At 67.7% G+C, this 85,348-nt stretch carries 81 protein-coding genes, 1 tRNA gene and 1 other annotated feature (1 of these 83 running past the window's edge); of the genes, 45 read left to right on the forward strand and 37 right to left on the reverse strand.

Going from position 1 to position 85,348, the window contains the following annotated elements; genetic code table 11:
* Nucleotides 1-101, forward strand: the final stretch of a protein-coding gene (locus ASF18_RS24005; protein ID WP_056355041.1) for a hypothetical protein. 241 nt of this gene lie to the left of the window's left edge; only the last 101 of its 342 coding nucleotides appear in the window; its start codon lies off the left edge, out of view; the stop codon is at nt 99-101.
* Between the two features lie 66 nt (nt 102-167).
* Here ASF18_RS24005 and ASF18_RS23330 read toward each other — a convergent pair whose 3' ends face one another.
* Nucleotides 168-431, reverse strand: coding sequence for a hypothetical protein (locus ASF18_RS23330; RefSeq protein WP_082487871.1), 264 nt, complete (start codon nt 429-431; stop codon nt 168-170).
* A 289-nt stretch (nt 432-720) separates the two neighbouring features.
* Between ASF18_RS23330 and ASF18_RS21335 the strand changes: the two genes are divergently transcribed.
* Complete coding sequence (locus ASF18_RS21335) at nt 721-1,059, forward strand: system killer suppression protein (RefSeq protein WP_056355047.1); 339 nt, start codon at nt 721-723, stop codon at nt 1,057-1,059.
* A gap of 18 nt (nt 1,060-1,077) precedes the next feature.
* The gene (locus ASF18_RS21340; protein WP_056355050.1) at nt 1,078-2,172 is read left to right on the forward strand and encodes a HigA family addiction module antitoxin; all 1,095 of its coding nucleotides are present in this window, start codon (nt 1,078-1,080) and stop codon (nt 2,170-2,172) included.
* Between the two features lie 60 nt (nt 2,173-2,232).
* Here ASF18_RS21340 and ASF18_RS21345 read toward each other — a convergent pair whose 3' ends face one another.
* The 3 genes from ASF18_RS21345 to ASF18_RS21355 all read right to left on the reverse strand — a co-directional run bounded on the left by ASF18_RS21345 (nt 2,233) and on the right by ASF18_RS21355 (nt 6,072).
* Nucleotides 2,233-3,303: a murein L,D-transpeptidase family protein gene (locus ASF18_RS21345; protein WP_056355301.1), complete on the reverse strand. Its 1,071-nt coding sequence runs from the start codon at nt 3,301-3,303 to the stop codon at nt 2,233-2,235.
* Nucleotides 3,304-3,391: 88 nt separating this feature from the next.
* Nucleotides 3,392-3,910 (reverse strand): signal peptidase II, encoded by a 519-nt coding sequence (gene lspA, locus ASF18_RS21350; protein WP_177232401.1) that lies wholly within the window; start codon nt 3,908-3,910, stop codon nt 3,392-3,394.
* Nucleotides 3,907-6,072, reverse strand: coding sequence for a heavy metal translocating P-type ATPase (locus ASF18_RS21355; protein WP_056355056.1), 2,166 nt, complete (start codon nt 6,070-6,072; stop codon nt 3,907-3,909). The genes lspA and ASF18_RS21355 overlap by 4 nt, the downstream gene beginning before the upstream one ends.
* 117 nt (nt 6,073-6,189) lie before the next feature.
* Between ASF18_RS21355 and ASF18_RS21360 the strand changes: the two genes are divergently transcribed.
* Nucleotides 6,190-6,591, forward strand: a complete 402-nt coding sequence (locus ASF18_RS21360; protein ID WP_056355059.1) for a helix-turn-helix domain-containing protein — start codon at nt 6,190-6,192, stop codon at nt 6,589-6,591.
* Between the two features lie 365 nt (nt 6,592-6,956).
* On the opposite strand, the gene ASF18_RS21365 is transcribed toward ASF18_RS21360, so the two are convergent.
* From ASF18_RS21365 to ASF18_RS21390, 7 genes are all read right to left on the reverse strand, one after another.
* A complete protein-coding gene (locus ASF18_RS21365; RefSeq protein ID WP_056355304.1) occupies nt 6,957-7,298 on the reverse strand; it encodes a hypothetical protein in 342 nt (113 codons plus the stop codon).
* 5 nt (nt 7,299-7,303) lie between these two features.
* Nucleotides 7,304-8,014 (reverse strand): hypothetical protein, encoded by a 711-nt coding sequence (locus tag ASF18_RS21370; protein ID WP_056355062.1) that lies wholly within the window; start codon nt 8,012-8,014, stop codon nt 7,304-7,306.
* 28 nt (nt 8,015-8,042) lie between these two features.
* Nucleotides 8,043-11,300 carry a CusA/CzcA family heavy metal efflux RND transporter gene (locus ASF18_RS21375; RefSeq protein ID WP_056355065.1) on the reverse strand — a complete coding sequence of 1,086 codons (3,258 nt, stop codon included), beginning with the start codon at nt 11,298-11,300 and terminating at the stop codon, nt 8,043-8,045.
* 14 nt (nt 11,301-11,314) lie between these two features.
* Nucleotides 11,315-12,739 (reverse strand): efflux RND transporter periplasmic adaptor subunit, encoded by a 1,425-nt coding sequence (locus ASF18_RS21380; protein WP_056355068.1) that lies wholly within the window; start codon nt 12,737-12,739, stop codon nt 11,315-11,317.
* 135 nt (nt 12,740-12,874) lie between these two features.
* Nucleotides 12,875-13,237, reverse strand: a complete 363-nt coding sequence (locus ASF18_RS23335) for a hypothetical protein (protein ID WP_244472794.1) — start codon at nt 13,235-13,237, stop codon at nt 12,875-12,877.
* A 65-nt stretch (nt 13,238-13,302) separates the two neighbouring features.
* Nucleotides 13,303-13,536, reverse strand: coding sequence for a hypothetical protein (locus tag ASF18_RS23340; RefSeq protein ID WP_082487856.1), 234 nt, complete (start codon nt 13,534-13,536; stop codon nt 13,303-13,305).
* Nucleotides 13,537-13,637: 101 nt separating this feature from the next.
* Nucleotides 13,638-13,886, reverse strand: a complete 249-nt coding sequence (locus ASF18_RS21390) for a hypothetical protein (RefSeq protein WP_056355073.1) — start codon at nt 13,884-13,886, stop codon at nt 13,638-13,640.
* Between the two features lie 579 nt (nt 13,887-14,465).
* Here ASF18_RS21390 and ASF18_RS21395 point away from each other — a divergent pair.
* The 7 genes from ASF18_RS21395 (at nt 14,466) to ASF18_RS21425 (ending at nt 21,552) form a co-directional block, all read left to right on the forward strand.
* Entirely contained in the window at nt 14,466-14,675 is a 210-nt protein-coding gene (locus ASF18_RS21395) for a heavy-metal-associated domain-containing protein (RefSeq protein WP_056355076.1), read from the forward strand.
* A gap of 92 nt (nt 14,676-14,767) precedes the next feature.
* On the forward strand, nt 14,768-15,241 hold the full coding sequence (locus ASF18_RS21400; protein WP_056355079.1) for a hypothetical protein: 474 nt from the start codon (nt 14,768-14,770) through the stop codon (nt 15,239-15,241).
* 90 nt (nt 15,242-15,331) lie between these two features.
* Nucleotides 15,332-17,071 (forward strand): HlyD family efflux transporter periplasmic adaptor subunit, encoded by a 1,740-nt coding sequence (locus tag ASF18_RS21405; RefSeq protein ID WP_056355308.1) that lies wholly within the window; start codon nt 15,332-15,334, stop codon nt 17,069-17,071.
* A gap of 12 nt (nt 17,072-17,083) precedes the next feature.
* Nucleotides 17,084-20,230, forward strand: a complete 3,147-nt coding sequence (locus ASF18_RS21410) for an efflux RND transporter permease subunit (RefSeq protein ID WP_056355082.1) — start codon at nt 17,084-17,086, stop codon at nt 20,228-20,230.
* 26 nt (nt 20,231-20,256) lie between these two features.
* Nucleotides 20,257-20,622 carry a hypothetical protein gene (locus tag ASF18_RS21415; protein WP_056355086.1) on the forward strand — a complete coding sequence of 122 codons (366 nt, stop codon included), beginning with the start codon at nt 20,257-20,259 and terminating at the stop codon, nt 20,620-20,622.
* A gap of 158 nt (nt 20,623-20,780) precedes the next feature.
* The gene (locus tag ASF18_RS21420) at nt 20,781-21,023 is read left to right on the forward strand and encodes a hypothetical protein (protein ID WP_056355088.1); all 243 of its coding nucleotides are present in this window, start codon (nt 20,781-20,783) and stop codon (nt 21,021-21,023) included.
* 97 nt (nt 21,024-21,120) lie between these two features.
* On the forward strand, nt 21,121-21,552 hold the full coding sequence (locus tag ASF18_RS21425; RefSeq protein WP_056355092.1) for a DUF305 domain-containing protein: 432 nt from the start codon (nt 21,121-21,123) through the stop codon (nt 21,550-21,552).
* Here the strand turns inward: ASF18_RS21425 and cueR are convergent.
* Nucleotides 21,488-21,973, reverse strand: a complete 486-nt coding sequence (gene cueR / locus ASF18_RS23345; RefSeq protein ID WP_082487872.1) for a Cu(I)-responsive transcriptional regulator — start codon at nt 21,971-21,973, stop codon at nt 21,488-21,490. The two genes, ASF18_RS21425 and cueR, sit on opposite strands and share 65 nt — an antisense overlap.
* 77 nt (nt 21,974-22,050) lie before the next feature.
* Here cueR and ASF18_RS21435 point away from each other — a divergent pair, with 77 nt between their 5' ends.
* Nucleotides 22,051-24,447 carry a heavy metal translocating P-type ATPase gene (locus ASF18_RS21435; RefSeq protein WP_056355099.1) on the forward strand — a complete coding sequence of 799 codons (2,397 nt, stop codon included), beginning with the start codon at nt 22,051-22,053 and terminating at the stop codon, nt 24,445-24,447.
* A 104-nt stretch (nt 24,448-24,551) separates the two neighbouring features.
* Here ASF18_RS21435 and ASF18_RS21440 read toward each other — a convergent pair whose 3' ends face one another.
* The 3 genes from ASF18_RS21440 to ASF18_RS21450 form a co-directional block, all read right to left on the reverse strand.
* Nucleotides 24,552-25,385: a hypothetical protein gene (locus ASF18_RS21440; RefSeq protein WP_056355102.1), complete on the reverse strand. Its 834-nt coding sequence runs from the start codon at nt 25,383-25,385 to the stop codon at nt 24,552-24,554.
* Between the two features lie 17 nt (nt 25,386-25,402).
* On the reverse strand, nt 25,403-25,948 hold the full coding sequence (locus ASF18_RS21445) for a hypothetical protein (protein ID WP_056355105.1): 546 nt from the start codon (nt 25,946-25,948) through the stop codon (nt 25,403-25,405).
* Between the two features lie 211 nt (nt 25,949-26,159).
* Complete coding sequence (locus ASF18_RS21450) at nt 26,160-30,311, reverse strand: AAA domain-containing protein (RefSeq protein WP_244472796.1); 4,152 nt, start codon at nt 30,309-30,311, stop codon at nt 26,160-26,162.
* On the opposite strand from ASF18_RS21450, the gene ASF18_RS24955 reads away from it, so the two are divergent.
* Entirely contained in the window at nt 30,297-30,605 is a 309-nt protein-coding gene (locus tag ASF18_RS24955; protein WP_244472797.1) for a hypothetical protein, read from the forward strand. The genes ASF18_RS21450 and ASF18_RS24955 overlap by 15 nt on opposite strands.
* Nucleotides 30,606-30,701: 96 nt before the next feature.
* Nucleotides 30,702-31,097: a hypothetical protein gene (locus ASF18_RS24960; protein ID WP_244472798.1), complete on the forward strand. Its 396-nt coding sequence runs from the start codon at nt 30,702-30,704 to the stop codon at nt 31,095-31,097.
* A gap of 150 nt (nt 31,098-31,247) precedes the next feature.
* On the opposite strand, the gene ASF18_RS21455 is transcribed toward ASF18_RS24960, so the two are convergent.
* On the reverse strand, nt 31,248-31,670 hold the full coding sequence (locus tag ASF18_RS21455) for a helix-turn-helix domain-containing protein (protein WP_056355111.1): 423 nt from the start codon (nt 31,668-31,670) through the stop codon (nt 31,248-31,250).
* 239 nt (nt 31,671-31,909) lie between these two features.
* On the opposite strand from ASF18_RS21455, the gene ASF18_RS21460 reads away from it, so the two are divergent.
* The 10 genes from ASF18_RS21460 to ASF18_RS24010 all read left to right on the forward strand — a co-directional run bounded on the left by ASF18_RS21460 (nt 31,910) and on the right by ASF18_RS24010 (nt 42,941).
* Nucleotides 31,910-32,887, forward strand: coding sequence for a cation diffusion facilitator family transporter (locus ASF18_RS21460; protein ID WP_056355113.1), 978 nt, complete (start codon nt 31,910-31,912; stop codon nt 32,885-32,887).
* A gap of 7 nt (nt 32,888-32,894) precedes the next feature.
* A complete protein-coding gene (locus ASF18_RS21465; RefSeq protein WP_056355116.1) occupies nt 32,895-33,581 on the forward strand; it encodes a hypothetical protein in 687 nt (228 codons plus the stop codon).
* Between the two features lie 12 nt (nt 33,582-33,593).
* A complete protein-coding gene (locus ASF18_RS21470) occupies nt 33,594-34,343 on the forward strand; it encodes a response regulator transcription factor (protein ID WP_056355119.1) in 750 nt (249 codons plus the stop codon).
* Entirely contained in the window at nt 34,340-35,668 is a 1,329-nt protein-coding gene (locus tag ASF18_RS21475) for an ATP-binding protein (protein ID WP_056355122.1), read from the forward strand. Before ASF18_RS21470 ends, ASF18_RS21475 begins: the two co-directional genes overlap by 4 nt.
* Nucleotides 35,669-35,767: 99 nt before the next feature.
* Complete coding sequence (locus ASF18_RS21480) at nt 35,768-36,025, forward strand: hypothetical protein (protein WP_056355125.1); 258 nt, start codon at nt 35,768-35,770, stop codon at nt 36,023-36,025.
* 742 nt (nt 36,026-36,767) lie between these two features.
* Complete coding sequence (locus ASF18_RS21490; RefSeq protein WP_056355134.1) at nt 36,768-38,486, forward strand: HlyD family efflux transporter periplasmic adaptor subunit; 1,719 nt, start codon at nt 36,768-36,770, stop codon at nt 38,484-38,486.
* 13 nt (nt 38,487-38,499) lie between these two features.
* Nucleotides 38,500-41,640: an efflux RND transporter permease subunit gene (locus tag ASF18_RS21495; protein WP_056355137.1), complete on the forward strand. Its 3,141-nt coding sequence runs from the start codon at nt 38,500-38,502 to the stop codon at nt 41,638-41,640.
* A 36-nt stretch (nt 41,641-41,676) separates the two neighbouring features.
* Nucleotides 41,677-42,036 carry a hypothetical protein gene (locus tag ASF18_RS21500; RefSeq protein ID WP_056355141.1) on the forward strand — a complete coding sequence of 120 codons (360 nt, stop codon included), beginning with the start codon at nt 41,677-41,679 and terminating at the stop codon, nt 42,034-42,036.
* Nucleotides 42,037-42,311: 275 nt separating this feature from the next.
* Complete coding sequence (locus ASF18_RS23350) at nt 42,312-42,488, forward strand: hypothetical protein (protein ID WP_156650063.1); 177 nt, start codon at nt 42,312-42,314, stop codon at nt 42,486-42,488.
* 153 nt (nt 42,489-42,641) lie between these two features.
* Nucleotides 42,642-42,941, forward strand: a complete 300-nt coding sequence (locus tag ASF18_RS24010; protein ID WP_143103754.1) for a hypothetical protein — start codon at nt 42,642-42,644, stop codon at nt 42,939-42,941.
* 247 nt (nt 42,942-43,188) lie between these two features.
* On the opposite strand, the gene ASF18_RS21510 is transcribed toward ASF18_RS24010, so the two are convergent.
* The 3 genes from ASF18_RS21510 to ASF18_RS24020 form a co-directional block, all read right to left on the reverse strand.
* Nucleotides 43,189-43,911 (reverse strand): hypothetical protein, encoded by a 723-nt coding sequence (locus tag ASF18_RS21510; protein WP_056355145.1) that lies wholly within the window; start codon nt 43,909-43,911, stop codon nt 43,189-43,191.
* 599 nt (nt 43,912-44,510) lie between these two features.
* Nucleotides 44,511-45,062 carry a hypothetical protein gene (locus ASF18_RS24015; RefSeq protein ID WP_156650065.1) on the reverse strand — a complete coding sequence of 184 codons (552 nt, stop codon included), beginning with the start codon at nt 45,060-45,062 and terminating at the stop codon, nt 44,511-44,513.
* Nucleotides 45,063-45,208: 146 nt separating this feature from the next.
* Nucleotides 45,209-45,712, reverse strand: a complete 504-nt coding sequence (locus tag ASF18_RS24020) for a hypothetical protein (protein WP_156650067.1) — start codon at nt 45,710-45,712, stop codon at nt 45,209-45,211.
* Between the two features lie 323 nt (nt 45,713-46,035).
* On the opposite strand from ASF18_RS24020, the gene ASF18_RS24025 reads away from it, so the two are divergent.
* Nucleotides 46,036-46,443: a hypothetical protein gene (locus tag ASF18_RS24025; protein ID WP_156650069.1), complete on the forward strand. Its 408-nt coding sequence runs from the start codon at nt 46,036-46,038 to the stop codon at nt 46,441-46,443.
* Nucleotides 46,444-46,928: 485 nt separating this feature from the next.
* Nucleotides 46,929-48,157 (forward strand): IS3 family transposase gene (locus tag ASF18_RS21520; protein ID WP_156650071.1). Its coding sequence is split into 2 segments (ribosomal slippage): nt 46,929-47,217 and nt 47,217-48,157, totalling 1,230 coding nucleotides; the frame shifts between segments, so codons are not numbered across the junction.
* Nucleotides 47,210-47,326, forward strand: a sequence feature (AL1L pseudoknot). (Overlaps the previous gene by 117 nt.)
* A 362-nt stretch (nt 48,158-48,519) precedes the next feature.
* On the opposite strand, the gene ASF18_RS21525 is transcribed toward ASF18_RS21520, so the two are convergent.
* The gene (locus tag ASF18_RS21525; RefSeq protein WP_318784659.1) at nt 48,520-48,843 is read right to left on the reverse strand and encodes a helix-turn-helix transcriptional regulator; all 324 of its coding nucleotides are present in this window, start codon (nt 48,841-48,843) and stop codon (nt 48,520-48,522) included.
* Nucleotides 48,844-48,901: 58 nt separating this feature from the next.
* Complete coding sequence (locus ASF18_RS21530; RefSeq protein WP_244472799.1) at nt 48,902-50,053, reverse strand: HipA domain-containing protein; 1,152 nt, start codon at nt 50,051-50,053, stop codon at nt 48,902-48,904.
* Between the two features lie 855 nt (nt 50,054-50,908).
* Here ASF18_RS21530 and ASF18_RS21535 point away from each other — a divergent pair.
* Nucleotides 50,909-53,431, forward strand: coding sequence for a DEAD/DEAH box helicase family protein (locus ASF18_RS21535; RefSeq protein WP_056355310.1), 2,523 nt, complete (start codon nt 50,909-50,911; stop codon nt 53,429-53,431).
* Nucleotides 53,432-53,500: 69 nt separating this feature from the next.
* On the opposite strand, the gene ASF18_RS21540 is transcribed toward ASF18_RS21535, so the two are convergent.
* A complete protein-coding gene (locus ASF18_RS21540; protein WP_348271409.1) occupies nt 53,501-54,040 on the reverse strand; it encodes a hypothetical protein in 540 nt (179 codons plus the stop codon).
* 215 nt (nt 54,041-54,255) lie between these two features.
* A complete protein-coding gene (locus tag ASF18_RS21545; protein WP_056355158.1) occupies nt 54,256-56,241 on the reverse strand; it encodes a hypothetical protein in 1,986 nt (661 codons plus the stop codon).
* Nucleotides 56,242-56,806: 565 nt separating this feature from the next.
* Here ASF18_RS21545 and ASF18_RS21550 point away from each other — a divergent pair.
* The 3 genes from ASF18_RS21550 to ASF18_RS21560 all read left to right on the forward strand — a co-directional run bounded on the left by ASF18_RS21550 (nt 56,807) and on the right by ASF18_RS21560 (nt 59,796).
* Nucleotides 56,807-58,648 carry a hypothetical protein gene (locus tag ASF18_RS21550; RefSeq protein ID WP_056355161.1) on the forward strand — a complete coding sequence of 614 codons (1,842 nt, stop codon included), beginning with the start codon at nt 56,807-56,809 and terminating at the stop codon, nt 58,646-58,648.
* Nucleotides 58,649-59,010: 362 nt separating this feature from the next.
* Nucleotides 59,011-59,304, forward strand: a complete 294-nt coding sequence (locus ASF18_RS21555) for a hypothetical protein (RefSeq protein WP_056355163.1) — start codon at nt 59,011-59,013, stop codon at nt 59,302-59,304.
* A 177-nt stretch (nt 59,305-59,481) separates the two neighbouring features.
* Nucleotides 59,482-59,796, forward strand: a complete 315-nt coding sequence (locus ASF18_RS21560; protein ID WP_056355165.1) for a hypothetical protein — start codon at nt 59,482-59,484, stop codon at nt 59,794-59,796.
* 50 nt (nt 59,797-59,846) lie between these two features.
* Here ASF18_RS21560 and ASF18_RS21565 read toward each other — a convergent pair whose 3' ends face one another.
* Both ASF18_RS21565 and ASF18_RS21570 read right to left on the reverse strand, forming a co-directional pair.
* On the reverse strand, nt 59,847-60,389 hold the full coding sequence (locus tag ASF18_RS21565) for a hypothetical protein (RefSeq protein ID WP_056355167.1): 543 nt from the start codon (nt 60,387-60,389) through the stop codon (nt 59,847-59,849).
* 65 nt (nt 60,390-60,454) lie between these two features.
* Nucleotides 60,455-61,318, reverse strand: coding sequence for a hypothetical protein (locus ASF18_RS21570; RefSeq protein WP_056355168.1), 864 nt, complete (start codon nt 61,316-61,318; stop codon nt 60,455-60,457).
* A 414-nt stretch (nt 61,319-61,732) separates the two neighbouring features.
* On the opposite strand from ASF18_RS21570, the gene ASF18_RS25120 reads away from it, so the two are divergent.
* The 9 genes from ASF18_RS25120 to ASF18_RS21615 all read left to right on the forward strand — a co-directional run bounded on the left by ASF18_RS25120 (nt 61,733) and on the right by ASF18_RS21615 (nt 67,387).
* Nucleotides 61,733-61,855, forward strand: a complete 123-nt coding sequence (locus tag ASF18_RS25120; protein ID WP_280138950.1) for a hypothetical protein — start codon at nt 61,733-61,735, stop codon at nt 61,853-61,855.
* Complete coding sequence (locus ASF18_RS21580) at nt 61,852-62,403, forward strand: GcrA family cell cycle regulator (RefSeq protein WP_056355174.1); 552 nt, start codon at nt 61,852-61,854, stop codon at nt 62,401-62,403. Before ASF18_RS25120 ends, ASF18_RS21580 begins: the two co-directional genes overlap by 4 nt.
* Nucleotides 62,400-63,377: an HIRAN domain-containing protein gene (locus ASF18_RS21585; RefSeq protein ID WP_056355177.1), complete on the forward strand. Its 978-nt coding sequence runs from the start codon at nt 62,400-62,402 to the stop codon at nt 63,375-63,377. The genes ASF18_RS21580 and ASF18_RS21585 overlap by 4 nt, the downstream gene beginning before the upstream one ends.
* 11 nt (nt 63,378-63,388) lie before the next feature.
* The gene (locus ASF18_RS21590; RefSeq protein ID WP_056355179.1) at nt 63,389-63,889 is read left to right on the forward strand and encodes a hypothetical protein; all 501 of its coding nucleotides are present in this window, start codon (nt 63,389-63,391) and stop codon (nt 63,887-63,889) included.
* A gap of 321 nt (nt 63,890-64,210) precedes the next feature.
* Nucleotides 64,211-64,912 carry a hypothetical protein gene (locus ASF18_RS21595; protein WP_056355187.1) on the forward strand — a complete coding sequence of 234 codons (702 nt, stop codon included), beginning with the start codon at nt 64,211-64,213 and terminating at the stop codon, nt 64,910-64,912.
* Between the two features lie 87 nt (nt 64,913-64,999).
* Complete coding sequence (locus tag ASF18_RS21600; protein WP_056355191.1) at nt 65,000-65,530, forward strand: hypothetical protein; 531 nt, start codon at nt 65,000-65,002, stop codon at nt 65,528-65,530.
* 5 nt (nt 65,531-65,535) lie between these two features.
* Nucleotides 65,536-65,823, forward strand: coding sequence for a hypothetical protein (locus ASF18_RS21605; protein WP_056355314.1), 288 nt, complete (start codon nt 65,536-65,538; stop codon nt 65,821-65,823).
* 88 nt (nt 65,824-65,911) lie between these two features.
* Entirely contained in the window at nt 65,912-66,364 is a 453-nt protein-coding gene (locus tag ASF18_RS21610) for a hypothetical protein (RefSeq protein ID WP_156650075.1), read from the forward strand.
* A gap of 363 nt (nt 66,365-66,727) precedes the next feature.
* Nucleotides 66,728-67,387 carry a hypothetical protein gene (locus ASF18_RS21615; RefSeq protein WP_056355197.1) on the forward strand — a complete coding sequence of 220 codons (660 nt, stop codon included), beginning with the start codon at nt 66,728-66,730 and terminating at the stop codon, nt 67,385-67,387.
* A gap of 38 nt (nt 67,388-67,425) precedes the next feature.
* Here the strand turns inward: ASF18_RS21615 and ASF18_RS21620 are convergent, their stop codons facing one another.
* Nucleotides 67,426-68,004, reverse strand: coding sequence for a metallophosphoesterase (locus ASF18_RS21620; RefSeq protein WP_200917671.1), 579 nt, complete (start codon nt 68,002-68,004; stop codon nt 67,426-67,428).
* 548 nt (nt 68,005-68,552) lie between these two features.
* On the opposite strand from ASF18_RS21620, the gene ASF18_RS21625 reads away from it, so the two are divergent.
* Entirely contained in the window at nt 68,553-70,031 is a 1,479-nt protein-coding gene (locus ASF18_RS21625) for a hypothetical protein (RefSeq protein WP_156650077.1), read from the forward strand.
* Here the strand turns inward: ASF18_RS21625 and ASF18_RS21630 are convergent.
* The 10 genes from ASF18_RS21630 to ASF18_RS21670 all read right to left on the reverse strand — a co-directional run bounded on the left by ASF18_RS21630 (nt 70,028) and on the right by ASF18_RS21670 (nt 80,294).
* Entirely contained in the window at nt 70,028-71,311 is a 1,284-nt protein-coding gene (locus ASF18_RS21630; protein WP_056355206.1) for a HEPN domain-containing protein, read from the reverse strand. The two genes, ASF18_RS21625 and ASF18_RS21630, sit on opposite strands and share 4 nt — an antisense overlap.
* Nucleotides 71,312-71,436: 125 nt before the next feature.
* A tRNA-Pro gene (locus ASF18_RS21635) sits at nt 71,437-71,513 on the reverse strand.
* A 97-nt stretch (nt 71,514-71,610) separates the two neighbouring features.
* Nucleotides 71,611-72,372 (reverse strand): 4'-phosphopantetheinyl transferase superfamily protein, encoded by a 762-nt coding sequence (locus tag ASF18_RS21640; RefSeq protein WP_162239189.1) that lies wholly within the window; start codon nt 72,370-72,372, stop codon nt 71,611-71,613.
* Between the two features lie 159 nt (nt 72,373-72,531).
* Entirely contained in the window at nt 72,532-73,404 is an 873-nt protein-coding gene (locus ASF18_RS21645; protein WP_055956812.1) for an RNA polymerase factor sigma-32, read from the reverse strand.
* A 255-nt stretch (nt 73,405-73,659) separates the two neighbouring features.
* On the reverse strand, nt 73,660-74,250 hold the full coding sequence (locus ASF18_RS21650) for a CarD family transcriptional regulator (protein ID WP_056212152.1): 591 nt from the start codon (nt 74,248-74,250) through the stop codon (nt 73,660-73,662).
* Nucleotides 74,251-74,685: 435 nt separating this feature from the next.
* On the reverse strand, nt 74,686-75,024 hold the full coding sequence (fdxA, locus tag ASF18_RS21655) for a ferredoxin FdxA (protein WP_056212150.1): 339 nt from the start codon (nt 75,022-75,024) through the stop codon (nt 74,686-74,688).
* 234 nt (nt 75,025-75,258) lie between these two features.
* A complete protein-coding gene (locus ASF18_RS21660) occupies nt 75,259-75,534 on the reverse strand; it encodes an RNA-binding S4 domain-containing protein (protein ID WP_056355211.1) in 276 nt (91 codons plus the stop codon).
* Between the two features lie 6 nt (nt 75,535-75,540).
* The gene (locus tag ASF18_RS21665) at nt 75,541-78,966 is read right to left on the reverse strand and encodes a helicase-related protein (RefSeq protein ID WP_056355213.1); all 3,426 of its coding nucleotides are present in this window, start codon (nt 78,964-78,966) and stop codon (nt 75,541-75,543) included.
* 66 nt (nt 78,967-79,032) lie between these two features.
* Complete coding sequence (locus tag ASF18_RS24965) at nt 79,033-79,329, reverse strand: hypothetical protein (protein WP_082487874.1); 297 nt, start codon at nt 79,327-79,329, stop codon at nt 79,033-79,035.
* Between the two features lie 47 nt (nt 79,330-79,376).
* A complete protein-coding gene (locus ASF18_RS21670; protein WP_056355215.1) occupies nt 79,377-80,294 on the reverse strand; it encodes a DUF3108 domain-containing protein in 918 nt (305 codons plus the stop codon).
* Between the two features lie 317 nt (nt 80,295-80,611).
* On the opposite strand from ASF18_RS21670, the gene rpmB reads away from it, so the two are divergent.
* The 4 genes from rpmB to ASF18_RS21690 all read left to right on the forward strand — a co-directional run bounded on the left by rpmB (nt 80,612) and on the right by ASF18_RS21690 (nt 83,103).
* A complete protein-coding gene (gene rpmB, locus ASF18_RS21675; protein WP_056278414.1) occupies nt 80,612-80,917 on the forward strand; it encodes a 50S ribosomal protein L28 in 306 nt (101 codons plus the stop codon).
* Nucleotides 80,918-81,053: 136 nt separating this feature from the next.
* Complete coding sequence (locus tag ASF18_RS21680) at nt 81,054-81,983, forward strand: AEC family transporter (RefSeq protein ID WP_056355219.1); 930 nt, start codon at nt 81,054-81,056, stop codon at nt 81,981-81,983.
* A gap of 72 nt (nt 81,984-82,055) precedes the next feature.
* Nucleotides 82,056-82,529 (forward strand): nuclear transport factor 2 family protein, encoded by a 474-nt coding sequence (locus ASF18_RS21685; RefSeq protein WP_056212347.1) that lies wholly within the window; start codon nt 82,056-82,058, stop codon nt 82,527-82,529.
* A 10-nt stretch (nt 82,530-82,539) separates the two neighbouring features.
* On the forward strand, nt 82,540-83,103 hold the full coding sequence (locus tag ASF18_RS21690) for a TetR/AcrR family transcriptional regulator (protein WP_056355222.1): 564 nt from the start codon (nt 82,540-82,542) through the stop codon (nt 83,101-83,103).
* Nucleotides 83,104-83,147: 44 nt separating this feature from the next.
* On the opposite strand, the gene ASF18_RS21695 is transcribed toward ASF18_RS21690, so the two are convergent.
* Nucleotides 83,148-84,326: a PQQ-dependent sugar dehydrogenase gene (locus ASF18_RS21695; protein ID WP_244472804.1), complete on the reverse strand. Its 1,179-nt coding sequence runs from the start codon at nt 84,324-84,326 to the stop codon at nt 83,148-83,150.
* A 433-nt stretch (nt 84,327-84,759) separates the two neighbouring features.
* Between ASF18_RS21695 and trxA the strand changes: the two genes are divergently transcribed.
* The gene (gene trxA, locus ASF18_RS21700) at nt 84,760-85,080 is read left to right on the forward strand and encodes a thioredoxin (RefSeq protein WP_055956782.1); all 321 of its coding nucleotides are present in this window, start codon (nt 84,760-84,762) and stop codon (nt 85,078-85,080) included.
* Nucleotides 85,081-85,348 lie beyond the last annotated feature (268 nt).

Raw genomic sequence — 85,348 nt, forward strand, 5'->3', positions numbered from 1 at the left:
AACGTCAGGACGGCGAGGATCGACAGAGCGATCAAGGAAAAGGTGCGCGTCATGGGCTTTCCTCCTCAATGAGGAACGAACGCCCGGCGAGGTCTCCTTAATCCCGCCCCCGGTCCTGAGCCAACGGTAATGGCGACGGAAAGGGGCCCCGAAGGGCCCCTGGACGATCACATGCGGTGGTGGCGATGGCCGTGACCGTGGCGCATCATGTGGCCACGGCGATGGTGGTGATGGCGCATGCCGTGCCCACGATGGTGGTGATGGCGCATGCCATGGCCGCGGTGGCCGTGGCTGTCGTGCATGCGAACATCGACGATGCTGGTCGGGGCATCGACGGCGCCGACCATACCGGGAGCGGCGGAGGCAGGTGCGGCGATGCCGATGGCACCGAGCGCGGCCAGGGCGGCGACGGCGAACAGGGACTTCCTCATGGGAGCTTCCTCGTTGGTTGTTGCTGGATCGTCTTGGCCCCGGGCCGGACCGGCGAACGGCCCATCGGGAGCGACGAGGAACGGCTTCGCTTCGAGGAGGGTTCCGCGGATGCGCAGTCTCCCGATGGTCATGGATAAGGAAGGCTTGTCCCTGACTTACCGCGATGTCGGCGTTGTTCGTCCGCGAGGCGGATCCCGGGTTCGAACGGAGTGGCCATGCGTCTGCGACCGTGTTACCTATTGGGTAACGTAGTGCGGAGCATTACCTTGCGGGTAACGGATTGGTGCGATGCAGATCCGTTTCCGGTCTAGGCGCCTGGGGAAGGCGCTGTCGGACCCGAAGGAGATGGCGAAGGCCTACGGGGACAGGGCGAAACCGATACGGAAGCGGCTGGACGTGTTGGGGCAGGCGGCCTGCCTCTCGGACGTTCCGACGGAGCCACCCGTCCGCCGGCATCAACTCGGCGGTAACCGGGACGGCCAACTCTCGGTCACGATCAAGGACAACTGGCGTATCGTCTTCGTGCCCGACCACGACCCGGTGCCCTGCCTGCCTGACGGCGGGCTCGACACGGGTCAGGTCACGGCGGTCGAGATCATCGAAATCGTCGACTACCATGGCAACTGAACGGCGGAGACCAAGGGGATGACGACGCAGGAAGCCTGGACGCCGCAATGGGCGACCCATCCCGGCGAACACCTCGAAGAGTACATCCAGGAGCGCGGCTGGTCCCAGGCCGAGTTCGCCCGCATCGCCGACATGACGCCCAAGCTAGTCAGCACGATCATCAACGGCTCCAACCCGGTCACGCCCGAGACCGCACTGAAGCTGGAGCACGTGCTCGGCCTCAAGGCCTACATCTGGACCGGCCTCCAGGCGAACTGGGACCTGTTCCAGGCTCGGCAGCGGGAGCAGGAGGCGGCCGTGCGGGAGGCCGAATGGCTCAAGGGGTTCCCTATCAGGGAACTGAAGGCCTGTGGTCGCCTTCCCCAGACCAACGACCCCGGCAGGATCATGGACGGTCTGCTGGGCCTCCTCGGGATCGGGGGACCGCACGCCTACGAGGCGAAGCTCGGTTCCCTGGCCGTGCACCACCGCAAGGCGAGGACCGGCACCACCTCGCCCCACCACATGCTGTGCTGGCTGATGCTGGGCGAGGAGAAGGCGCGCCGGCTCAGCCTGCCGGCCTACGATCCGGGGCGGTTCAAGCAGGGATGCGCAGAGATCCGTTCGCTGACCGTGGAAATGCCTGAGACCTTCGAGCCGCGCATGCTCGAAATCTGCCATGCGTCCGGCGTCGCCCTAGTGTTCCAGAAGCCCCTAAGCAAGACCTGCGTCTTCGGATCGGCGCGGTGGCTGAACGACGACCGTCCCATGATCCAGATGTCGCTGCGCATGAAGAGCAACGACCATTTCTGGTGGACCTTCTTCCACGAGGCGGCGCACATCAGCCTGCATCGCGGAATGAATTTCGTCGACGACAAGAACGGCGAGGACAACGACGTCGAGGCCGAGGCGGATGCCTGGGCCGAGGAGATGCTGGTCGGGCGCGAGCGGATCGATGCCTTCGCCACCACATGCCCACGGACGAAGCAGGAGGTCGTGACCTTCGCCGACGAGGTCGGGCTTCATCCGGGCATCGTGGTCGGCATGCTGCAACACCGACGCGTCCTCGCATTCAGCCACCTGAACGACCTGAAGGCACGTTTGGGATGGGCGGACGAGGTCGCCGCCGCCTGAGTGCGCGGGGCATCGGTCAGGCCGCCTCGGTCATGGGGGCGCTGATGGCCGACAGGCCCATCACCTCCGCCCGTCCCCCGCCGCGGCGAAGGTCTCAAGCAGGCGCCGACGCTCAGCCACGAGAATGCTAGTCCCCGGCGGCTTGGGCGCTGCCGTGCTCCGTACCGGCTCCCGCCTTCCGACGAGCGCGACCGGCCCCTGCGCTGGCATGTCCACCTCTCGCGGGCCTGATGCCAGGGCTTCGGGTCGGCTTACCTCGCCTAGTCCGTTGCCGGCAGCCATCATGGTCTCGCGGAACGCCCGGTGCTGACCGCCGTCCTCGTACACCAGCCGGACCGCCGACGTTCCGCTCGCCACGAGGGCGGCGACCTGCCGCTCGTCGTCCGCCTGCTTCCGGGCGACCGCGTCGGCGGCGGGGGCGTCAACGCCCGCATCGAACGCGTAGCGTCCGCCCGCCACGTCGACGGCCGGTTCCGCCCCCGTGACCTCGAACCGGTCCGACCCTTCCTTGAGGTTCCTCCAGAAGGCCATGTTCGGGTCCTGCCGGTGCCGGGCGAGGTTCTCCGGGGTCATGCGGAACGGGTAGGACTGGAACTGGACGGCTCGCTGCCCGCCCGCGAACGCCTCGCGGACGACGGCGTAAAGCTCCGAGATCGCCTCGTCCGTCATCGCGAAGCAGCCCTGGGACGAGCACGAGCCATGGACCATCAGGTGCGTCCCCGTGCGCCCCAGGGAGCGGTCGTACGCGTTCGGGTAGCCGAGGTTGAACGACAGGTAGAGGCTGGAATTCGCGTTCATGGACTCCGGCGTGATCGCGTAGAAGCCCTCGGGGGCCTGTCGGTCGCCCTCCCGGGTCTTGGGCCCGAGCTGACCCGACCACCGGCACATCGGATACGTCTTCAGCAAGGCGTACCTGCCGTCCGCTCCGCGCTTCCAAAGCTCGATCTCGGACTCCTTCTTGTAGGCCCGCATCAGGATCGGGTCGGCGGAAGACACACCCTTGGTGGACATCAAGGCCAGGGTCTCAGGCGGGATGGGCGCGAGGTGGCGGGTCGAGCCAGCGTACCGTCCGTCCTGGCAGGCGGACAGCGCCGACAGGAGAGCCAACCCGAGCGTGATCTTCTTCAGCATGTCGGCCTCGACGGTATCTGTGTCCGAGCCTGGGCCCGGGAGGGGCATGACGGGTTGCCGTGGCCACGGTTCGGCGGGATCGGGGCTATCATGAGGTCAATTCCCCGGCATCGGGATGCCGCCGGCGCGTTCGGAAGCCGTCGATGAGCAGCAGGACGACGCCCAGGGAGATCCAGGCATCCGCCAGGTTGAAGGTGAACCAGCGCATGCCGCCCATGTGCAGGTCGAGGTAGTCGGTCACGGTCCCATCCATGAACCGGTCGATGAGATTGCCCGCGGCGCCGCCTGCCATCGAGGCGAGCCCGAGGCGTTCGAGCCCGCTTCCCGCTGCCACGGCACAGCCGGCGATGAGGCAGGTAAGCGTGCCCTGGATGCCAAGAAGAAGGGTCAGGGAAGACGGATCGCGTGCCGGGAACAGGCTGAAGCTGATGCCGTGGTTGAACGACAGGCTCAGGTCGACGAAGGGCAGGAAGCCCTGGACCCCACCCTCGGCCAGCCAACTCTCGGCCGCCGCCTTCGCGGCGAGGTCGATGGCCGCGGCGGCCACCAGGATGGCGCCCACCGTCGCGACCCGGCGGGCCAGTCCCTCGGATGGGGTGGTCATCATGCCCTCAGAAGGCGGAGCGCGTTGGCCGTCACCAGGACGGTCGCACCGGTATCCGCCAGGATGGCCGGCCACAGCCCGGTGATGCCGGCGAGCGTGGTCACGAGGAACACCGCCTTCAGTCCGAGTGAGATGGCCACGTTCTGATGGATGTTGCCGAGCGTGGCCCGGGACAGCGCCACGAGGGCGGCGACGTCGGACACCCGGTCGTTGAGAACGGCGGCATCGGCAGTCTCCAGCGCGGCATCGGTACCGCCGCCCATGGCTATGCCGACGTTGGCTGCGGCAAGCGCGGGGGCGTCGTTGATGCCGTCGCCGACCATTGCCACAATCCCCAATTCCTTCAGGGCATTAACCTCGGCGAGCTTGTCCGCAGGTAGAAGATCGGCCCGGGCGGTGAGCCCGAGGCCCCTTGCGATGGCCTCGCCGGTACGGCGGTTGTCGCCCGTCAGCATCACGCACTCGACGCCGAGCCTGCGCAAGGACGCGATGGCGGCGGTCGCATCCTGTCTGGGCTCGTCCCGGACCGCTATGGCGCCGAGGGCCTCGCCGTCCCGGACCACGATGACCGCGGTCTTGCCTGCTTCCTCCAGCGCCGCCACGGTCCGCTCGGCCTCGTCTCCGAGGGGGGCCAGCGTCGCCGCGTGGCGGGGGGAAGCCACCACGACGAGCCGTCCTGCTACGGTGGCCTGGACGGCCTTACCGGGCACCGCCCTGGCGTCACGCACCGGCCGTAACGGGATGCCGTCCACCCCCGCGCGTTCGATAAGAGCTCGGGCGATGGGGTGGCTTGACCCCGCCTCCACCGCCGCTGCCAGCCCGAGAAGGGCCCGGTCCGTCATGCCCGTGGCGAACGGCAACACGTCCGTGACGAGCGGCCGACCGACCGTGAGCGTCCCGGTCTTGTCGAAGGCGACGGTTCGAACCCGCCCGATGGTCTCAAGGGCGGCGCCACCCTTCACCAGAAGTCCGCGACGAGCCCCGGCGGCCAGCCCGGAGGCGATGGCGGCGGGAGTCGAGAGGACGAGTGCGCAGGGGCAGGCGATGAGGAGCAGAGCCAATCCACGATAGATCCAGGTGCTCCAGTCGGCACCGAGCAGGAGGGGCGGCCCAAGCGCGGCCAGCGCGGCGAAGGCGAACGCCACCGGGGTGTAGACGGCGCTGAAGCGGTCGATGAAGCGCGCGGTCGGCGACTTCGACGCCTGCGCCTCCTCCACCATATGCAGGATGCGGGCGACGGTGTTGTCGGAGGGCATCCGGGTCACCCTGACCTGCAGGGCGCCGTCCGCGTTCACGCTGCCAGCGTAGACCGCGTCCCCGATTTCCTTTGGCCGGGGGACGGATTCCCCCGTGATGGGGGACTCGTCGAGGCTCGACGACCCGTCCGTGATCTCACCGTCGGCGGGCACGCGGTCGCCGGGGCGGACCAGCACGGTCTGCCCGATCCGAAGGGCGGCAGCCGGCACCTCGCGCACGATACCGTCCTCCTCGATCAGGCGCGCCGTCTTCGGCACGAGGCCTACGAGCGCCTTGATGCCGGCCCGGGATCGGCCTGCCGCGAAGCCTTCGAGCATCTCGCCGACCGTAAACAGCAGGACCACGACCGCGGCTTCCTCGGCGGCATGGATGGCGAGCGCGCCGACCGTCGCAACCGACATCAGCATCTCGATGGAGAAGGGCGAGCCATTGCGCGCCGCAGCGATGGCCCGGCGTCCGTAGAAGGCAAGCCCAAGGAGCGCCCCGGGCCAGTAGGCGTACTCGCCGACCAGCGCAGGCTGGGCTTGATCCAGTAGGAAGCCCACGGCGAACAAGGCTGCGATGGCAATGGCTAGGAGCCCCTTGCGGCTGCGCCAGGCGGGGGGCTCCGCCTTCTCGTCCTCGACCGAAAGGATATCGGTCCCGGACGAATGGGCATGGGCGAGGTCGGCTGCCGTGGGCAGGGAGGCGACGCCGTAGCCGAGGCCGGCGATCCGCTCCTCAAGCGCAGCCCGGGGCGTCGCGCCCTCATCAAGCACGAGGTCGAGGACCTGGGCCGTGTAGTTCACGCGCACGTCGCCGACGCCGGGGAGGCGGGTCACCGCCGTCTCGATCTTGGCCGCGCAACTCGGGCAATCCATGCCCTTCACGCGGTAGCGCAGTGCGGCGGCTGCGGGGATCTTCCCCATGGTTCCTGTCCCCGGCATGGCATGCTCCGTCGGCCCGGGCGTCGCGCCGGGCGGTGGGACCCCCTATGTGCACCCTGTAGCAACTACAGGGTCAAGACCGTGGCGAACGCATCCTCCATGACCATCGGCGACTTGGCGGCGGCGACGAACACCCGTGTCGAGACGGTCCGGTGGTACGAGAAGGTGAAGCTCCTGCCGAAACCCGCGCGGTCGGCGGGCAACTATCGCCTGTACGGCCCGGAGCACCTGCGTCGTCTGAGCTTCATACGGCGTGGCCGGGACCTCGGCTTCACCGTGGACCAGATCCGCGAGCTTCTGGCTTTGGCCGACGAACGCGGCCGGTCCTGCGCCGAAGTCGACACGATCGCGCGTGCGCACTTGGCGGAGGTCGAGCGGAAACTCTCGGACCTCACCAGGCTCGCCCGTGAGCTGAGCGACGTCATCGGTCAGTGCAAATGCGGCTCGGTCGCAGACTGCCGCATCATCGAGGCCTTGTCGCCTCACGGCGACCTGGCCTGAGCGGGGGACCGACCAAATCGGGGCACCGGCGGATGGAGACGGCCGAGCCGGCGTCAGCCCGATGGGGGTGATCGCCCATCGGTCCAGCGGCGCTCACGTCATGGAGCCAAGGAGATAGAGCAGGATCCAAACGCCAGGAACGAGGAGCAGCACCCAGGCGAAGGAGCGTAAAGCCGCCTTGCGAACGTGCGGCCGCACCCGCCGCCGACGCCGTGGATTGCCTCGCCCCCAAACATTCTCATTTCGCGCAGCCTTCTTGCCGGCCATTGGGCATTCCTAAGTCCGGGGACCTACCTGGCACTTCGAGGGCGGCCGTACCGCCCCGCCCCCTGTTGTCTCCCCACCGTGTCGATTCCGGAGCCTTGCTAGAGGGTCTGTTGCGTCCTCAGGTGCCGGTAAAGGGCATGCACGGCGTCCATGTAGTCGAGGGAGGGACTTTTCCGGCAAAACGCCCGGAGGAAGTTCGCCTGCGCGCTCAGTGGCATCGAGGCCGGCGCCAAGTCGAGGCCCTCGTCGATGCCTTCGGGTGCCCGTATCAGCGCCCCGCTCATGAACCCCTGGGCCCAGGCGAGGTAATCCCGCTCCCTCTCCGGCGCTTCCCCGATGTCATGGATGAAGCGCGCGCAGGTGGATGCGCCGATGCCCACGATCTTCGTGGCCGGCGCCTGCGCCAGGATCACGAAGACGCCCGAAAGCACAGCCGGCATCGCCATCATCGTCCGTTACCATCGGGATCGAGGAGCCTGGAAGCGTGCACGCCGGCCGGATGGCCGGTCATGGCCTCGTGGGTGGCCGAGCATCCCGCGTAGCGCCCGCCCTGGGAAACCATCAAGAGGCGCCGGTCCCCCGAAGCCGATGTCCGGACCGCCAGGAAAGTCCGAGCCGCAGGCCATGCGACGGTTCCCGGAGCGTCACCCTCCCGCGGCGTTCCATGGCGTTGAACGCCTTCCTGGAGGATGGCGGCGTAACGGGCCGGGAGTTCCACGTCGGAGAAGGGGCGGCTGAGCCAGATGACTTGCTGCAGGCCCTCGTCCTTGCAGACCTCCAGGACGACCCGGTCGGTGTCCCGTCCGGCCGAGGGGGGACGGTCATGGAAGTAGATCAGGGCGGTGATGTTGCCTTCCCGGTCCACCATCGAGGGTTTTGGTACCTCCGTCAGCGGCCCCCACGAGAGCCCGAACGGCGCTTCTTCCGGCTTGGCCGGCTCGGGGGTATCCATCGCCATGGTGCCCGGCTGTCCGACCTGGCAAGGACCGGCGTGCCCTAGGGAATAGCCGCAGGGTTCGGGCACGGAGACCGTCGGGGACGGCATGAAGCCGCTTCGCAAGGGAAAACGGCCGGGGATCACGCAGCTTTGGTCGCTCGCCGCGGAGGTTCCGCCCATTCCAAGGAAGCAGGCGAGGAGCAGCGCGGCGACGTTCATGGCAGGGCTCCGTCCGGTGGGGGCTGCCTCACTCCGCCGCGACCTCGACCTGGTGCCTCGCTTGGCCGGCACCAACCGGCCGGGCGCCCCCCGACGGCAGGACCGCTCCGGCAAAGCGTGCGTACAGGGCCGGCAGGACGACCAACGTCAGCAGGGTCGCGCTGATGAGGCCTCCGATCACCACGGTGGCGAGCGGCCGTTGGACCTCGGCCCCCGTCTCGGTCGCCAACGCCATCGGTACGAACCCGAGGGACGCCACCAAGGCGGTCATCGCCACCGGTCGGAGCCGGGTCATCGCGCCTTCGAGGATCGCCTCGCGCCGGGGCTTCCCCTCCGCGATGAGCTGCTTGATGTACGTCAGCATCACCAAGCCGTTGAGGACCGCCACCCCCGACAGGGCGATGAAACCCACCGCCGCGGGCACGGAGAACGGCATTCCCCGCAGCCACAGGGCGGCGATGCCGCCGGTGAGCGCCAGCGGCACCGCGCTGAACACGAGTAAGGCGTCCTTGGCCGAGTTCAGGGCCGAGAACAGAAGCAGGAAGATCAGGAAGAAGCAGACCGGCACGACCACCATCAGTCGCTGGCGGGCCGAGGCCAGGTTCTCGAATTGTCCGCCCCAGGTCACGTAGTAGCCGGCCGGAAGCTGCACCCCGGACGCGACCTTGGCCTGCGCCTCGGCGACGAGCGAGCCGATGTCGCGGCCCCGGACGTTGGCGGTGACCACGACGCGGCGCCGACCATTTTCCCGCGAGATCTGGTTCGGGCCCTCGGTGACAGAGAAGCTCGCCACCTGCTTCAGGAGCACGGAGGAGGCCCGCCCATTGGCGCCCGGGGGCAACGGAACAGGGATGTTCTCCAGGGCCTCGCGGTCCTCGCGAACCTTGTCGTTCAGCCGCACGACGATGGGGAAGCGGCGATCCCCCTCGAACACCATGCCGGCCTCGCGGCCGCCGATGGCCGCCCCGATGACGTCTTGGATTGCGGACGTGCTCAGGCCGAGGCGCGCGGCCTCGGTCTTGTTGATCTTGATCTCCAGGAACGGCAGGCCGGCCGTCTGCTCGACCTTGACGTCGTCGGCCCCCTCCGTCCCGCGCAGGATCGCGGCGACTTGGTTGGCGGTCTTGAGCATCGGCTCGAACTCCTCACCGAACACCTTTACGGCAAGGTCGCCGCGGGTGCCGGCCAGGAGCTCGTTGAAGCGAAGCTGGATGGGCTGGGAGAACTCGTAGACATTGCCGGCAAGCGACCCCAGGGCCTTCTCGATCTGCTCCTGCAAGTCCGCCTTGGACAGGTCGGGGTCGGGCCATTCCTCCTGCGGTTTCAGAATGACGAAGGTGTCGGACGAGCTCGGTGGCATGGGGTCCGAGGCGACCTCGGCGGTGCCGGTCTTCGAGAAGACGTAGGCGACCTGGGGGAACCGACTAACGGCCTGCTCGACCTTCAGCTGCATCGCCTGCGACTGGGTGAGCGAGGTCGACGGGATGCGCTGGGCGTTCAGCGCGATGCTCTTCTCGTCGAGCTGCGGGATGAACTCCTGCCCGAGCTTGGTGAACAGGAACCCGGCCCCGACGAGCAGCACCAGGGCAACCGCGACGAAAGTCATCGGGACCCGCAGGGCGGCACCGAGGACCGGACGGTAGGCGGCTTTGATCCCGCGGATGAGGACGTTGTCCTTCTCCGTCACCTTGCCGGTGATGACGATGGCGATCATCGCCGGCACGAAGGTCAGCGACAGGACGAAGGCCGAGAGAAGGGCGATGATGACGGTGAGTGCCATCGGCTCGAACATCTTGCCCTCGACACCAGTGAAGGTGAGGAGCGGCACGTAGACGAGGATGATGATAGCTTGCCCGTAGAGGGAGGGCTTGATCATCTCCTCGGCCGAGGCCCTCACCGTGACGAGGCGCTCCTCCAGTTCGAGCTTGCGCCCGAGCTCCCCCTGCCGCTCCGCCAGGTGGCGCAGGGCGTTCTCGGTGATGATGACGGCCCCGTCGACGATTAAGCCGAAGTCGAGGGCGCCGAGGCTCATCAGGTTGGCGCTGATGCGGCCCTGGACCATGCCGGTCATGGTCATCAGCATCGCCACCGGGATGACGAGGGCAGCGACGATGGCCGCGCGGATGTTGCCCAGCAACAGGAACAGGATGACGACGACGAGGGCCGCGCCCTCGGCTAGGTTCTTCGCGACGGTCCTGATGGTGGCCTCGACGAGGACCGTACGGTTGAGCACGGTCTGGACCTGGATGCCGGGCGGTAGCGTGCGCCGGACCTCGGTCATGCGAGCGTCGACGCCGGCCGCCACGGTCCGGCTGTTCTCGCCGATGAGCATCAGGGCGGTGCCGATCACCACCTCGCGCCCGTCCTCGCTGCCGGAGCCGGTGCGCAGGTCGCGCCCGATCCGAACCTCTGCGATGTCGGAGATGCGGACCGGCACGCCGCCGCGCGTCGTCACTACGACGGAGCCGATGTCCTCCATGGTCTCAAGGCGGCCGGCGGCGCGCACTACGTAGCCCTCGCCGTTGTCCTCAAGGTAACGTGCGCCTTGGTTGGCGTTGTTGGCCTCCAGCGCCCGGGCGATGTCGGCGAAGGACAGGTCGAGGGCGGTGAGCTTCATCGGGTCGGGCTGGACGTGGTACTGCTTGTCGAAGCCGCCGATGCTGTCGACGCCGGCGACCCCCGGCACGGTCTTCACCTGGGGGCGGATGATCCAGTCCTGAACGGTGCGCAGGTAGGCCGTGCGCTCCAGCTCGGTCGTGAGCCGCTGGCCCTCGGGGGTCAGGTAGCTTCCGTCCGACTGCCACCCGCCCTTGCCGTCCGGGGAGACCTTGCGCTCCTCGGGCTTGGCGTAGTGGATGGACCACATGTAGATCTCGCCCAGGCCGGTCGAGATCGGGCCCATGTGGGGCTCTGCCCCGGGCGGCAGGGTCGACTTCGCCTCGTTGATGCGCTCCGCCACCTGCTGCCGGGCGAAGTAGATGTCTAACTTCTCGGAAAAGACCGCGGTGACCTGGGAGAACCCGTTCCGCGAGAGCGAGCGGGTGTATTCCAGGCCCTTGATCCCGGCGAGGGCGGTCTCGACCGGATAGGTCACCTGCTTCTCGATATCGACCGGCGAGAGCGACGGCGCCGTGGTGTTAATCTGCACCTGGTTGTTGGTGATGTCGGGCACCGCGTCGATGGGGAGCTTGGTCAGCGAGAAGACGCCGAAGCCGGCGGCGAGAAGCGACAGGAGCACCACGAGCCAGCGCTGGTGGACCGAGAAGTCGAGGATCTTCGAGATCATGTCCGCGCCCGCCTTCAGTGGTCGTGGTCGGCTTCGGCCTTGCCGAGCTCGGCCTTCAGGACGAAGGAGTTGGCCACCGCGACCTCGTCGCCTGGGTTCAGACCCGAAAGGATCTCGTAGGCCTGGTCGTCGGCCTTGCCGATGGTCACGTCCCTTCTCTCGAACCCCGCCGGGGTCCGCACGAACACCACCTTCTCGCCGCCGATGGTCTGGATTGCGGATTTCGGCAGTCGGACCTTGACGGGATCCTGGGCGATCTCGACTTCCGTCGTCACGAAGGTCCCCGGCCGCCAGGCCATGTCCTTGTTGGGCAAAGAGACGATGACACGGGCCGAGCGCGTCTCCGGGTTGAGGATCGGGCTCACGAAGACGACCTTGCCCTCTGCGCGAGGGCGGTCGTCCCCCGCGACGATGGCCACCCGGGCGCCCTCTCGCACCTTCGCCAGCTCGGTTGTCGGGACCGAGAGCTCGATCCACACGGAGGACAGGTCGGCCACGGTGTAGACGTCCGCGGGGTCGCCCTCGCTGCCGACCTTCGTGCCGACGTCGACCTTTCGCTCGACGACCCGTCCGGCGAGGGGGGACCTGAGCTCGTATCGTCGAAGGGTCGACAGGTTCGGGGTTGTCTCGTCCTTCTTGGCCGAGACTGCGACCTCGGCCGCGTTCAGCCCCAGGGCCGAAAGCTTCTGGCGGGCGAGGTCGACGCGAAGGGTCGCTTCCGAATAGGCCGCCTTCGCGTTGAGAAAGGCCGATTCCGCCGAGATTCGCTTGTCCCAGAGCGCTTGCTGGCGGTCGAAGTTGGTCTTCTCCAGGTCCGCCTTGACGGTCGCCGTCAGGAACTCGCTCTTGGCCTCTGCAACCTCGCGGCTATCGAGGACCGCTACGACCTCGCCCTTGGCTACGTCCTCGCCGAGACGCTTGCGCATTTCCGCCACCGTCCCGGCAACCCGGGCGGGCACGCGGGCGATCCGGTCGGCATCCTGGACGATGGAACCGGGAACGAGGAGATGGCGCGAGAGTATGCCGGCGTCGACGCGAGCCAGCTTGATGTCCTGCTCCGCGGCCTGTTCGGCCGTCATCTTGATCTTGCCCTCGCCCTCCTCGCCGTGCGCCTCGCCCTCGGCATGCGCGTGGCCGGGGGCCTTCGGCTTGGGCTTGGCCTCGTTATCCGAATGCCGATGTGCGGCCTCTCCATGCGCCGGCTCGCCCGCCGAATCCGGGCGCTCGTTGGAAGCATGCTCGTGATCCGGCTCGCCGTGTCCCTCGTCGCCCTTCCCGGACGCCGGCCTCGATACGGCGGCGTTCGTCGGTGGAGGCTTCGGGGCCGTTGAAAGACCGGCGGTCGCGAGGGCGCCCTGCACGATTTCGGACACACGCGGGAAGGCACCGCCGATGGCGATGCCTATGGCCAGGAAGGCCACGGACAGAAGTGCACGCATGGAAGGAGGCCGTTTGCCTGGAACACGAAGGCCCGTTCTCTGGGCTTCGGTGCTCCGTACTGTTCACGCTCTGTGGGGGCCGATCATCCGCTGGGATGGTCGGAGGACGCGCGCCACGGACGTGACGACGCCATCTCAGGCGCGGGGAGGCCTCGGAAGGCGGTCCGGCGAGACCGAAACCATAGTCGCGTCCACGAGGGCGTAGGTCGGCCGCTTGGTCATGGCGCTCAGCGCCAAAGCCGGTCCCTCGGGATTGATGGCTTGGTGGCATCCGCAGTTTGCGTGACAGGTCAGGCAGCCATCAGCATGGCTTGCCGGAGCCGCGTCGGAATAAGCCGACATCGACACTTCGGCACCGGCGAAGCGATGGACCTCTGCGGAATGGATGGTTCCGGGAGCGACAAGCGCCAGGGCGAGCACGAGCGAGAGCGCGCGGACGGCGATCGCCCACCAACCGCGCATTGCCTCGTAGGCCCTAATTGGGGATCCCGCGCTCATGGCTGCCTTATGAACGATTCCGGGCCACTCGTACATGCCGGATGGCCCCCGACGGGAGGCAAGCCTCAATAGTCGTGATGGTGATGATGGTGGTGGCGACGCTCGTAGTAGACCGGCCGCTCCTCGTAGTGGCGGCGATGACGATGCACGACGATGTCGTCGTGGTCGCCGTGATGGTAGCGGTCGACATGGACGTCGCGACCGCGCCTCTCGAAGTCGCCCCCGTAATACTGCGCCGATGCGGCGGCAGGGACGAGGATCAGGGTCGCGGCGAGAAGGGCTGGGATGCGGACTCGCATGGCTCTTTCCTCAAGGATTGATGCCGTGAGCATGGGTCCGGCGACTTGAACGGGGTCTGAAACCCGCGTTCATCTTGCCGGACCTGGGAGCGGCGAACCGCTCAGTGGCGCTCGATGACCGTGGTTCGGCGCTCGCTGCCATGGTTGTCATCGTGATGGTCGTCGTGGTGGTGATGCTCGCGGACGACCTCATGGTGGTCGTCATGGTGACGGTCGCCGTGGCGCTCGCCATGACTGTCGCCATGGACGCCGACGCCGCCCGGGCCGACGTCGATGTGCTGGGCGAGGGCCCCGACCGGCGCCAGGGCCAGGGTCGTGGCGGCGGCGTAAGCGAGAAGGTTGCGCTTCATCGTGGTGCTCCTAGAAACATTGTATGGCCAGCAACGCATTTCGTTCGGAAACCGATCCGAGATTATTTTGGTGTTTCAGACGTATCGCTTAGCCAAAGATGAGAAGCGCACGAGATAATCGCGTGTATTGTTCGGGGTTCAGCGGACGCGAAGGCGCCTCGTTGGTCCTTTCGCTGGCGAGGTCTAGGATCGTCATTGGTCCGGACTGGTCGACGTGCGCCGGATACGCACGCCTCGGCACGGCGAAAAGGGGCGGTCGTCAGCCGGAGATGGCTATTGGCCCCGAAGGACGAGCTTCCACGCATGGTCGGGGCTTACAGGCATGGACGGATCGGAGCATGCCGGGTCGTCAAGGTCATATCGGTTCATGGCCTGCACGTGGACGGAAATTGACGCCCATGGTCAGCCCCTTACGTTGAGAGCAAGGGATAGGCCGGGCGGGGGCCTGCACCAAGCTTGAGATCACGCCAAGACAAGCCGCTCCGAGGTATCCGTCTGCCGCCGGACAAGAAGCTCTTGACCTTCCCATCATGGGAAGCCCCATATCGCCGTGACGTCACTTCTAAGAGGAGAACCGTCATGATCCGGCTCAAGGTCACTCGAATGAACTGCGGCGGCTGCGCCAAGTCCGTTACGCGCGCGGTCCTGGGCGTCGATCCGAATGCCACCGTCGACATCGACCTGGGCGAAGGCATCGTCTCCATCGCGTCGTCCTCGGATGCGGCGCGGTTCACCGACGCGGTCAGTTCCGCGGGCTATGGCGTCGAACCGCTGACCGCCGCGGCTTGACCGACCGGCAAGCGGAAACAATATCGGCGCTCGGCCATTTGTGTCCCGGGGCGAGTATTCCTCGGCCCATCGAAACGGTGTAAGCAATCCCGATGAGACCCGACCGGCAACTCGTGCGCCTGATGGCGGCGATGATCGTGATGATCATCGCCTACGTCGCGCCGTCTGCCGTCCAGGCTCACGAAGGCCATCATCACGGTGGCCATGACCATGCCGCCATGACGCGGGCGCCCAAGGCGTCCGTCGCGCCGCTGGCGGCCCCCGCACCGCGCGACGTCGGTCGGTCGGCGGCTGCCGTCGATGCAACGCCCGTGCTGCTCAAGGCCGCGGTTCCCGCCCGGGTCGCCGTCCTCCAGTCCGAGGACGCGGGTCGGGGTTGCTGCCCCGGTCCCTGCAAGGGCGCATGCTGCGGGACGATGTCCTGCTGCGTTCCTGGCATCCTCTCGGCTCCGATGACAATGCCGACGCTCGCCTTCGGGCATGTCGTTCTGGTCACGCACGACATCGACGGCCGCTCCGGCCTCGGCCCCGAGGCCCTGCCCAGGCCCCCACGAACCCTCGCGTAACGAACGGCGCGCCAAGGGCGCGCAACGGTCGGATTCCGTCCGCAAGCCGCGGATGTGCGTCCGGTGTTCGAACGCGAGGATGCCTCTTCCATGTCTTTTCGTATTGCCGCCGCCCTTGGCGCGGCGTGGCTGGCCGTCGCTTCGCTGGCGGGTCCCGCACGTGCCCATGAGGGGCACGACCACGGCGCACCGCCCCCGCCCGTCTCGAAGTCCATCGCCCCGCGCGGCGAGGCCGCGTCGGACGCGTTCGAGCTGACCGCCATCCCACGGGACGGGAAGGTCACGTTCTACCTCGACCGCTTCCGGACCAACGAACCCGTCCGCGGCGCAGTCCTGGAGGTGGAGACGCCCGAGGGGCAGAGGACCGCCACCGAGACCGCCGAGGCGGCCTACGTGCTTCCCGCGCCCTGGCTCGCGCAGGCGGGATCGCACGACCTCCTGGTGACCGTCACCGCCGGGGAGGCGGTCGACGTCCTCACCGTCCCGCTGTCCATCCCGCAGACCCAGGCGCCCGTCGCCGCCCCGGCCGCAGCGCCGGGCGGCACCGCCATGGCCAAGGCGTCCGCCGCCGTCGCCGACCTGAAGGCCCGCCTCGCGGCCAAGGACCCCGTCCTGATGCTGACCGCGGCGGCCGCCTTCCTCCTCGGCATGCTGCTTACCGTGCTCATGCGGGGCCGGCGCAGCCTTCCCGCCGTGGCCGTCATGGCGGTCTTCGTGACCCTGGCGCTCGGGACCGTGGCCTTCGCCCATGGCGACGAGGACCACGGCACCCCGTCCAAGGGCGACCCGGTTCAAGGCGCGGCCCTGCTCGACCCCGCGCAGCCGTCGTCCGACCTTGCCCAGCGCCTGCCTGACGGCTCCGTGTTCGTGCCCAAGCCGACCCAGCGCCTCCTGGTCCTGCGCACCACCATGACGGAGCAGGCGACGTTCCACCGGACGGTCGAACTGCCGGGACGCGTGATCCCGGACCCGAACGCCAGCGGCGTCGTGCAATCCTCGGTCGGCGGCCGGCTCTCGCCGCCGTCCTCAGGCCTGTTCCCGCGCCTCGGGACGACGGTGAGGAAGGGCGACGTGCTGGCCTACGTGACGCCCCCGGTCCAGGCCATCGACGTCTCGGACATGCGCCAGCGCCAGGGCGAGCTCGACCAGCAGATCGACGTCGTCGAGCGCCGCGTGGAGCGCTATCGCAAGCTCGCGACCACCGGCGCCGTCGCCCAGACACAGCTCGACGACGCCCTCTCCGAGCTGAAGGGCCTGCAGGACCGCCGCACGGCCCTCGACAAGGCACGACAGCAGCCGGAAGCCCTGGTCGCGCCCGTCGACGGCGTTATCGCGCAGGCCTCCGCGGTGGCGGGCCAGATGGCGGCGGCCGGCGCCATGGTGTTCCAGATCGTCGACCCGACCCGTCTCTGGGTCGAGGCCCTGAGCTTCGACGCCCTCACGCCGGCTGGGAACGCCACGGCCCGCTTCGCCGACGGGCGCACCCTATCCCTCGTCTACCAGGGCGCCGGCCTCGCCGACCGCAACCAGGCCATCCCGGTCCAGTTCGCGATCAAGGGCAACACCGCCGGCCTGCGGGTCGGGCAGTTCCTCACGGTGCTCGCCGGCACGGACGCCGAGCAGTCCGGCCTCGCCCTGCCGCGTGCGGCGGTGGTCCGCTCCGGCAACGGGCAGGCCATCGTCTACGAGCACGTCGCCGCCGAGCGCTTCGAGGCCCGCCAGGTCCGGGTCGAGCCCCTCGACGGGACCAACGTGCTCGTCGCCGAGGGGGTAGGCGCGGGCAAGCGCGTCGTCACCGAGGGCGCCGAGCTCCTCGATCAGGTCCGCTGAGGAGGCACGCCCATGTTCAATTTCCTCGTCACGCAGTCACTGCGCAACCGCCTGCTCGTCCTCGCGGTCGCCGCCGTCCTGATCCTGTACGGCGCCTTCACCGCCACCAAGCTGCCGGTGGACGTGTTTCCCGACCTCAACAAGCCGACGGTCACCATCATGACCGAGGCCGAGGGGCTCGCGCCGCCCGAGGTGGAGCAGCTCGTCACCTATCCCATCGAGACCCGGATGAACGGCCTGCCCGGGGTCAGCCGGGTGCGCTCGGTCTCCGGCGTCGGGCTCTCCATCGTCTACGTCGAGTTCGACTGGGGCACCGACATCTACCGGAATCGGCAGCAGATCGCCGAGCGTCTGACCCTGGTCCGCGACCAGCTCCCGCCGAACGTCACGCCCCAGATGGGGCCGATCTCCTCCATCATGGGGCAGATCCTGCTGGTCGCGGTGACCGGAGACAACGCGACCCCGATGGAGGTGCGCGAGGCCGCCGACTTCATCCTGCGGCCTCGCCTGCTCACCATCCCGGGCGTCGCCCAGGTCATTCCCATCGGCGGCGAGGTGCGCCAGTTCCGGGTAAGCCCGAACGTGGCGGCCATGCGGGCGCTCGGCGTCACCAACGCCCAGCTTGAGGCGTCCCTGACCCAGTTCGGCACCAATGCCGGCGGCGGCTTCACCGACCAGTACGCCCGCGAGTACCTCATCCGGAACATCGGCCGGACCATGAGCCTCGACGACCTGCGCAGCGTCGTCGTCGCCAACGTCGCGGACGCGCCGGTCTACCTGCGCCAGGTGGCGGAAGTCTCCTTCGCCCCGAGGGTGAAGCGCGGCGACGGCGGCTACATGGGCAAGCCCGGCGTCATCGTCTCCGTCGAGAAGCAGCCCGACGTCGACACGGTCAAGCTCACCCGCGAGATCGAGGCGGCGCTGAAGGAGGTCACCGCGACCCTGCCGAACGGGATCAAGGCCGACCAGATCCTGTTCCGGCAGGCGAACTTCATCGAGACCTCCATCGCCAACGTCGAGCGCGTGCTCGTCGAGGCCATCGTGGTTGTGGCCATCGTGCTCTTCGCGTTCCTCCTGAACGTGCGCACCACGGCCATCTCGCTGACCGCCATCCCGGTCTCGATCCTGGCGACCGCGGTGGCCTTCCACCTCGCCGGCCTGTCGATCAACACCATGACCCTGGGCGGGCTCGCCATCGCCATCGGCGAGCTCGTCGACGACGCGGTGGTCGACGTCGAGAACATCTTTCGAAGGCTCGGCGAGAACCGGGCGGCCGGCTCGCCGCGCTCGACCTTCGAGGTGGTGGTTGCCGCCTCCTCGGAGGTGCGCTCCGGCATCGTCTACGCAACGATGATCATCGTCCTCGTGTTCGTGCCCCTGTTCGCCCTGTCGGGCATCGAGGGCCGCCTCTTCGCGCCCCTGGGCCAGGCCTACATCATCTCCATCCTGGCGAGCCTGCTGGTGTCCGTGACCCTGACGCCGGTGCTGGCCTACTACCTGCTGCCCGGCCTCAAGAGCCTGGCCGAGCACGACAGCGCCCTGCTGCGCTGGCTCAAGCGGGGTAACGCCCGGTTGCTCGGCGTCGCCTTCCGGCACCAGCGCCTGCTCGTCGCCACGGTGGCGCTGTCCGTCGTGGCGGCCGGGATCGCCGCCTGGAACCTGCCGCGCGCCTTCCTCCCGCCCTTCAACGAGGGCTCGTTCACCGTCAACACGACGTTCAACCCGGGGATTTCGCTCTCCGAGAGCAACCGCGTCGGCCTCATCGCCGAGAAGCTGCTCCTGGACATTCCGGAGGTCGCCTCGGTGGGTCGCCGCACCGGCCGGGCCGAGCTCGACGAGCATGCTGAGGGCGTCCACTCCTCCGAGATCGAGGTCGAGCTCAAGGGCGGCGGCCGGCCGAAGGACGCGGTCGTGGCGGACATCCGGCAGCGCCTGTCCCGGCTGCCGCTCTCGGTGAACGTCGGCCAGCCGATCTCGCACCGCCTCGACCACATGCTGTCCGGCGTCCGGGCCGAGCTTGCCCTGAAGATCTTCGGCGAGGATCTCGACGCCCTGCGCAGCGTGGCCAACGACCTGCGCGACCGCATGGCAAAAATCCCCGGCCTGGCCGACCTGCAGGTGGAGAAGCAGGTCCGCATCCCGCAGCTGGAGATCCGGGTCGATTACACCCGGGCCGCCCTCTACGGGGTCCAGCCCTCGGCCGTAGTCGAGCAGCTCAGCCGGCTGTCCAACGGGCGCGTCGTTTCGACGGTGGCCGATGGCTACAAGCGCTTCGACGTGCTCTTGCGCCTGCCCGAGCGCCAGCGCACGACCCAGGGGCTCAAGGACCTCCTGATCGAGACGCCGTCCGGCTGGGTGCCGGCGCGCCAGGTCGCCGACATCCGCGAGACGGACGGCCCCAACCAGATCCTGCGCGAGAACAGCCGGCGCCGTCTCGTCGTCCAGGCCAACACCAACGGGCAAAGCGACATGGCCACCATCGTGGCGGCCATCCGCAAGGAGGTGGCGGAAGCCAAGCTCCCGCCGGGCTTCTTCGCCAGCCTGGAGGGGACCTTCCAGGCGCAGGAGGAGGCGAGCCGGACCATCGCGGCCCTTTCGACCCTTTCCCTCGCCCTGGTCTTCGCCATCCTCTACAGCCGCTACCGCTCGGCCGTGCTGGCGCTGATCATCATGGGCAACGTGCCGCTCGCCCTCATCGGCAGCGTGATCGCGCTGTGGCTGGTGGGCCAGCCGCTCTCGGTGGCGTCGATGATCGGGTTCATCACGCTGACCGGCATCAGCGCCCGCAACGGCATCCTGAAGATCAGCCACTACCTGAACCTGTCGCTGCACGAGGGCATGCCGTTCGGGCGCGACCTCGTGGTGCGCGGCAGCCTGGAGCGCCTGACGCCGGTGCTGATGACCGCCCTGTCGGCGGGCGTCGCCCTGGTGCCGCTGCTCTACGACGCCGCGAACCCGGGCAAGGAGATCCTGCACCCGGTCGCGGTGACCATCTTCGGCGGCCTGATCAGCGCGACCCTGCTCGACACGGTCCTGACGCCCGTCCTGTTCCTGCGGTTCGGCAAGGCCCCGCTGGAGCGCTTGCGCGCCGTGCAGTCCGAGACACCCGATGCACCGCGTCCGGACGGCGCCAAGCCGCGTCCGGTCGAGGCGTTCTGAGCCCCCACCCAAAAAGGAGAAACCCGATGATTCCCTGGAGAATGGCCCTGATGGCGGGCGTGCTGCTCGCCCTGCCGGTCCACGCGCACGAGGTGTCCGGCCAGCACGGCGGCCGGGTGACGGATGCCGGCAAGTACCACGTCGAGCTCGTTGCCAAGGGCGAAAGCGTCGACGTGTTCGTCACGGACGGCAGCCAGAAACCGGTTCCGGCGACCGGCTTCAAGGGCACCGCCATCCTCGTCGTCGGCGGCAAGCCGGCTCGGGTGCCCCTCGAACCGGCCGACGGCAACCGCCTCTCGGGCAAGGCGTCCGTGGCGCTCGGTGAGAGCCCGAAGGGCGCCGTCCAGCTCACCGCCCCGGACGGCGCGACGACGAGCGGCAAGTTCAACTGACCAGCGGCCCTCCGGCCCCGGACGCGGGCCGGAGGGGACCGACCGATCCCGTGCAGGGATGCAGGAGGACCGCCGAAGGCTGTCCCTCCTGTTCGAGCCACCGGCCGGAAAACGCTTTGCCGGCCTGTCCAACACGACGAACCAAGGAGACCGAAGCCATGAAGACCATGACCGCCGCCGCCCTGCTGATCGCCCTCTCGGCGGCAACCCCGGCCCTCGCCGACGACCAGGGCAATGCCAACGCCGAGCAGCAGACCCAGCCGACGCCGAACCGTGGTGGCACCTCGGGTGGGCCGGCCCACGACGCGCGCCCCGGCGAGACGGGTTCGACGGGGTCGGGTGAACGCATGGACCACGCCCATCCCGATGGATCGGCCTCCAAGCCGTCCCGGAACCGCTGATCGGCCGCCCGGACCGGGAACCCTCATGCGTCCGTCCAGGGCGCAGGGCTCCCACTGCCCCACCACCAAGTTACGTCACGTAGGAATGGAAACGACCATGAAGACCATCGGCACGATTGCACTGGCCGCGCTGCTCGGCCTCGGAACGGCTGGGCCGAGCCTCGCCCAGTCGACCCATTCCCACGGCGGGCACGAGATGCCCGGCGACCCGAAGGCGTCGCATGACGAAGACATGATGAAGATGATAAACGACATGAAGCCGGACCCGAAGGACCCGGCCTCGACCAAGGACTTCAAGGCCGCCGACATGGCGATGATGCACGACATGCACGTGCCCTACACCGGCAACCCGGACGTGGATTTCCGCACCCACATGATCCCGCACCACAAGGGCGCGGTGGCCATGGCCAAGGTGGCCCTGAAGCACGCCAAGGACCCCGAGACCAAGGCGATGGCCCAGAAGATCATCGACGACCAGGAGAAGGAGATCGGCGAGATGGAAGGCTGGTTGAAGAAGAACGCGAAATAAGCCGTTCACCCGAGGGGCTGGAGGCCGGCACGGATCCGGCCTCCAGTCCCTCGATGATCGGGCAGTGGGGTCGTCCGTCCCCGTCGCAGGCGTCGGCCAGACCACGAAGGACGTCCGCCATTTCCTGAAGGTGGCGGGCCTTCTCTTCGAGTTCCTCGATGTGGGTCAAAGCGAGGGCCTTCACCTCGGCGCTGCTGCGTGTGGGATCGCCCCACAATCCCAGAAGGACCCGGATGCGTTCCAACGGGAAGCCGAGGTCCCGAGCCCGGCGGACGAAGCTGAGCCGGTGCACGTCCTCCGGGTCGTAGTCGCGGTAGCCGCTGTCCCGGCGGTCGGCCTGGGGCACCAAGCCGATGCTCTCGTAATGGCGGATCATCTTGGCTGAGACCCCCGATGCGTCCGCCGCCTGCCCGATGTTCATGACGATCCCCATGGTTGACCTTCCCATGATGGGAAGGCGCACACCGATAGGCAACATCGACGAACGGGAACACGATCATGATCCACGGCACCGCAGCGAACGACCATGCAGACCCCCACGGTGCCCATGCCGGGCATGACCACGCGCATGGCCATCAGGTCGAGCCGCCCGCCGGCGCCGGGACGGTCAAGGATCCCGTCTGTGGGATGACGGTCGACCCTCACAGGGCGAAGCATCGGGCCGAGCATGCCGGGCACCCGTACTACTTCTGCTCGACAGGCTGCGGAACGAAGTTCGAGGCCGATCCGGTCCGGTACATCGACCCGGCCCAAGCCGCCGCGAAGTCCGATCCCGTGCCCGAAGGCACGATCTACACCTGCCCGATGCATCCGGAGGTGCGCCAGGTCGGCCCCGGCGCCTGCCCGATCTGCGGCATGGGGTTGGAGCCGGCCATGGTCGGCGCGGACGCTGGCCCGAGCGAGGAGCTCGTCGACATGACGCGCCGGTTCCGGGTCGGGCTCGTCCTGACGCTTCCGGTCTTCGTGCTGGAGATGGGCGGCCATCTTTTCGGCCTGACCGAGCGGCTCGGCCAGCAGGCCTCGAACTGGATACAGTTCGCGCTCGCGACGCCGGTCGTGCTCTGGGCCGGCTGGCCCTTTTTCGTGCGGGCCCTTCACTCCGTGCGCTCGCGCAACCTCAACATGTTCACCCTCGTCGCCCTCGGGACCGGGGTGGCCTGGGCCTACAGCGTCGTCGCCACCGTCGCTCCCGGCTTGTTCCCCGAGGCGCTGCGCGGTCACGGCGGGGCGGTGCCGGCCTACTTCGAGGCGGCGGCCGTCATCACCGTGCTGGTGCTTCTCGGCCAGGTCCTGGAACTGCGGGCGCGCGAGAGCACCAGCGGGGCCCTCAGGGCGCTCCTCGACCTGGCGCCGAAGACCGCCCGGCGCCTTCATCCGGACGGCACCGACGACGAGGTTCGCCTGGAGGACATCCGCGTCGGCGACCGCCTGCGGGTGCGCCCGGGCGAGAAGGTGCCGGTCGACGGAACCGTGAGCGAAGGTCGAAGCTCGGTCGACGAGAGCCTCGTGACCGGGGAATCGATGCCGGTCACGAAGGAGGCCGGCGCCACGGTCATCGGCGGCAGCCTCAACCAGTCCGGCTCGCTCGTCATCGAGGCGACCAAGGTTGGTCGGGACACCATGCTGGCCCGCATCGTCCAGATGGTGGCCGAGGCGCAGCGCAGCCGGGCCCCCATCCAGCGCCTCGCGGACCGGGTGGCGGGCTGGTTCGTGCCCGCCGTCATCGGCGTGGCGCTGCTGGCCTTCGTCGCCTGGATGGCGTTCGGCCCCGAGCCGCGCTTCACCTTCGCCCTCCTGGCCGCCGTGGCCGTTCTCATCATCGCCTGCCCCTGCGCGCTCGGGCTCGCCACCCCGATGTCCATCATGGTCGGCGTCGGCAGGGGCGCCGGGGCCGGGGTGCTCGTGAAGAACGCCGAGGCGCTGGAGCGGATGGAGCGGGTCACGACCCTCGTGGTCGACAAAACCGGTACCTTGACGGAGGGCAAGCCCACGGTCACCCGGATCGTGCCCGCGGCGGGCTTCGACGAGGCGGAGGTCCTGCGGCTTTCGGCAAGCGTGGAGCGCGCGAGCGAACACCCCTTGGCGGTCGCGGTCGTGGCGGCCGCCGAGAAGCGGGGGCTGGCCTTCGCCCCGGTCACCGGCTTCGACAGCCCGACGGGCAAGGGCGCGCTCGGCACCGTCGAGGGACGGCGTGTGGCGCTCGGCAACGCGAGCTTCCTGCGCGAGCAGGGCGTGGACGTCTCCGCCTACGCGGTCCAGGCCGATGACCTGAGGCGGGACGGGGCGACGGCCATCTTCGTCGGCGTCGACGGACGCGTGGGCGGCGTCCTCGCCATCGCCGACCCGGTCAAGGCGACGACGGCAGAGGCACTGGCCGCGCTCCGGGTCGAAGGCATCCGTGTCGTCATGCTCACGGGCGACAACCGGACCACCGCCGAGGCGGTGGCGCGTCGGCTCGGCATCGAGGAGGTCGAGGCGGAGGTGCTGCCCGACCAGAAGGCCGCCGTGGTCGAGAGGCACAAGTCGGCGGGGCAGGTGGTCGCCATGGCGGGCGACGGCGTCAACGACGCCCCGGCGCTCGCCGCGGCCGACGTCGGCATCGCCATGGGAACGGGGACCGACGTGGCCATCGAAAGCGCTGGGCTGACGCTGCTCAAGGGCGACCTCATGGGCATCGTGCGGGCACGGCGCCTGTCGCGGGCGGTGATGGGCAACATCCGCCAGAACCTGTTCTTCGCCTTCATCTACAATGCCGCGGGCGTGCCGGTGGCGGCCGGGGTGCTCTATCCGTTTCTTGGCATCCTGTTGTCCCCGGTCATCGCGGCCGCGGCGATGGCGCTCTCCTCGGTCAGCGTCATCGGGAACGCCCTGCGGCTGCGGGCGGTGCGGCTTTAGAAGACGCCGTGGCGGTACATCCTTCCGGAAGCGGTGCGTCATCGTGGAGGGGCGTGAAGGGGCAAGCTTCGCGGACGGCATCCAGCACAGGCCCCGGTCCAGAGCTAGGCGCCGAGGACCTCGCCGGTCTGATCGATCAGGCGGGTGGCCTCGTCCGCCAAACGGCCTTCCTCCTGCTCACGGGCTTCCTCGATGGCACGCCTGACCGACTGGGCCGTGACCGCCCGAGCGATGGCGATGCCCATGACGAGGACGAGTGCGACGAGCGTGAAGAGGGCGCCGAGCTGGGCGAGGTCGGTGATCATCGGCCAGGGCCCGTCCACGACGGCATCGAGGGCTACAAGCCGGACCATGAAAAGGGCGGCGAACAGCACAGTCAGGGCAGTGAGCCCCGCGAGCCAGGCGACGCAGGAAACGTCGCCTGCGCGTACGAACACCGCGATGCGGGTTCCCCGCCAGACGTTCCGCAGACCGTTCCCTAGGGCCTGCAGCTGCTTGTGGCAGGGCCGAAAGGTCCAGGGCGCAATGGAGTGGATGCTAATCAGCGTGTAGAGGGCGATGAGTGAGGGACGGGATTTTTCGTTCTTCTCAATGGCGGCTTGCGCCCGCTTCAACTGCTCGGAGGATTCCTCCCGGTTCTGGTACATCTCCCCGAATGCCTGCTGTGCCAGTCGTTGCGCGGCCTCGCTAAAGCGTTCCTGTGGTAGGGAGAGATACCCCACGGTGCAGGTGAGGGTGATGCCCCCGAGGGTGATGATGGTGCCGAAAATGACCTCAAGCGCCTTGCGGTTCTCATCGGCCGCAAGGCGCCTCAGGTCTGGGGTGTCGAACTTCGGGTGGAAGTGCTCCACCATAGCGGAGACCCCGGTCACCCCGAGCACGTGATAGACAGCAAGCCCGACCAGGACGCCGAGGGCGAGCAATCCGAACGCACGCATGGGGCGGGACCGTTCGCCTAGCGGGTCGCGGAGGCGCCGAGTTCCTGGGCGGTGACCGGTACCGCGGCATCCCAGAGCGACTTGAACTTGCGGGTTGCGGAACGCGCGACGACGGGGTCGCCGAAGACGACCGTGGCCTTTCGGGACTGGGTGTCGGTCTCGATCCGAACGTCGCGTTCGTCGGCGATGCCGAAATGCACCGTGGCCGGATGTTCGAGACGACGGACCCTCAGCTTTGGGTCGTCGCCGACCATGTATGCGCCGAGTTCGGACAGCGCGGAACGATGGGCAGCATCCGGCATGTGGTCCAGCAGGACCGACATCTGGGCGCCGGGACCGTCGAGGAACTCGCGGGTCTTCGAGGCATCGAAGATATCCGACGAGAAGTACCCGCACAGGAACGCGAGATGTCGCTCCGCGCTGGTAACGAGCACGTCGGTCACGGCGCGCGCATGCTCGGGCCCGCGATTGCTCACGACCCGGCGACTGCCGGTTGCCCGACTGGCACGAAGGGCGTTTTCCGCCATTGTGCGATACTCGGTCATGTCGACGGGACTGGCCATCAAAGGGGTTCGGCCTCACGCTGGAATGGATGCGGTTACCAGCGGGTGAATGGTACACCTCCGCCGGCCGTCTGCAACGGTGATATGGGGTGCCAACGGCTCCACCGCATCAACATGTGCCTTTAAGCGCACGTTCCAGCAGGCCGCAAGGATTTCCGGACACGAGGTAGTTCGCAAAGCCGCTCAACCAACCGAGCGACGACACGCTCGATCAAAGGGCTGCACGCGGCCGCTCAGTTCTTAATACCAGTACGCGACGGATGCGCCCGCCCGCGTCGAACTCGATCTCGTCCTCCTCCGATACCCCGAGAAGCTTCGACCCCAGGGGTGAGCTGATGGGAAGCTGTCCGTTCACCTCGTCGTGGGATCCATGCCCAAGCGTGAAGGTCGCCGTCCTATTGTCATCGAGGTAGCGCACCACGACCCGGTCGCCGGCACGTATCCCTTCTTTCGAAGGTACGCTTTTCGGGGTTCCGGCGCGCTCCAGCGGGTCGCATTCGGCGCGTGGTTCGAGGAGGTCCTGTGAAGCACCGGCCTCCGGCCGTCCTTCCGCTCGCTCCCGCGACGTCGGAGCCGTCCGGTGCGCGGTATAGGATGGCTGGCTCTCTGCAGCTCCTCCTGGCTCGATGCCGGACCGTTCGAGCGTCTCGAACAGGTCCAGCATGCATCCATCCGGGTCGAGGGTGAAGCTCGACGACCAGCAACGCCAGAAGCGCCAACCGACCCGTTCCAGAATGCGCTGGCGGCGCATGTCGTCCGCCCAGCGCTCCGGCCCATGGTACCTGTCGCCGTCGCATTCGACCGCGAGACGACGCCCGTTCACGCCCTCCACGACGAGATCGATCCGGTACCCGAGCGCGCCCACCTGCGGGGTCACGCGGTATCCGCGCTCGACGAGACGCCGAAGAACGTCGCGCTCGAAATCGGAATCGCAGTGTGCCTCCAGGTCTCCCGAGCGGGCCTCGGCGCCGGCCATGGGCTCGCGGAAGTGCCGGATCACGCGCGCCTTGAGGTCGTCGGGCTTGAGCTCGTCCTCCCGGACGGAGCGCACCAGGACCAGCCTGTCCCGGGCCCGGGACAGTGCCACGTTGAAGCGTTGCTCGAACTGGGTGGCGGTCTGGGCCTGCTTGCTGTCCGGATCGGCGATCATCGACAGGAAGACCACGTCGCGCTCGTTACCCTGGAAGGTGGCGCTGTCTCCGCAGGCGATGCGGTGTCGCCTCACGAGTTCCTCGCCGAGTTCGTCCAGGAGCATGCGGTTGATGAGGGCGGCCTGCTTCGCCCCGATCAGGGACACGACGCCGATGGTTCGCCAGCGGTCCAGGGCCTCCACGCGCGCAAGGCTCGGGTCGTCGACGAGCTTGCGGATCTCGTCGACGATCACCTCGGCCTCGCGGGGGTTCTGCTTGTCGCCCTTGCGGCGTCCGTCCGGCACGTAGATGTCGACGAGGGGAGGGTCGAGCCGCTCGTGCGCGGTGGGCACGCGAAGGGGGACCAGGGGTTCGGGATAGAACTGCATCGAGAACCGGATAATGGGTTCGACGCAGCGGAAGTGCTCCCGCAGCATGACCAGCTTGTCCGGGAACATCACCTTGGCGAGGTCGTAGAGCGAGGCTCCCGGCAGGAGGAGGGTTCGGAAGGGCTGGCCCTTGAGGAAGCCGTGTTCGAGCCGGTCGATCTTCGCGTTCTCGATGAACGCCGCGCTCGGGCTCACCTGCTTGTCGTCGCCGACCACGAGGATCTTCCTGCCGCGGAGCAGGGCCGGAAGCTCGCGGATGTCCGACTGCGAGGCCTCGTCCATGATCACGAGGTCGAAGGAACCGACCTCGCCGGGCAGCTGCTCGGCGACGCGCCAAGCCGGCATGATCCAGCATGGAATGGCGGCGTAGCATTGCGCCATGGCCAGGCGGGCGTCACGTCGGTGGCGCACGGCGCCCTTGCCGGTGCCCTTGCCCGTCTTGCGCAGGGCCGTGGCGAACATCATCAAGGCCGCACGCACCGTACCGGTCATCGAGCGACCGAGCTCGTAGAAGGTGCGCTCGCGGACGAGCCCTTCAAAGGTTTTCCGCACCTCGGCATCCAGCCGGACGCGTTCGTCCGCAAGCGACCTCAGCCTGTCCCGGTCATCGATCCGCCCCAGGTAGGCGGCCATCGCGCCCCATTCCCAGGCCTCGCGCCACTCCTTCGGCAGCAGCGGGTCGGCCAGGTCCTTGGCCGGTTCCCGTCGAAGGCGCGAAGCCCAGATCGGCGCGCCGCACGCGTGGACGGCTTCGGTGACCTCTCGAACGACATCGAAGTGGGCTCGGCTCTGCCCCAGGTCCTCGATCTGGCGACGCAGGGCCGACCAAAGATGCGAGACCTGCTCCCCTTCCACCCCCTGACGCCCGACTGCCTCCGACAGGAAGTTGCGGGCGAGCTGACCGATCTTTCCTGCCGTCTCCGGGAAAAGGGTCTGAAGCCGGCCGATCTCGCTCCGGGAGGCCGAGAGTTGCGCCGCGGCCGCGGCATTTCGAAAGGCTGCCTCGACGAGATCGAGCCGACGGCGATCCAGCCAAAGGTCGCGGACGGACCCGCCACCCGGAACAAGGGCGGCGAACGTAGCGCTGAGAACCTTCGTCGCGCGTTCCGCCTCAAACAGAACGGCATCGAGCGTGGCAACGAGCTGGTCGAGCTCGCGAGCCGTGGCGACGGAGGGAGCGCCGATCTCCTCCGCCAACGCCCGCCAGCGGATCGCGAGCGATGCGACCGCATCCCGCCAAGCCAGATGGTCACGAACATGTGCCCATTCCCCGGGTCCGGCCGGAGGGTGCCCCTGCACCCGGATGGCGTCGACGGTGGGACGCAGCGACCTCTCGCGGAATGCGAAGAAGCCGAACACCGGTTCGTCGGCAGCGAGGCGGCGGACGATGCCGGCGACCTCTTGGGATGCGGGGCCAAAGCCCTCGGGAAGCTCAACGGGAAGGCCGAGGTACCGCTCCCGCTCGCGAGCGACAGGTCGGGCATCCTCGGCGAAGCGCCTGACAAGGTCGACGAGGCGGTTCTCGCCGGTCGCGAACAGCATATCCTCAGCCAACGGCTGCAGCCAGGGAGCGCCATCGGAGAGGTGCTTGGCGCGGCGCAGGGCCCCCAGCTCGAAAGCTGCCTCAAGCGCTCGGGCCACGTCCTGCAGGGACGCGATCCGCACTCGGATCGAGGGTTCGCTCGCCGCAGCCTCGGCAAGGTGGACGGACCGGACCAGATCGTCGTGGAGCCTCGCGAGGACATCGCCGTCCGGCAGGTCGTGGACGGAGGGAAGGACGCAGTCGATGTGTTCGAGGCGGGTTCCCAAGGCGAGGCGGGCCGTGCGCAGGGCGGCGACGTCTTCGTCCCGCGGTGTCGCCTCGGAGGAGGCGTCGCCCGGACGGTCCTCGAACCAGCCATGCCGCGTGGCCGAGTGCGCAACCCGCCGCGCGAGCTCGGCGGGACGCTCGTCACCAAAGGCGGGGGAGAGTTGGCGGAGTGCGAACCGCTCGATCTCGGCGTCGACAGCTTCCAGCCGGCCCCGGAGCCCCACGACCGACGCTTCCAGGTCACGGATCAGCCGTGCCTGCTCCGACGGCTTGATGCTCTCGACCACCGACTGCAGGAGGCGAACCGCAGTTTCTAGTTGCCGAAAGCCCTCGCGCTCGGTCGCGGTAATGCTGATCGCCAGGTCGCGGACCCCGTCGGGTAGTTGGTCCCGTAGAACGGCCAGGGCCGGCTCCCCATGGGAGACGACCAGGATGCGCCGACCGGTCGCCATGTAGTGGCAGATGATGTTCGAGATGGTGTGGGTCTTGCCCGTTCCGGGCGGGCCCTGAACCACGATTCCGTCGGTGGCTTCGAGCCGCCGCACGATTTCCATCTGCTCGTCGTTGAACGGCTTGGGGAAGAAGAGGTCGCCTGCCTCGGATGCGCCTTCCGGCTCGGGCGCGCGCTCGGCCGTCCCGCCTACCCGGTCGCTCAAGGGTCTCCAGAAGTCCCGCGACGGCTCGTCGGCCGGCCCCATGACCAGCGTCCGCGCCGGACCCGGCAGACCGTGCTCCTGCGCAGCACGTTCGACGGAGCGCTTCAGGTTCTCGATGTCCGCGAGCAGGAAGCTGTCCGACCTGCGGCGGGCGAAAAGCACCCAGCGGTCGGACACCGACAGGTTCTCCCCTGCAGCCGGAACGGGTTCGCCGGGTGCGAGCGTCAGACGGTCGGGCAGGTATCCACCCTCGACGTCCAGCCTGGCTTGGCAGGACCGGAGGATCGGCTCGAAGCTGTCGCGCCGGTAGGGCGAGATGCCTTCGTCCGGATCGAGGATGGCGATGGCGCGCCGGGCCGCGTCGTGGGCCAGCGTCACGCCCTCGACGCCCAGCTCCTCGTAGGCCCGGAGGTTCACGGCGGCCGCGGCGGCACGGGGACGAACCCGGATCTCGGCGCCGCCGGCATCGTCGACCTCGATCTCGACCAGGCGTTCCACCAGGGGCAGGTCGATCTCCTGCGCGTCCTTTCGCCAGCGCGCGAGGCCGATGCCCCAGACGAGCTCGAACGGGCGCTCCCCGCCGCCGAGTTCGGACAGCTGCGCCACCTCGAACAGGCGTTGGTACAAGGCAAGGGAGCGACGGACGGGCCCCTCCGCCAGCGACCAGGGTAACCACCGCTCGGTGATCCAGGCCTCCGCGGCCGTCCTCAGGTCATCCCTGTCTTCGAGCCGGAGCCGCACGTCCCAGAGGCGGACGTCCTTGTCGGGTTGGGCGAGTGCCTCGGCGCAATCCTCGGCTCGTGCCAACCCATCGGAGACGAGGGCATCCTTCTCGCCGGCCGGGACCGTCCGGATCAGGAACGGGCGAAGCTGCGGCCGTCTCTCCGGATCGGGAGCCAGTTCAAGCCATTCCGCGGCCGTCTCGGGCGGTGCCGGCGGCCCGCTCCGCCGCAGCCGCTCGACCGCCAGCCAGATCGGACCCTCCTCGTCGACGAGGTCGTGCCTGACGCCCGGCAAGGCGTGGAGCTCATGCTGATGGAGGGTGAAAGCCTGGCCGGTCGGGAGACGATGCTCGCCGAGTCGCATGGTCGCCCGTTCGTCGAGCCTGACAACCTGCTCGACGTAGCCCAGCAGGCCGTGAAGCCGTTCGCCGGCGGGATCTAGCGTCACTTGCTTGGTCATTGCCCGGGAGCGCTACTCCGGCCGCGTGTCCTGGGCGAAGCTTCCGAGCGGGACAGTCCGACACGCCTCCGGGCGGCGTCAAGCGTCCCCGGCTTGTTCAAGGCAGATGCCCACCCCAATCCGTTTGCGTGCTCAGTGAGCCTCGTGAAGGCATTCCTCGTGGTCGGCGAGGACCTCGATGACCCGGCATTGGGCGATGCTGCCTCTCGCGCATTGGTCGACCATGGCCTGCACCTCGGTGCGGAGGGCGGTCAGGCGGGATAGGCGGTTATCGATGTCGGCGAGGTGCCGCCGGGCGATGACATCGGCATCGCCGCAGGGGCGGTCCGGCTGGTCCGCCAGATCGAGGAGCGTCCGTATGGCGTCCACCTCGAAGCCCAACTCCCTCGCATGACGGATGAACCTGAGACGTCGCACAGTCGCATCGTCGTAGGTCCGGCGGTTGGTGCCCGTGCGTTCCGCGACCGGAAGCAACCCGATGCCCTCATAATAGCGGATGGTCGGGATCTTCACGCCGGCCAGTTCGGAAAGGGCGCCAATCGGCAGGGGTTTCATATTTTCCGCTTGCTCCTCCAGCCACTAGAGGATTTACGGCATCGCCGGTCGATAAGGAAGACGTTCCGTGGTTGCCGAACCTTTCCAATTTCGTCCCGCCGAGCGGACGCAGGCCTTGGACGGGTGACCTCATGACCTGACTTGGCGGACGCACGAGCCGACCTCTCCCGCGACGTGGGCCGGAGGTTTTTTTCCCGACGGCCGACATACAACCGAACCCCCGTACCGGATCCGACCACATGGCAAGCGAGCACGACCACGACGGACATGACCACGGCGACGGGCACCAGGGCGGGCATTCCCATGCGGGACACCGGCATGGCCCCGGCCATGCGCACGCCCCGGCAAGCTTCGGACGAGCCTTCGCCATCGGCATCGCCCTCAACGTCGGCTTCGTCGCCATCGAGGCGACCTATGGCGTCCTTGCCAACTCCGTAGCCCTACTCGCCGATGCGGGACACAACCTGTCCGACGTGCTCGGCCTTCTGGTCGCCTGGGCCGCCACGGTCCTGGCCAAGCGTGCGCCGACCTCCCGCTACACTTACGGGATGAAGGGCTCGTCGATCCTGGCGGCGTTGTTCAACGGCGTCTTCCTGCTCGTCGCGGCCGGGGCCATCGCCTGGGAGGCGGTCCAGCGCTTCGGGCAGCCCGTGCCGGTCGCCGGAACGACTGTGATGGTCGTTGCGACCATCGGCATCGCCGTGAACGGCATCACCGCCTGGCTATTCGCCTCCGGTGCAAAGGGAGACATCAACATCAAGGGCGCCTTCCTTCACATGGCCGCGGACGCCGCCGTCTCCGCCGGCGTGGTCATCGCCGGCTTGGTGATCCTTTATACGGGGTGGACATGGATCGACCCGGTGGTGAGCCTGTGCATCGTGGCCGTCATCGTCTGGAGCACCTGGGGGCTCCTGAAAGACAGCCTCGTCATGTCCCTCGCCGCGGTGCCGCCGGGCATCGACCCCGAAGCGGTGCGCCGCCATCTCCTGTCCCTGCCCGGCGTCGTCGCCCTGCACGACCTTCATATCTGGCCGATGAGCACCACAGAGACCGCGCTGACCTCCCACCTCGTCATCCCCGCGGGACATCCCGGCGACGGGTTCCTGATGCAGGCCGCCAGTGAAATGAAGGACGAATTCGGGATCGGGCACACCACGCTCCAGGTCGAGACCAGCACGGACACCGCCTGCGCGCTCGCCTCCGACGCGGTCGTCTAGGCCGGCCATGCAGGCATGGACCTACACCCTGATCCCGGCTGCGGCGGCCATCGTCGGCGCCGCCGTCGCGGTCAACTTCCGGCCCGGCCCCGTCCTGGTCAGCGCCATCCAGCACTTCGCGGCGGGCGTCGTCTTCGCGGCCGCCGCCGGCGAGATCCTGCCGGACCTCAAGCACGCCGGCGCGCCATGGGCGACCCTGGCCGGCGGGGCCCTGGGCGTCGCCGCCATGCTGCTCGTCAAGAGCCTGGGCAGACGCGCGAAGGGGCCCGTCGGGTTGATGTCCGTCATGGCCATCGACATCCTGGTGGACGGCCTCGTCCTCGGCATCGCCTTCGCGGCGGGAGCCAAGGCGGGCCTCCTCCTTACGGTGGCGTTGACCATCGAGGTGCTCTTCCTCGGCCTGACTGTCGCCAACGAGCTCGGCGCCTCCGGCTCCTCGAAGGGCAAGGTGGTCGGCTTGACCGCGGGCATGGTGGTCCTGCTTCCGCTGGGGGCCTTGCTCGGTGGCCCCGTCGCCACCCTGTCGGCCACTGTCCAGGCCGGCTTCCTCGCCTTCGGGCTGATCGCACTGCTCTACCTTGTCACCGAGGAACTCCTGGTCGAGGCACATGAGGTCGAGGATCGCCCCTGGGTCACGGCGATGTTCTTCGCGGGCTTCCTGCTCCTGCTCCTGCTCGACCAGACCATGGGCTGACCTGAGGAATCGATGGTTCTCCAACCCGGCGAAAGCCCGCTTGGCGGTGATACCGGCCACATCGTGCTCGTCGAGGACGATGACGGCCTGCGCATGCTCGTGACCCGCCTTCTCCGGGAGGCCGGCTATCGCGTCACCGGCTGCAGGAGCGCCATTGAGTTCTGGCGCGTCCTTCCAGCCGGTGGCATCGACCTTGTCCTGCTCGACGTGATGCTTCCGGGCGCCTCCGGCCTCGACCTGCTCCGGGCGTTGCGGGCCAAAAACACGGTTCCGGTGATCATGGTCAGCGCCCGAAACGAGGAGGCCGACCGGGTGCTCGGACTGGAACTCGGCGCCGACGACTACGTGGCCAAACCCTTCGGCCGCCCGGAACTGTTGGCCCGTGTCCGGGCCGTGCTTCGCCGCGCGGCAATCGCGGCGACATCGCCCTCGGCCCCGACATCGGAGACCCTCGCCTTCGCTGGCTGGAGGCTCGACCTGCGCAGCCGATCGCTCCTGGATCCCGAGGGGGCGGCCGTCGACCTGTCCGGCGCGGAGTACGACCTCCTCTTGGTCTTCCTGGAGCACCCGGGACGTGTGCTGGGCCGCGAGATGATCCTCGAACTCTCCCGCGCCCGGCTCGGATCGCCCTCGGACCGCAGCGTCGATACCCTTGTCAGCCGCCTGCGACGCAAGCTCGAACCGCCCGAGGGGCTGCCCGCGGTCATCAAGACCATCCGCGGTGCCGGCTACATGCTCGCCTCCAAGGTAGAGCGCGCGTGAGCCGCCTCGCTCTGCTGGCCCGTAGCCTCGAAGCCCGAACGGTCGCCGTCCTGCTCCTGGCCATACTCACCGTCCACGGCGGGGCCTTGCTGCTCTACCGCCAGTCCGCGGCGGCCGCGGCGGACGATGCGTTCGCGCGCCAGGTCGCCAACCAACTCACCCTGGCGCGCGAGGCGGTGCTGAGGCGTCCTTCGTCCGAACGTGACGCCGAAGCGAAGGCTCTCTCGTCCCCACATTTCGAGCTGGGCTGGTCCAAAACCTCGCCGCTGCGCCAGGACCAAGCCGGAGACCCGGCGATGTGGTCGCTGAGATCCCGGATGGTCGCATCGGAGCCGAGCCTCGGACCCGGGCTCGCCCTGGCCATGGGCGGCGGCGGCGAGGCCATCCACGAGGAGGATCTCGCTGGTGCGCTGGCGCTCGTTGACGGAAGCTTCCTGACCTTCCACTCGGCCCATGCACCGAGCCTCGCCAGGCTTGGATCGTGGGCCTATCTCGCGACGGCGATGGCCATCCTCGTCGGCGTCGCCGCCGTCGTCCTGATCCACCGGATCGCAGGACCACTGCGCGACCTAACCCGCGCCACGGGGGAGATCGGACATGGCAAAGTCGTCCCCGTCCGGGAGGCCGGCCCCGACGAGACCCGCGAGATCGCCCGGGCCCTCAACGCGATGCAGGAGCGCATCCATCGCTTGGTGACGGAACGGACCCAGGCCCTGGCGGCCGTCTCCCATGACCTTCGCACGCCGATCGCTCGGCTTCGCCTGCGCCTCGACGGACTGCCTGAGGGACAGGAATTCCGGGGGATGGGCTCGGACCTCGACGAGATGCAGGCCATGGTCGATTCGACCTTGGCGTACCTCCGGGGCGACGCAGATCCCGAGCCGCGCCAGGTCACCAACGTCGCGAGCATCCTGATGAGCATCGCCGACGCGTCCTCGGATGCCGGACGCGACGTTTCCTATACCGGGCCTGGTCGCGCCCTCGCGACCGTGCGCCCAGTCGCCTTGCGGCGCGCACTCGACAACGTCGTCGACAACGCGGTGCGTTACGGTACCCGTGCCTGCGTCTCGCTCGCGGTGGACGTGGGGGAACTCCTGCTGACCGTCGAGGACGACGGTCCTGGCATCGCGCCCGACGAGGTTGCGAAAGCCTTCGAGCCGTTCACACGGCTTGAGGCGTCCAGGAACCGCAATACCGGCGGCACGGGGCTCGGCCTCACCATCGCCCGCCGGATCGTCGAGGCGGAGGGAGGTCGCATCGTTCTGGGTAACCGGGCGGAGGGCGGGCTACGGGTGCAGATCTCCCTACCGCGCAGCAATCGCTGACACACTTCGTCACGAACCAGGCGACCGGCAGACAAACGGGGTCGCTATCTCAAGTCTCGAAGCGGCCCGTTCGGCCGTCGGACCCCGGAGACAAGCACCATGAAGCGTACCGTCGTCGCCATTCTCACCGCTGGCCTGCTGGCAGGCCTCTCGGCTCCCGCCTTTGCCGCCGAGGACGGACATGGGAATGCGTCCAATCCCGAACGCGCCGTTCCGAACACCGGCGGCGTCTCAGGAGGGCCCGCCCATCGGGACGATCCGCGCGTGAGCGAGGCCCGCGAGATCGGCAAGGACGGCAAGCCGGTCCACTCCGACAAGGACGGGCACGCCCACGGTCATTCCCACGACAAGAAATAACAACGGCGGCAAGCCAGAGCGACCGTGAGGACGCGCCAATGCGAATGTTACCCCTCCTGGTCGTGTTCGCGTTGTTGGCCACCGGTATCGGCTGTGCCCTTGCGGCGAACGGCCGATCCGTTCCCGCCCACAACCTTCGCGGTGCGATAGTGCCCCCTCTCGTACCGTGAAGCGCCCGTCCCGATGGAACCGTCGGGGCGGGCACCGCCAACCTTCGGATGCCGGCCGGATCCCGAGGAGGCGATGACACGCTGCGCCCGAACCCAAGATGTGGTATCGACTTCAAGCCATGGCCTTCACCTCGCTTCCTTCGCGGCTGCTCACCATGATCCTCCGGATCATGGTTCTCGTCGCCTTGGCGCCGGTCGTGGGCCTCGGGCACTCCGGGCACGACCACTCAACCGAGCGAAGCGCTCCCGCGGAATACGCCGCGGTTCCGGACCACGCTGCGACCGAGATGCCGGCCGGTAAGGCGCACGACGACCAAGCCGCCGCTACGGATGCATGTTCGGGCTGCGGCTCCTGCCAAGCCTTCGTGACGCAAGCCTCCGACACTGCGCGCGGCGTCTGGGGAAAAGCCGGGTGCGTGGCGTCGGGACCGGATCTGGCCCTTCCGAGCGTGGTCCCGGAGACGCTACCCGAGCCTCCTCGATCCTTCGCATGAGACGCGCGCGCCGACGCGCCTGACGCCGCCTCCCACTCGGATGCGGCGAATGTCCCATACGAGAAGGCTTGCATCGCGATGAAGACCCGGCTTCCGGCTGCCCTTGCGGCGGCGGTCCTTACGTTCGGTTTGTGGTCGGTGGCGCCCCGGGCGCACGAAGGCCACGACCATGGCGACGAGGCCAAGTCCGCCCCCGCCGCCAACGCCCCAAGAGGCACGTCGTCGACGGATACGCTCGAATTGGTCGCCGTCGCCCGCAACGGCACCGTGTCGGTGTTCGTCGACCGGGTTGGCACCAATGAACCGGTGACGGACGCGGCCGTGACCGCGGAAACGCCAGAGGGGACCACGGAGGTCGCGGTGGCGCCCGACGGCAGCTACCGTCTCGACGCCCATTGGAGCGAGAAGCCGGGCGAGTACGACGTCCTGTTCACCGTCAAGACGGGCGGAACCTCCGACGTTTTCCCAGTCACACTGAACGTTCCCGACCTGCCCGCGCCCGAGGCCAGCGGAGGGGCCTCGGCATGGGCGACCGGGCTGGCCGTCGCCCATGACTTCCGGCAGCACCTCGGACAGGCCGACCCGCTCCCGATGATCATCGGCGGCGTCGGCTTCCTGCTGGGAGTGGCGGTGACGCTGCTGATCCGAGGTCGGCGGCTCGTTCCCGCCCTCGGAATCCTGGTCCTCGCCGCCGCGCTGCTGTTCGGGCCGCCCGCCTTCGCCCATGAAGGGCACGACCACGGCGGCGAGGGCTCACAGAAGGGAGCGGGCACGCCGATGGCGACAATGGGCGCCCAGGATTTGGCCCAGCGCATGCCGGATGGCTCGGTGTTCGTGCCTAAGCCGACCCAACGCATTCTGACCGTCCGGACCATCGTCACGGCGTCCGACGTGCTGGCCCGCACCACGGAGTTGCCGGGCCGGATCATCGCCGACCCCAACGGAAGCGGAGTGGTCCAGTCCTCCGTCGGCGGGCGCCTCTCGCCGCCGCCGTCCAACGCATTTCCGCGTCTTGGGACGCGGGTGAAGAAGGGTGAGGTGCTAGCGACCGTAACCCCGCCCGTCCAGGCGGTGGACGTCTCCGACATGCGACAGCGCCAGGGGGAGCTGGACCAGCAGATCACCATCATGGAACGCCGCGTCGAACGCTTCCGGAAGCTGGCGCCGGGCGGCTCGGTCTCGCAGGTCCAGCTGGACGACGCGCAGGCCGAGCTGAAGGGTCTGATGGACCGTCGTGCCGCCCTGGATGGCGTCCGCCAGCAGCCCGAGGCCCTGGTCGCGCCCGTCTCCGGCGTCGTCGCCGAGGCCAACGCGGTGGCCGGGCAGATGGCGAACCCGGGTGCGATGGTCTTCCACATCGTCGACCCCGCCCGGCTCTGGATCGAGGCGCTGAGCTTCGACGCACTCGCGAGCACCCAGGACGCCACGGCCCGCCTCGCCGACGGCCGGATGCTGACGCTGAAGTACATGGGTGCGGGCCTCGCCGACCGAAGCCAGGCGGTTCCGATGCACTTCGCCGTGCAGAACGCACCGGCCGAACTGCGCACGGGTCAGTTCGTCACGGTGCTGGCGGCGACCGACACCCAGCAGAAGGGCTTGGCCCTGCCGCGCGTCAGCGTGGTCCGCGGCTCGAACGGGCAGAACATCGTCTACGAGCACACGCAGCCCGAGCGCTTCGAACCGCGCGAGGTGCAGGTCGAGCCCCTCGATGCCGCCCGCGTGCTGGTCGTGTCGGGGGTTGGCCCAGGCAAGCGCATCGTGACCCAGGGCGCCGAACTCCTCAACCAGGTCCGCTGAGGGAACCGGCGCCATGTTCACCTTCCTCGTCACGCAATCCCTGCGGAACCGCCTCGTCGTCCTCGCCATCGCCGCCGTGCTTGTCGTCTACGGAGCGTTCACCGCGGTCCGGCTACCTGTCGACGTCTTCCCGGACCTAAACCGGCCCACCGTCACCATCATGACCGAGGCGGAAGGCCTCGCCCCGCAGGAAGTCGAGCAGCTCGTCACCTTCCCGCTGGAGACGCAGATGAACGGGCTGCCGGGCGTGGCCCGTGTCCGCTCCGTCTCCGGGGTCGGCTTGTCGGTCATCTACGTCGAGTTCGATTGGAACACGGAGATCTACCGCAACCGCCAGCAGGTCTCCGAACGCCTCGCGATGGCCCGCTCGCAGCTGCCCCCCACGGTCAGCCCGATGATGGGCCCGATCTCCTCAATCATGGGGCAGATCGTGATGGTGGCGGTGACTGGCGACACCGTGTCGGCCATGCAACTGCGCGAGATCGCGGACTTCACGATCCGGCCGCGCATCCTCTCCATCCCCGGCGTCGCCCAGGTCATCCCCATGGGCGGCGAGGTGCGCCAGTTCCGGGTGGCGCCCCAGCCGACGGCCCTGCGTGCACTTGGGGTCACCCATGGCCAGCTGGAGACGGCGTTGGCGCAGTTCGGCGTCAACACCGGCGGCGGCTTCACGGACCAGTACGCCCGGGAGTACCTCATCCGGAACCTCAGCCGGACGATGAACCTCGACGATTTACGCAACATGGTCGTGGCGACGGTCGAGAAGAAGCCGGTCTTCCTCCGCCAGGTCGCCGAGGTGTCGTTCGCGGCCAAGGTCAAGCGCGGCGACGCCGGTTACATGGGCGCGCCCGCCGTCGTGGTCTCGGTCGAGAAGCAGCCGGGCGTCGACACCGTGCAGCTCACCGCCGCGGTGGAGAGCGCGCTCAAGGACATCACCGCCTCCCTGCCGAAGGGCGTACGGGCCGACCGGCTGATCTTCCGGCAGGCGAACTTCATCGAGACCTCGATCCGCAACGTGGAGACGGTCCTGATGGAGGCTATCGTCGTGGTGGCGGTGGTGCTGTTCGCCTTCCTGCTCAACGTCCGGACCACCGCCATATCGCTCACCGCGATCCCCGTCTCGATCCTTGCCACCGCCGTAATCTTCCACTTCGCCGGGCTGTCAATCAACACGATGACCCTGGGCGGCCTCGCCATCGCCATCGGCGAGCTCGTCGACGATGCCGTGGTCGACGTCGAGAACATCTTCCGGCGGCTTCGGGAGAACCGGGCCGAGGGCAACCCGCGCTCGGTCTTCGACGTGGTGGTCGCGGCCTCCCAGGAGGTGCGCTCGGGCATCGTCTACGCGACCATGGTCATCGTTCTGGTGTTCGTGCCGCTGTTCGCCCTGTCGGGCATCGAGGGGCGCCTCTTCGCGCCGCTCGGCCAAGCCTACATCATCTCGATCCTGGCGAGCCTCGTCGTCTCGATCACCCTGACCCCCGTGATGGCCTACTATCTCCTCCCGGGCCTCAAGCGCCTCGACGAGCACGAGAGCGGCCTGATCCGGGTGCTCAAGCGGGGCGTGGCCGCGATGCTGCGCCCGGCCCTACGCCACGGTCGCCCGATCATGTTTCTGGCCGCCCTGGCAGTGGCCTGCGCCGGCCTGGCGGCGACGTTCCTCCCGCGGGCGTTCCTGCCCCCGTTCAACGAGGGCTCGTTCACGGTCAACATGACCTTCAATCCGGGCATCTCGCTCAGCGAAAGCAACCGGGTCGGGCTGGCGGCGGAGCGGATGCTGCTGGACATCCCCGACGTGCTCTCCATCGGACGCCGCACCGGCCGGGCCGAGCTCGACGAGCATGCCGAGGGCGTCCATTCCTCGGACCTGGAGATCGACCTGAAGGCGGGTGCTCGTTCGAAGGCTGAGCTCGTCGCCGATATCCGGAGCCGGCTGGCGGTGCTGCCTGTCAACGTCAACGTGGGCCAGCCGATCTCGCACCGCCTCGACCACATGCTCTCGGGCGTTCGGGCCGAGATCGCCCTCAAGGTCTTCGGGGAGGACCTCGACACCCTGCGCACCATTGCCGAGGACCTGCGCCGGCGCATGGCCGGCATCCCCGGGATCGCCGACCTGCAGGTCGAGAAGCAGGTGCTGATCCCGCAGCTGGAGATCCGGGTCGACTACGCCCGGGCCGCCCTTTACGGGGTGCAGCCCGCGGCCTTGGTGGAGCAGCTGAGCCGCCTCTCGAACGGCCAGGTCGTCTCTCGGGTCGTCGACGGCTATCGTCGCTTCGACGTCGTCATGCGACTGTCCGATGCGCAGCGAACCACCCAGCGCCTTGGCGACCTTCTCATCGAGACACCGTCCGGCTGGGTTCCGGCGCGGCAGATCGCCGACATCCGGGAGACGGACGGACCGAACCAAATCCTGCGCGAGAACGCGCGGCGCCGGATCGTTGTGCAGGCCAACACCGCGGCGGGCGCCGACATGGGCAAGGTCGTGGCCGGCATCAGGGAGCAACTCGCTGCCGCCAACCTGCCAAACGGCTACGTCGCGAGCCTGGAAGGCTCGTTCCAGGCCCAGGCCGAGGCCGGCCGCACCATCGGGTTGCTCTCGCTGCTGTCGCTGGCGCTGGTGTTCACGCTCCTGTTCAGCCGCTACCGCTCGGTGGTCCTCACCCTGATCATCCTGGGCAGCATCCCGCTCGCCCTGATCGGCTCCGTGGCGGCGCTCTGGATCGCCGGGCAGCCCCTTTCGGTCGCCTCGATGATCGGGTTCATCACCCTGACCGGCATCGCGACGCGCAACGGCATCCTAAAGATCAGCCACTGGCTCAACCTCGCCATCCAGGAAGGGCTGCCCTTCGGACCCGAACTTGTCATCCGCGGCAGCCTTGAGCGGCTGACACCGGTCCTGATGACCGCACTTTCAGCCGGGGTCGCGCTCGCACCGCTGCTGATCGGCGCGGACGCGCCGGGCAAGGAGATCCTGCACCCGGTCGCGGTGACGATCTTCGGCGGCCTGATCAGCGCCACCCTGCTCGATACGGTCCTTACGCCGATCCTGTTCCTGACCTTCGGCCACAAGCCCCTGGAGCGCCTGCGCGCCGAGGCCATCGCAGCTCCTCCCTCCGAAGGCATCCGCCGCACCACCCCGGTGGAAGCTTTCTGAGCCCGAACCCTCAACCCGAAGGAAAGGATTTTTCCGATGCGTACGATTCCCGCCATAGTCCTCGCCGCGTTCCTGGCCGTCTCCCATCCCGCGCAGGCCGCCGGGCCGAACGGGGGCTTGACCACCGTCGCGGACGGTCATCCCATTGAGCTGGTCAGCACCGATAAGGACCTGACGTTCTTCGTCATCGGCGAGGACGGCAAGCCCGTGGACACCGCGGGCATGACGGCCAAGGCCTTCGTGCAGGTGGGCGGCAAGACCGAGACGGTGGCGCTGAAAGGCGCCGCGCCGAACAAGCTCTCGGGAACGCTGCCGGCTCCGCTCGCCGCCGGTGCGAAGGTGGTCCTGTCCACAAAGATGCACGGTCACAACATCCAGGCACGGTTCGAGAAATAGCCGGGGGTCGGACCTTGATGCGGTCCGGCCGAGCCCAGGCTGTCGGCCTCCTCTAGGGGGCCGTAACCGGCGGGACCAAACCGCCATGTCACAAAGGATACCGACAATGATCAATTCGACCGGGATCAAGGCGGCCCTCGGGGCCGTCGCACTTGCCGCCAGCCTCATCCTAGGCGCGGGTTCTGCTATCGCCCAGCATCACGACGGCGGCCACGGTGGCAGCCGCGGAGGGTATGGCCATGGCGGCGGCTACCGTGAGGGCCATGGCGGCGGGCATGGCTACGGCCACGGCGGTGGTTACCGGAGAAGCCACGGCGGCGGGCATGGCTACGGCCACGGTGGGGGGCACCGTCGTGGTCACGGCGGCTACGGGCACGGTGGTGGCCATGGCGGTCACCGCGGTGGCCATTACTAAGGCCCGTACTCTCGGTCGTCCGGCGGAGCCTGCTTAGGCGCAGGATCTGCCGGAGGACATAGCGAGCCTCGATAAAACTTCGCGGTCTTGGCCTCGCCGGGAAGGCGCGCTCTGCTCCGCCCCCGGGAAGGCTGGTCGGCCGATGCGGATATCAGTCGTTCCAACCGTAGCAAGCGAAGTGCCCTCGGCCGTGACCATGGTGCTCGCAATCATGGCTGTGGCGGATCGAGTGATGGTCGAGGTGATTGTCCTCGTGCGCGATGTGGTCGCATTCGGCGTCGGACCGAACACATCCGAGGTACCTTCGATGAACGTGATGGTGATGATGCTGGATCAGAGTCAATCCCGGCATCATTTGCTTCTGATTTCCTGCTCCGTGCGTTCGGAAATCAGTCCTTCCAAACTCGCTGGAAAGGGCGGGACCCATGAAGCCAATTGCGATGAGACACCCAAGGACAGAATAACGAAGCTTCATTGCGTAACCTCGTGATGGCAGCGCCAGAATGAGACTATGGTTTAGATGCCACAAGGGGTTTTTCTTGTAAATTGCTTCGAGCTATGCTGGCTCGTAGGGACCGAACCCAAAAGGTCGAACCGGGTAACGGACCGTGGGAACAGCCCCCCCGGAGCGATGGGGAGTTACCATATATCACCTTCTGTGCTGCCACATATCCATCGCCTACTAACAACCTTTGAGGTGCCCAGCGCGTCCACTACCGGGCACAAATCCTGCACACTTACGGGGCTAAGCTCACAAGGATGGCTTCATCGTTGTCGAGGGGCACTGCCTCTAAGACAGGATTGCCAAGGCTCAAAAGGGTATCTCGCAGCAGAACCATCCACATGATGTGCCCCTCGATAACGGGCATGCGCTCGTGCCCCGAGGCGATGATGTCGAACGACTCCTGGATCGTCCGGTCCCTCAGGGATTCCGGGATGCAGCCCGAGCGCATCCACATGGGCGGGATGCGATCGGGGCAGCCGGGGTGCTTACAAATCGCCCGCAGGATACCCTGGATTACAGGCCGGGCAGCTTCAGCGTGCTGTTCAAGCACGAGCCGGCGCCGCGCGCCCTTTGCCGGGATCGGCAGCATCAGGCGGCCATTGTTGTGCTCCTCGTAGATCCTGTCTGTCGTGGGGATCCAGAAGCGCCGATCTTTTCCCCTGCCGGCCGTGCCGAGACATCCGTACAAAAGAGCACCGCGCGCATGACAGGCTGCCTGGAGAGCCTTGCTGGCGTCTCGGACGCTGTAGCCCACGCTCCGCAAGGCCCGCCAGGACATCCACCCGTCTATAAATTCGGGGATGTCCATCTGCCCCTGCCGGCGTCCTTGGCCTCCGAAGATCTCGCGCACGTCGAGTTCGATTAGAAACGGCGACGTCAGGCGGGGCTCGATCTTCGTCCACCCGTACTCGAAGATCTCGATTGCCTCGTCACTGTTGATGCGCCTGCGTGCCATAGCAGCCTCGGGCCTTGGGTTGGGACAGAGCGACGGTGGGGACGACGCTTGCGAGCGTCGGAATGCCGTACGCTGTCCAGATGGCTAAGCCGCGCAGAATGCTCGACATCGAGCGCGCATCGAGAACATAGCGGCGGGGCGATCGAGCCCGTCCTGCAGGGCATGGACACAAGGTCGTCCTCAACAGCGTGGAGGTTCTTAACGAAGCCAGACGGTGGGGTCCTAAGCAGAGCCATGCTTTCGAGGATTCAAGTGGCTTCAGGCGAACAGGCGTCCTCAAGCAGTCCGCGGCTTTGTGAGGCGTTCGATTGGTGAGACAAGCAAAGCAGGCTCGGCAGTCGTAGTAAATTCTTGATCGCTTTGCCCGAGAGGACGCCCGGAACTAGGAGAAGGCGAACTTACGGCCGTATGGTCAACTTACAGTTGAGGAAGGAGAGCCATTGCGAGAGGCCAACTGGATGACGAATGAGCCTGTCAGGCACCGAACCATTTTGACGAGTTCTGTTGCACCAAGTGGTGCGCGGGCATGCCCCTGGAGCCGGCGCGAGTCTCGTTCGAGGGCGACATTTCGCATAGGATACAAAAGTAGGGCTCAACATCTAGAACATGAGCGACTGCAGGGCCTCAGCATCGTCGTCACGCACTGGTTCGACGCGAAAACCAACGCCTACAACCATTTCCCGAAGAGCCTTAAATAAAGATGGCTTTTTCTCAAAAAAGTGACCCTTATTATCAGCTAAGATCGAAACTTGCTGAGCACCAGCCCACTCACTCCCTCGCCACTTTAACGTTGGCAAATAGACATCGCTGCTAACCACCAAAACTAAACCAGCGCTCCCTCCCTCAGGCGTCACCCCACGAATTCGACAATCCCATGCCATTTCAATTTTGTTCAGTATGAATCGCTTTGAATCGATCGAAAATCTTGAATTGATAAAGAACGGATGGCGCTCGACTCGCTCGACCCCGTGCTGCCAATACGACAATCTGCCGCCTGGTTTGGGATCAACGTCGTAGATCAGACGGCCAGACTCAATGCAAACTTTTGGGAGAGGGATACCAGTGATTTGATCAGGGTCTTCAAGGTCTGGCTGCTCAACCCTGTATTTGATATATTTGATAGGCCGAAGTGCAGGCGCACGTTTAATCATGAATATCTCATCATACAGTGCATCACAACCAAAATTCCACTGTACATATCTTCCACATAAACTTTATATCTGGGGGGGGCGCTAAAACAACACACAAGATAGAAAGATACTGGCACATACTCCCGAGCTTGATGATATAAACTTATCTATGAATGGAATACAGAACGAACAGACTGAGGATTCGCGGCGAGATACGCTCGTCCATAAGGAGTTGCTGCCTGCCGCATGTTTTCGACAGCTTGTTTCCCACCATCATTCTGTTGTTCCTTCCTGTGATGTCGGGAAGCGGCCGAGTCTCCGAAAGCGATGTCTAAGAAGCGCGCATCCATGTATGAAGCGACGAAGAAAGCAGTTAACCTTAGTGTTCTTTTCAGTACCACCGGCTTCTCATTTGCTGAGCTGCCATCCGTCTCCACAACCTTCAAATCAAACCCCGATCCGGCAAGGACAGGGGCTCCGGTAATGACATACAGGGCGCCTCGATGCGGCGCATCATTAGAAGGAACGATCGCAAAAACAGCGTCGTTGTGCCGAATCTTGCGATTGATGCACTCGACCTGTCGAGCAGGACCCAAAGCAGACATAGCTACCTCGTTCTCACGAGCCTTTTCTATCATGTCTAAGGTGAAATCTTCGATCTTATTGGTCATTGGGACCCTTGGAGGCTAAGTTGAAACCGATGCTAAAACTGTTTTTAGCACATCTGCCGCCTCGCGATAGGGGCGAGAGAGATTATCCACAGGCTTACGTGTCCGCCTGTCCACGCCAGCTTCATGCGGTTAAGACATTGGATAAGCTACAACCCTCACCCAAAACATTCTAAATAGACGTGCCGCAGAAAATTAGGTTGCTGGATATAAATGATCTAGGCACGTGAATAATATTGTATTTGTGTAGAAGTGATAGCCGTTCACAGATTAGGCATGCGAAATAGCAAACCCGAACCAAACTTCAGGTATTGGATCCAATTTATATGAGCTCAAACCGCCCCTTACCCGGTAGTGTCGAAGCGAAAATTAGACGAGCACCTAAAGTTAATATATCTAATCTCAACGATGAACAGCGCATACTTCGAGAGCACGTGTTGAGCCTTGGGAAGCAAGCTTTTGGAGAGCGCTGGCTCTCTCCAATGGCCGCTGCTTTGTCGAAAGAGACCGGCCGCCGCATTTCGGTGTCTCAGGTTGCTCAGTGGCAAAGTGGCGAGAGGCCAGTGCCGATTGTTTTGGTTCCAAGCTTAAACGTCATCGCACACGATGCAGTAAGGCATCTATTGCACCGAGCGGATGAAATAAAAACTCGGTGGCTTGATGCAAATGATTGGGATATTAGTCTTGATATGAAACCTCTTGTTGTCCATCTTCAAAACAAAGGGGGAAAATAGCAGATCGATCCTACGATGTAGTTTTAATTCTTATTGAAGTTGCCTTACTCTATGAATAGATTACAGGTCTCAGCAACTAAATGCTTACGTAACGACTAGCCGCGCTCGCTTTGTAGCGTAAGTCATTCTCGTAGTCTGGCTTTATGGGGCGGCTGAGACACGAGGATCTGTCGCACGCGGGGCAACCGGCTTTCCACGTCCCTACGGGGCTTGGCTAGGACTTGCAGGCGCTTGCCGGCAGCGCGGAGGAGGTTCGAACCGAACGAGAAACCTGAGGAGGATGCAGGCAGTTGTTCCTGTCTTCCATATGCGCGTCGCAGGCGCGAACGGGCGGAACATACACCGTCCGGCATCGTGGCCGATAAGGCCTCAGCTATTTCCTGGGCCGGACGACCCTCCGCGGGCACAGGCTTCCATTACCGGGACGCAGTGTTGTGAACCGCACCGGGTTTCCCGGAGGCTCCAACTCTTGAGAGGATGGAGCCATGACGAAGCGAACCCCACCCTATTCCCCCGAGGTCCGTGCCCGCGCGGTGCGGATGGTGCTGGACCACCAAGGCGAGCATGCCTCGCAATGGGCGGCGATCAATTCGATCGCGGCCAAGATCGGCTGTTCGGGCGAGACGCTCCGGAACTGGATCCGGCAGTCCGAGCGTGACACGAGACAGCGGGGCGGCCCGAGCACGGACGAGCGCGAGCAGATCAAGGCACTGGAGCGCGAGAACCGCGAGCTGCGACAGGCCAACGAGATCCTCCGGAAGGCCAGTGCGTATTTTGCGATGGCGGAGCTCGACCGCCCTTTCAAGCGATGAAGGCGTTCATCGACGAGCACCGCGATGCCTACGGGGTCGAGCCGATCTGCAAGGTCCTGCCGATCGCCCCGTCGACGTACCATGCCCATGCCGCGCGGCGAGCCGATCCCGGTAAGCTACCGGCACGAGCGAGGAGTGACGCGGCGCTGATGGTCGAGATTCGGCGTGTGTTCGAGGCGAACTTCCACGTCTACGGCGTGCGCAAGGTCTGGCGGCAGCTCGGCCGGGAAGGGATCGTGGTGGCTCGGTGCACCGTGGCGTGGCTGATGCGGGCGATGGGACTGAAGGGTGTCGTGCGGGGCAAGACGGTCCGGACGACGATCCCCGATCCGGCAGCGAAGTGCCCGCTCGACCGGGTCAACCGACGGTTCAAGGCACCGCGCCCCAACGCCCTATGGGTCAGCGACTTCACCTACGTGGCGACCTGGTCCGGCTTCGTCTACGTGGCCTTCGTGATCGACGTCTTCGCCCGCCGCATCGTCGGCTGGCGGGTCTCTCGGACGGCTCACGCTGCCTTCGTGCTGGATGCCTTGGAGCAAGCCCTGCACGAGCGTCGTCCCGTCCAGGGCGGCGGGCTCGTGCACCACAGCGACAGGGACTCGCAATACCTTGCGCTGCGCTACACCGAGCGGCTCGCCCAGGCTGGTGTCGAGCCGTCCGTCGGCAGCGTTGGCGACTCCTACGATAATGCCCTCGCGGAGACGATCAACGGCCTGTTCAAAGCCGAGGTAATCCATCGGCGTGGACCATGGCGGTCGTTCGAGGCCGTCGAGTTCGCCACCCTCGAATGGGTCGACTGGTTCAACACCCGTCGTCTGCTCGAACCGATCGGGAATATCCCTCCCGCCGAGGCCGAAGCACGCTACTATGCCCAGGCAGAGGTGCAAACCTTGGCAGCCTGAATCAAACCCAATAGCCTCCGGGAAACCCGGTGCGGTTCATCTGGGGCGTATAGGTTCCGTGTGTCGCGGTGACGCACCGCTCAGGTCAGTCCGCTTTTTTGGCTTGTAGCCGCCACGGAAGCCTTCTGGCGCACGCACGATGCCCAAGGCGCCTTTACGCTTCTCCTCCGTAGCCAGCCGGGCAGCATCGACGATCGCCCGTCAACGTTCGGCGTGACCTGCGTTCGGAGGGACCGCGGCGCGGAATTACGACCTCCTGGCAGGCAGGGCCGCCGCGCCCTTCGCGCCCTGCCCACACGTGACGACCGGATGGGATCGATCCGGCGTCTCCGAGGGGTTTCTCGAAGGCGCCGGCCGATCGTTCAGAAGCCCGGTCCCGTGAGATCATCGTCCTCAAGCGGCACCGAAGCCGTCTTCATGGTCGAGCTTCGTTTGACGGGTCGGCGCCTCACAAAGCGGGGCTGCGGAGCCCGCGCGACGAACCCCACGTCCAGGCCGAAGGCACTGCCGATGCGTCGAAGGGTCTCGACGGTCGGGTTGGCTTCCCCGCGCTCGATCTCCGCCAGTTGCCGCCGGGTCAATCGCACCATGCCAGCGAACTCCTCCTGGGAGAGGCCGAGCGCATGTCGCATCTCCCCAACCGCACCGGGTAGCGCCAGCGTTCCGTTCCTGACGCGTTCGGCCAACTCGGCCCTCCGCTTCCGGATCTCCTCCGAGGTCGGCCGTCTCAATCCGCCCACGTCGCTACCTCGGGGTTCTGCCAAGTGGCGGGATCGCCGCGATGGTGTCGGCGATCCCGGCGGGGCGATCCCCGATCGCCCTCGAAACCACGGCCTCGGGGACCCCGTGCTCGCGTGCCGTCCGGGGCAAGGCCCTAACGCGCTCCTCGGCTTCCCTGAGGATTGCCAGCAGCGCACCGGGGTCGAGGTCGTTCCCGGCCGCCGCCTCGCAGACGATCGTCCAGTCAGGAGCGTGGTCCCGTCCCGAGGCCCGCATGCAAGCCCATTTCGTCGGCCGCCCCGTATCGGCCGGCGCGAGACGCATGGGCGCGAAGTCGAAGAGCGGCGTCAGCCGAACTTGGCCGGATGCGTCCTTGGCCAGGGCGGTGTTGCGGCCGTGGTTGTCGGGGTTACCCATGGCCTGGTTGAGCACCTCGCGCTTCAGGTACTCAGCCACATCCGCCATAGGGTCGGCCGATACGGCGCGGATCATGTCCAGGTATGTCTCGTGTGCCTCCACATGGCCGAACGCCGAGACCCCGATGGCGGAGACGATGCTTTCCTGCCCCCGGCGAACCAAGCCGTCCGGGGCGATTCGCCGGTCGAACCTCGGGATGACGAGCACGCCATTCCTGTGCACCAGGGGAAGACCGACCCTGACGCCGAATGCCTTGGCGACGGCCGCATAGGCGGCCTCGCCCTCCAGGATCAGCCTGTCGCTCTCCTCGTTGCTCCGGAGAAGCTTGACGATGACGTGCGCCACGGCTTGGGTGTCGGGGACTACGGGGTCCGGATACCAGCGGCCGTCCCTCGCCCTCGTCATCGCGATCTTCGGCCACTCCCCCTGCAGGCCCGAGGATCCGGAGGCGACCATCGCGAAGCGATCCGCGACCTCCAGGAACACCTCGGACTTGTCGAGGATATCGTCCCTGGTGACCCCCTGCCGCGGGGCGTCGTGCAACCTCTCCGCCTCGGCTTCCGCCGCTTCCTTGATGCGAAGGTTGCCGACCGGTGCACCTGCGCCCCTGAGAAGCAACCGGACCTCGGAGCTCGGCGCATCTGGGTTGATGCCGAGATGCTCGGACAGCTTACGGCGGGCGTGTCCCTGCGGCATGAGGTCGAGAAGGAACGGAGGCCACCCCGGGTAAGACCGATCCTCAAGGTCGACGGGGCTCATGACGGAGACCGCCCGGGCGTCGGTCAGCGGCTGCCCTTCGGAGAGCGGGATGGCTCCGTGCTCCAGGAAATAGTTTGCCTCGTAGGACACGACGCTGGAACCGGCCACCCCCGCGTCGGCATCGGCGAGCGTCAGCGTGGCCGCATCGTGCCAGGTGCCGCCATGATGAAGTTGAATCGTCAGTCTCATCGATTGACCCATTTTCATGGATCATTTTGCCATGGTTGCGGTGTTTGACAACCCTTATAATGGGTCACTGATGGCTGAACGTATCGAACAAGTAGGCCGATGCAGGGTTGGGGAGAAAAGGGGCGCCTGAGATATGACCCATCATAAGGATCATAAAGCACCAGCACAAAGCCATATGTGACCCATTGAAGGGGTCGGTCATCCCGATTTCCAGGTATGGACAAGCGTGAATGGGTTCGTGGGCATGGCGGGATACCGGGCGCCCCGATCAAGGCCGATGACGCCGTCGAACATCACGAACAAGGGACACTCGGTCGGGGCTTCATGCCGGAGCGGATCGCCGACACGGTGTTCGGGGTCGAGCACCGCTCCCGGAACGCTCAAGGTCAGCCATGGACCAAAGGCCCGCCAGATCGCCTGCGGGTCCAGAAACGGAAAATGGGGCGGCGCGGGCCTTGCCGACTTCGGACATGCAGGAGCTTTCGTCCCGCCCGCCGTATAAGATCCCGGATCGATTACAGTGGCTGGTTGCAGGTCAGAGTTCGGTTAACCTAATAACGGCCAAGCCCGGACATACTGGGCGGCCTCGACGAATGTGCAACCGCCGCAGGGTTGCGTTCGACCGTCGATCGCGAGGACGGACAGGGCAAGCCGGAGGAACGCCACTTGGTCGATTTTAAGAAACGCCTCGGCGGCAAGGGGGCAGTCAAGGCGACGAACCCCGTCGAGATCTACGACAGGCTCGACCGCGCGCACGACAAGGGTCCCCTCCGGCCGGCCCAGGAGGCCGTGCTCGGCGAGTGGTTCAAGGACCATCAGGCGACGCGGGACATCATCGTCAAGCTGCACACCGGGCAGGGCAAGACGCTCGTCGGACTGCTCATGCTGCAGTCAAGGCTGAACGCGGGCCACGGGCCGGTGGTGTACCTTTGCCCAGACCATTTCCTCATCGACCAGACCTGCGAGCAAGCGAGGCAGTTCGGCATCCGCGTCTGCAAGGCCGAAGATGCGCTGCCCGACGAGTTCATCAATTCCGGCGCGATCCTCGTGACCTCGGTCCAGAAGCTCTTCAACGGGATGACCAAGTTCGGCCTGCATCGCCAGTCGATCGGCGTCGACACGGTCCTGATGGACGACGCGCACGCCTGCGCCGACCGGATCCGGGAGGCCTGCCACATCCGGATCCCGAACGATGAGCCGGCCTACGCCACCCTCAGGACGTTGTTCGCCGACGATCTCGAACGCCAGGGCGTGGGGACTTTCGCAGACATCGAGAACGGAAAGCGCGATGCCATCCTGCCGGTGCCGTACTGGGCTTGGCAGGACCGTGAGAGGGAGGTCGCCGGCATCCTGTCCGCGAACGCCGAGCGGCGCTCGATCAAGTTCGCCTGGCCCTTACTGAAGGACATCCTCGGCCACTGCCAGTGCGTCGTCTCGGGGGCGGCAATCGAGATCGAGCCCTATGTCGCGCCCTTGAACGCCTTCGGGTCGTACTGGGACGCCAAGCATCGCATCTTCATGTCGGCTACGGTGACCGATGACGCGTTCCTGGTGAAGGGCCTGCAACTGAAGCCGGGCACGATCGCCCGCCCCCTGACCTATGACAAGGAGACCTGGTCCGGCGAGAAGATGGTCCTCCTGCCCTCGCTGTTCAACGAGACGCTCGACCGCGAGTGGGTGGTGAAGGCCTTCGGCGAGCCGGACGCCAAGCGCCCCTACGGCGTGGTGGCTCTCGTGCCGAGCTTCGCGAGGACGAAGGATTGGGCGGGGTACGGGAGCAAGGTCGCGGACAAGACCTCCCTGGGAACCATCGTCGACGATTTGCGCCGGCGGGAGTTCGAGCAGACGGTCGTCCTCGCGAACCGGTACGACGGGATCGACCTGCCGGACGAGACCTGCCGGATCCTGGTCTTCGATTCCCGTCCGTATTCGGAGAGCCTGATCGACCTGCACGAGGAGCATTGCCGTCCGAGGAGCGAGGCGACGCTGATGCGCACGCTCCGGTCGGTCGAGCAGGGCATGGGTCGCAGCGTCAGGGGCGAGAAGGACTACTCGGTCATCGTGGTGACGGGGGCCGACCTCGTTCGGCTGCTTCGCGAAAAGGCATCGCGGCATCACCTTTCCCCTCAGGTCTCGACCCAGATCGAAATCGGCCTGGAGATCGCCGAGCTCGCGCGGGAGGAAATCGAGAACGAGAGCAAGTCCCCGGAGGACGCCTTCGGCGGGCTCGTGCGCCAGTGCATCCGGCGCGACGAGGGCTGGAAGCAGTTCTATGCCGAGGAGATGGCGGGGGTGACGCCGGGCAGGGCGAACGCGAAGGTGCTTGGCGTCTATGCGGCCGAACTCGCGGCGGAGCAGGCTTACGTGGACGGGGATTATGCCCGTGCATCCGAGACCATCCAGGCGCTCCTCGACGACGGGTCGGTGGGAGAGGACGACAAGGGTTGGTACCTCCAGGAACGGGCCCGCTACGAGCATCAGTCGCGCCGTGCGGACGCCCAGGTTCTCCAAGTCTCCGCCCACCGTAAGAACCGTCTGCTGCTTAAGCCGCCGACGGGTGTCACGGTCTCCAAGCTCACGATCGTGAGCCAGGGCCGGATGGAGCGCATCGCGGACTGGGTCCGAGGCTTCGGCAGCTACGTGGAAATGGATGTCACGGTGAGCGACATCCTCGGGCGGCTCGTGTTCGGCACCAAGGCGGACAACTTCGAAAAGGCGCTCGACGAGTTGAGCCGCGCGCTCGGGTTCGCGGGCGAGCGCCCGGACAAGGAATGGAAGGAAGGGCCGGACAATCTCTGGGCCCTCGACGACAGGCGCTATCTCCTCATCGAGTGCAAGAGCGAGGTCGACGTCGCCCGCACCGAGATCGACAAGCGCGAGGCCGACCAGATGAACCGGTCAAGCACCTGGTTCAAGAAGCACTACGAGGGCATGTCGGCGACGCGCTTCATCATCCATCCCGCAGGCAAGATCCAGAGCGCGGCGGGCTTCAACGACCATGTCGAGGGGGTCAGGGTGAACGAGCTTCGACGGCTGGTGAAGGCCTGCCGCGGCTTCTTCAAGTCGTTCGAGGCCCAGGACTTCGCCGACCTGTCCGTCCGACAGATCCAGAAGTCGATCGACGCGCACAAACTGTCGGCCGACGACCTCTCGATCTCTTATTCGGTGAAGCTGAAGAGCCTGAAATGAAACTGTGGACGCGTTTCACGCCGACCACCGGCGGTCGGTGCGGGACGTGTTCGCCCAAGGGCTTCAGCATCAGATGATGAGGCTTCCGTCGAAGCCGGAGGTCTCCTCGGCGTGGCCGCGCGGGTTGCAGACGATCCGGGTCGGTCCGACCGTTTGATCGGCCGTTGCACAGATGTGCCCATGAACCCAGAGGTCGGGACCCCCGGCGTAAATGAGGTCGCGCAGGTCCGACGCGTAGCACCAGGGCAGGTCCGTATGCGGGTCGGGCAGACTGTTGGGGAGCGGCGCATGATGAGTGACGACCACGGTCGGCCCCGGATGGGGCTCGCTGAGGGTCGCCTCAAGGAAGGCCCGGGTCCGTTGGTGCAGGCCGAGGACTTCGCCCGGCTCGATCTGGTGGCGCGAGCTCGGGCCGGTGCGGATGCGCCGGTAGTCGGCCATCCCGAAGCGTTCTTGCGCGGTGCGCCTGGCGTGGCTCAGGCTGAACGAGCCGAAGCGAAAATCGGTCCAGAGGATGCTGCCGACGAAGCGCGTGTCGCCGATCAAGACGGCGTCGTCCATCAGCAGGCGGATGCCGAGCCGCGCGGCAATGTCCCGCCCCCGGGACATCTGGTCGCCGAGGGTGTAGCGCTCCTCGCCCCGATCCCACCAGAAATCGTGGTCGCCCGGAACGTAGAAGACGACTGCGGGTCACAGGACAAACGGCCGGGCCTTGGTGCGCTTCAGCCCGACGGCGACTGCCAGCTAGTAAGCGTGCTCAATCGGGATGGCGTTGTCGTAGTAGCCCTCCCACAAGCGCCAGTGCGCCCGCGGGCTCCACTTGCTCACCCCGGCGGAACGGAGGAGCTTGGGCTCCTTTTCGGCTTATAGTCGCCACGGAAGCCTCCGGGCGCCCGCTCGATGCCCACGGCGCCTTTCCGCTTCTGCTCCGTAGCCAGCCGGGCAGCATCGACGATCGCCTGGTGACGGGCACGGTCGCGCTCGTAAACGGATCGGTTACCCGCGATCTTCGCGGCAGGATCCTGCGACGAGCCGTTCATGACGGAGAGGGGCCAAGCACGTGCCAGGATGGCGACGTAGTGGGAGAAGTTGTCGTCCTGTTCTCTCCACGTCGAGCCGGGGATGTTCTCGCGTGACCCCCTCACCAGGGGCCCCAGGCTGAGGATGTAAACGTCCTTCATGGCAGCATCGGCCGCCGCGAGGGTCGGGTACTCCGTCGGGAAGGCCGCCTTGATGCGTCGGGCCGTATCGCCCGCATGGGCGAACGGAAGGTCGTAACCGATCTGCCACTCGCGGTAGAGACGACCCGCCTCCTCCTTGGCTTCCGGTGTCGCAAGCATTCCGGCCCCATCGACAGCCCGAGGCTCGACCACAGACGGCGGGCCCATGACAGGAATGGAGGCGACCTCGGCGGCCTTCGTCGGCGATTCGGTCATGCGCGTCCTTTTTCTGGCGGGAGCGATCGTACCTTCCTCCCGAGGTTCCCGCACGGCCTTCCGGCTCGCCTTTGCGCGCGTGCCCTTCTCGGCGGCGAACCGGGCCTTGCGGGCGTCCTCGCCCTCGCGCAGGAGGCGGAATTGTTCGTGCAGTCGCGGTCCCAGGTCAGGGGCATCCGCCTCCTCGTGGGAGAACGCCCAGAACGCCTTGTCGGCCCCCTCCGTCGCGATGAGGTCCAGGAGGCGCTGCCCGCGGGTCGCCCGCGTCTCGAAGGCCGGCGTCAGGGTCGCGCCCGTGAGCGCCTCGTGGATCGCAGACAGCCACAACCCGTAGCGTCCCTGCATCTCGGATGCGAGCAAGGGGCGGGCTGCTCCCGACTTCTTCCGGTTCCCGATCTGAGACGGCAAGCTCGTGCCCAGGCGAACGAGCGTCTCGGGGCGGATCGCGTAGGGGGCGCCGTCGCCGCGCTCGGCGAGCCATTTGAAGTCGGGCTTGTCGATCGCCCGCACGGCCGCCGTCTCCAGCCTTTCCGGTGGGCGCAGGCGGACAGTGAGGAGAAGCATCGAGATCGCGCGCGCCTCGGTGGGCTTACCCCCGTCCATGACGATCTCTCCGGCCTTGCGGCGAGGCTCATGCTTCTCGGTGACGGACACGACTTCGAAGGACCGGACGTGCTCCGCGATTTCGGCTAGGGCCGGGGCGAGATAGTTCAAACGGAGCTGTCCGACGTGGACGGGCTCCGCCATGCCGAGCACACGGGCGAGACCGGCGGGGGAATAGGCGAGGACGGTGGGCTTCGCGCCCGGCTCGTAGCGCAGGCCCTCGGATGCGACGTGCCCAACGATGTCTCGGTATAGCAGGGTCGACGACCGGCGCCGGAACCGGGCAAGGACGGCAAGGTCAAGGTAGCCATAGCGCGTGCCAGGCTTTTGCAGGTCGATCATCCAGGCAGGCAGGTGGAAGGTGAAGGCAGCGCTCCGCTTAAGGGGCGTGCGCTCCCGGCCGAAGAGCCGGTGCAGGGCATCGACGAGCTCGCGGGGCTGGGCGGTGCGCCCGCCGACGGAGAGCACGGTCAGGGCATGCTTCACCGGGCAGAGACGGGCGGCGCGGATCGTGTCGACCGTCTCCTCGCTCGTAACGTAGCGCGCCACGAGGGTCTCGAACAGCGCGATGTCCCGCGCGGTCAGAGCCGACAGGGACGAGAGCGTCCGGTCACTTAGCCATGCTGTGGAACGGGGCACGGCAGGGGCGATGCCCACGAAGGTCTCGGGCGACTGCAAGGCAGAGCCGAGGTCACCCCGGATCCGGGCGACGAAGGCAGCCCGACGCCGAGGTGGGACGGGGTTGGGGTCGGAGATGGAGGCGGTGGCCATGAGCCGGGACCGATCTGCAAACTTTCAACGGGGCGTCGGGGGGGGCGATAGCACTCGGCCCAGCAAGAACAAGGGCTTGGCGGCCCAAAGGGAAAGGATCGTGCATGCAATACTGAGAAGATAGAGCGGAGAAGCCTCAAACGGGCTCAAAGGCCCTTCCAGCTCCTCAAGGCGAGGAAGGCAGGTTACAGCTCATTAGTATTGCAAACGCGTCCACGCCCATTCTCGCGGCTCCTCGGGTCGTTTCCCCCAGGCAGAGGCGCTTCATGGACTGCCTCCAACGCTGAAACCCCGTTGAATGTTTGCAGAAATAGCGTTGAAAAGATGCATGTGTGGTTGAGGGTCATGGGGTGCATTCCTTCATCGCCCTCGCCCTTGTGTCCTTCGCTCCCTGGGGCACCGCCAGCGTCCTCTGACCCCATGGCGGCGCCACCCTCCCGGGCCCGCCGGTGTGTTGTCCGTCGCACGGCCGCACCCGAGCCTACCCTCCAAGCATGGAACGACTGAACGCCCGGCCGGCTCGCACGGACCGGGCGTCTTCTTTCCCGACATCGGACCGGACGCAGTGGGCTACAGGCACATCCCCGTCATCGTGAGGCCCTCGGACCCGAGCGCGACCCTGCGCGGGCGGAAGTGGGCGCTATTCTCCTTCGAGCACCCGGACGGCACGCTCTACCCCGTGGCCCGCATGAAGCGCCGGCCCCGCGTGCAGGGGTCCCGCGACGGCGAGTCCACGATCACCTTCGACGCCGGGCTGCTCTCGAACTGGAAAGACCTGCGCGACCAGGGCCTCGCCGCCCTGAAGCGGCTGATCGGTTTCCACCCCGTCTTCGTCTCGCCCCGGCGCCATAATGATCCGATGGAGATCCTGGATGGTCACCGGCGCATCGGGCATTTCAACCGCGTGACCGGGGCCTACACGACGCCTAAGCTCCTCGGCGAAGGTCTGCACATGCGGACCTTCCGGCCGGACGATTGGATCGGGTGGAACGCCGGCGGAGGCATCAACATCTCGGAAGCCGGGCAGGCCCTGCGCGGGGTTCAGGTCACGTGCACGGCGTCGTGGATGCAGCTGCTCCAGGGCATGCTCGACCTGTCGGCTGCGATCCGGCCCCTGTTCCCCGAGCTCAACGTGGGGCCCGCGTCCGACCCGAAGTCCCTGTTCGGCGGCTACGACCCCAGCGTCGTCATCGCGTCCGGCCGCGTCGCGACGCTGACGCCGGACGAGTTCGAGCGCGGCTTCCCGCAGGCAGGCGCCTCGATCGCCGGCGGCTCCGGCTACACGGTCGTGAAGTCCGTCGTGACGAAGGTCGACCCGAAGCGGTTCGCTGAAGGCCCGCAGCCCAAGAGCGTCGGTTCCGTGCACGGGACGAAGGGGAAGCACGTCTACGTCCGGAAGGAGGGGGAGCCGAAACCCGATCCCGCCGATGCATATGCCGTCAACCTCGACGTGACGTACTACGACGTCGAGCTCGTCCTGGCCTACGTGGCGCAGCAGAAGCGAGAGGAGACCGTCAGCTTCCTCGTCCTCAACGCCACGTGCTCGGACCCGGACGCGCCGATCAAGACCTTGGACATGCGGACCGAGGACCCGTCGATCGACCAGACGACCGTGCCCTGGCTGCCCCGGACCCACTACGTCCCGGCCGACGTCCGGCGCGTCGGCTGGAACTGCTGGCTCTGCGCCAAGGAACACGTGAGCGCGTCCTTCGCCGGCGACGTCCAGGCCGGGCGCTGGACCCTGGCGCTGGCGCTGGCGCTGGCGAACCAGAGCTACACCGGGGGGGCCGGGGGCCGGACGTTCTGGCACCTGCCGTCCGGGATCAACGCCCTGTTCACGGTCGTCCTCAAGGCGACCAAGATGCTCGCCCTCGCGCAGAGGAGGAATCCGTACGAGTTTTCGGTGCCCTTCGAGGACATCGTGGCGGACGGGTTCTCGACGGCGTGGAAGGCCCGCATCGAGGCCGACAACCTCGACCTGCCGGGCGGCCGGGCCGAGGGGAAGGTCGTGTCCCTGACGGTCCGGGACGAGGCGGGGCCGGGGGGGCTTTGCCAAGGCGACGATCCGGATCGCGGCCTGCGACGGGGCCGGGCTCGCCAGCGACACTGGCTCCCTCACCGTGGGCTACACGGACCAGGACTGGGGCCGCGTCTCGATCGCCAAGTTCGCGGGCTACCCGCCTTCGCCGGAGCCGGTCGCGGGCGGGGAGGCGTACCTGGAGAACTCCGTCGCGGGCCAGATCCTCTACGTCCGGGAGGACGACTACCAGCGCGGCGTCGCGGGCCGGTCCGACGCCTTGGCCAACGATCCAGAACAGCTGCTCCGGAAGGTGCCGACGAAGATCATCTTCGCCATGGTGTGGAGGCGGCCTCAACCAGGCGCTTCCGGGCGGACGCGGCGAGGTAGAGCACGGCGTCGTCGAGCGCCGCTCGCATCTCCTTGGCCTTCGTGACCCCAGCGCGCTTGAACGCGGTGGTGTCGACCTTCACTCGGCTCGTCGTCGTCATGGGTTTAGGCTCGCGCCACTTAATGCGACGGCCAACACACGGCCCGCCGTCGGGCGCACGGCGGCCCATTTCAGGCGCACGTCGGGCGCACGTAGCCCTTCAAACTGAATACTCGTTCAGGGAGCCGTCACATGTGACGTAACTTGCTAGCCCCGGGTGTAGTCTCCCTTCATGCGCGAGACATCCTACGCCCCAGTCCATTCCTACCTCGAAACAGGCGCACGCCGCATCGGGAGGATACGCCGCCAGACGGCCGGCCGCATGCGCGACTTGCGGCAGCGCTGGCGCGACGTCGGCCGCCCGGATCCGGCGACCCTCGACCGGGCCGTGGTCGACGCCCTGCGCGACGCCATCCACGCCCTCGTCGTGGACGGCGCCGTGGTGGGCACGCTCGATCCCGCGGACATCATCCGGCGCACGGCCCATCAGCTCGTGGAGCGGACGCAGCGGGCCAAGGAGGCCGGCAAGGAAGGCGTCGTCTACGACCGGAACGAAGTCGCGGACGCGCTGCGCCTGCGCCTGCTCTCTCCCCCGAAAGCCGGCGTCATCGTGTGACGGCAATCCCCGTTTCTCCCGATAGGAGTAACGGGAGGACAGACCTCGACCTCTCCGAACGACCTCTCGTAACTGTGCGGTAACCACGGCCTGTGGAAACCCGAAAATCCGCTGGACAGCGATTCGCGCCCAGGTGCCTCATAGGGACGTGAGATCGCCCCGCACCGGAGACGCCCGATGTCCCACTTCGCCCACCTCTCGATCGAAGCCGGATCGCGCGTCATCCAGGGTGCCGCCCTCACCACCATGGCCGTCGACACCTTCTTCAGCGAGCTCGACAGTCAGCGCCGGGCCGGCGTGTCGTCCGTGGAGTGCCTCGTCGCCGAGCTCGCTCGCACGCGTCAGTCCGCTGCAGCTGCGCACGCCGAGATCGTCCGTCTCCGCTCTGAGCTCGCCTCGTGCGCGGGCGCCCTCGGGGCGGAGCGGGCCCGGGCGGAGAGTGCCGAGCGCGACCTTGCCAAGGTCTTCAAGGCCATTGGCTTCCGCCGATGAAAAAACCTGCCGGAGGACCGGCGGGCTTGGTGGCGGGTAGGGCGGGCTGATCAGCGACGGGGCGCGCCGTAGGTGTATTGGGGCGCGAACCCGAGTTCGGCCAACGCCTCCGTCAAGTCGACCGAGCGGGGCGAGGCGTTCGTCCCGCCCGTGGCGCCCTTGCTCGCGACATGGCGAACCGGCTCGGGGGAGATTGCCGGCAGGTGGAAGGGTCCCTCGGCGTTCGAGCCGCCGAGGCCGGCGTTGATGTGGCGCTGGAGCCGCTCGCTCGGGCACCCGATGACGTGCCCTAGCTGCGTCGGCGACAGGCCCGCGATCCACGACGCGAGGGGCGCCGGCAGGGGGACTGGAAGGTCGTGGCGCTGGTGCGTGTAGAGCCGCGCGCGGGCGTGCTGGCGGACGAGCTCAGCGACCGGGTGGGTGTCGGAGCGGATCTCCGCCGCCGGTGCGACGGGATTGGCGCGCACGACGTCGAGGGCGGCGGTGGCCACGCTCTCCGCCGTGGGGCGGCCGCGCAGGCCGAAGAGTTCGAAGGGCAAGCGCAGGATCCCGAGGATGGCGGCGATCAAGGCGGCGAAGAACCTGGCAAACATGGGGACCTCCTGAAGGCGGGGAGCGTCCCCGCCGGTGATGGGATGATGCCTCGGGACGTAGAAAGTCAGAGGGCGAGGGCGGGCTGATCGTCCGTCTCGCGACGCCGGCGACGCGTCGGGATCTCACCGAACAGCGTCAGGTTCGCCTCGTCGGAGAGCTGCCTCCTATGCCCATGGAGGAGAGCCAAGGCGTGCGTGGTCTCGCCCTGATCCAGGCTCTCGCGCTCGCTGAGGAGATGCCCGGTCCAGCACGTGGCCTGGCTCCAGCCAGCTCCGTTCTGAACGGCTGCCCAATCGGTATCGAGCTCGCTCAGGAACCGGCAGGCGGCCAAGGCGGCTGCCTGGACAGCCGGGTCCGCGGCCCGGGCGAACCAAACCGCGGGGGGCGTCCTTCCGAGGTGCTCCTCCGCGCGGGCAGCGTTGGCCTCCGCGTTCGACAGGAAGCGCTGGGCTGACCGGAGGCCGTAAGATGTCCATGCCTCCTCGGCCGCGAGATCGCGCGCCTCCGTTAGAGACCGCTGCAACGCCCACGGACGCTCTGCGAGAAGTCTGATGAGCTCGGCGCGGACCGGGACGGCTAGCGGCGCGGTGTCGGCAAGGTCACGCTGGTGGCGCTCCTCCTCCGCACGGGCGCGCTTCTCACGGACAGCGGCCGCCTCGGCGACCACGCGATCGACCTCGGCGCGGAGGGCGGGCTCGTCGAACGCGATGCCGGTATCCCACCAGCAGGGCTGCATCGTGCCGGTGGCGTTGGCCCGGTCGGTCCACGAATACCCGGCCGCGGTCATGACGCCCCGCGCGTGGCGGTAGGCGTCGTGCCAGGCCTGCGGGGCGTCCGGGCAGATCCAAAGGGAGAGCTCGTGGCCGTAGCGGCGGTGGACGCCGACGGGGGTCCAGACGGCGCCGAAGGTGAGAGGGGGCGTGGCCATAGCGGAGAGGTTCCGGTGGGGTGGGTGGCCGCGTCAGCAAATACGCTGACTGACTGAATGTACTCCCGGCCAAGCCTCCCACAAGAGAACAACGTGATCAAAAAGCGGGCATCGCTCCAACAAATCCGACGCCTATCACAACAGCCGTCACAACAGCCTGTTGTGGCAAGCTGTTGTGGCAAGAGTAGCGCCCCGTTGTGGCAAGCGATTTCCGTCCAATTACCTGAAAAGAGGGCTTGACCGGGCGTGCGATATACCCCGATCATCGCTTAGCAGGCACGCTGATCGGCGGTCTGCTTCCTCACAGGAGTACCCGTTATGGCAAGGAGCGCGGGGGCGCAGGCCCCTTTGCGGGCGCTGGAACGCGCCATCAGGAGAGCCGGGTCGGCCAGGTCGTGGGCGACCAAGGCCGGTGTGTCCGAGGCGTATGTCAGCGACGTTCGCCTCGGACGCCGCGACCCCGGTCCGGCCGTCCTCGCCGCCCTCGGGATGCAGCGCATCGTGCGCTACGGCCGCATCGAGGAGGCCCGCTCGTGATCAAGTGGACGCCCGAGGCGAAGAATTTTGTCCTCACTCTATGTGACACGCAGAAGCTCAGCGGGTCTCAGATCGCCGACCGGTTGGCCGCCGAGCACGACCTCGTCGTGACGAAGAGCGCCGTCATCGGTGTCGCCTTCCGTGCGGGACGGAGCTTCTCCGGCCCGCGCTCCACGGCATGCCTCGCCGCCGCCCGGGCCGCCCGGGCCGCGCGCGTCGGCCGCACTGATGAACAGCGCCGCCGGGACCGCGAGCGCAAAGCCGCCAAAGCCGCGACGGCAGTCCCCAAGCCCGCCTCGGCGCCCAAGCAGACGCCGCGGCCAGCCATCCCCGCCGGGATCCCCACGTCCCTGCGGATCCCCCTGACGCAGATCGGCGAGGCGCAGTGCCGGTTCATCGCCGACGACCCGCTCGCCGGGCCGGCTACGTGCTGCGGGCATGCGACCCAGCACGGCTCGCCCTGGTGCCCGGGACACTACGCGCTCTGCACCGTGCCCGTCCGCAAGGCCGTCTCGCTCTGGCAGCCTGAACACAGGAGGGCGGCATGAGCGACATCGGCTACGACTACGAAGGGGACGACGACAGCGCGGCCGGGGACGCCGAGCTCGACCTGATCCACCGCGCGGCGATCGAGACTTGCCTCGCGGCCGGTCTCGACCTGCGCGGGGTGCGGTTCACCGATCTCGGTCAGGTGGCCGAGGACATCGCCGAGGGCGAGCCCTGGTGCCTGACTGAACTCGCTGGCCTGCAGTTCTACAAGTACGGCCTGTGGGACGGGTTTCTGGAAGAGCGTGTCATGCCGAAGGACGGCGACCGCCTCTCCCTCAAACGGGCGCCGGAGAACGAGCACGACGCGAACGCCGTCGAGGTCTGGTGGCGGAACGGGCTGAGGCTCGGGCACCTGCCGCGCGCCGTGGCCGCCGTCGTCGCCGGCCCCCTCGACATCGGGTTGCGGTGCCGAGCCTTCATCGCCGACGGCGGCACGGGGGAGGCGTGGACGGCCAAGGCACTCCTCGTCGGCGAGGCGGTGCGGGGGCTCCACGAGAAGCGGATCGCCCACGTCATCGCGGACGCCATCCGAGAGCACGAGGGGCGAGAGCTAGATCAGGCTGCACGGCGACGCAGCCTGGGTCTTCACAACGGCATCCGCTTCGACATGGAGCAGGACGAGCGTCGGAAGCGTCGCATCGTCCAGGCCGTTAACGCCCTCCTGCCGGGCGAGGCCTTCGAGATCGAGCCGCCGGCTCTTGGGTGGTGCGATCTCTTCACGATCGAGCGGATCCTCGACGTGTCCCGCTCGACCGCCCGCCGCCTTGCGGAGCGGGCCGGGTCGAAGATCGAGGTCCACCGGCGGGGCTGGTACGCGACCGGCACTCACGTCGAGGTCACGTCCCGCCTACAGGACGCGATGCGGGACTGGGCCGCCCATCCAGTCCGGAGGATCACGCACGAGGACGTCCGGCTCGGTACTGGCAGCATCGTCGCCCCGGCGCCGCGGTCCGCCGACGACATCCCCTTCTGAGGAGACAGAGCATGGCTATCGACCCCCACCGCATCGCCTGCCGCGACGGCGTTGTCTTCTTCGTTCGGGAGCGCGCAACCGGCACGATCGTCGTCTCCGCGCTCCACGACGACGCCGTTTCCCTCTCCTGCGGCCTCTCCCGGTACCGCGCGCCCCATCGCCCCGGAGAGGCCTACGCCGAGCACACGAGTATGCCAGTCGAGCGTGTGCGCGCCTACGCGATCGGCCATGTCGGCGTCGCGGAGGGCGGGCCCGTTGCGGTCGCCCTTCTGAAGCGGCTGCCCTCCGAGGCCTCCAAGGGCGCCGAGGGGGTCGCCCCCTCCGCGAGCTTTCCCGCAGCGGGGGGATCCGGTGTGGCCGGGCGGCCCGAGGCCTCGGCTGTCCCCGGGGCACCTGATCAACGCCTCGGCGCAGGACTTCCGCAGGTGGAGGTCGACGTCCTGACGCCGGAGATCATCGACGCGCGGCGGTTCCTCGCCGTGCTCGACGGGCCGCATCTCCTCGACGGCTAGGAGCCTGCGACGGACGCAGAGGCTCTGCGCGTCTGGCAGAACCGCGGCTCGATCGCCCTACGAGCGTACACGAGCCTCGCCGTCCGGCTCGGGCCTGGGTCCGAGCGGCACCCTCTCTACCGCGAGGCGGTCGCCCTGAGGGACAGGGCGCTGTCCCACGTGCGGGACACGATCCCACACACCAACACCTACACCCCGCACCGACAGGCCGGCTGAATTTTCAGCCGCCCCCCACCCCGAGCTTGACTTCGCTAACCTTGTCCATATATTGATGGACATGAGCTGGCCATGCCGGCTCATTCACGAAGGGAAACCTCGATCATGACGAAATCTTACAACCGCGGCGCCATCCTGCGCGCTGCCTGGTCCCAGGCCAAGTGGATCGCCGCGCTCATCGGCAGGCCTGTGCGCCAGTTCATCGGTGCCGCCATGCGGAAGGCCTGGTCGCTGGCGGAGGAGACCCCCGCCGCCCCGGCCATGGTCCCGCAGCCGGTCCAGCAGCAGCAGGCGTGCGCGGCCCCGTCCTCCTCAACTGACGCGTCCCAGCCGGTTTCCTCGGCCGTTACGTCGGAGCCTCCCGCCGTTGAGCCCTGCGCGACGTACCGCTTCGGCCGGATGGACAGCCGATGCCGCGGTTGGGAGCAGGTCCTACGCGAGGGCACGCCGCTGCCCGCCCCCGAGGACATCACCGGCGCAGGCGACCTCCCGGGGCGGTACGCGCCCGACCGCGGGGAGGAGGAGCTCTTCGGGACCGACGCGGTCCTGCTGGGGGAGGAGAGGCACCATCGCAAGTCGCGGGGGTGGACGTATAGGCTCCACGTTCGCAACCCCGCCACGGGCGAGATCGTGGAGATGATCCCAACGGCGGAGCACAAGGCTCAGATCAAGGCGTGGATCCTAACGGGGCATCTCGACCTGCCTGTCGAGATCCTGAAGGGCGCCGGGGAGATCGCCGGGATGGTGCGCATCCTCGCCGCGATCCGGGCCGGCGCCTCGATCGAAGTCCTCGCTTCCTGCGGTTGACCGCCCTCGGCTGGGTCCGACTCCCGGTCTCCATCCCCATCCGAAATCCGAGCAGGCCTAGGCCGCTTCTCCGCGAAGGATCCCGCCGTGAACATACATACCCCCACCGCCACTGCGATCCCCGCCCTCAACCGGGGCATGCTGGACGAGGAAGTCGCCGTCATCGTCCGCGAGATGTGGGGCGCCACCGAGCCGCGTGAGGTCACGGAGGAGGCCTGGTACAATGCCGCCTCAGACATCGAGCGGGCCGCCCAGGCCGCTCACAAGGAGACGATTGCCTGGCTCGCGCTCCACGAGCGTCAGCTTGCCGGAGAGCACGTCGAGTACGGCGTAGCGTTTGACGCCCGGGAGCGGCTGCAGGACGCCCACAAGTACCACGCGGACTTGGTCAGCATTGCCGCCATCGGGAACATCGGAGAGAGCTGGCACCTGCGCCCGCACTCCGAATTTCAGTACGGGCTCGCCGAGGACGGCGACGACGACGCCCTGATGACGGTGCCGCGCGGGCTTCCGGCCGGCGGCTACCGGGCGATCGCTCGGGCCTACCGCACCGGATCGGAGCACGGACGTCGCGATCTGCAGCGCGACCTGCGCGCCCTCCTTGGAGCGGCCGCCTAGTGAGCATGGACAAGATCGTTCTGGAGGAGGCCGCGCGCCTACTCCTCGGGCCGGAGTGGAAGAGGCCACTCGCGAAGCTCCTCGGGCCGCATCACCCGGCCGGCCCGAGGGACAGCCTCGACCCCCGTCTCGCATTCCGCTGGGCGAGCGGCGAGAGGCCGATCCCCGGCTGGGTGCCAGGGGTCCTGGCCGACATGCTGATCCACCGCGCCGAACTACTCGCGCATCAATCCGAGCAAGCCCTCGCTTTGTCTGCCCGTCTTATGAAGGAGGAACGCGATGCCGTGGGTTGAACGCCCCATCATGCCCCGGTTCCCGCCGTTCCACCCTGAGAGGGGGGGCACGTACGACCCTGGCCTCCGCGTCGAGACTGAGAAATTCGTGGATAGCCTGAAGTTGGTCACGTGCCCGATCTGGCAGCTGGCCCCGCTCACGAAGCGCGGCCGTGAGGCTGTCCTCCGACCGGCAGGGGGCACGCTCCGGGCTGCGCTCGTGGCCGGCTGGCGCGTGCGTCGGCTTGGAGAGGAGGATCCGTTCGCGCTCGTGCTGCGGCTGAAAGACCACCTCATGCACGACCGCCTCGTGTCCGCCTCGCCTGAGCGCATGCCCCTTGAGTTCATGGACCGGTGCCTCGTCGTGACGCCCGCCCAGGTCATCGCCGTTCACGGCTCCGACGAGACTTGGGCGCTGAGCCAACTGGGAGACATCATGGTCGGGACTTATCCCGCCCCCCGCCGGCGAGCGCGGCGGCTGCCCGCCGAGGACGCCGAAGCGCTGGGGTGGCTCCAGGCAGAGCCGCCCCGATCCCCCGAAGCCAGCCCCATCCAGGAGTGAGCCCGATGTCTACCGTCACCGATGCCCACCGGGAGTGGATCGCCGAAGCCCTCGCGGCACCCTTCGAAACGCCGCGCCGCATCCCTACGCTGGGCAGGGTGAAGGTCCGCACAGAGCCGCTGCCCGACCTCTTTCGGGACATCCTCGACGCGTTGGACGCCCCGTCCGAGCCGGAGACCCCGACCCCGGTTGGGATGTCGCCAGGCGAGCTCCTGAGGTCGCATTTCGGAGAGGCGCTCCCCGGCCCGTCCGCGCACACGCTGAAGCGGCGGGCCCTCAAGCGCCAGAGGGTGGAGGCCGAGGCCAAGGTCCAGCCCGAACCGGTCGCCGCGGCACCGGACCCGGCCCCCCGCCGAGGATCCGATGGCCCGCCTCGTAGCGTCCGGGATCGCGAACGAGTACATCGCCGGCCTCGGCGCGCTTCGGGATCCGGACAATCGGGCTCCCTACTCCCCCCGCTCCATCGGCTTTCCGGTGAGGCTCCACCGGGTTGGCGGCCCCTTCCAGCCGCCGACGGCCCCTAGGATCTGGGAGCTCCACCTCTCCACCCCCGCGTGCGGCGACCTCCCGTTCGTCCGCAGGGTCGAGGAGGTCACCGGGCTGAGGGCGATCTGGGCCTCAGGTCCCGGCACGCTCGGGCAATGGCATCACGCCGTGGACCTCGCCAACGACGATGGGTGGGAGCGGCTCGCCTCCTCAATGGAGCACACAGAGCCCCGCATGGTTGCCAACGCGATCAGGATGCATGTCGCCGTTGGCAGCCTAAGCGCGGCAAACGGCCGCCGGCTCCTTCTGGCCGTCGGCGTCGCCGAGCCTGAGACGCGGGCATGCCTGAACCCTGACAGCAGCATGCAGTCATCCCTCGGCGGATGGCAGGCGATCCACGCCGTAGAGGACGGCCTCGTCGCCCCGGGCAACCCGAAGCGAAACACGTACGCTCGGGTCACAGACGCCGGGTGGCGCAGCGTCGGGAGGGAGCCGCCCACGAACGCTGAGCCCAAGGCCCGTCGGAAGGCGGTTTGATCGGCGGGGTCTCCTCAACCCTGAGGAGACCCCCACCCTCACGCTGCCTGCGCCATCGAGCCCGCAAGGGCGTCCCCTGCTTGCCGGGCGGCCACGTCCGCGAGGAGCTCTTGGATCTCAGGCACGGTCACTGGGCGGAATTGCCAGCAATCCACGCCGACATCGCACGCCCGCGCCGTCGGGGGGATGGCCCCGTGGGAGTGCCCGTAGAAATGGAGGCGGCCCCTGTGGATGTCCCTCCACGTGACGTGCGCGTAATGCGAGAGCCACACCGGGACGGCATTCGCCATGCCGCTGTCCTGGATCGAGATCGCCACCACATCGTGGATCCCGCCCTCCCAGCCGAGCCGCTCGCCTCTGGCCTCGTGATTGCCCCTGAGGAGCGTCTTGTGGCCTGCGAGGCGTGAGAAGATCGCCTCGGCGTGCTTCATCGAGCAGCCATAGGCAAAATCGCCGACATGGAAGACCCTGTCGCCGGGGCGCACGCGGTTGTTCCAGGCGGACACGAGGTGCTCGTCATGCTCCTCCCGGGAGCCGAAAGGACGGGGCCTGCCCATGCGATCGCTGAGCATGCCAGCATGCCCGAAGTGGGTGTCGGAGGTGAAGTAGGTCGTCACGGGGGGATCCCCTCTCAGCATAGGAACGCAGGCGTCCGGAGGCCCGGACGGGATGGCTGGCTTCAGGCCAACAGGCGTTTCGATATGCGGAGGAGGGCGGTCTTCATCGGAATAGCCTCGCCGATCGCGGCCGCCCCGGCAAGCCCTGGTTCGTCCGAGGGTTAGGCGATCCCTGGCCGGATCGCCGGAGCCCAGGCGGTCAGCCCAGGGCGCCGTTAACCGACAACCCACGCACCGCTTCCCACGGCCACGTTTTCCGGCGAGTCTTTTCGGATGAGCGATTCGACCGATCCCCTGTCCTACCCCTTGATCGCCGACGTGCACTCGATGTCCGAGGGTGCGTACGGACGCGCGGAGCACGCCGGCGACGACGTGCCCTTGAACCTGGAGACGGCGATGTGGGCCCCCGAGCTTCGGGGTCTCGGGCACCTGCCGCTCTATTCGACCGCCGACCTGCGGGGAGCGATCCTCCGCAGGGAACTGATCGTGGGGCGACGCGGCCGCCTGATCGAAGTCACGCGCCGGCAGCTGCGCGAATGGAGGGAACGATGCCACCTCGGTCTGGGGCCGAACCAAAGCCCCGCAAGCCCCGGGCAGCCAAGCCCAAGTCCCTCGGCAAGACCGGACGCGGCAACCCCTACCTCTGGTGGCGCCCCGGACGCGTCGATGCCGACGGCGTCGACCGTAACGGCAGGTGGTGGATCGTCCACCGCGGCAAGCAGGTCCGAAGCACTGGCTGCGGTGCTGGCAAGGACGAGGAACGCCGCGCGCTCCAGGCCCTAGACGACTATACCGCGACCCTCCACGTCATCGCGCCTGAGGAAGCCGGCGGCCCGCGGAAGAACCGGCCGGCCAACGAGGTCCTCGTGGCCGAGGTCCTCGACCGGTACCGGGACGCGAAGAAGGGGCGGGTCGATCCCGCGACCGGCGAGGTGAAGGGCGGCGTCGCCCGGCACCACGAGCTGGCGCAGCGCATCGCCACCCTCCTCGACTGGTGGGGGACCCGGACCCTCGACGAGGTCGATAGCGCGACCTGCGCCGAATACGTGACCTCGCGCGTCGGCACGCCGTGGAAGGCGCACGCACGGGCTGGTCTCGATCGCAACGGCGAGCCGCGAAAGGGCGACGGGAAGCCGATGCGGCGCGGCCACTCCAAGCCGACGAAGGCCCGGGTCGTCACCGAGGGCGGGGCCCGGCGGGAGCTTGAGGACCTGCGCGCCGCCATCAACGCAGCGATCGGCGACGGCCTGACGCGCGACACCGTCCGGGTGACCCTGCCGGCCAAGGGCGAGGAGCGGGACCGCTGGCTGACCAGCGCAGAGGCCGCCCGGATCCTCCTCGGTGCCTGGCGCAAGAGGGAGGTGCAGACCGTCCACTCCGGCCCCCGGAAGGGTGAGCGTGTCGTCGGCCGTCTCGTGTGCAAGCACCTGGCGCGCTTCGTCCTCGTCGCGCTGCGCACAGGCACCCGGTCGGGACCCGTCTGCAACGCCAGCTTCGAGAAGGTCGTCGGCAAGCCGTGGATGGAGCTCAAGACCGAGCGGTCCGTCGAGGACCGGGTCGAGCGGGTCGTGGTCGACGGCGCCGAGTACGAGCGCCGTGTCCAGGTCCCCGTGGTCAAGCGCGTGGCGATCTTCCACCGCAAGGCGCTCGGCACCAAGGAGAAGGAGAATAAGAAGGCCCCCACCGTTCGGATGCCGGACAGCCTCGTCGCGCATCTCTGGCGCTGGCGCCACGTCCTCGGACAGACCTACGTCGTCGAGTGGCAGGGCAAGCCGGTCGGGTCGACCAAGCGGAGCTTCGCCAACCTTTGCTACGACCTCGGCTTCGGGGACGACGTCGTCCGGCACTCGCTCCGGCACACGGCCGTGACCTGGGGCATGCAGGCCGGCGTCGATATCTGGGAGCTTGCCGGGTACGTCGGCATGACGGTCGAGATGATCGAACGTCGGTATGGCCACCACTCGCCAGCCCACATGGAAGGGGCGCGCGCTGCCCTTGGCGGGAGGGGGCGGAAGCGGGCCGCCTAGCCCGCTCGGTTCTTCATCAGGAGGTCGATCTCTGCGGCGATCGAGCGCTGGCAGATGCCCAGAAGCCTGTGGAATTTCTCGCGCTCGGAATAGGAGAGCCGGGTCTTGCCGCTGTGCACGATCTCCGACCGAACGGAATAGAGCCCTCGGAAGTCGGCGAGGACCTTCTCCCGGTCGGCCTGGCTCTCGCCGATCAGGTAGGCGCAGCGGTTGCTCAGGAGCTCGCCGATCCCGACCATGTCCGAGGTCTTCTTGTCCCCGAGCAGGATTTCCATGGCGACCATGGCCTGGACGAACGACAGGGTTTCGTTCCGGCTCGCGTAGCTGCCCGCCAGCCACTGCCCCGCCCGCAGGATCCGTCCAGCCTCCCGCGGATGGGAGAAGCACGACCCCATCGTCCGAAGCACCGTCCCGGCGAACCGCACGTAGTTCTGGTTGCCGGCGAGGCCGGTGCAGTCGAACCCCTCCAACCCCATGACGACCGTCGCCTCCATGTCGACGCTGGTGTCGTAGGCCCACGCCCCGTCGACCTGCCGGTGGACATGGTACGAGCTGCGGGGCGGACCGAAGGGGGTCGAGTTCGAGGACGGGCTGTAGCGGAACAGGTGCAGCGCGATGCCGAGGCCGAGGAATGTCTGAAGGGTCTCGACCGCCCGAAGCACCGTGCCGGTGGTGCCGTACCGGTCGGCGTATCCGGAGCCCGGCACCTGCAGGTAGACGGCGTCCGTCTCCCAGGCCCCCTTGGCGCCGAGGGTCATGAGCAGGGAGGATGCGTAGGGGAGGGGGAACTGCGCCTGCAGCGCATCGCTCGTCCGGACCAGCGAGATGCCGCCGCCGATGTCCATCGGCCCCGTCGCGTCCATCAGGGTCGCCAGCACCGTCCCGATCGAGCGCGGGAGCCGAAGGCTGAAGACATAGTCCCAGGGAAGGGACGCGAACTCCCCGACGATCCGCTGCGCGATCGGCGCCGGATCCGCGAAGGGCGCGAGGCTGACGAGCTGCTCCGGCAGCGGGATCGCCATGTCCTGGAAGGTGCCGAGGTTGGACAGGAGCCGGCCGATCCGGTCGGCGGCGAAGTCCGAGACTGGCCGCTCGTCGATCATGGCCGTCAGCGGAACCGGGAGACGGTCCTGTTTCGGGACGACGTCATTCAGGGGGATGAGGGCGTCGAGGGTCTGCCACGCCAGGATGGTGCCGTAGATGACGCGGAGCTTCCGCATCCCGGCGGTCAGCACCTCTTCGAGGCGGGCGGTGCAGTTGGCGTGGAGGTTCAGGGGCACGTTCGGCCTGTCGATCGGGCAGAGTTTTAAAGGACCGAATGAGCGGTTCTTGCACCAACCTGTGGCCGAACCTGTGGCCGGACCGATGCTCTCTGAGCCGGGAAGACCGTTCCCCTAGGGAAAACTGGTCGGAGTGGCAGGATTTGAACCTGCGACCCCCACGTCCCGAACGTGGTGCGCTACCAGACTGCGCTACACTCCGACAACGCCGGCTTGGTGGGCCGGCGAGCGGACGTATAGCGAGCCCTCCTCCGGGCCGCAAGCGCTTCCTTGCGGGAAATTGTCGGACGAGGCCGTTCTCAAGCCCGCGCGGCCCAGTCCTTCGGGAGGTGGTATCGGTGGCAGGACTGGTCGGGCAGCGGGATAGCGACGGCACCGGCCGCCTCCGGTCCAAGGTCAAGGTCGGAGAGCGACCATCCGGAGCCCACGGGGTCCATATCCTCCCAGGCGATGGCAGGGCCGGAAGGATCACCGGCGCTGACGTCGAAGCCGTCGAGCGCGCCCATCAGGCCGGTGCCCAGTGCCTTCACCACGGCCTCCTTCCGCGTCCAGAGCCGAAAGAACGTCGGCCCCTGGCGGGACTGCGGCACCTGTGTCAGGGCCGCGATCTCGTTCCGATGGAAATGGGCGCGCGCGATCGTGAGAGGGTCGCCAACCGGCCTGATCGCCTCCACGTCGACACCGATCGGGGCAGCCGTGGAGATGCCCACCAGTGCAAGAGATCCCGAATGCGACAGGTTGAAGTGAAGGCCTGCCCGAGGATGTGACGCCAGGACCGGCCGTCCGCCGGCTTCCTGCGCGAAGATCAGGTCCTGAGGCCGCCGATCCCCATATCCCGCGAGGATCAAGCGAAGCGCCGCGTGGCTTTCGACGAAGCGCGCACGATCCTCGGCCCGCAGGAAACGGTCGGCGCGGTCGTGCTCCTCCTGCGAGAGCCAAGCGGATTGTTCGGGAGGAAGGGCCATGCGAAGCGTGAGGTCGATCCGCCAGACTGCCGTACCGGCACCGGGGCAAGGCGCGGCACCATTCCAATCCCGGGCGGCGGGCGTCGCCGCCTCCACGACACCGTGCGCCGCATCGTTCACGATGAGCCGATCCATCCAACTGCGGTCATTGCCCCAGTCAGGCCCGCATGGTGAGCGTGGACAGTGCTTTAAGCTGGTCCGCGCATCCCGCGAAAGCCCACGTTTCGCGGGGCTTCGCGAAGCGCCGACAACGTCTCAAGCGTAGACGTTGCCACCGGTCTGGGGAAAGCGCTCGGCCAGGGCGCGTCGCAACTTCTCAAGAGCGCGATTCTCGATCTGACGGACCCGCTCCTTCGAGATGCCGAGCCGATGACCAAGGGCCTCGAGGGTCGCTTGGTCCTCTGCGAGACGGCGCTCCTTGAGGATGCGCAGCTCGCGTTCGGACAGAACCGTCAGGGCCTCGTTCAGCCAGATCAGACGGCGCTCGCCGTCCACCGTCGCGGAGACCGTCTCATCCGGAAGCGCGGCTCCGTCGACGAGGAAGTCCATGCGCTCGGAGGAGGCTTCGCTCTCCTCGCCAACCGGCGCGTTCAAGGACATGTCGGGGCCCGAGAGCCGGGCGTCCATCAGGGCCACGTCCTCCCGGGACACGCCGATGGCCGTCGCGATGCGTCGGTGGATCTCGTCGCCGACATGCTCTTCGGTCGACTGCATCAGGCGGGCGCGCAGGCGACGCAGATTGAAGAACAGCGCCTTCTGGGCGGAACTCGTGCCACCACGAACGATGGACCAGTTGCGGAGGATGTAGTCCTGGATCGAGGCCCGAATCCACCACGTGGCGTAGGTGGAGAAGCGAACTTCGCGCTCGGGCTCGAAGCGAGCCGCCGCCTCCATCAGGCCCACATGGCCCTCTTGGACGAGGTCGGCCATGGGAAGGCCGTAGTGCCGAAAGCGCCCGGCGATCGCGATGACGAGACGCATGTGCGCCGAGATCAGCCCATGCAGGGCTCGCTCGTCGCGCTCGTCCTTCCAACGGACGGCGAGACCCCGTTCCTCATCCCGCGCAAGGAAGGGCGCCTCCATCGCCGTGCGTATGAACTGCCGCCGTATCCCTGCGATGTCCGCCATTCCCGCCTCCGCCTCGATGAAACGTGTGCTTCTGACCACAAGTCGACGTCGCCGATGGTAATCGGGCAGAGGACCTGTGCCTGGCAACGCGACAACCCGAGGTCGCCGGGATGGTTCCGCAGGCGGCTTGCTTCACACGGTCTCGTGAGCGTGCGACGCGTCGCCGTCTCGACCATGAAAAAAGCCCGGCGCGTGCGCGCCGGGCTTCGGGAAACGGGGTGTCCCGGACCGCGTCCGGGATGATGGGTCTGGTGGTCAGGCCGCCTCTTCCTGCAGGTCGTCGCCCTCGGCTTCGCCTTCCGCCTCGGCCTCGCCCTTGGCGCGGCGCGGGGACTTGGCAAGGCTCTGCTCGATGAGCTTCAGGGCCTCGGTCTCGGTGATGCGGTTCACCGACGAGATCTCGCGCACGACCCGGTCGAGGGCCGACTCATAGAGCTGACGCTCGCTGTAGGACTGCTCGGGCTGAGCCTCGGAGCGATAGAGGTCGCGCACCACTTCGGTGACCGAGAGGAGGTCGCCAGAGTTGATCTTGGCCTCGTATTCCTGGGCGCGACGCGACCACATGGTCCGCTTGACCCGGGCGCGGCCGGTGAGGAGATCCAGGGCTTTCTTCACGAGATCCGGCTCGGCGAGCTTGCGCATGCCGACGCTGTTGGCCTTGGCGGTGGGGACGCGCAGGACCATCTTGTCCTTCTCGAAGGACACAACGAACAGCTCAAGTTTATAGCCGGCGATCTCTTGCTCCTCGATGGCGGTGATGCGACCGACACCATGGGCTGGGTACACGACCGCTTCGCCGGTCTTGAAGCCTTGGCGGCCTGCCGTCGTCTTCTTGGCTGTGGTCATGCGAGAAGCGCCTCCAGAACATTGCGCGGCCTTGAACGCCGCGCCGAACCCTGTAATCCGGGGTGGGTCACCCGGCTTCAGCCCCTTGTCCGAAGGATCTGCATCAGTGACGCACAGCCGCCGGTTCCCGGGCACGCCGATGATCGCGCAACGAGAGAGCGTTCGCCGAAAGCACCTGAGCCTTCAGCGATCGATCGCATGCGACCCCAGTCCACAGCTGAGTGTGAGACCCATCAAGTGATGGCTGGAGGCAGCACGTCGGGCACGAACGACGGCAGGCATTTGTCATAACACAAACCAGCCGACGAATCAAAGGATTGCCGGCGCCAGGCCATGGGATGGGCGACCGCGGGCCAGCCCTCCACAGCCTCTTCGTGAACGCTCCGTCAGGTGCGCGTCGTCCATGACGGACCGCACCGAACCCCCGCGCGGCGATCAGTCGCCGGTGCCGGGATTGGCCGAGAAATGCGCCTCGAACTTGCCGGCAACGCCGTCCCAGGTCTTGGCGTCCGCCGGAGCGTCCTTCTTCTGTGTGATGTTCGGCCAGGTCCGCGCGTAGTCCGCGTTCACCTTCAGCCAGGTCTCGAGCTTCGGCTCGGTGTCGGGCTTGATCGCCTCAGCGGGGCATTCCGGTTCGCAGACGCCGCAATCGATGCACTCGTCGGGGTGGATGACGAGCATGTTCTCGCCTTCGTAGAAGCAGTCCACCGGACAGACCTCGACGCAGTCCATGTACTTGCACTTGATGCAGTTGTCGGTGACGACGTAGGTCATGGGGCCTTCAGTCCTTGATCCGGGCATCGCCGGGAGCGTCCCGATGCCGATGCATGGTCGCTCGCGCAGATCGTTGCACGGATGCCTTAATGCGGGGTGGCGGTGATGCGGGGTCGCATGGGCAAGATGGAGTCGCGCTGGCTCTAGACCCTGTCCGAGGGGCTGACAAGCGCGTCGGCGGGCCTCCTGCACCACCGTGTCTCCGGTGTCGCGCGGGCGACACGGGCGGGCGGCCTATTCGAGGTCGCTCCCCACGATCCTATAGAGCTGCTGGGCCTTCGGCGCCGGGCCGCGCCGCTCGCCGAGATCCAGGATCCGGGCGATCACCGTGGCGTGCGCCGCGGCGACCGTCACCACATCGCCGAGGGCGACGGCGCTGGCGGACGCATCGACCCGCTTTCCATTCACCCGGACATAGCCATCGGTGACGAGGCGTGCCGCGAGCGATCGGGTTCGCGCGAAGCGCGCGAACCACAGCCATTTGTCGAGCCGCTGACGTCCCGGCTTCATTCCACCTCAACGCTTGCGGTCGGTCCCAGCCTCAAGCTGCGCCTTCAGGGCGGCGAGCTTGGCGAACGGCGAATCCGGATCCGGAGCCCGCTCGCGCCGCTGCGGACGCGGCTCGTCGCGGGGCGCCGCCCGTGGTTCGTCACGACGCTCGGGTCGCGTGCGGCCCGGCTCGAAGCGCTCGCGGCGCTGCGGCCGCCCCCCATCCGGACGCCCCTCGCCGGGGCCGCCGCGGCGTCCCCCCTCAGGCCGATCCCCAGGCGCGCCACTGCGCGGACGGTCGCGGCCCTCGCCACTTCCACCGCCCGGACGGCGATGGTCGGGGCGCGCTTCGCCCGCGGCGCGGTTCGGGGCGCCGCCGTCGCGGCTCTGGCCACGCGGACGATTCTGACGCGGGTTGGCATGGCGCTGGTGACGCTGAAGCCGCCAGACTTCGACGGTCGCGATCTCGGCCGCGGAAACGTCGGACGGCGTCTCGCCGTCAGCCGTCTCGGCCCGAGCCTCCGCGGAGGCGTCCTCAGGCTGGGCGAAGTCGGCGTTCTCCAGCGGATGTTCCGTCGCCTCGGCGACAGCCGCGGCGTCGGCGACGGGTTGTGGCGCAGCGTCTTCGGCAGATTCGGCGGACGCGTCGGCCGCATCGTCCCGCGGCGGGCTGTCCTGAGACGGGATCTCCTGGGCCGGGATCTCCTGGGCCGGGCTGGCCCCGGCGGCCTCTTCGGGAGCGTCGGCGGAAACGGAATCCTCGGTCGAGCCGGGGGCGATCTCGGGCTCGGCAATCTCGGCCGATGCCGCGCTCTCGCCGGCCGGAGGCGTGTCGGTCCCACTCTCGGGCGCCATCTCGCCCGCGGCCTCGGCCGGAGCATTCTCGTCGGCTGCCGTCTCGGGGCCGATAGGGTCGGTGCTGGCGGTCGCGGCGGAAGGAACGATGGGCTGGGTCGCCGCCGCCGGGAGCAGCGGCACGGTGATCGCCGGGCCTGGACGGGTCTCGGGTGCGTAGCCGAGGGATTTGAGGATCGAGGCGAAATCCTCGCCGGAGCAGCCGACCAGGGAGGTCATGCCCACCGTCGCCACGAAGGCGTCGCCGTCGGCTGCGCCCATCGGGGCGTCGCCCGGCGTTGTGCCGGGGCGGTAGGCGATGGCCGGCCGGATCAGGTCGGCGAGGCGCTCGAGGATGTCCACGCGCACAGCGCGCTCGCCGCAGACCCGGAAGCCGGCTGCGCGGTACAGGCCCTTGGCGATCTCGGGATCGACCTTGATCGAAGTCCGGCCGGAGCTCGCCAGATGGGCGATCTCGTCGAGGCCGCGCTGGTCGAGGCCGCCGTTCTTCAGGGCCCAGAGCTGGGCCGCCAGGGTCCGGGGCGCCGGCTTGAGCAGGGCCGGCAGGAAGATGTGGTAGGCGCCGAAGCGGACGCCGTGGCGGCGCAAGGCTCCGCGTCCGTCCTGGTCGAGGGTGCGCATTTCCTGCATCACCTTGGCACGCTCCAGCACGCCCAGGGACTCCACCACCTGGAAGCCGATGCCCTTGGCGAGACCGGTGAGGTCCGCTGCGGTCTCGATCTCCATCAGCGGGCCGAGGAGGCGCACCACGGTGGCCTTGAGCCAGGCGACGAGCCGGGCTTCGACTTTGTCGCGGGCCGGGCCGGTCAGCTGCTCGTCGGCGAGCAGGCGGACATGCGGCTCGAACAGCTTGTCGCCCGGCGTCAGCTTGGCCACCGGATCGCCGGTCCAGCGAATGACGCCGTCGTGGCTCAGCACGAGGGAGGCGTCCGCGGCCGACGAGAACCGCTCGGCGCGGGCCTCGATCTCGCCGCCGAGCGCCTTCTCGGCCGCGCTGCGCAGAGTCTTGGCCTCATGTCCTTCCGCACCGGGATCCGGAACGAACTGGAAGCCATGCAGATGGCCGACATGCTGGCCCTCGACGGTGACGTCCCCGCCGGCGGTGATCTCAGCTTCCAACATCGTATTCTCTCTCAGGCGCCGCATCAGGACGCTGGTGCGTCGATCGACGAAACGGCTCGCAAGGCGCTCGTGCAGGGCGTCAGACAGCCTGTCCTCTACCCGACGCGTCTCGCCCTGCCAATGCACTGGATCAACGAGCCAATCCGGACGGTTCGCCACGAAGGTCCATGTCCGCCCCTGCGCGATGCGCTGGGACAGCGCGTCGATGTCGCCGTCGGTGCGGTCGATCATGGCGACGTGCTTGGCAAACCAGTCGTCGGGGATGCGCCCCGCCATGCCGCGCATGAGGAAGCGGAACAGCTGGGCGACGAGGTCGGCATGGGTCTGCGGATGCACCTTCCGGTAGTCCGGGACGCCGCAGACGTCCCAGAGCCGGCGCACGTTGGCGGGGCTGTTGGCGAGGTCGCGGATGTCGTCCTCGCGCATCAGGATCTCGAGGGCCGACTGGTCCTCGCCCATGGGCGCGCGGGTGAGACCTTTCTCGCGCGGGTGCTCGTCCAGGCTTTCCTGCAGCGCCTTCAGGGAGGAGAAGTCGAGGTCGGGATTGCGCCATTGCAGGACGCGCAGGGGCTCGAAGTCGTGGGTCTCCAGCGCCTCGATCATCTCGGGCTCGAAGGGCGCACACCGGCCGGTCGAGCCGAAGGTGCCGTCCGAGAGGTGGCGCCCGGCGCGGCCGGCGATCTGTCCCATCTCGGGCGGGGTCAGCTTGCGGAAGCGGGTGCCGTCGTATTTCCAGTTCGCAGCGAACGCGACGTGGTCCACGTCGAGGTTGAGGCCCATGCCGACCGCGTCGGTGGCGATGAGGTAGTCGACGTCGCCGGACTGATAGAGCTCCACCTGCGCGTTGCGGGTCCGCGGCGAGAGCGCGCCGAGCACCACCGCCGCGCCGCCGCGCTGGCGCCGGATCAGCTCCGCGATGGCGTAGACCTCCTCGGCCGAGAAGGCGACGATGGCCGAGCGGCGGGGCAGTCGGCCGAGCTTCTTCTCGCCCGCGAAGGTGAGCTGCGACAGGCGCGGTCGCGTCGTCGTGTGGACGCCGGGGATCAACGACTGCACCAGCGGCAGCATCGTCGACGATCCGATGAGCAGGGTCTCCTCCCGCCCGCGCTGGTGCAGCAGGCGGTCGGTGAAGACATGGCCCCGGTCCATGTCGGCGGCGAGTTGGATCTCGTCGATCGCCACGAAGGCGACGTCGAGGTCGCGCGGCATCGCCTCGATGGTGGAGATCCAGTAGCGCGGTCGGTCCGGCTTGATCTTCTCCTCGCCGGTGACGAGGGCGACCTTGTCGACCCCCACCTTGGCGACGACCCGCAGGTAGACCTCCCGCGCGAGCAGCCTGAGGGGCAGGCCGATCATGCCGGTCGGATGGGCGAGCATGCGCTCGATGGCCAGATGAGTCTTGCCGGTATTGGTCGGCCCGAGCACCGCCGTGACGCCGCGTGCGCGGGCCTGCGGGGAGAGGGAGGGGCGGATCATGAGGTGGGGGCGGTCCCTTCGGCGAGGCCGGCAGGCTCAGGAACGGGGGAGACCGCCGCGGCGCCGTCAGGGTCGGCGCTGCCGTGGCGGCAGCGCCTCATATGGGTCGCCATCGCCCCGCCTGCCATCCCGTGGCGGCATGCCGGGTGTACCGAGACTCGGGTAGATTCCGATCTCGACGGGGGGCTGGCCCCCCTGCGGTGCGACATCGGCGCAGAGGGTGTCGGGCACCGCCGTGAGGGGGCCGCGCCGGGGCGGGCGGTTCTCGATCACCTGGGCCGACGAATAAGCATCGCCGCCGCAATCCGGGCCCGTGGACAGGCTCGCCTGCGCCAAGGCCCCGCCGCCCGTCAGGACAAGCAGCGCGACCAGCGCGCAGGGCCGGTCGATTCGCGATTCGGCGCGCCGTCTCACTGGGCCAGGCTGGCCTGCGTGACGGGAGTGCCCGGCGCCGACGCCGTGGTGCTACCCTGCTGTCCGCCGGTCTGCGTCCAGCGCGTCGCCTCAATGATGTTGGTGCCGACGGTGGTTCGGACCGCGATGCGCACGGGCAGGAGCACGCGGGTGCCCTCGACCGGCGCGAGCCAGACCGACATCTCGCGGTTGTCCTCCATGAATTTCACGCCCGGCCGATCCGGACGGTGGCCGGCGATGGGCGTGTAGCGCGCGTTGCAGACCAGAACGGGACCATTGTAGCCGGGCTTGGCGACGCTGCGGGTCTCGCCGTAGCTCAGCACGACGTCGAACCGGGTCGCACCGTCGAAGATCGGCAGGGTCCGGTTGCAGTTGGCCGGGTCCATCGGGTCAGCGCGCCCCTGCACGGGCATCATCAGGGCGCTCGCCGGATCGATGACGCCGCGCTTGTTGGCGGGGGTGATCGGAACCCGGTCGCCCATGTCGATGAGGGGCGGGGTGATCTCCGCCTGGGTGACGGTGCCACGGGCGAGCGCCATGCGCACGGCGATTCCGGAATTCGTGGTCTTGGTGGCGATCGCGAAGGTATTGGGCTGCGGCGCCGCCGCGATGGCGCCGCTGGCGCGGGCCGAGCCCATGCCGCCCGTAACCACGCCGGCGAGGCCCGTGAGGCGCGCCGAGACGTCCATCCGGTAGCCGGACCCCTCGAAGGCGCCGGCCACCTGGGCGTTCCCGATGGTGAGGCCGGCCAGAGCGATGTCGTAGTCTACGGTGACGGCGGCGGCCGTCTTGGAGGCCGACCGGCCGGCCTTGGCGCGGGCTTCCGCCGCCGGGGCGGCGAGCAGGGCCGCGAGCGTCAGCAGGCTGGCGCCGAGGAGGAAGAGCGGGGCGGGGCGCTTGCGGGTGCCGCACATGGCTGGGGACTCGGGGTTGGCTGTCGGTCTCCGGTCGAACGGACCGGAGACATCTCGCCGGCATCGTCCGCCTTCATGGTTAACACATCGTTGGGCACGGAACAGCCAGGCTTGCACGCCGCGGGCCGCCGGTCCGCGGAACGGCGCGAAAGATCGCCTCGGACCTTGACGCCAAGGGGCACAGTCCCCTATAGGCTCGCGCCTTCAACGAGAACGCCGCTCCACCGGGCCTGGCGTGCGAGAAGCCGTTTGCCGCGACGCGGTTCTGGTTTCCCGCCAGCCTGTCGGACATGCGGAACGAGACGGGAAATAGAACAATGTCGCGCCGTTGCGAACTCACGGGCAAAGCCGTGCAGACCGGCCACCTCGTGAGCCACTCGAACCGCAAGACCAAGTGCCGGTTCCTGCCGAACCTGTGCCAGGTCACGCTGCAGTCGGACGCGCTCAAGCGCCGGGTGCGCCTGCGCGTCACCGCTCACGCCCTGCGCTCGGTCGAGCACCGTGGCGGTCTCGACGCCTTCCTGATCAAGGCCCGCGAGATCGAGCTGTCGCAGACGGCCCGCCTCCTCAAGCGCGAGCTGCACAAGAAGCTCGCCGAAGTCGAGGCCCCCGCCGCCGCCTGAGGCTTCGGCGGGATCGAATCACTCCGGCGCGCACCGCCGGCGGTCCCCCACAACGCCTCCGTCCAGGTTCCCGAACGGTCGCCGCACGCTCAGCGCGTACGGCGACCGTTCGCGTTGGAGCACCGGCTCGCCTTCGATGACCATCCTGTCGCTCGTCGCCCCGATCTTCGGGCTGATCCTGATCGGCTGGATCGCGGCCCTGGCCGGCTTCCTGTCCGACAAGGTCAGCGACGGCCTGTCGGAATACGTCTTTTCGATCGCCGTTCCGGCCCTCATCCTCTCCACGCTGACGCGCCCGGGCCTGACCGGCGAGATCACGCCGTCCTACTGGGTCAGCTACTTCGGCGGCGCCGGGCTGTCCTGGTTGGTCGGCTCCCTCCTCAGCCTGCGCCGCAAGGGCGTGGAGCGGCGCGGCGCGATCCTGCACGGCTTCGCCTCCAGCCAGTCGAACACCGTCTTCATCGGCGTGCCCATGATCCTCCAGGCCTATGGCGAGGAGGGGGCTTTCCCACTCTTCATGCTGCTGGCTGTGCACCTGCCCCTCATGATGGGCTGCGCGACCTTTCTGATCGAGGCGGACGGGCAGGCCTCGATCCTGAGGCGCCTGCGCGGTCTCGCCCTGGTTCTCCTGCGCAATCCGATCTTCCTGGCGCTCATCGCCGGACTCGCCCTAAAGGGGCTCGGGCTCGCCCCCACCGGCATGGTCAAGTCCCTGGTCGACGCCCTGGCGGGGACAGCCTCGACCTGCGCGCTCATCGCCCTCGGAGCCGGGCTCGTGCGCTACCGGGTCCTGCACGACCTGCCCAGCGCCATGGTCATCACCGGGCTGAAGCTCGTGATCCATCCCCTCGCGGTCTGGGTGCTGGCCTTCCATGTCTTCACCATGCCGCCGGCCTATGCCGGCGTGGCGACCCTGTTCGCGGCCATGCCCGTGGGGATCAACGCCTATCTGCTGGCCTCGCGCTATAAGACCGAGACCGGCGTGGTCGCCGCCGCCGTGATGCTCTCGACCCTGCTGGCGATCGTCACGACCATCGTCTGGCTCACGATCCTCGGACACGCTTGACGATTCGTGCAGGCGTTTGTACCGATCGGTACAGATGCCGAGGCGTCGATCATGGACGAGGGAGATGCCGTCATGTCCGAAGCGCGTCCGCCGCTGCCGCCCTTCACCCGGGAAACCGCAATCCAGAAGGTGCGTGCCGCCGAGAACGGCTGGAACGGCTGCGACCCCGAGAGGGTCGCGCTCGCCTACACGCCGGACAGCCGCTGGCGGAACCGGGCGGAGTTCTTTTCCGGTCGCCCCGCCATCGTCGCCTTTCTCCAGCGCAAGTGGGCACGCGAACTGGATTATCGCCTGATCAAGGAAATCTGGGCTCACGGCGGCGATCGGATCGCGGTGCGGTTCGCTTACGAATTCCGCGATGCGTCCGGGCAATGGTTCCGCGCCTACGGCAACGAGAACTGGGCCTTCGACGCGAACGGCCTGATGCGCGACCGTCATGCCAGCATCAACGATCTCGCCATCCCCGAATCCGAGCGCAAGTTCCGGTGGGACCGCTCCGCGCCGCGTCCGGAGGATCACCCGGGCCTGACAGAGCTTGGTCTCTAGGGATCTCGGCATGGGACAGGGGGAGGGCGCCCGGGCGGCCGCGATCCCGGTCCTCGCCGAGGTGTTCCGGGAGCGCGGCTACGAGGGCGCCAGCCTTGCGCTTCTCGGGGCACGCACCGGTCTCGGTAAGGGGAGCCTCTATCACGCCTTCCCGGGGGGGAAGGCGGAGATGGCGGAGGCCGTGCTCGCGGCGATCGAGGCATGGTTCGAGACCCGAATCTACGCGCCGTTGCGCGAAGAGGCCGATCCGTGTGCGGCGATCACCCGGATGCTGTCGGAAACCGACACCTATTTTCGCTCCGGCGGCCGGGCCTGCCTCGTCGGGGCCTTCGCCCTGACGGGGGGACGGGATCGGTTCGGCGCGCGCATCGCCGGATACTTCGCGGCCTGGCGTGATGCGCTGGCCGCTGCGTTGCGGCGGAGCGGACACGGCCCGGAGGCGGCGGCCGACCTCGCCGAGGAGGCCATCGCGGCGATCCAAGGAGGGCTTGTCCTGGCGCGCGCCCTGGACGAGCCCGCGGCTTTCGGGCGGACCCTGGAGCGGGTGCGGTTCCGCCTGATCCCGTCACCTTAAGGCAGGCGGCCATGCCGCCGGGCCGTCGGGCTGAGATGGGGGGCTCAGCTGCCGGGAGTCAGCTTCAAGATCTTGCCGTCCGCTCCCTCGGTGACGGCGTAGACCGCACCGTCGCTGCCGACCCGGACATCCCGAATGCGGGCCTGCAGGGGAATACGCTCTTCGGTCACGACCTTGTCGCCGTCGAGCTTCACCGCGACGAGGCCCTCGCTGACGAGGCCACCGATGAGGAAGGCATCCTTCCAGTCCGGGAAGGCGTCACCGGTATAGAGGGCCATCCCCGAGGGCCCGATCACTGGATCCCAGTAATAGACCGGTTGCGCGGTCCCGCCTGCCTGGGTCCTGCCCTCGCCGATCTTCTCGCCGCTGTATTCCAGGCCGTAGGTGACCTCGGGCCAGCCATAATTCACGCCCGGGCGAGGCCGGTTGAGCTCGTCGCCGCCCTTCGGGCCATGCTCGGCGGTCCAGAGCCGGCCCTGCGGGTCGAGGGCGGCCGCCTGGACGTTCCGGTGTCCATAGGACCAGATCTCGGGCTTGGCCTTCTCGCCGCCCGAGAACGGGTTGTCCTTGGGCGCATTCCCGTCAGTGTCGATGCGGAACACCTTGCCGAGCCCGCTGGTGAGATCCTGCGCCTGGACACGGGTGGCCTTGTCGGAGCGCTCGCCCACCGTGACGAACAGCTTGCCGTCGGGCGCGAACACGAGGCGCGAGCCGAAATGCTTGTCGCCGTCATAGGTCGGCATCTGCCGGAAGATCACCTTGACCTCGTCGAGACGGGCGACGCCGTTCTCCTCGATCAGCTTGGCGCGGAGCACGCTGGTGCCGTTGCCCTTCTCGCGCGGCTCCGAATAGCTGAGATAGATCCGCCGGTCGGCCGGGAAGCTCGGGCTGAGGGCGACGTCCAGCAGACCGCCCTGACCCCGCGCGTCGACCTTCGGCACCCCCGGAATCGCCGGACCGGGCGTGCCGTCCTTGGCGACGATCCGCAGCTTGCCAGCCTTCTCGGTCACGAGCATCCGGCCGTCCGGCAGGAACTCCATCGCCCAGGGGCTGTCGAGGCCCTTGGCCACCACCTCGGTCTTCACCTTGGTGGCGACCTCGGGCTTCGGGGCCCGGGTCTGGTTCGGCAGGAGGGGTTTGTAAGGCGCGTTCGGTGCTTCCGTCTCCGCCGGGCTGTTGCCGGTCGCCGGGCTGGTGGGTGCCGCAAAGGCATCGCCGCCCACCCGGGGCTGCCTGGGTTCGGTCCCTGCCGGCTCCTGCCCATGGACGGCTGTGCCGAGGCTGAGGAGGGCTGCGGTGGCGAGCAGGCGATACGGGGTGCGCTTCACGTCGGATGTTCCTCCATGCCGGTCCCGGGACCGGCTGCGGATCGAGCCCCGTCGGCCGGCCGATCGGCCCGCCGGGGCAGGGACGAGAGGGACATGGGGCGACGGACACGCTTTGACGAGGGTTTGGACAGTGCGGATCGCTTGGGCGGGCGGCGCGGGGGCCGTGGACAATCCCCGTTCCCGATGGATGTCAGCCCTGCTTACCGTGCGGGATGCCTTGACCGTTCCCCGCGCCATCGCCAAGTCTGGTCGATAGCGCACAGTCTCGCGGCGCGATGACGGCGAAGAGGTGGGTCCGCAGGCGCGGAACCGGAAAGGAAGTTTCCCCATGGCGACGGTGAAAGTGACCGACGCGAGCTTCGAGCAGGACGTTCTCCAGTCCGCGGAGCCGGTCGTAGTAGATTTCTGGGCCGAGTGGTGCGGCCCCTGCCGCCAGATCGGCCCGGCCCTTGAGGAGATCTCGGCGGATCTCCAGGGCAAGGTGAAGATCGCGAAGGTCAACGTCGACGAGAACCCGGGAATCGCCGCCCAGTACGGCATCCGCTCGATCCCGACACTGCTGATCTTCAAGGACGGCCAGCTCGCGAGCCAGAAGGTCGGCGCAGCACCGAAGGGCGATCTGTCCCGCTGGATCCAGGCCAGCGCCTGAGCCCTTGGCTCGCCTGGTCGCCGACCCGGCGGCCGCGGCGTGGTCCTGAAATGCAAAGAGCCCGGCGCGAAGCCGGGCTTTTTCGTTTCGCGGGCGGGAGTCCCGTATCCGCGCGAGCGCCTCACAGGGTGAAGCCCCAAACGAAGGAAGCCCGGCCTTGCGGCCGGGCTTCTCCGTCTCGAGACCCGAAGTGTCGGCTTAGTACGAGCCGAACTTGTAGTTCAGGCCGGCGCGGACGACGGCGAACTCGGTGTCGCGCACCTGGCGG

This window comes from Methylobacterium sp. Leaf89, assembly GCF_001422215.1.
Lineage (GTDB): Bacteria > Pseudomonadota > Alphaproteobacteria > Rhizobiales > Beijerinckiaceae > Methylobacterium.

What these genes read in the sequence shown, in the direction of transcription:
- ASF18_RS23330 (WP_082487871.1), bottom strand. Translation starts at nt 431, where the DNA reads ATGAGGAAGTCCCTGTTCGCCGTCGCCGCCCTGGCCGCGCTCGGTGCC.
- ASF18_RS21335 (WP_056355047.1), top strand. Translation starts at nt 721, where the DNA reads ATGCAGATCCGTTTCCGGTCTAGGCGCCTGGGGAAGGCGCTGTCGGAC.
- ASF18_RS21340 (WP_056355050.1), top strand. Translation starts at nt 1,078, where the DNA reads ATGACGACGCAGGAAGCCTGGACGCCGCAATGGGCGACCCATCCCGGC.
- ASF18_RS21345 (WP_056355301.1), bottom strand. Translation starts at nt 3,303, where the DNA reads ATGCTGAAGAAGATCACGCTCGGGTTGGCTCTCCTGTCGGCGCTGTCC.
- lspA (WP_177232401.1), bottom strand. Translation starts at nt 3,910, where the DNA reads ATGATGACCACCCCATCCGAGGGACTGGCCCGCCGGGTCGCGACGGTG.
- ASF18_RS21355 (WP_056355056.1), bottom strand. Translation starts at nt 6,072, where the DNA reads ATGGGGAAGATCCCCGCAGCCGCCGCACTGCGCTACCGCGTGAAGGGC.
- ASF18_RS21360 (WP_056355059.1), top strand. Translation starts at nt 6,190, where the DNA reads ATGACCATCGGCGACTTGGCGGCGGCGACGAACACCCGTGTCGAGACG.
- ASF18_RS21365 (WP_056355304.1), bottom strand. Translation starts at nt 7,298, where the DNA reads ATGCCGGCTGTGCTTTCGGGCGTCTTCGTGATCCTGGCGCAGGCGCCG.
- ASF18_RS21370 (WP_056355062.1), bottom strand. Translation starts at nt 8,014, where the DNA reads ATGAACGTCGCCGCGCTGCTCCTCGCCTGCTTCCTTGGAATGGGCGGA.
- ASF18_RS21375 (WP_056355065.1), bottom strand. Translation starts at nt 11,300, where the DNA reads ATGATCTCGAAGATCCTCGACTTCTCGGTCCACCAGCGCTGGCTCGTG.
- ASF18_RS21380 (WP_056355068.1), bottom strand. Translation starts at nt 12,739, where the DNA reads ATGCGTGCACTTCTGTCCGTGGCCTTCCTGGCCATAGGCATCGCCATC.
- ASF18_RS23335 (WP_244472794.1), bottom strand. Translation starts at nt 13,237, where the DNA reads ATGAGCGCGGGATCCCCAATTAGGGCCTACGAGGCAATGCGCGGTTGG.
- ASF18_RS23340 (WP_082487856.1), bottom strand. Translation starts at nt 13,536, where the DNA reads ATGCGAGTCCGCATCCCAGCCCTTCTCGCCGCGACCCTGATCCTCGTC.
- ASF18_RS21390 (WP_056355073.1), bottom strand. Translation starts at nt 13,886, where the DNA reads ATGAAGCGCAACCTTCTCGCTTACGCCGCCGCCACGACCCTGGCCCTG.
- ASF18_RS21395 (WP_056355076.1), top strand. Translation starts at nt 14,466, where the DNA reads ATGATCCGGCTCAAGGTCACTCGAATGAACTGCGGCGGCTGCGCCAAG.
- ASF18_RS21400 (WP_056355079.1), top strand. Translation starts at nt 14,768, where the DNA reads ATGAGACCCGACCGGCAACTCGTGCGCCTGATGGCGGCGATGATCGTG.
- ASF18_RS21405 (WP_056355308.1), top strand. Translation starts at nt 15,332, where the DNA reads ATGTCTTTTCGTATTGCCGCCGCCCTTGGCGCGGCGTGGCTGGCCGTC.
- ASF18_RS21410 (WP_056355082.1), top strand. Translation starts at nt 17,084, where the DNA reads ATGTTCAATTTCCTCGTCACGCAGTCACTGCGCAACCGCCTGCTCGTC.
- ASF18_RS21415 (WP_056355086.1), top strand. Translation starts at nt 20,257, where the DNA reads ATGATTCCCTGGAGAATGGCCCTGATGGCGGGCGTGCTGCTCGCCCTG.
- ASF18_RS21420 (WP_056355088.1), top strand. Translation starts at nt 20,781, where the DNA reads ATGAAGACCATGACCGCCGCCGCCCTGCTGATCGCCCTCTCGGCGGCA.
- ASF18_RS21425 (WP_056355092.1), top strand. Translation starts at nt 21,121, where the DNA reads ATGAAGACCATCGGCACGATTGCACTGGCCGCGCTGCTCGGCCTCGGA.
- cueR (WP_082487872.1), bottom strand. Translation starts at nt 21,973, where the DNA reads ATGAACATCGGGCAGGCGGCGGACGCATCGGGGGTCTCAGCCAAGATG.
- ASF18_RS21435 (WP_056355099.1), top strand. Translation starts at nt 22,051, where the DNA reads ATGATCCACGGCACCGCAGCGAACGACCATGCAGACCCCCACGGTGCC.
- ASF18_RS21440 (WP_056355102.1), bottom strand. Translation starts at nt 25,385, where the DNA reads ATGCGTGCGTTCGGATTGCTCGCCCTCGGCGTCCTGGTCGGGCTTGCT.
- ASF18_RS21445 (WP_056355105.1), bottom strand. Translation starts at nt 25,948, where the DNA reads ATGGCCAGTCCCGTCGACATGACCGAGTATCGCACAATGGCGGAAAAC.
- ASF18_RS21455 (WP_056355111.1), bottom strand. Translation starts at nt 31,670, where the DNA reads ATGAAACCCCTGCCGATTGGCGCCCTTTCCGAACTGGCCGGCGTGAAG.
- ASF18_RS21460 (WP_056355113.1), top strand. Translation starts at nt 31,910, where the DNA reads ATGGCAAGCGAGCACGACCACGACGGACATGACCACGGCGACGGGCAC.
- ASF18_RS21465 (WP_056355116.1), top strand. Translation starts at nt 32,895, where the DNA reads ATGCAGGCATGGACCTACACCCTGATCCCGGCTGCGGCGGCCATCGTC.
- ASF18_RS21470 (WP_056355119.1), top strand. Translation starts at nt 33,594, where the DNA reads ATGGTTCTCCAACCCGGCGAAAGCCCGCTTGGCGGTGATACCGGCCAC.
- ASF18_RS21480 (WP_056355125.1), top strand. Translation starts at nt 35,768, where the DNA reads ATGAAGCGTACCGTCGTCGCCATTCTCACCGCTGGCCTGCTGGCAGGC.
- ASF18_RS21490 (WP_056355134.1), top strand. Translation starts at nt 36,768, where the DNA reads ATGAAGACCCGGCTTCCGGCTGCCCTTGCGGCGGCGGTCCTTACGTTC.
- ASF18_RS21495 (WP_056355137.1), top strand. Translation starts at nt 38,500, where the DNA reads ATGTTCACCTTCCTCGTCACGCAATCCCTGCGGAACCGCCTCGTCGTC.
- ASF18_RS21500 (WP_056355141.1), top strand. Translation starts at nt 41,677, where the DNA reads ATGCGTACGATTCCCGCCATAGTCCTCGCCGCGTTCCTGGCCGTCTCC.
- ASF18_RS23350 (WP_156650063.1), top strand. Translation starts at nt 42,312, where the DNA reads ATGGCTACGGCCACGGCGGTGGTTACCGGAGAAGCCACGGCGGCGGGC.
- ASF18_RS21510 (WP_056355145.1), bottom strand. Translation starts at nt 43,911, where the DNA reads ATGGCACGCAGGCGCATCAACAGTGACGAGGCAATCGAGATCTTCGAG.
- ASF18_RS24015 (WP_156650065.1), bottom strand. Translation starts at nt 45,062, where the DNA reads ATGATTAAACGTGCGCCTGCACTTCGGCCTATCAAATATATCAAATAC.
- ASF18_RS24020 (WP_156650067.1), bottom strand. Translation starts at nt 45,712, where the DNA reads ATGACCAATAAGATCGAAGATTTCACCTTAGACATGATAGAAAAGGCT.
- ASF18_RS24025 (WP_156650069.1), top strand. Translation starts at nt 46,036, where the DNA reads ATGAGCTCAAACCGCCCCTTACCCGGTAGTGTCGAAGCGAAAATTAGA.
- ASF18_RS21530 (WP_244472799.1), bottom strand. Translation starts at nt 50,053, where the DNA reads ATGAGCCCCGTCGACCTTGAGGATCGGTCTTACCCGGGGTGGCCTCCG.
- ASF18_RS21540 (WP_348271409.1), bottom strand. Translation starts at nt 54,040, where the DNA reads ATGTCCCGGGGGCGGGACATTGCCGCGCGGCTCGGCATCCGCCTGCTG.
- ASF18_RS21545 (WP_056355158.1), bottom strand. Translation starts at nt 56,241, where the DNA reads ATGGCCACCGCCTCCATCTCCGACCCCAACCCCGTCCCACCTCGGCGT.
- ASF18_RS21555 (WP_056355163.1), top strand. Translation starts at nt 59,011, where the DNA reads ATGCGCGACTTGCGGCAGCGCTGGCGCGACGTCGGCCGCCCGGATCCG.
- ASF18_RS21560 (WP_056355165.1), top strand. Translation starts at nt 59,482, where the DNA reads ATGTCCCACTTCGCCCACCTCTCGATCGAAGCCGGATCGCGCGTCATC.
- ASF18_RS21565 (WP_056355167.1), bottom strand. Translation starts at nt 60,389, where the DNA reads ATGTTTGCCAGGTTCTTCGCCGCCTTGATCGCCGCCATCCTCGGGATC.
- ASF18_RS21570 (WP_056355168.1), bottom strand. Translation starts at nt 61,318, where the DNA reads ATGGCCACGCCCCCTCTCACCTTCGGCGCCGTCTGGACCCCCGTCGGC.
- ASF18_RS21585 (WP_056355177.1), top strand. Translation starts at nt 62,400, where the DNA reads ATGAGCGACATCGGCTACGACTACGAAGGGGACGACGACAGCGCGGCC.
- ASF18_RS21590 (WP_056355179.1), top strand. Translation starts at nt 63,389, where the DNA reads ATGGCTATCGACCCCCACCGCATCGCCTGCCGCGACGGCGTTGTCTTC.
- ASF18_RS21595 (WP_056355187.1), top strand. Translation starts at nt 64,211, where the DNA reads ATGACGAAATCTTACAACCGCGGCGCCATCCTGCGCGCTGCCTGGTCC.
- ASF18_RS21605 (WP_056355314.1), top strand. Translation starts at nt 65,536, where the DNA reads ATGGACAAGATCGTTCTGGAGGAGGCCGCGCGCCTACTCCTCGGGCCG.
- ASF18_RS21615 (WP_056355197.1), top strand. Translation starts at nt 66,728, where the DNA reads ATGGCCCGCCTCGTAGCGTCCGGGATCGCGAACGAGTACATCGCCGGC.
- ASF18_RS21625 (WP_156650077.1), top strand. Translation starts at nt 68,553, where the DNA reads ATGCCACCTCGGTCTGGGGCCGAACCAAAGCCCCGCAAGCCCCGGGCA.
- ASF18_RS21645 (WP_055956812.1), bottom strand. Translation starts at nt 73,404, where the DNA reads ATGGCGGACATCGCAGGGATACGGCGGCAGTTCATACGCACGGCGATG.
- ASF18_RS21650 (WP_056212152.1), bottom strand. Translation starts at nt 74,250, where the DNA reads ATGACCACAGCCAAGAAGACGACGGCAGGCCGCCAAGGCTTCAAGACC.
- fdxA (WP_056212150.1), bottom strand. Translation starts at nt 75,024, where the DNA reads ATGACCTACGTCGTCACCGACAACTGCATCAAGTGCAAGTACATGGAC.
- ASF18_RS21660 (WP_056355211.1), bottom strand. Translation starts at nt 75,534, where the DNA reads ATGAAGCCGGGACGTCAGCGGCTCGACAAATGGCTGTGGTTCGCGCGC.
- ASF18_RS21665 (WP_056355213.1), bottom strand. Translation starts at nt 78,966, where the DNA reads ATGATCCGCCCCTCCCTCTCCCCGCAGGCCCGCGCACGCGGCGTCACG.
- ASF18_RS21670 (WP_056355215.1), bottom strand. Translation starts at nt 80,294, where the DNA reads ATGTGCGGCACCCGCAAGCGCCCCGCCCCGCTCTTCCTCCTCGGCGCC.
- rpmB (WP_056278414.1), top strand. Translation starts at nt 80,612, where the DNA reads ATGTCGCGCCGTTGCGAACTCACGGGCAAAGCCGTGCAGACCGGCCAC.
- ASF18_RS21680 (WP_056355219.1), top strand. Translation starts at nt 81,054, where the DNA reads ATGACCATCCTGTCGCTCGTCGCCCCGATCTTCGGGCTGATCCTGATC.
- ASF18_RS21685 (WP_056212347.1), top strand. Translation starts at nt 82,056, where the DNA reads ATGTCCGAAGCGCGTCCGCCGCTGCCGCCCTTCACCCGGGAAACCGCA.
- ASF18_RS21690 (WP_056355222.1), top strand. Translation starts at nt 82,540, where the DNA reads ATGGGACAGGGGGAGGGCGCCCGGGCGGCCGCGATCCCGGTCCTCGCC.
- trxA (WP_055956782.1), top strand. Translation starts at nt 84,760, where the DNA reads ATGGCGACGGTGAAAGTGACCGACGCGAGCTTCGAGCAGGACGTTCTC.